Here is a 115,343-nt window from a genome sequence, read left to right as displayed (position 1 = left end):
TACTGTTTTGCAGAAGTTTTGCTGACAGAACCCCGGAATTTTCATAAGGCACGATCTGGTCATCATCACCATGCATCACCAGAACGGGGATCTTGATGCTCTTCAAATCTTCGGTGAAGTCGGTCTGAGAAAAAGCCACGATCCCGTCATAGTGTGCCTTTGCACAACCCATCATGCCTTGCCGCCACCAGTTCCAGATGATGCCCTCAGACGGTTTTGCACCTGGGCGGTTGTAGCCGTAAAAAGGTCCCGCTGGAACGTCGTGGTAGAACTGTGCGCGGCTGGCCTTCAGTTGTGCCTGCAAGTCGTCGAAAACTGACTTGGGCAGGCCGCCAGGATTACTCGGGGTCTGGACCATCAGCGGTGGGACGGCACTGATGATGGCGGCCTTCGACACTCGGTCTTCGCCGTGGCGCGCGATGTAATGAACGACTTCCCCCCCGCCGGTGGAGTGGCCGACATGGACTGCGCCTTGTACGCCGAGGTGATCAACCACGGCCGCGACGTCGTCAGCATAGTGATCCATGTCGTGTCCGTCCCAGACCTGACTGGAGCGCCCGTGACCACGTCGGTCGTGTGCAACAACCCGGTAGCCGTTGGCCAGGAAAAAGAGCATTTGCGCGTCCCAATCGTCCGCGCTCAGTGGCCATCCATGATGGAAAAAGATGACCTGGGCATCGCGCGGCCCCCAGTCTTTGTAAAAGATTTCAACACCGTCTCGCGTAGTGACATACCCCATGTTCGCATCTCCTGAATGAAGTGAAGGCCTGAACCGAATCCTGTTTCGATCAAGGCCCTGAATGAACAAAGTGCAGCCCATCCAATAGGCGGTTCAGAGGGCGTGTTTCAGGATCGGTTTCCGTTTGCCCCCCCTCCCCCAGAGCTCCATGACGGCTTGGCAACCCATTGCACCCGAGCCGCTTGGCCGCCCGAAGACTTTAGGTTTAAAGTCAACTTTAAGGTCAATGGATTTTTTGAGGTGGAATATGAGAATAGGCGAACTGGCGAAAATCAGCGGGTTGGCGCCTTCACGCATCCGCTTCTACGAAGCGAGCGGCCTGATCAAATCGGTCGAGCGTAAAGCCAATGGTTATCGGGATTATGCGCCTGACACCCAGTGGGTTCTGGAGATCATCACTGGCGCGCAGGCGGCGGGCTTTTCATTGGAAGAAATCCGCCAATTGATGCCGATGAATGCGAGTGGTTGGCAGCACGAAGAGTTGCTCAGTGGCCTCAAGCAAAAGGTTGAGGAAATCGAAGTCCTGCAGCAGCGGTTGGCCCAGAACAAGGCGCAACTTCTGCTGGTCATCAAGGGCATCGAGGGTAAGCCCGAGGGCATGGCGTGTGCGGACAATGCGCAATTGCTGTTGCATCGTCTGCGCGATGAGGGCGTGACAGGCACTTCAGGCCGCCGTGATGCAGCGTCTTCCAGGAAAAAAACAGCCCGTCAGGCTTCCGGGGCCTGACAGGCGCAACAGGTTTCAGCGCTCGCCAACCAGGGTGGCAAGTGGTTTTGGCGCATAGAGCGCGCTCTGGAACTCAGGTACATATTCGTACTTCATCATTTTCCCCAGCTTCAGGGAGCGGAGGTAGTTCGACAGACTGCCGTCGCCCAGCGTGAGGGTGGCCGAATCCGTGTCCCGGCTGGAGCCATGGCTGAGCTGGCGGGAAACAGCATATCCATAGGCCGGTTGGCCCTGGTGATCGAGATTGGTGAAACTGCTGGTGACGATATCGACATCGCGGGACAGGTCGTCGAGTTTCTTCGCTTTGAAGGACACGTCCAGTTTGCCGGTCTGGCTGTCGGTAATGTCATACACCACCGATTGCGCATCCTCTTTGCGGTCAATGCCGGTCAGCCATTTCGGCAGGTTGTAACCGACGACACCACGCACCCTCGCCAGCTCCGTATTCACCGGCAGCTTGAGCACATAACCCCAGAAATCTCCAGACATCGACTGACCAATCAGCGTGAACGGCCCCAGATTGGCTTTGCCGGGTTTGTTGGTGATGATCGACACGGCCACCTCGTTGTAGGCATCGTTATCGCAGTGCTCATAGGTGTACGCGGTGAACGCGATCAAGCCGCGGCCTGGCCAGACTTGCAGCGGCTGCACGGTTGCCAGTACTTCAGGCGGCATCAGCGCCCGGAGCCGGTCCAGGTCCGCCGTATAAACAGCCGTTACGCGACTGTTCTGGTAGTAAAAGTTTGGCGAGTACGACTCAAAGCCAATGTCGACCTTATTCTTCTCCAATCCCTTGAACCAGCTCAGATCAACACCCGGCACTTCTGCTGCAATCACCGACAACGGAGGGTTGGAGCGAAAACGGTCGTACAGGCCGCCCTTGACGACGGGCACCTGGTGGCCTGCGATATCGATTGTGGTTGTGTCGGTCGGGCTGGGCATCTCAGGCGTCCCCGCCAACGCAGCGTTGGCAAAAGTGTTGAACAGTAATGCTGTTAAAACGGCGCTTGCGAGTTTCAATCGGTCTTTCTCCAGGTGATGGGGTGTACTTCATGGATCAGCGAGCTACGTTGCCGGCGGCGAGCACGGCCATCACGGCTTCAGCCACGGCCTTGGGTGATTGAGGGTTCTGACCGGTCACCAGCCGCCCATCGGTGATGGCAAATGACGTGAACGGCAGCCAGCCCTTGCGGTAACGCGCACCCTGGCTCACCAACCTGTCCTCAAGGAAGAAGGGCACCTGACTCTTCATGCCCGAAAACAGCTCCTCGCGGTCAGAGAAACCGGTGATGTTTCTGCCCTTGATGATCAACTGGCCTTGTTGATCCTTCAGATCCAGGAGTCCCGCTACACCATGGCAGACGGCCGATACGATGCCGCCCTGGTTGTAGATGGTTTCGGCGACACGCCGCAGGTCGGGGTTATTGGGGAAATCCCACATGACACCGTGGCCTCCCGTGAAGTAGATGACACTGAACCGGGACGGATCGACATCGGCGATCGGTATCGTGTTTTGCAGGCGAGCGCGAAAGGCAGGGGACTGCAAATGCTCACGGGCAGCCTTGTCCATGTAAAGCCAACCGAGGCTACGCTCGTCCAGAGGCACAGCGCCGCCCTTGGGGCTGGCAAAAACCGTCGTGTAGCCGGCCGCTTCCACCACATCGGTGAAATGCGTCAGCTCGGTCAGCCACAAGCCCGTGCTATCGGTTCGTGAGGGATAGCTGGCGTGGTTGGTCATGATCACCAGTATCTGGCGATCTTGCGCAACAACCGCGGAAGGGGCCGGCCCGGCATTTGCAAAAGTCATGAATGCACCGCCTATCAATACCAACGCACAGGAAATAAAGGTTTTCAACATCATCCAGGGTCCGACAGTCATGCAGGTCCGTGCATGCTCACCTTAAACCTCACTTTAAGGTCAACCCCCGCGGCTGCAAAAAATCGCCGCGCCTGTTCGCACACAACACACCACCGGCATTGCCAATATTGAAGTGTTCATACCGGGTTCTGCCGGCATGATTCGCGGTAACAGGTTTGCCAATCTGATTCGTCCGCTGCCGGGTTTGTCGTTCGTCATAAACCTTTCAAGTTCAAATCGCCTCGCGACCCGATGTCGCTTGGCAGTCTTCAAAATGATGTCGTAGTAAAGGCACCCCTCGTCAACACCCAGCGTAGACACGCACTCCCCCACTAAATCCCTCCTGTAAGCGCGATAATTAGCCAGCTATTGGTTGATGAAAGTCTGAAGTATTCATTTGAACTTTCAGATTCTTCCGCCGCGCAGCCTGTGCCTAACATCAGCTCCACAGCGAACCAGCCTCGGCATCGCTCAGTGGCATCAGGTTACGCAGGGATCCGGTTTCGAAGTCCTCTGCCGCCACCGACCATTGATCGCTTGGCCGCCTGGTGCAGTCGAAGTGCTTTTGCAGTAGGCCCTGGGATTTTTGAGGATCACCGATGAAGCTGGAAATTTTCCGTACGCTGTGGGGTTACACCGCCAGCAAGGCTCAGGCGCTCGAAGAGTTGCTGCAAGCGGGCTTTGATGGCATGGAAGCGCGCCTGCCACTGGACGCCCGCGAAAGGGCTGAGTTTGGCGCCTTCCTCCAGGCCAACCGCCTGGGCTATATCAGCACCGTCTTCAGCGCCTACGACGTGCTGCCGGATCAGTCGGCAACGCCTGCCGTCCACCTCAATGACCTCGACCAGAAGCTCGCCTGGGCCGCTGAACTCTCCCCGCGCTTCGTCAACGTGCTGGCGGGCAACGACCGCTGGTCCTTGGCGCAACAGGTGGAGTTTTTTGGCCAGGCGATGGAGCTGGCGCGCAAGCACGGTCAGGTCTGCAGTTTCGAAACCCATCGCTCGCGTTCGCTGTTCAACCCCTGGGTGACCCTGGAGTTGATCCGGCAACTGCCCGATCTGCTGTTCACCAGTGACATCAGCCATTGGATCGTGACCTGCGAGCGCCTGCTGAATGATCCGGCCGACGACCTGAGCGCGTTCATCGAGCGCGTTCACCATATCCAGGCCCGGGTCGGTTATGACCAGGGGCCGCAGGTTCCGCACCCGGCGGCGCCCGAATATGCAAAAGAACTGGCTTTCCATCAGCAGCACTGGGAAAGCATCTGGCGCTCGCAGCAGGCCCGCGGTTACCAGGTCAGCACCCTGACCCCGGAATTCGGTGCTGACGGCTACTTGCATCACCTGCCCTTCACCAATGTCCCGGTCGCTGACCTGTGGTCGTTGAACGTGTGGATGGGCCAGACCGAGCGCAAACACTTCGAGCGTTTCCACCACTCAAGCCATCCTTAGGGAGCCGATGCGTCATGCCTGACAATAAAAACAACAGCGCCAGCACTGACACACTCAAAGCCAACTTCAACAGCATCCCGGTGATCAACATCGCCGGTCTGTTCAGCTTTGAACTGGAACACCGCCTGGCCGTGGCCGAACAATTGGGGCGCGCCGCCAGCGAAGTCGGGTTTCTCTATATCACCCATCACGGTATCGACCCGCAACTGATCGCCAACCTGCGCAAGGCGGCCAAGGACTTTTTCGACCAGCCCCTCGACACCAAGATGCGCCACTACATCGGCACCTCGCAGACCCACAAGGGTTTTGTGCCCGAGGGCGAAGAGGTCTATTCCAAGGGCAAGCCGGACCACAAGGAAGCCTTCGACGTCGGTTTCGAAGTCCCGGCCGATGATCCGCTGGTACTGGCCAATACCCCCTTGCTGGGGCCCAACGACTGGCCGCAGCTGGCAGGCTTCAAGGCCTCGGTGCAGGCCTACTATGAAGCGATTTTCGCCTTGGGCCGGCGTCTGTTCAGCGGCTTCGCCCTGACCCTGGGCCTGGAAGAAAACTACTTCGACAGCCTGGTCACCCGTCCGCCGTCCAAGCTGCGCCTGATCCACTACCCGTTCGACGGTGCCGCCCATGACGCACCAGGGCTTGGCGCCCATACTGATTACGAGTGCTTCACCATCCTCCTGGCCGACAAACCAGGCCTTGAGGTGATGAACAATCTTGGCCAATGGATTGATGCACCACCGATTGCCGATGCCTTCGTGGTCAACATCGGCGACATGCTGGAGGTGATGACGGCAGGCGCATTCGTTGCCACTGCGCACCGGGTGCGCAGCGTGAAGGAGGAGCGTTATTCCTTCCCGCTGTTTTATGCCTGTGACTACCACACCCAGATCAAACCGCTGCCTGGATTCGCCCAGGCCGGCAATGACTATGAAGAGATCACGATCGGCGAACACATGTATGGCCAGGCGCTGCAGACCTATCAGTATCTGCGCCAGAGGGTGGCCAACGGGGAAGTTCAACTGCCAGGCAAGGCACGCAAGCCCGCCAGTTTCGGACATTTGAAAAATCAGGCGCAACCGTCCTGATTGAAGTTTTCAGCTAACCCCTACCTACGCCGGAGTCAGTAAATAATGAAAAACAATAAAATGAACCTCTTGAGCCTGGCTGTATTGGCAGCCGGCATGTTCGCAGCCACGGCGAGCATGGCCGCGGCAGAATCGTTCAAGGTCGGCATGGAGATCACCTACCCTCCTTTCGAATCCTATGACAAGGACAAGAATGTGGTGGGTTCGGACCCCGAGCTGGCAACGGCACTGGCCAGGCACATGAACGCCAAGGTCGAGTTCGTCGACACCAAGTTCCCGAGCCTGATCCTGGGCCTTAACTCCGGCAAGTACGACGCGATCATTTCCGGCATGTACATCACGCCGGAGCGCCAGACCCAGGCCCAGACCATTGCGTATGCCAACACCGGCGCCGCGGTCATGGTGCCCAAGGGCAGCGAGATCAATGCGAAAAAACCTGAAGACCTGTGCGGCCTGAAACTGGGCCTGGAACAGGGCACGACCTGGGTCAAGGAATTCAGGAAGCTGTCCGACGAATACTGCGTGCCGAACAACAAAGGCGCCATCACCGTCAGCGAGTACCCTTCGGCGCCCGAAGTAACCCAGGCCCTGCTGTCCAGGAACATCCAGGCCCAGGTTGAAATCGCCGGTGCCGCCAAGATGATCGCGGAAAAGACCAATGGCCGGGTCGTGATCACCACCGAGCATCCGATCTATCAGCAAACCCTGGGCATCTTCGTCAAGAAAGGTAACGACGAAACCTACCAGGCCGTGCAAAAGGCCTTCGAGGAGACGAAAAAGAGCGGAGAATACGCAGCAATCCTCAAGAAGTATGGCCTGGAAGAACCGACCGCCAACTAAGAACCTGCCCTTGTAGTCTGGTTATCTGCCGTCCCTGCGCGGGGGCGGCAGATCGAGGTGTCCCATGCAATTCGATTGGTCGTATTTCTTCTCCCTGTTCTCCCTGCCGGACTTCTGGAATGCCTGCGTCACGGTCATCCAGCTCAGTGCCCTGGCCTGGTTCATCGGCATGCTGCTGGGTTTTGTCCTGGCCACCGCCAAGCTGTCCCAATCGCCCTTGCTGCGCATTCCCGCAGCGGTCTACATCTGGTTTTTCCGCAGCATCCCGTTGCTGGTGCTGGTGGTGTTCGTCTACAACCTGCCGCAGTTGTTTCCCGGTAGCGGACCGATTCTGTCCAACCCCTTTTACTCCGGCCTGCTGGCCCTGGTGGTCACTGAAGCGGCGTACATGGCGGAGATCCATCGTGGCGGCCTGATTTCCGTGGCCAAGGGCCAGAAGGAAGCCGGGCGCGCGCTGGGTGTCGGCGTGCTCGGCATGCAACGCCTGATCGTGATCCCCCAGGCTTTCCGTATTTCGTTGCCCACCCTGATCAATGAATACATCACCGTGGTCAAGCTGACTTCGCTGGTCTCGGTTATCTCCCTGACCGAAATCCTCACGGTCGGCCAACGCCTCTATGCCACCAACTTCCTGGTCATGGAAACCCTGGCGGCGGTAGGCGTCTACTACGTGTTGATCGTCACCGTATTCGGCTATTTCCTGCAGCGCCTGGAGCGCTACCTGGACCTGAACTTCCGCAAGCCGCACACACTGGACGCGGCCACCATCGCCAGGTTCAAGGCCAGCGCCGAAGCCTTGCCCGACATTGCGCGCAAAGCCGCAGGCAACAACACAACTCCGATCCTGCAACTGAACAACATCCAGAAGAGCTATGGCACCCACAAGGTGCTGCTGGGTATCGACCTGAGTGTCGATTACGGCCAGGTGGTCTCGATCATCGGGCCATCGGGCTCCGGCAAGACTTCGCTGATCCGTACGGTCAACGGCCTGGAAAGCATCGATACCGGCGACATCAAGTTGTTCGGCGAAACCTTCATCGAAGCCTCGGACAAACCCAACAGCTCGCGCCTGCGCAAAGGCGTGCGGCACATCGGCATGGTGTTCCAGAACTTCAACCTGTTCCCGCACCGCACCATCCTCGACAACATCACCCTGGCACCGCGGTACCACGGCCAGCCGGGCGAGCTGAGCGAGCATCGTGCCTATGCGCTGCTGGACAAGGTCGGCCTGCTGGCCCATGCCCACAAGTACCCGCACCAGCTCTCCGGCGGCCAGCAGCAGCGCGTGGCGATCGCCCGGGCCCTGGCCATGGAGCCGCAGATCATGCTGTTCGACGAGCCGACCTCGGCCCTCGACCCGGAACTGGTCAACGACGTGCTCAACGTGATCCGCGACCTGGCCAGGGAAGGCATGACCATGCTGATCGTGACCCACGAAATGGACTTTGCCATGTCGATTTCCGATCGGGTGATTTTCATGGAGAACGGCAATATTCAACTCGATGCCGCACCTGAGACCATTCGCTGTGAAGCTGAAGGTGAGAGGGTACGACGCTTCATGGGCATCGGTGCCCGATCGACAAACCTGTCTGCAGCGGTGGATCACGCATGAATCTTGGAATTGCAGGACGCTGGGCGCTGGTGTGCGCCGCCAGCAAAGGCTTGGGTAAGGCCTGCGCACAGGCACTCGTCACCGAAGGCGTGAACCTGGTGATCACCGCACGGGGCGAGGACACACTGAATGAAACAGCCCGTCAGCTCAGGGCGATAAATCCTGAAGTGACGGTCATCGCCGTGGCCGGAGACATTTCCACCCCCGAGGGTCGGGCGGCAGCGCTCAAGGCCCATGAGCATTTCGATATCCTGATCAACAACGCCGGCGGCCCTCCTCCCGGGGATTTCCGCGAATGGAATCGCGACGCCTGGCTCAAGGCACTGGATGCCAACATGCTGACCCCTATCGAGCTGATCAAGGCCACCGTGGACGGCATGGCGGCACGCGGATTTGGCCGGATCATCAACATCACCTCGAGCGCCGTGAAGTCCCCGATCGAAAGCCTGGGCCTGTCCAACGGCGCGCGCAGTGGCCTGACGGGGTTCATTGCGGGGCTGGCCCGGCAAGAAAACATTGCCAGCCGCAATGTGACGATCAACAACCTGCAACCGGGCTCGTTCGACACCGATCGACTGCGCGACAACCTGGTCGCCGCTGCCCACGAAATGGGGCAAGACAGTGAGGCATTCCTTGACGAATGCCGTCGCGAAATTCCTGCCAGACGCTTCGGCTCACCCGAGGAGTTCGGTGCGCTGTGCGCCTTCGTCTGCAGCAGCCATGCGGGCTACCTGACCGGGCAAAACCTGTTGATTGACGGAGGGGCCGTTCGCTCCAGCCAGTGATGACGGCAGGCACCCCCATGCCATTGATCAGCGCCATTCTCCTGTAGGAGCTGTCGAGTGCAACGAGGCTGCGATCTTTTGATTTTTTAAAAGCAAGATCAAAAGTTCGCAGCCTGCGGCAGTTCCTGCAAGGCTCCCCCTCCCATTCCCTCAGGGCGACGGCAAGTAGAGCATCGTATGGGACTCCCCCATCAACAACGGACGATTCAGCTGCGCACAAGCGCGCAGATAGTCGGCTACCAGGGTGACCCGCTTGAGCTTGCGCAAGTCCTCGCTGTAATACATCCAGAACTGTCGCGTGACTTCCACTTCCCCCGGCAGCACTTCGCACAGGCGGGGATCGGGGCCGGCGAGGAAGCAAGGCAGGATGGCCAGCGCCCGCCCTTCCAGGGCTGCATGGTAATGGGCCACCACGCTGGTGCTGCGCAGGCGGCAGTTGGCGCCAGGCATCAGGTCGTTCAGGTAGAGCAGCTTGAAGCTGAAGGCCAGGTCTTCGACGTAGGTCACGAACGGGTGGCCGGACAGGTCTTCACGACAGCCGATCAACGGATGATTGGCCAGGTACTCCGGCGTCGCATACAGGCGCAGGCGGTAATCGCACAGTCGCGAGCACACGTATGGACCGCGTTCGGGCCGCTCCAGGGTGATGGCGATATCCGCCTCGCGCCGTGACAGGTTGATGAAGTGCGGGACCGGCAAAATGTCCGCTGAGATATTCGGGTAGTGCTCGAGGAAATGGCTCATCTGCGCCGTGATGAAACAGGTTCCGAAGGCTTCCGTGCAACCAATGCGCAGATGCCCGGAGAGCCCCCCTGTGGTGCCGAAAACCTGTTCGCAAGCCACCAGCAGCGTACTTTCCAGGCTTTCGGCGTGGCTGACCAGACGCTGCCCTTCCACGGTCAGGACGAAACCTGAGGTTCGCGATTTCTCGAACAGCAGGGCGCCCAGGCACTGCTCCAGGGCACGGATGCGCCGCGACACCGTGGTGTAGTCCACTCCCAGGCGTCGAGCCGCACCGCTGGCGGTGCGAGCACGGGCAACTTCGAGGAAGAAACGCAAGTCGTCCCAGTTCAGCGGGGGCTGCGTTGTGCGTTTTTGCATATCCATCGAGCTTTTCTGCCAATACATATGGGAAATATGCCCTTATATACTCGCATCTCACCCAACTTGGCCAGCGTCGTTTTCCGGCCAGGAAAGTCCCCTCCCCAATAATAAATAACGAGGGCTGACAGCATGAGCGCATGGATAAACGCCGGCCTGCGTGCCGGACACAAACAGCTGCGCAACAGCGCAATCGCGACCACGGTTCTCGTCTGCCATTGGCCCGATTCTCTGCTCGCCTCGCAGCCGATCAGGCCCGCCCTCCTGCACCGCCCACTCTCCTTCGCAAGATCGTCCAGGCGGCAATAACTCCAGCACATCAGCATTCAGGTGGCGTCCCGCATCGGGTCGCTGCCCGGGTACCCGTACGCCCCTCAAAAGGCCGAACAACAAAAACAACTAGAAAAAGCGGAGCCTCACCATGACGACTGACCATCCGAACCACACCCAGACCTGTGCACGGGTCAGGGCCAACCCCAAGTTCCAGCGCCTAACGCGCCAGCGTGCGCTGCTGGCCTGGACACTGAGCGGCGCGGTCCTGGCGATCTATTACAGCTTCATCATGGTGGTGGCTTTCGCTCCCGCCTGGCTGCACCTGCCGCTGTATGACGGCAGTCACCTCAGCCTCGGCATGCCAATCGGCGTGACGATCATCCTGTTGTCCTGGCTACTCACCGCCTGGTACGTGCACAGCGCCAACACCCGCTTCGACGTGCTCAGCTCGCAGATCCTCCAGGAGTCCCGCGCATGAAACGCCTGTCCGCCCTTCTCGCCCTCAGCCCTGTGCTGGCTCATGCCGATCCCATCATTGCGCAGAAGCAAGCGCTCAACCTGCACGCCATCGGCATGTTTTTCGTCTTCGTCCTCGCCACCCTGCTGATCACCTGGTGGGCGGCACGGCGCACCCGCTCCGCCGCCGATTTCTACAGCGCAGGCGGCGGTATCACGGGATTTCAGAATGGCCTGGCAATCGCCGGTGACTACATGTCGGCCGCCACTCTGCTGGGCCTGTCGAGCATGGTATTCGCCAAGGGTTACGACGGCTTCGTCTACATCATTGGCTTCTTTGTCGGCTGGCCGATCGTCACCTTCCTGATGGCCGAGCGCTTGCGCAATCTGGGCCGCTACACCTTCGCCGACATCGTCTCCTACCGACTCGATCAAACCCGCGTGCGCAGTTTCGCCGCCCTCGGATCGCTGACCGTGGTGTGCTGCTATCTGGTGGTACAGATGGTCGGTGCCGGCCAATTGATCAAGCTGCTGTTCGGTCTCGACTACCGCACGGCGGTGGTGGTGGTCGGACTGTTGATGCTGGTCTACGTGATCTTCGGCGGCATGCTCGCCACCACATGGGTACAGATCACCAAGGCAGTCCTGCTGCTGGCGGGCGGCACCACCCTGGTGCTGATGGCCCTGAGTCGCTTCGACTTCAGCTTCGAGACACTGGCGGCCCAGGCTGTGGCGGTGCATGCCAGCGGTGTGCAGATCATGGGCCCGGGCACCTTGCTGGCCGACCCGATCAACGCAGTGTCCTTATCCCTCGGCCTGGTCTTCGGCATTGCCGGCCTGCCGCACATCCTGATGCGCTTCTTCACGGTGCCCAATGCCAAGGAGGCGCGTAAATCGGTGCTGTTCGCCACGGTGTTCATCGGTTTCTTCTTCCTGGTGGTCTGCGTCCTGGGCTATACCGCCATCGTCATCGTCGGCACGGATCCGCAGTACTACGTCGATGGCAAGCTCGGCGGGGCCATGATTGGCGGCGGCAACATGGTGGCCATGCACCTGGCGAAGGCAGTGGGTGGCAACCTGTTTCTCGGCTTCCTCTCTGCCGTGGCTTTCGCCACCATTCTCGCCGTGGTGTCCGGTCTGGCCCTGGCCGGTGCCTCGGCCATCTCACATGACCTTTATGCCTCGGTGTTTAAAAAGGGCTGCGCCGACGAGAAACAGGAAATGCGCGTGTCACGCATCGCCACCGTTTGCCTGGGCATCGTGGCGATTTCCCTTGGCATTCTGTTCGAGGGCCAGAACATCGCCTTCCTGGTCGGCCTGACGTTTGGCATCGCCGCCTCGGCGAATTTCCCTGTATTGATCATGTCCATGTACTGGGGCGGCCTGACCACCCGCGGCGCCCTCTATGGCGGCTTGACCGGCCTGGTCAGCGCCCTGGCCCTGGTGATCGGCTCGCCGTCGGTGTGGGTCGGCGTACTGGGGCATGCCCAGGCGCTCTTCCCTTACGACCAGCCAGCGCTGTTCTCCATGCCACTGGCCTTCGTGGTCATAGTGGTCGCTTCCAGGCTTGACCGCAGCGAGCGCGCCAACCGCGAACGCGCCGCCTACGCCGACCAGTTCGTCCGTGCCCAGACCGGCCTTGGAGCTTCCATGGCCAGCAGTCACTGACGCTGATTTTTTCCGGGGCTGACGCCCCGAGCGCGAGTCCGCTCCTTTGCTTCGCGCTTTTTTACACCCGCCCTGCGCCGCTCGGCGCAGGACACCCCCAATAGCGCCCTTCCCTCGCCAACTCCAAGTGGCGCGGGAGCGGCTCGTCGACAACAAAAACAACAAAAGGCATCCAATGAAACCCACCACCCTCACTCTGTTCCTGGCCGGCAGCGGCCTCGCTGCACAGGCACATGCCGACTTCCTGGCAGACAGCACGGCCAGGCTGGAGATGCGCAACTTCTACTTCAACCGCGACTTCCGCCAGGCTAATGCCGCCCAGTCCAAGCAAGAAGAATGGGCCCAGGGATTCCTGCTGCGCTACGAATCCGGTTATACCGATGGCACGGTCGGTTTCGGTATCGATGCCCTTGGCCAGCTCGGCGTCAAGCTCGACTCCAGTCCTGATCGCGCCGGCACCGGCCTGCTCAAGCGCGACAGCCAGCCGCCCAGGCGCGCCAAGGACGAGTATGGCGAACTGGGCCTGACGGCCAAGTTCAAAGCGTCCAACAGCGTGCTCAAGCTCGGCACCCTGGCCCCGAAGCTGCCGGTGCTGCTGGCCAATGACTCGCGCCTGTTGCCGCAAACATTCCGCGGTGGCCAGTTGAATGTTCAGGAGATCAAAGGCCTCAGCATCGACGCGGGGCGCGTGGATCGGGTCAACCAGCGCGACTCCTCGGACTACGAGAAAATGACCATCACCACCACCGGCGCCAAGGGCATTGTCGGTGGCCAGGCCCGCAGCGACGCCTTCAATTTCGCCGGCCTGGCCTACCAGTGGAACGAGCGGCTGAACACGGGCTACAACTACGGCGGCCTGGACGACTTCTATCACCAGCACCAGTTCAGTCTGGTCCACGTGCTGCCGCTGGGCGCAGGCCAGACGTTCAAGAGCGACCTGCGCTACGCCCGCTCCACCGACGATGGCCACAGCAACATCGACAACAATGCCTTCGGCGCCATGTTCACCTATGCCCTCGGCGGCCATGCCTTCGGTCTCGGTTACCAACGCATGAGCGGCGACACCGGCTTTGCCTATGTCAATGGCACCGACGCCTACCTGGTCAACTTCGTGCAGATCAACGATTTCGCCAACAAGGACGAGCGCTCCTGGCAGGCGCGCTACGACTACAACTTCGCGGCCCTCGGCGTTCCCGGCCTGACCTTCATGACCCGCTACTTATCCGGCGACAGCATCGACCTGGGCGCTGGCAAGCCCGACGGCCACGAATGGGAGCGCGACACCGACATCGGCTACGTGCTCCAGAGCGGCCCGCTGAAAAACCTCGGTCTCAAGTGGCGCAACGCTACGGTGCGCACCGCCCACTTCGGTAACGACCTCAACGAAAACCGCCTGATCCTCAGCTATACCCTGGCGCTCTGGTAAATCCCCGCACAAGGCGGGCGCTGCCTGCATCGCTTGACGGTGCGGGCAGCGCCCACCTTGTCGATTCAACGATGCAGCAGGCCCATGCTTTTTTGCACAACATACGGGATTTTTTGAGCATTCTTATTTGATTTATGCCTGCCTATACTCGATTCAACCACCTGGCCATGAACCCGGTCAGTCCCAATAAAAATAAATAGGGCACCCACCGTGAAGCTATCCATGCTTGCCGTCGTCTCCCCACTTTCAGGTAACCGCGCGCGTCTCGGGAGCCTCCAATGAACAACCACTGCCAACCCTTCCTGGACGCTCGTGATTTCCTGCTGGCCCACCGTACCGACTACGCCACCGCCGTACGTGACTTCCGCTGGCCGCTGCTGCACGAATTCAACTGGGCGCTGGATTACTTCGATGCCATGGCCGAGGGCAACCAGGCCAACGCCCTGTGGATCGTCGAAGAGGACGGCAGCGAACAACGCTACAGCTTCCAGCAACTGGCAGCGCGTTCCAACCAGGTGGCCAATCACCTGCGAGCCCTCGGCGTGCGCCGCGGCGAACGCATCCTGCTGATGCTCGGTAACGACGTCGCCCTGTGGGAAACCATGCTGGCCGCCTTCAAACTCGGTGCCGTGGTCATTCCCGCCACCGCCCTGCTGACCCCCGATGACCTGAGCGACCGCATCGAGCGCGGCCATGTTCGCCACCTGGTGGTCGGTAGCGCCCATGTCGACAAGTTCGACGGGCTGGGTGAAGACTGCAGCCGCATCTGCGTCGGTCCGTCCCCCGCCGGCTGGACCCCGCACAGCGCCGCCAGCGAGCATTCCGAGCAGTTCGAATCAGAGGGTCGCACGCTGGCCACCGACCCGATGCTGCTGTACTTCACCTCCGGCACCACCTCCAAGCCGAAGATGGTGTTGCACAGTCACCAGAGTTACCCGGTCGGCCACCTCTCGACCATGTACTGGATTGGCCTGCAGCCGGGCGACCTGCACCTGAACATCTCGTCCCCGGGCTGGGCCAAGCACGCCTGGAGCTGCCTCTTTGCACCGTGGAATGCCGGTGCCTGCATCTTCATCCACAACACCGCACGCTTCAGCGCGCCGGCCCTGCTCGGCGTGCTCGAACGCTACGGCGTCACCAGCCTGTGCGCGCCACCTACCGTGTGGCGCATGCTGATCCAGGAAGACCTGGCCAGTTACAAGACGCGCCTGCGCCTGCGCGAACTGGTGGGCGCCGGTGAGCCGCTCAACCCGGAGATCATCGAGCAGATCCTGCATGCCTGGGGCCTGTTGCTGCGCGACGGCTTCGGCCAATCGGAAACCACCGCACTGGTCGGCAACACGCCTGGCCAGCGGCTCAAGCCGGGCTCCATGGGCCGTCCGTTGCCGGGCTATCGGGTGACCATGCTCGATCCCGATGGCGTGCCGGGTAACGAAGGCGAAGTGGCCCTGCCGCTGGACGTACGCCCGCTTGGCCTGATGCTGTGCTACGAGGACAGCCCGGAAAAGACCGCCGAAGTGATGCGCGACGGCTACTACCGCACTGGCGACACCGCACAGATCGACGAAGAGGGCTACATCACCTTCGTCGGCCGTGCCGATGATGTGTTCAAGGCCTCCGACTACCGCATCAGCCCCTTCGAGCTGGAAAGCGCGCTGATCGAGCACCCGGCGGTGATGGAAGTGGCCGTGGTGCCAAGCCCCGACCCGGTGCGCCTGGCAGTGCCCAAGGCCTATCTGATCCTGGCCCATGACGCACAGGGCAGTCACGAACTGGCTGGCAGCATCCTCGCGTTCGCCCGCGAGCACCTGGCGCCCTACAAGCGGGTACGGCGCATCGAGTTTGTCAGCGAGCTGCCCAAGACCATCTCCGGAAAAATCCGCCGGGTGGAACTGCGGCAAATGGAAGTGCAGCGTCGCCAGGGCGACGCACGTGGCCCGCAGGAATACTTCGAAGAAGACTTCCCGCAACTCAAAGGCTGACCTCTGGGGCCGGCATGCCGGCCCCTCCCCCCGAATCCAGACCCGATCACTCGGCCAACCAGGCCGAGGGGACTCATTCGCCCCAACAAAAGCAGGCAGGACCCGTAAATGACCTCTTCCATCGTTCCCAGCGTCAAGCTTCTGATCAACGGCGAGTTCGTCGAATCGCGCAGCACCCAATGGCGCGACGTGGTCAACCCGGCCACCCAGGAAGTCCTGGCCCGTGTGCCCTTCGCCACCGCCGAGGAAATGAACGCCGCCGTGGCCAGCGCCAGGCAAGCCTTCAAGACCTGGCGCAAGACCCCGATCGGTGTCCGTGCCCGTGTGTTCCTCAAATACCAGCAGTTGATCCGCGAAAACATCAAGGAACTGGCCGCCCTGCTCACCGCCGAGCAGGGCAAGACCCTGCCGGATGCCGAAGGTGACGTGTTCCGCGGCCTGGAAGTGGTCGAGCACGCCGCCAGCATCGGCAATTTGCAGATGGGCGAATTGGCCAACAACGTGGCCAACGGTGTCGACACCTACACCCTGCTGCAGCCGCTGGGCGTGTGCGCCGGCATCACCCCGTTCAACTTCCCGGCGATGATCCCGCTGTGGATGTTCCCGATGGCCATTGCCACCGGCAACACCTTCGTCCTCAAGCCATCCGAGCAGGATCCGCTGGTCACCATGCGCCTGGTGGAACTGGCCCTGGAGGCCGGTGTGCCCAAGGGCGTGCTCAACGTCATCCACGGCGGCGTCGACGCGGTGAACCTGATCTGCGACCACCCGGACATCAAGGCCGTGTCCTTCGTCGGCTCGACCAAAGTCGGCACCCACGTCTACAACCGCGCCACCCAGAACGGCAAGCGCGCGCAGTGCATGATGGGTGCGAAAAACCATGCCATCGTCCTGCCCGATGCCAACAAACAACAGACCCTGAACAACCTGCTGGGTGCTTCCTTTGGCGCTGCCGGCCAGCGCTGCATGGCCCTGCCCGTGGTGATCCTGGTGGGTGAAGCGCAGACCTGGCTGCCGGATCTGATCGAACGAACCAAGACCCTCAAGATCAATGGCGGCACCGAGCCGGGCACCGACATCGGCCCGGTGATTTCCTGCGCCGCCCTGGAGCGCGTCAACGGTCTGATCGCCAGCGGCATCGAAGAAGGCGCCAGGCTCGAACTGGATGGGCGTAACCCGAGCGTGCCGGGCTACCGGGATGGCAACTTCGTCGGCCCGACCATTTTCTCCGGTGTCACCGCGCAAATGTCGGTGTACCGCGAAGAGATCTTCGGCCCGGTGCTGTGCGTCATGCACGCCGCCAACCTGGACGAGGCGATCGAGATCATCAACGCCAACCCGAACGGCAACGGCACTGCCCTGTTCACCCGTTCCGGCGCTGCCGCGCGGCACTTCCAGGAAGAGATCGACGTTGGCCAGGTCGGCATCAACGTGCCAATCCCGGTACCGGTCCCGCTGTTCTCCTTCTCCGGTTCGCGCGCCTCCAAGCTGGGTGACCTGGGTCCCTACGGCAAGCAAGTGGTGACCTTCTACACCCAGACCAAGACGATCACCCAGCGCTGGTTCGACGAGGACGACACCGGCGGCGCGGTGAACACCACCATCACCCTGAAATGACCTTTGCCGGCCGACGCCTTGCGTCGGCCGACGACAAGCGCGCGCAGGGTTTCCTGCGCCACTGCCCCCACTCGTAAAAGGTAGCCAACATGCATATCGGATTTCTCGGCCTGGGCAACATGGGCGGCCCAATGGCCCGCAACCTGCTCAAGGCCGGCCACAGCCTGACCGTCTTCGATCCCTTCCCCCAGGCGGTCGCCGCCCTGGTGGAGGCCGGCGCCAGCGCCGCCGACTCACCCGCCGCCGTGGCCAAGGCCAGGGTTGAGGTGATCATCACCATGCTGCCGACCGCCGAGCACGTGAAGCAGGTCTATCGCGGCAAAGATGGACTGCTGGCCAATATCGGCCCGGGCGTGCTGTTGATCGACAGTTCGACCATCGACCCGCTGAGCACCCGCGAGGTGGCCAAATACGCCCTTGCCCAAGGCAACCCGATGCTCGACGCACCGGTATCCGGCGGCACCGGAGGTGCGGCGGCAGGCACCCTGACCTTTATGGTCGGTGGCCCGGACAGCGTGTTCGACCAGGCCTTGCCGATCCTCTCGGCGATGGGCAAGAACATCGTGCACTGCGGCGCAGCAGGCAACGGCCAAGTGGCCAAGATCGCCAACAACATGCTGCTCGGCATCTCCATGGTCGGCGTCGCCGAAGCCATGGCCCTGGGTGTAGCCCTGGGCATGGACGCCAAGGTCCTGGCCGGAGTGATCAATACCTCCACCGGTCGCTGCTGGAGCTCGGAAATCAACAACCCGTTCCCGGGCGTGCTGGAAAACGCTCCAGCCTCGCGTGGTTACAGCGGCGGCTTTGGCAGCGACCTGATGCTCAAGGACCTGGGCCTGGCCACTGAAGCGGCCAGGCACGCGCGCCAACCGGTCGCGCTCGGTGCCGTAGCCCAGCAGCTGTACCAGACCTTCAGCCTGCAAGGTAACGGCGGTCTGGACTTCTCCGCCATCATCAACCTGTTCCGCCGGGAAGCCTGAGCATGAGCGAGCAGCAAGCCCCGGTGCTGGCCAGCGTACGCAACCGTGTCGGCCACCTGACACTGAATCGGCCAAGCGCGTTGAACACCCTGGACCTGCCCATGGTGCGTCTGCTCTGCCGGCACCTGTGGGCGTGGGAGCAGGACCCGGAGATCGTCGCCGTGACCCTTCGTGGCGCCGGTGAAAAGGCCTTCTGCGCCGGTGGCGACATCCGCATGCTGTACGACAGCTACAAGGCCGGCGACAACCTGCATGAGCTGTTCCTCGAGGAGGAGTACGCCCTGGACGAGTACCTGCATGGCTACACCAAGCCAGTGCTGGCACTGCTCGATGGTTTTGTCCTCGGTGGCGGCATGGGCCTGGCCCAGGCCGCCTCGTTGCGGGTGATCACCGAGCGCACGCGGATGGGCATGCCGGAAGTCGGCATCGGCTTTTTCCCCGATGTCGGTGGCAGCTATTTCCTGCCGCGCCTGCCAGGTGAACTGGGAACCTATCTGGGCATCACCGGCTGCCAGGTGCGTGCCGCCGATGCCCTCTATGCGAACCTTGCCGACTACTACCTGCCCAGCGAACGGCTGGCCGAGCTGGATGCCTGCCTCGACCACCTGAACTGGACCGCTGCGCCCGTCGAAGACTTGCAGGACCTGCTCGCCGACATGGCCACCGAGCGACTTGCCGGTTCCGAGCTCAAGGCCTGTCGCCAGGCGATCGACGAGTATTTCGCCTTGCCCGATGTCCCGGCCATTCACGCCGCGTTGCAGCGCGAACAACGTCCCGAGCTGCAAGACTGGGCCGAGCAGACAGTGAAGCTGCTCGACAGCCGCTCGCCATTGGCGATGGCCACGACGCTCGAGTTGTTGCGCCGTGGTCGTGACCTGAGCCTGGCCGAGTGCTTCGCCCTTGAGTTACACCTGGACTACCAGTGGTTCGACAAGGGCGACCTGATGGAGGGTGTGCGCGCCCTGATCATCGACAAGGACAAGTGCCCACGCTGGAACCCGCCAACCCTGACAGAACTGGCACCCGCCCGGGTGCAAGCCTTCTTCAACGACTTTGAATGCGCCTCCGGCAAGCCCGTACGCACCGCCTGATCGGCAGGAGACTTTGCAATGCACGATATCGAATTGACCGAAGAACAACGCATGATCCGCGACATGGCGCGCGACTTCGCCCGCAGCGAAGTCGCGCCGCATGCCCAGGCCTGGGAGAAGGCGGGCTGGATCGATGACGCCGTGGTGGCGCAGATGGGCGAGCTGGGCCTGCTGGGCATGGTCGTACCGGACACCTGGGGCGGCAGCTATACCGACTATGTGGCCTACGCCCTGGCCGTTGAAGAAATCTCGGCCGGCGACGGTGCCCTCGGCGCGCTGATGAGCATCCACAATTCGGTGGGCTGCGGCCCGCTGCTGAAATACGGCACCCCCGCGCAACAGGACAGCTGGCTGCCGCTGCTGGTCAGTGGTCAAGCGATCGGCTGCTTCTGCCTGACCGAACCACAGGCCGGCTCCGAAGCGCACAACCTGCGTACCCGTGCAGAACTGCGCGACGGTCAGTGGATTCTCAACGGTGCCAAGCAGTTCGTCAGCAACGGGGAGCGAGCAAAGCTGGCCATTGTCTTCGCCGTCACTGATGCGCAACTGGGCAAGAAAGGGCTGTCGGCCTTCCTGGTCCCCACTGACAACCCTGGTTTCGTGGTCGACCGACGCGAACACAAGATGGGCATCAAGGCCTCAGATACCTGCGCGGTGACCTTGAACAACTGCACCATTCCCGAAGCCAACCTGCTGGGTGAACGTGGCAAAGGCCTGGCCATTGCCCTGTCGAACCTGGAAGGCGGCCGCATCGGCATCGCCGCCCAGGCCCTGGGAATCGCCCGCGCCGCCTTCGAGGCCGCCCTGGGCTATGCCCGCGAACGCGTCCAGTTCGGCAAGCCGATCATCGAACACCAAAGCGTGTCCAACCTGCTCGCCGACATGCACACCCGGCTCAACGCCAGCCGCCTGATGGTCCTGCATGCCGCACGCCTGAAAAGCGCCGGGCAACCCTGCCTGTCCGAAGCCTCCCAGGCCAAGCTGTTCGCCTCGGAAATGGCCGAACGCGTGTGCTCCAGCGCCATGCAGATCCATGGCGGCTACGGCTACCTGGAGGATTACCCGGTGGAGCGCTACTACCGAGACGCACGCATCACCCAGATCTACGAAGGCTCCAGCGAAGTCCAGCGCCTGCTGATCGCCCGCGAACTGAGCCACTACGCACTCTGACCCCCTCGAGCCGGACGCGACTGCCGCCTCCGGCTTTCACCTGCCTTCCCTCTCGCGGAGTTGCCCATGCCCGGCTTGCGCAATATTTCCATTAGCCGACGTCTGTGGCTGATTTTGCTGACATCCATCCTGATGCTGCTGATTCTCGCCGGCCTGATGCTCAAGCAGAGCCATGACGACCTTTACACGGCCAAGGCGCTGAAAACCCGCCACGTGGTCGAGACCGCCAGCGGCATCCTGCGCCACTTCCAAAGCCTGGAAGGCCAGGGCCTCAGTCGTGAGCAGGCGCAGCAACAAGCCATCGCGGTCATGCGCGACTTGCGCTACGACGGCCAGGACTACTTCTGGCTCGAAGACCTCGACACGCGCATGGTCATGCACCCCAATGCCAAGCTCGAGGGCAAGCGCATGGCCGGTACACTCGATCCGGACGGCAAGGCGCTGTTCGACGAAATGGTCGCCACCGCCAAACGCGATGGCGCCGGGCTGGTGCACTACCGCTGGCCCAAGCCGGGTTCCGACGCGCCGGTGGAGAAGGTTTCCTACGTCGAACTGTTCAAGCCCTGGGGCTGGATTGTCGGCTCGGGCATCTACATCGACGACGTGCAGGTCGAATTCCGCCGCCAGCTGCTCCAGGCTTTCGTCATATTGCTGACGATCACCCTGCTGCTCAGTACGCTGATCCTGCTGATTGCCCGCAGCATCGCCTCGCCACTGGCGCGGGTAGTTGATGCAATGGAGAACATCGCCAGCGGCGAAGCCGATCTGACCCGCAATCTGGATAACCGCTGGCGCGATGAACTGACAGACTTGAGCGGCCATTTCAACGTGTTCACCAACAAGCTGCGTGGCGTGATCGGCCAGTCCATCCAGTCCGCCGACAGCCTGGACCAGGCTTCGAAGTCACTCGGTGAAATCGCCGCCGATAGCCAGAACCACAGCCAGCAGCAATCGCAGCAGATGGAGCTGGTCGCCGCCGCCATCCATGAGGTTTCCTACGCCGTGCAGGAAGTGGCGAAGAACGCCGAGCACGCGGCCAACGAAGTTCGCCAGGCCGAAGAGCAGGCACGCCGGGGCCAACACAACATCGACAGCAGCCTGCTCCAGATCGACCAGTTGTCCGATACCATCGGCCAGGCCGTCGAGGTGATCCAGAGCCTGGCCCGGGAAAGCACCCAGATCGGCAGCGTGCTGGAAGTGATCCGCGCCATCGCCGAACAGACCAACCTGCTCGCGCTGAACGCCGCCATCGAGGCGGCGCGAGCTGGCGAACAGGGCCGCGGCTTCGCGGTGGTGGCCGACGAAGTGCGCCTGCTGGCACAGCGCACCCAGCAGTCCACCGCGCAAATCCAGGACATGATCGAGCGCCTGCACGGCAACTCGCAAGCCGCGGTGGATGTCATCAATGCCAGCAGCCAGGCCGCTCGACAAACCGTGGAACAGGCCCACCAAACGGCTGAAAGCCTGCACCAGGTACTCGGCGCGCTGCGCAATGTCACTGAACTGAACGCCTCGATCGCCAGCGCCACCCTGGAGCAGTCACACGTGGTCGAAGATATCAACCAGAATGTGACCCGAGCAGCCTCTCTGGCCCACGAAAACGCCCAGGCAGCAGACCGGTCCAATGCGGCGAGCCAGGAACTGGGCCAACTGGCAGGTCAGCTCAATCGGCTGTTGGGGCAGTTTCGCGTATGAGGTGGATGAGCAACATGCAGCCCTCCAAATCCCTTTTTGCCGTACCTGTCGACGAAGAGCGCAACACGCGCTACCTGGAAACTCGGCACAAGGCAGTCGAGCTGTTCGCCAGGCACGGTTTCAGCCGGGTCAGCATGCGCGACCTGGCCACTGGCCTGGGGATCACGGCCGGCTCGCTCTATAACCACATCGATAACAAAGAGGCATTGCTGTTTGAACTGATTGAGGAGCTCTACGAAGCGTTGCTTGATGGCGCCCGCCTGGTGACCCGGCGCAAATCCGCCCCCACTGCACGACTGCACGGCCTGCTTGAGGCGCACCTGCGGCTCCACGAGCGCATGGCCGCGCATTTCCGCCTGGCTGAGTACGACCTCCATTGCTTGAGCTGCGAACAGCAGGCCTTGATCCTGACCCTGCGCGGACGCTACGAGGAGCACCTGGTGGAGGCCATAGAGCAACTCACCGGTCAACCGGCTGGCGCCACCCTGCGCGCAACCATGAACGGCATCGTATCCCTGCTCAATCAACTGCCGGCCTGGGTCGGGAAGCCCCAGGCCGGAATTGGAGCACGCCGCAAGCTGCTGCATGAGATGGTGATGAGTACGCTGCAGGGTGCATTGCGTGCAACTCAGGCCGCAGACCCTACACGCCCGGAAAGGCCACCGCTCCAGCGCTTATGAAGCATGCAGTGGCCAAGCGAAGCCTTGGCCATCAGCCCTATGATTTTGCAGCGACGGCAGCCCTGTCGATCAGCCTGTGAACCGAACGAGAGCCGCCAAAAAGCGCTCTTTCGTCCCCCGGAAAAATCGTTGTGAAAACCCGCAGAAATGCTCACCAGTGCCTGGACCGAACGGCCACAGGTGCACTTTGTCATACCCGAGACTGATATGTTTATTTTCATATCTATTGCATATGGATTTTTATTGTGTCATTTATAACCTCGCCGATCACAGGACTGATCCACCGCGCCACCCCGGATGGCGGGCACCCGTCCCCCCCAATGCCCTCCAGGGAGTCAATAATATGAACAAGACAGAACTTCTAGGTGCTCTGGCGCTATGCGCTTTCAGCTTTCTGGCACATGCCGACGAAGACAGCCTGCGTATCGGTATCGAAGCCGCCTACCCACCCTTCGCCTTCAAGACACCGGAGGGCAACGTCAGCGGGTTCGACTACGACATCGGCAACGCCTTGTGCGAAGAAATGAAGGTCAAGTGCGAGTGGGTCCTTCAGGAGTTCGACGGCATGATCCCTTCGCTCAAAGTGCGCAAGATCGATGCCGTGCTGTCGTCGATGTCCATCACCGAAGACCGGATGAAATCCGTGGACTTCAGCAAAAAGTACTACCACACGCCGGGCAAGTTCGCGATGAAGGCCGGCAACGTGATCAACGACCCTCTGGTCGACCTCAAGGGCAAAAAAGTCGGGGTGCAACGCTCCTCGACCTACGATCGTTTTGCCACCGAGCAACTGGAAAAAGCCGGCGTCGTCGTGGTGCGCTACTCCTCGCAGAATGAAGCCTTCCTCGACCTCGCCTCGGGTCGTCTGGACGCCACCCTCGCCGACATCGTCAACACCGATGAGAGTTTCATCAAGACACCGGCGGGCCAGGGTTTCGCATTGACCGGGCCCGACATCAACGACCCGAAATATTTTGGCCGGGGCGCCGGGATCGCCGTGCGCAAAGGCGACAGTGCCAACGTTGCGCGCCTGAATGCCGCGATCGATGCCATTCGCGCCAACGGCAAGTACCAGCAAGTGATGGCCAGGTACTTCGCGTTCGATATCTACGGCGAGTAAGCCAGCCCCCTGAAACCTGACCCCGGCGCCGCCCCCTGCAGGCGTCTGCCGGGGTTTGTCCTGCGCGCTTCGCGGCGCTCGCTTGAGGAACTTCATCATGCTCCACGGCTACGGATCGAGCATTCTCGATGGCGCCTGGCTGACCATCAACCTGGCCTTGACCTCCATGTCCCTGGCGATTGCCCTGGGCCTGATCGGTGCGGCCTTTCGCCTGTCGCCGCTCAAATGGCTGGCCCTGCTCGGGGAAAGCTACACCACCCTGATTCGCGGTATTCCAGACCTGGTGCTGATCCTGCTGATCTTCTACGGCGGCCAGGACCTGGTGAACCGCCTCGCCCTGGCGCTCGGTTACACCCGCTATATCGACATCAACCCCTACATCGCCGGCGTCTGCACCATGGGCTTCATTTTTGGCGCCTACCTCTCGGAAACCTTTCGCGGCGCCTTCATGGCGATCCCCAAAGGCCAGGCCGAGGCCGGCGTGGCCTATGGCATGGGCGGTGCGCAGGTGTTCTGGCGAATCCTGGTACCGCAGATGATTCGTTTCGCCATTCCCGGGTTCACCAACAACTGGTTGGTACTGACCAAATCCACCGCGCTGATCTCGGTGATCGGCTTGCAGGACATGATGTTCAAAGCCAAGAACGCAGCGGATGCCACACACGAGCCCTTCACGTTTTTCCTCGCGGTGGCGGCGCTGTACCTGATGCTCACCAGCCTGTCCTTGCTGGTGCTGCGCTATCTGGAAAAACACTATTCGGTCGGCATCAAAGCCGCCGAATTGTGAGGGGAGCCACCCATGATTCTCGACTACAACCTGATCTGGGAAAACCTGCCGCTGTACTTCAATGGCGCCTTGTTGACCCTCAAAGTCCTGCTGATTTCCCTGGCCCTGGGCCTGGTATTGGCGATTCCGCTGGCGCTGATGCGGGTCTCGCGATCGCCGCTGATCAACTTCCCGGCCTGGCTCTATACCTACGTGATTCGCGGCACGCCAATGCTGGTGCAATTGTTCCTGATCTATTACGGCCTGGCGCAGTTCGAAGCGGTGCGCCAAAGCGTGCTCTGGCCGTACCTCTCCAGCGCCACCTTTTGCGCCTGCCTGGCCTTCGCGATCAACACCAGTGCCTATAGCGCAGAGCTGCTGGCCGGCAGTTTGAAATCCACCAACCACGGCGAGATCGAAGCCGCCAGGGCCATGGGCATGTCCCGCCTGACCCTGTACCGGCGCATTCTCATGCCGTCGGCCTTGCGCCGGGCATTGCCGCAGTACAGCAACGAAGTGCTGATGATGCTGCAAACCACCAGCCTGGCCTCCATCGTCACCCTCGTCGACATCACCGGAGCCGCGCGGACTGTCAGCTCACGGTTCTATCTGCCGTTCGAGGCATTTATCACCGCCGGCCTCATCTACCTCGCCCTGACCTTCATTCTGGTGCGTCTGTTCAAGCTGGCCGAGCGCCGCTGGCTGGCGTACCAGGCACCGCGCAAGCACTAAGGAGCTGACATGGAGCACATTCAACACTTGTTGCCGTGGAGTGCCTCGGGCACCGAACGCACGCTGTCGCTGTTCCGCTTTGGCAGTGGAGCACGCAAGGCCTACATCCAGGCGTCATTGCATGCCGACGAGTTGCCGGGGATGCGCGTCACCGTGGAACTCAAGCGCCGTCTGCTGGAACTGGAAACTCAAGGCCGCCTGACCGGGGTGATCGAGTTGGTGCCCATGGCCAACCCGATCGGTATCGCCCAGATGTTCCAGGCCACCCATCAGGGGCGTTTCGAGTTTTCCAGCGGCAAGAACTTCAATCGCGACTTCCCGGAGTTGGTCGATGCCGTTGCACCGCTGCTGGAAGGCAAATTGACAGACGATGCCGACGCCAACATCGCCCTGATCCGCCGCGCCATGGGCGATGCCCTCGCAGCCCTGCCGGCACCGGCCTCGGAACTCGACGGCCTGCGCCGCCTGTTGCTGCAGCATGCCTGTGACGCCGATGTGGTGCTGGACCTGCACTGCGACTTCGAATCGATCATGTTGCTGTATGCGATGCCGCAACACTGGCCACGCTTGCAGTCACTGGCCGCACGCCTCGGCGCGCAAGTCACGTTGCTGGCCGAAGGTGCTGGCGGCAGCGCCTTCGACGAAGCCTGCGCCATTGCCTGGCTGCGCCTGGCCGAGCGGTTTCCCGAAGCCGATATTCCCCTGGCGTGCGCGGCCACCACCATCGAATTGCGCGGCATGGCAGACACCGGGCGCGAACAATGCGCCGACAGCGCCCAAGCCATTCTCGGCTATCTCGCCGAACAGGGCCTGATCAGCGGTGACTGGCCAGCGGCACCGCCGAGCCGTTGCCAGGCCATGCCATTCGCCGGCGCCCAGTACGCCTGTGCGCCCCATCCCGGTGTAGTGAGCTTTCTGCAACCGCTGGGTGCCCAGGTCAAGGTCGGCGATCCGCTGTTCGAAGTCATCGACCCGCTGACCGACCGCCATAGCGTGGTAAGCGCCAGCACCGACGGCATTCTCTATGCCCGCGAACGCCTGCGTTTTGCCCAGCCTGGATTGTGGCTGGCCAAAGTGGCAGGCATCACCCCCATTCGCCAGGGTCGCTTGCTCAGCGACTGATTCCAGAGAGTTCAAACCATGTACAAACTTGAAGTTCAGGACCTGCATAAAAGCTACGGCGCACACCAGGTGCTCAAGGGCGTGTCCCTGCAAGCGCAGGCCGGCGACGTGATCAGCATGATCGGCTCCAGCGGCTCCGGCAAAAGTACCTTCCTGCGCTGCATCAACCTGCTGGAGCAACCCAATGCAGGCAACATCGTGCTCAATGGCGAACCGCTCAAGCTGGTGACCAACAAACTTGGCGGGCTGAAAGCGGCCGAACCCAGGCAGTTACAGCGCATGCGTTCGCAGCTGTCGATGGTGTTTCAACACTTCAACCTCTGGTCGCACATGAGCGCTCTGGAAAACGTCATGGAAGCCCCGGTGCATGTGCAGGGCCAAAGCAAGAAAGAGGCACGGGAAAAGGCCGAGCACTACCTGAACAAAGTCGGTGTGGCGCACCGCATGCACGCCTGGCCGGCGCACATGTCCGGTGGCGAGCAGCAGCGCGTGGCGATTGCCCGCGCACTGGCGATGGAGCCGCAGGTGATGCTGTTCGATGAGCCGACGTCGGCCCTCGACCCCGAACTGGTCGGCGAAGTGCTCAAAGTCATGCAGGACCTGGCACAGGAAGGCCGCACCATGGTGGTGGTGACTCACGAAATGGGCTTTGCCCGCGAGGTTTCCAACCAACTGGTGTTCCTGCACAAGGGCGTTGTCGAAGAGCGCGGCGACCCGCGTGAGGTGCTGGTCAACCCGCAGTCCGAACGCCTGCGGCAGTTTCTGGCCGGGAGCCTGAAGTAAGACCGCCACCCGTCCACTGCTCGGCGCTGCCCTGACCAGGCAGGCTTGGGATACACTCCGGCCAACCTTGTCAGGGCATCAGGCACAGCCCTTCTCTCACCATCAGGAATCGTTGAGCCGGATATGCCAACCCCATCGAAAGACACCACTGTCTATGCCGCGCCGGTCATGCGCAAACTGACGGAAATCGTTTCCGAACTGCCACCGTCACTGCGCAAGGTAGCGGACTTTATCCTGCGTCACCCGCTCAAGGCCGCGACGCTGACCATCGAGGAGATGGCTCACGAAACACTGACCTCGCCCGCCGCCGTCAACCGCCTGGCCAAAGCGCTGGACCTCGGTGGCTACAGCGGCATGAAGGCCGAGCTGGTCGCCACCTTGCAGCAGATGGTCTCGCCGGTGGACAAACTGCGCAACGAACTGGCTCATCGACCGGGCGGCGCGTTTGGCCTGCATGAACAACTGCAGAGCGCCAGCAGCAACCTGGCCACGGCGGTGACCAACAACCACGCCAACACCTTTGAAGCCTTCGTCACTCGCCTGAGCACGGCACGCAAAATCTACATCCTGGGCTTCGGCAACAGTGTTTACTTCGCCGGCCTCGCCGCGTCGACCCTGATGCCCTTCTGTGCCGACGCCACGGCCATCAGCATGGAGGGTGGCAACGAAAATGCCGCCTACCGCCTGGCCGCGATTACCGATCAGGACGTGTTGCTGGCAATCTCCCTGCCCCGCTACTCCCTCGACACCCTGCAACTGGCACGCTTCGCCAACGAACGCGGCGCATCGGTGCTGGCAATCACCGACTCACCGGCCTCACCGCTCACCGGCATTGCCGAGCACACGCTGTTTGCCCCTTGCGACCACCCGGTACTGACCAGCTCCAACATCGCCGTACTGGCCCTGATCGAAGGCCTGGTCGCCGGCGTGATGGCGCGCAATAAGGAAGCGGTCAAACTGGCAACCGAACTGACTGAAAGCGTGATGTCGTACCTGCACATTCCCGCCAGTGGTAAACCCGCGAAGAAGTGATTGCGTTGTCGATTTGCCTTGCAGACCCGGGCCGTCACTGACAGCCATGGGTTGAATCCACAGTCGTTTTCTGCCTCTCGCGACGGGCAGAAAACGGCCGATTCTGTTGAAAAAGTCGGATTTTCAGATCACCTGAACTCAGGCACGACCACCACCGAAGAACCTACTCACCACATTGAGTGGTTTCTCGGCCCTTCGTTGACCGTTGCTGCTCAGTTAGTGGGTTAATTTGAGGTTTTTTGCTGAGTGCAGGCGCACCTATCCCGTGAGCGGTGGCCCTTGAGAGGTAAATTTGGCCAGCCGACGCAGGTTCTGCACCGCAGCAGCCAGCGTGAACTCATCGGTCGCGCCACTCATACCACGTAGTCGCAAGCGATCCAGTTTCAGGATGCGCTTGAGGTGGGCAAACAACATTTCGACCTTCTTGCGTTCGTGGCGAGAGCGCACGTACGCAGGTGTCGCTGCGATGCGTCGAGCCACATCACGAGCGGCTTCATGGACGCTGCGGACGATCTTGCGAAACGCAGTGTTCGGGCAACACTTGGCCTTCATCGGACAGGCTACGCAGTCGGCCTGTCGGGATCGGAAGATGATGGTGTTGGCTTTGGTGACGTGCGAACGCTCGTTTTTGAAGGCTCGCCATTCGCTACGTAATGCATTGCCGGCCGGACAGCGGTATTCCTCAGCCTCTTCATTCCAGTGGAAATCGTTGCTCGAAAAACTGTCGTTCTTGCGCTCGGTTTTGTCCCACACCGGCACATGCGGCTCGATGTCCTTTTCCTCTACCATCCAGGCCAACATAGGCGCGGTTCCGTAAGCGGTGTCGCCAATAAGGCGTTCCGGCTTGATGTCGAACTGCGCCTCGACCCGGTCAATCATGATCTTGGTGCTCTCGACCTCAGCTGTGCGATGAGCCGGTGTAGGTTCCACATCCACGATGACACCGTGCTCGGTATCGATCAGATAATTCGTGGAGTAAGCGTAGAACGCTGGGCCACCTGGAGCTGCGGTCCAGCGGGCTTGAGGATCAGTGAGCGATAGACGTTTCGGCAGCGTTTCGGCCAGAGCCTCTTCATCGAGGGCCTCAAGGTACTCACGCACGGCGCGGGTGCTCAGGGCCGGATCGCTCCAGTTGACCGGTTCGTCACCCGGTACGCCGCGCTGCCGACTCGCATCCGCTTTGATGATGCTGGCGTCCACGGCAAAGCCTTCGCCCTTGACCAGACCCGCATCCATGCAGCGACGCAGCACTTCATTGAACAGCCAGCGAAATAGATCGCTGTCCCGAAAACGGCCGTGTCGATTTTTGGAAAAGGTCGAGTGATTGGGCACTTCATCTTCAAGGCTCAACCGGCAGAACCAGCGATACGCCAGGTTCAAATGGGCCTCTTCGCACAGCCGCCGCTCGGAGCGAATGCCGTAGCAATAGCCCACGATCAGCATGCGGATCATCAGTTCGGGATCAATCGACGGACGCCCAATCGGGCTATAGAAGTCGGCGAGGTAATGGCGCAGGTCGCCTAGATCGAGACACTGATCAATGCTGCGCAGAAGGTGATTGGCGGGGATGTGATCTTCAAGGTTGAACGAGTAAAACAGCCGTTCCTGCCCACTCGATAACTGTCCCATCATGCTGCGTGCGTCCCTGCTGGCCAATGCGAGAATTTTGCCGCAGGCCAGACAGGGGAGCTACTTTTTCAACAGCATCGGCCAGAAGCAGTCATTCAAACTGCCCAATTAAAGACTCATACACAAAAGAGTCAGGTCGAGAAACAACTCGAACATGCGGCGTGCTTGAAAGGCCCTGCGCAAGGGCTAATTCAACTCAGACTGAACGCTGAGCAATAGTCAGTAATATCCCGAAGCTCACGAGTAGGCCGCCAAAAACCCGGTCAATCCATTGTCGTGCAGCCACCAGTTTCTCGCGCACCATTCCCGCTGAGAAGCAAAGCGCGACGAGGCTGAACCACATTGCGTGCGCCCCAGCGATAAACAGCCCATATGCAATTTGCATTGTCAGGGCGGTGTCCGGTTGTATTACCCCCATGAACAGACTGACGATGAAGATCGATGTTTTCGGATTCAACGCGTTCGTGAGAAATCCCGTCCGCAGAGCTGCCAGGTCGGACATGGCGGGTGGCGGTGCGTCTAGCTGTTCGATAGCCGGCTTGGAACGAAGCATTTTGATGCCTAGATAGACGAGATACGCAGCTCCAGCCAGCTTCAGCGCATTGAACAACCAAGGCGTTTGTTGAAGCACTAACCCAAGTCCGAGCAGCGTATAGCAGACGTGGACAAGCACCCCCATACCAATTCCTACAGCTGTGAGGACGCCCGCCCGTCGAGACAGCAGCAATCCGTTGCGAGAAACCATGGCGAAATCTGGCCCAGGACTGATGCATGCGAGTATTGTAATGGTGATTACTGCTATCCATTCGCTCATGCGAAACCCTTCAATTATTGGTAGTAGAAAGCGATTTTTACAGATCCTGCTCTTTGGTAATAACGATGGTTTCTGATGAACATAGTGACTTCAAATCACTAATCACCGAGGCTCGCCTGCCTTCTCTGCTCGCGTTGCGTTGCTTCGAATCCGCCGGACGGTTCGAAAACTTCGCACGCGCGGCTGACGAACTGCACCTGACACCAGGAGCCATAAGTCGAGCAGTGCGCTTGCTTGAAGAGGATCTGGGCGTTGACCTGTTCGAGCGGCGTAACCGAAGGGTTTTTTTAACTGACGCCGGCAAACGCCTGGCGAAAGCAGTTAGTGAAGGGCTTGGATTGATGAACCAGGCAGTTCGCGAGATACGCACCGACGCCCGTCGTACCCGCCAGCTTGTCCTGTCCTGCGAGCCAACGCTTTTAATGCGATGGTTGATTCCTCGCTGGAACGACTTCCAAACACAACTTCGGGGGCTAGACATTCATTTAGTGGCCGGCGGCGGCATCTTTTCATTCGACCATGGCATCGACTTGGCCATTCGGCGGGACGATTTTCCTCGCCCCTCCGACTATCATGCTGAGACCCTATTCCCTGAGAAGATCGGCCCTGTATGCCGGCCGGAAAAGGTAGATCAATGGTTTGGCAAAAGCAGGAAATGCCTGCGTTCCTCGGCCCCGCTGCTTCAGACTAATAGCCGACCTACAGCTTGGCAGGAGTGGGCTACTGCAAAAGGACTGCTCGCTCCTGCCATGGAGATGCAATCTTTTGAGCACTTTTATTTCAGCATCCAGGCGGCTGTCGCGGGCCTGGGGGTGGCCATTGGCCCATGGCACTTAGTGCATGACGATATCCAGAGCGGCGTTTTAGCCGCGCCATTAGGATTTATTGAAGACGGCTCACGCTATTGCCTGTTATCTCCCAACCCCCCTCAGCCAGGCAGCTTGGAAATGGATTTACTTAATTGGTTGCAGACAGTGGGCTGAGTCTTGTCGAGGCGCAGCGCTTGTCAGCACTGGCGCCTCATCGCCAAATGGCTCGCCCCCTTCGGTGGAAGGCTATTGAAATTCCCCGTTATCGCGCGCTCTTGGATCCATCAGGTACTCCCGTGAGAAGTTGTTCACACGCTCGTATCGCTGCGTCATGGTGCGGCAACAAAGCTTGTTCCGGAAGATTCGCGACTGTGTTCATCCATGGGTCCTCGACTGCGGTTCGCCGCCCTGCAAGTGTTTCAACCACGGCAAGACCGCAGAATGGTCCCATCAGCGGATCGTAGCCCCCCTCATGCACAGCGACGACCCGCGATTTGCACACTTCTTCAGCCAGATTCATCACCTGAGTCGTCAGCTCGCGATATGCCCCGGAGTACAAGAGTTGGCGGCCAAAGGGGTCCATCGCAGCGGAGTCAAATCCGCTCGCAATCACGATGAGATCCGGTTGAAAACGGCGGACCGCAGGCATTACGATACGCTCGAACGCGCCCAGGTAGGCCCCTCGGCCCGACCCTGCGGGTAGTGGAATATTCAGGTTGGCACCTAGTCCGGGACCCGTTCCGATGTCTTGTACCTTTCCGCGTCCGATGGGGTAAAGGTCGTCCTGGTGAAGAGAGATCGTCAGCACCGACGGATCGTCATAAAAAAGGGTCTCGGTCCCGTTACCATGATGAACATCCCAGTCGATGACCGCGACTCGTTTCACCGCTCCTGTTTGCTGCAGATGGCGGATTCCGACCGCGGTGTTGTGGAATATGCAATAGCCCATACCCTGATTGGCAATCGCATGATGTCCTGGCGGTCGAATGAGCGCGTAGGCGTTCGTCACAGTACCCGATACAACTGCATTGAACGCCGAGATGACAGCGCCTGCTGCAAGTCTGGCAATGTCTGCCGATCCTGGTCCGACGGGCGTTTCACCGTCGCCTGCATCGCTCCAGACAGGACCGATCGGGTTCAGGATTCGATCGACATACTCCGGAGTGTGTACCCGCAACAGATCGGCTTCAGAGGCCGGAGTGAAGGGTAACGGAACAAGGTATTGATCGAGGCCGCTTCGCTTGACGAGGCTTGCAAAGCGTCGCTTGGTATCGCCCTTCTCAGGATGGTCGATGGGTTCCTGCCACGGTAGGCTCCAAGCCCGCGTGTCATGAGTCATAAATCTTTCGTCCCAAATCCAGCCGGTTGTCGTCATGGTTCTAACTCTACTTTTTCGTGTCGATAGGGATAAGTTCTTTGCCCGAAACATCGGGCTGCCTTCATAGCTCGCCAGCTATTCCTTCTTTTTCCACCAGGCTTCGCTCGTAGCTCAAATCAAGAGTCCGAGATGTGAGCAAATAGAGGAGGCTTGCGACTACAAGACCTACAAACATCGAGATGTCGATATCACCCATCCGGTGAGCTATCCATCCAGTGAAAGGCTCGGTGACAAAAAACGGCACCATCGTCACCAGTGCTCCGATATAGGCGACGTTTCCTTGCCATCCCCATCGGCCGTAAATACCGGCCGGATTGAAGAGTTCGCGGATCGAATAACACCCCTTGCGAACGATATAAAAGTCCACCAGGTTTATTGCAGTCCATGGTGTGAACAGATAGGCCAGAAATACCAATACGTTGCCGTAGAAAACATTGAATTGTTCCTCCCCGACCATTGCCGCGACAACGCCTACGGACAGGGTCATCGCGACGATTGTGATGCCCCTCAAAAACAACGATGGCCGGACCCGACGGAAACAGTCAACGATCGAGATCAGGGTCAAGCTGCCTCCGTAAGCGTTGAGCGCCATCACCACCAGAAGTCCGATGAACAACAATGCGACGGCTATTCGACCACCTCCTGCCATCAGGGCGTCGCCACCTTGCGCGATCGCCATGATGACGGAGACGCCGGGGGTCGCTGCCGCGAGCAAGGAGCCAAGGCCGATCACCCATAGCGCTGATATCGCTGAAGGCAGATAGGTCCACAGGAACGACGATCGAGTGGAAACGGTGGGTGGGAGGTAGCGGGAGTAGTCCGATACGTATGGCGCCCAACCAAGCTGGAAACCTGCGACGATTACGAAGGTGGTCGCGAACGAATGCCATTGAATGGGCCCCGGAGTGAAAGCCCCCGAAGGAATCCCGCCCCGCGCCACTGCAGCAAAGGTGAGTATCACAACCGTCAAGGCCAGCGGTGCGACCAGGAATCGGTTAACCCGATGGATCCACCGGTAGCCATACAGCGCCAAGGTGCCGGCGATCAATACCGCGATTGGGAACCCCCAGGAAGTTGGAATCCCGAGGAGGAAATGCAGACTCGATCCTGCAAGGATCGCGTCGGCGACGTTGTAGTTGAAGTAGTTCACAAAGGCGAAGACCCACACCGTGATTGCGGCCCCTAAAAATCCGAACTGTGCTCTGGACTGAACTAACTGCGGTAGACCCAGGTGAGGCCCCTGCGAAGAATGCAGAGCCATGAAAAGGGTTCCGAACAGTGAACCGAACACGGTGGCAACCAGAGTCCAGAACAGTGAACCGCCAAGCGCCAGTGTGGTAACGCCGGTAGCCATTGCGGTCAGGTTGATGTTGGCAACTAACCAGACCGCACCGAGATGTCGCACCGTGCCATGGCGCTCCGACACCGGTACGAAATCTACAGAGCGCCGTTCCGCACCATCGAGTCGGCCCTGCTGAATGACAGGCGTCACCGTGGCTGTTTTCCCGTTTGATGTCGTTCCCATTTTCTTGTTTTCCTAATTGAGATTGATCGGGGCTGAATCACTGAGGCTTCATTCATCAAGCTTTCTGGGGCACCCTCCAATTGCTGGTCAATCGCAGTAACTTTTATTACCTGTACAGCTGAAAGCAGAACGAAAGCTCGATTATGCGAAGCTTCGTTGCCCGGTAACGCTGTGACTCAACCCGCCACCATCGGCAGCTGTTGTCCCTTGGCATTTTCCAATAACGCGGCCGCTAGCCGATTTCGCTCGCTGGAATAGTCTCGGGTGATATTGGGGCCGCGTTGCCGGGTGGCCCATTGCGGATCTGCCAGTAACTCGGCGCCCTGCGCCTCCGGCAGGTGACGGCCACGGATCAAATCGGACAGCCGTTCGGCCAGCATCAGTGTTGGTGCCTGCAAGTCGCCAGCTGTGGCGGCGGGCATCAGCGAGGCATCTACCACCCGCAGCGCCTCCACGCCGCGCACCCGACCGTCGGGGAATGTCACCGCAGCTTCGTCGCTGCCCATACGACAAGTGCCGCAGGGATGGTAGGCGCTTTCCAACTTCTGCTTGAGAAAGGCATCTATGGCCGCATCGTCCTGCACTGCCGCGCCCGGGGCCAGTTCTCGGCCCCGATAAGGGGCGAAGGCCGGCTGGGCAAAGATCTCCCGCGTTAGGCGCACGCAGGCCCTGAACTCCGTCCAATCATCGCTATGGGTCATGTAGTTGAAGCGTACTCGCGGCAAACTTTCCGGACGGGCGTCACGCAGCCTGACCCAACCGCGGCTCTTCGAACGCTTTGTGCCGACATGCACCTGGAAGCCATGCCCGGCGGCGAGTGTCTGCCCGTCATAGGAGATGGCCAGCGGCAGGAAGTGAAACTGGATGTCGGGATAAACGATGCCCGCCCGGCTGCGAATATGACCGCCGCTCTCGAAGTGGTTGGTCGCACCAGGCCCGCGCCGGGTAGCGAGCCACTCGATACCGATCTTGGCCTTGCCCAGAAGGCTCTGGGTGGGAAACAGGCTAACCGGCTGGGTGCACTCCATCTGGAGGTAGAGCTCCATATGATCCATCAGGTTTTCGCCCACTTCGGGTGAGTCATGGATCACCGCAATACCCTGCTGCGCGAGCTCCCTCGCAGGTCCCACGCCCGATCGCTTGAGGATCACCGGAGACATGATGGCCCCAGCTGACAGGATGACTTCCCGCGTGGCCATGGCTCGGGCAGGCTTGCCCGCTACCGAAAACAAAACACCGGTTGCTCGTCGGCCATCGAACATCACCCGGTCAACTAGGCCGCCCTTGATTACACGTACGTTCCCCCGGGCGATGGCAGGCCGCAGATAGGCCCGGGCAGCGCTCATGCGGCGCCCGTCGCAAACGTTCATTTCCATCGGTCCGAAGCCTTCGTGCTGCCGATTGTTCATGTTGTCACTTAAAGCGTAGCCGGCCTCGTTCCCGGCTTTGACGAAGGCCCGATAGAGTGGATTGGTTTCCGGCCCCCGCTTGATGTGCATCGGCCCATTGACCCCGCGCAGAGAGCCTCCGCCCTCGACGTTTTCCAGACGCTGGAAGTAAGGCAGCACGTTGGACCAGCGCCAGCCATCGGCACCCAGCGCCTCCCATAGCTCATAATCCATGGGGTTTCCGCGAACCCAACACATGCCGTTGATCGACGATGAGCCGCCCAGCCCTTTGCCACGGGGCAGGTTCACTTGCCGCCCATCCAGGCCAGGCTCCGGCTCGGTCTTCATACCCCAGTTGAAGCGTTTGGTGTTCATCGGGATCGACAGTGCGGCCGGCATCGACACGAAGAGCGAGGCATCGCTGCCACCCGCCTCGATCACCAATATCCGCAAGTCCGGGTCTTCACCAAGGCGATTGGCCATAACGCAACCGGCTGCGCCGGCACCGACGATGATGTAGTCATAGCGCCCTTCGTCTTGCGGGCTGGATAACGATGTTTGCTTAAGAGTCGACATGGTAATGATTCCCACAGACGTAATGCTGGAGGCAGACCCATTCACCCCGCTCGGCAATGTCTGCGCCAGGTTCAGGGTCCGGGTTGGTTTAAAGGAGCGATTGCTCAGATTGGGCTTTGCGATTGATTGTTATGACTCGCACCCAACTCTTCAGCTGGCTAACCGACAATCACATAAAACTTCAACATCGGAACTGGCTGACGCCACACGCCACGAAACCCCTTGGGCACCAGAAAGGAATCACCTTGGGTATAGGTTTCGCAGAAACCGTCTGCTTCGAGAGTGACCTCGCCCTCCAGTACCACCATGAACTCATCAGCCGGATAATTCTCGTAACGCTCGGTGTAGGGTTCGCAGCGCCAGATACCCGACTTCACTGGTGGTTCGCTACGGCAGAAGTAGGCATGATCCAGGCCCATCGGCCGGCCTTCGATCAGTTCGGCATGTTCAAGAGCCTCGTTCGGCAATTGCTGCCAGTCACTTGGGCCGGTCGAAGAAAAACGGATTGGTAGGAGCATTATGAAACCTCGGAATTGCGTGTTGGGATTGACGTCCAAGCTAAAGTCAGGCTCATATACGGGCAAGTGACAAGATTTCAGCCTGAGTCACTTGAGGTTACGGAGCGCCTTCTTGAGAAAACATCAGTCGCTAACAGCGCTTCGCGCCTTCGAGGCCGTTGCCCGACTCAATAGCATTTCGTGCGCTGCGGAAGAGCTGCATGTAACGCGTCCAGCAGTGTCAAAACAGGTTACGCAGTTGGAGAGCGACATGGGCTGCGCCCTGCTCCAGCGTACGGGCAATGTGATCCGCCTGACTTCGGCGGGCCGCGAGTTGTTTGCTGCCCTGCAACAGGCCTTCGAGTTGATCAAGCTAACCACCGATACCATCAGCCGCCGGGCACGGCGGGGAGAGCATCTACGGGTGTTGGTCTGCCGTGACTTCGCGTCAAGCTGGCTGGCCGGCCAGGTTGGGAAGTTCTTGGTTGCCAATCCCGGGATATCCGTAGAAATCACCGCCGAAAACAACTTTAGCTTCCGCCTCGATGAGGATTTCGACTTCCGAATTTTCTATGGTATGCACGGAGCCAGGGCTGGCGCAGGACTGGAAGAAACTGAGCTGTGCCGCTGGATCGACGTTCTGGTCTGCACCCGCGGCTTTGCAGAAACCTATTTAGGTGAGGGCCGCAAGCCTTGCGAAGCGCCTTACCTGATCGATGCCAATTACGATGTCTGGGACGAGTGGTGTACCCTGACCGGGCTGGTGCCTGGCGGCCCGCGTCGCCAGCAGACAGTGTTCAATGAAACCACCCTGTGCCTATCGGTTGCCGCATCAGGTGGCGGTCTGACCATCGGCGACAGCTTCCTTGCACTGCCCGCCATCCAAACAGGCGAGCTGATCGTCCCCTACCCACTGGGCCTGGTCAGCGCGCAGAGCTACAGTCTGTTCAAACCCAAGGCAAGACCGAACTCACCGGCTAGCCAAAAATTTGAGACCTGGCTACGCGATGCGATAGATACCTACCAAGTGACAGTGCGGCAAGCGCTCGCGGAAAAAGGCATTCGAGTAGTGGAGCGCACCGATGCTATCGACCAAAGCGCCCCTATCGGCTGAGCGTGCTGGACCAATTACGGAACTCACCGTTATTAGAGCGTCGCTTCTGGCCACGCCATGTCTGGCGGGCTTCCAATTCAGCAGTTTGAGCCGTGGTGACCTAGGTCTATTTCTTTTTTCTCGCGTCACTCATTAATGCTTGATGGGTGAGCGGGACAGAGTAACTCCCGCTGATGCTGTCCCGTCAACCGTCGAAACTCTATCTGATTTTCAATTGCATAGAGACAATTCTTGCCTTTGGCGCCATGCAGCTCTGGGCAAATACCAACTGCTTGTAAACGTCTGCTTTTGGCCGATTCTGTTGAAAAAGTCTGATTTGCAGATCGGCTGAACTCACGCACGATCTCCACCGGAGAACCTACTCACCACATTGAGTGGTTTTTCGGCCCTTCGTTGAGCTTTGCAGCTCGGTTATTGGGTTGATTTGAGGTTTTTTGCTTTGTGCAGACGCACCTATCCCGTAACCGGTGGCCCTTGAGAAGAAAATTTGGCCAGCCGTCGCAGGTTCTGCACCGCAGCAGCCAGCGTGAATTCATCAGTCGCGCCACTCATGCCACGTAGTCGCAAGCGATCCAGTTTCAGGATGCGCTTGAGGTGGGCAAACAACATTTCGACCTTCTTACGTTCGTGGCGAGAGCGCACATACTCCGGCGTCGCTGCGATGCGTCGAGCCACATCACGAGCGGCTTCATGGACGCTGCGGACGATCTTGCGAAACGCAGTGTTGGGGCAACACTTGGCCTTCATTGGACAGGCTACGCAGTCGGCCTGTCGGGATCGGAAGATGATGGTGTTGGCTTTGGTGACGTGCGAACGCTCGTTTTTGAAGGCTCGCCATTCGCTACGTAATGCATTGCCGGCCGGACAGCGGTATTCCTCAGCCTCTTCATTCCAGTGGAAATCGTTGCTCGAAAAACTGTCGTTCTTGCGCTCGGTTTTGTCCCACACCGGCACATGCGGCTCGATGTCCTTTTCCTCTACCATCCAGGCCAGCATCGGCGCGGTTCCGTAAGCGGTGTCGCCAATAAGGCGCTCCGGCTTGATGTCGAACTGCGCCTCGACCCGCTCCATCATGATCTTGGTGCTCTCGACTTCGGCCGTGCGATGAGCCGGTGTGGGTTCCACATCCACGATGACACCGTGCTCGGTATCGATCAGATAATTCGTGGAGTAAGCGTAGAACGCTGGGCCACCTGGAGCGGCGGTCCAGCGAGCCTGAGGATCCGTCAGCGACAGGCGCTTCGGTAGCGTTTCGGCCAGAGCCTCTTCATCGAGTGCCTCAAGATACTCACGCACGGCGCGGGTGCTCAGGGCCGGATCGCTCCAGTTGACCTGTTCATCTCCCGGTACGCCGCGCTGCCGACTCGCATCCGCTTTGATGATGCTGGCGTCCACGGCAAAGCCTTCGCCCTTCACCAACCCCGCATCCATGCAGCGACGCAGCACTTCATTGAACAGCCAGCGAAATAGATCGCTGTCCCGAAAACGGCCGTGTCGATTTTTGGAAAAGGTCGAGTGATTGGGCACTTCATCTTCAAGGCTCAACCGGCAGAACCAGCGATACGCCAGGTTCAGATGGGCCTCTTCGCACAACCGCCGCTCTGAGCGAATGCCGTAGCAATAGCCCACGATCAGCATGCGGATCATCAACTCTGGGTCAATCGAAGGACGCCCAATTGGGCTGTAAAAATCGGCGAGGTAATGGCGCAAGTCGCTCAGATCGAGACACCGATCAATGCTGCGCAGAAGGTGATTGGCGGGGATGTGATCTTCAAGGTTGAACGAGTAAAACAGTCGCTCCTGCCCACTCGATAACTGTCCCATCATACTGCGTGTTTCCCTGCTGGCCGATGCGCGAATTTTGCCGCAGGCCAGACGGGGGAGCTACTTTTTCAACAGAATCGGCCAAAAGCAGCCGGTCGATTGCTGTGCTGACGTTAGTACTCGAAATTATCCTTCACGCCTGGAAAGTCGAAATACTCTCTCGGCACTGCTGTCAGAAATCCCCCTTGTGAAGTCTGTCTCCCCTGGGCACCCGCAATTGAACGCCGGTGCCTTTCTTTCGCAGATTAACGGGCAGCTACTTGAGACTCCCGGCCAGGAACTGCTGCAACCGCTCGCTTTGCGGCTGTTCCAGCAGCGTGCCCGGCGCGCCCGACTCCTCCACTCGCCCCTGATGCAGAAACATGACGTGGTTCGACACCTGCCGGGCAAACGCCATTTCGTGAGTGACGACCACCATCGTCCTGCCCTCTTCGGCCAGTTGCTGCATGACCTTGAGCACCTCACCCACCAGTTCAGGGTCTAGGGCCGAGGTCGGTTCGTCGAACAGCATCACCTCGGGTTCCATGGCCAATGCACGGGCAATGGCCACCCGTTGTTGCTGGCCGCCGGACAAATGCACCGGGTACTGGAGCTCGACTTTTTGTGGCAGCCCCACCTTGGCAAGGTAATGACGCGCCCGCTCCAGTGCCTGCACCCGACTGATACCGAGCACGCTCATCGGGCACTCGATGATGTTTTCCAGCACGGTCATGTGGCTCCACAAATTGAAGTGCTGGAACACCATCGACAACCGGCTGCGCAGGCTCCGCAACTGCCCGGGGTCAACCACACACAGTTCGCCCCTCGAGTTTCTGCGGGTGAGCAACTCTTCGTCGTTGACGACAATGCGCCCGGCCGACGGTTGTTCAAGATGGTTGATACAACGCAGGAAGGTACTTTTCCCGGACCCGGAGGAGCCGATGATGCTGATCACATCACCCGCCCTGGCCCTGAGCGAAACCCCTTTCAGTACTTCATGGTTGCCGTAGTTTTTATGGATATCTTCAACGATCAATTTATACATTCGAGCAAGTCCGATAGGGGTCAGTGCGTGCGCGGTTTGAGGTAGGCCAGCCAATGCAGTTCGCCGCGTCGAAACAGCCAGATCAGGAAAAAAGCACAGGCGGCGTACAACACGCCGGCAATGCCAAAAGCAGTGAAGGATGCATAGGTCGCCGAGTTGACATCCCGGGCGATCTTCAGCAAATCGGGCACGGTGGCGGTAAAGGCCACGGAAGTGGAATGCAGCATCAGGATCACTTCATTGCTGAAAAACGGCAGCGCACGGCGCAACGCCGACGGCAGGATAATTCGCCGATAAAGCGTGAACCGGCTCATTCCGTAGGCACTGGCGGCCTCGACTTCACCGTGGGCGGTCGCCCTGATGGCGCCGGCAAAAATCTCGGTCATGTAGGCGCAGGTATTGAGCCCGAACGCGAGCACCGTGCAGTTGAAGCCGTCACGGAAAAACGCGTTGAGAAAGTCCTGGGACCGCACCACATGCAAGCTGTACACCCCGGTGTAGAAGAACAGCAGCTGGATGTACAACGGGGTGCCACGAAACACGTAGGTGTAGCACCAGACCGGCAGGCGCAGCAGCGGGTTGCGGCTGACGCGGGCCATCGACAACGGCACCGCCAGCAAAAAACCCATCGCCACCGCCAGAATCAGCAGCCACAAGGTGACCACCAGCCCGGAAAAGTGCGGCCCGTCACTCCACAGGTAAGCCTGCCAGTAGTTTTCGAGAATGGCGGTCATAGCGCAGCCTTCCTGACGCCGACCGAGTAGCGGCGCTCAAGCCACAGCAACACGCCATTGGAGACCGTGGTAATGGCGAGGTAAATCAGGCCGCCGACCAGGGTGAAGTAAAAGAACTGCATCGAGCCCTTGCCCGCATCCTGCGTGGCCTTGACCACATCGGTCAGGCCGATGATCGACACCAGGGCCGTCGACTTGATCAGCACCTGCCAGTTGTTGCCGATGCCCGGCAAGGCGTGGCGCAGCATTTGTGGAAAGAGGACCTTGCGAAAGGTTTCCCCACGGGTCATACCGTAAGCCCTCGCCGCTTCGATCTGCCCCGCCGGGACGGCCTGGAAGGCACCGCGAAACGTCTCGGTAAAGTAGGCCCCGTAAATGAACGCCAGCGTCACGACACCGGCCAGAAAGGGGTCGATGTCGATCTGAGTGATGCCCAGCCAGTCGGTGATCCGGTTGAGCAACATCTGCAGGCTGAAGAACAGCAGCAACATGATCACCAGGTCCGGCATGCTGCGGATCACGGTCGTATACCCCGCCGCCAGTGCGCGCAACAATCGATTGGACGACAACTTGGAACTGGCGCCGATCAGCCCGGCCAGGACGGCGATCAGCAATGAACAAAGCGCCAGTTTGACGGTAGCCAGGGTGCCCAGCAGGATCTGCGGGCCAAAACCTTCCAGAAGCATCTCACTCTCCTTGTTCTTGTTAGGGTGAGGTGAAGGGGGCAAAAGAGCGCTCGAGCGAGCGCCCTGTTCAAGGTCACGACGACGGTTTACCTAGCGCCGTAGACGTCGAAATCGAAGTACTTGTCGTTGATCCGCGCGTAAGTACCGTTGGCGATAATGGTTGCCAGGGCTTTGTTCAAGTCTTCGCGCAACGCGACATCGCCCTTGCGCAGACCAAGGCCATCGCCGACGCCGAAGAAGCCCGGGTCCTCCAGCGTGGCACCGGCAAATTCATAGTCCTGACCCGCCGCTGTTTTCAGGAAGCCGTAGCTGGCTTGAATGGCACCCTGCAACGAGGCATCAAGTCGCCCCACTACCAGGTCGGCGTACACCTGGTCCTGATTCTGATAGGAAAGAACGTCCACGCCCTTGGAACCCCAAACCGCTTTGGCATAGGACTCCTGGGTCGAGCCCTGCTCCACACCGATGCTCTTGCCCTTGAGTGATTCGAGGGTCGGCTGTAATCCCGATCCACGCTTGGCCACCAGGCGTGCCGGTGCATTGGACACCTTGTCGGTAAACGCAATCTGCTCAAGGCGTTTGGGGGTGATGGTCATCGAAGACGCCACCGCATCGAACTTGCGCGCCAGCAGTGCCGGGATCATCCCGTCCCAACTGCTTTCCACCCAGACGCAGCGGGCTTTCAGTTCGGCGCACAACGCCTCGGCAATGTCGACCCCGAAGCCGGTCAGCGTGCCATCCTGGTTCTTGTACTCCAGCGGTGGATACGTCGGGTCCACCCCCAGCTTCAACACTTTGCCGGACCAGTCGGCCGCCCCCGCCAGGCTCGAGGCCGTCAGGAACACCAGGGAAACGGCTGCAATCATCTTGTTCATTTTTATTCCTCTCAGACCGTAGATTTTTTACCGGCACAACGGGTGAAAATGCGCCGTCTCAACTCAGAAAACGTTCGACCAACTTGACCCAATAGCTCGCGCCTACCGGCAGGCAGCCGTCATTGAAGTCATAGCCGGGGTTGTGCAGCAGGCACCCGCCTTCGCCCTCGCCATTGCCGATTACCAGATAGCTGCCGGGGCACTTTTCCAGGACAAAGGCAAAGTCCTCGCTGGCCGTGAATGGCCGCAAGTCATCGATCAGGTGTTCATCTCCCAGCCACTCACGGGCGACTTCATGGGCAAATGCCGTCTGATCGGGATCGTTGATCAACACCGGATGGCAGTGCTGGTAATCGATGTGGACCCGGGCGCCGAAACTCTCGGCCTGGCCCTTGACCAATTCGGTGATCCTGACCTCCAGCAAACGGCGAACCTCGGGAGTCAGGGCGCGTACGCTCAGGCTCAAGTCGGCGCTGGACGGGATGACATTCGAGGCGCTCCCGGCTTGCAGGGAACCCACGGTGATAATCGCCATCTCCTGCGGGTTGACGTTGCGCGAGACGATGCTTTGCAGGGCCATCACGATCGAGGCACCGACCACCACCGGGTCGACGGCTTTGTGCGGCACAGCGCCATGGCCGCCGTTGCCGATGATCTTGATGTTCACTGTGTCGGCAGACGCCATGAACGGTCCGCTGTAAAAACCCAAATGCCCGACGGGGTAACCCGGCACGTTATGCATGGCGAAGATCGCGTCACACGGAAACCGTTCGAGCAGTCCGTCCTCCAGCATTTTCCTGGCACCACCCAGCCCCTCTTCCGCCGGTTGGAAAATCAGGTGCACGGTGCCGATGAATGTCCGTGTCCGCGCTAGATACTGACCCGCCGCCAGCAGGATGGCGGTATGTCCGTCGTGACCGCAGGCATGCATGACACCGTCTATCCGGCTGGCATAAGGCAAACCGGAGGTTTCCTGGATCGGCAACGCATCCATGTCGGCGCGCAAGCCAATGGACCGACCCTCGCCATTTTTCAGGGTGGCAACGACCCCGGTCTTGCCCACCCCGGTGCTGACCTCAAAGCCCCACTGAGTCAGACACGCGGCAACCCGCTCACTGGTGGCGAATTCTTCAAAACCCAGCTCAGGGTGCGCGTGAATGCTGTGACGTATCGCGATCATTTCATCTTGCATCGCGGCAATACCAGGCAGGACCAAACCGGCATTCATGAGTGTTCTCCTTCGACAGGGGCTGTACGGCAGCAAAAGCGCTGTCGGGATCGATCTTAGGGAACTGGCGCTGGGCTGGGGAGCCGCAGTTTGGTTATGATGACAACCATGAGTTGTCACCAGGGTGAGCAGATGAAACTGCATCAATTACAGGCGCTGATTGCCAGCGCCGAAACCGGCAGCATCCGCGCGGCCGCTCGGTCGCTGGAGATTTCCCAGGCCGCGGTGACCAAAGCACTGCGCGAGCTGGAAACCAGCCAGCAGCTACCGCTGTTTACCCGAACCGCCAGCGGTCTGAACTTCACCGAATACGGCAAAGTGCTGCTGACTCACGCCAGGCTGGTGATCAAGCAACTGGAGCACGCACAGACCGAGCTTGATCACATGCGTGGGAAGGCCCAGGGCCGGCTCTGCGTCGGGGTCACACCATGGATCGCCCTGACCTTCCTGCCCGAAGTCGTGGCGGTTTTTCGCGAGCGTATGCCACAAATCAGGCTGGAACTGTTCGAGAGCCTGATGGCCGTTGCCCAACCGCTGTTGCGCGACGGCAGCATGGACTTCGCGATTGGCCAACTCCATCCCACCCAATCGACCCAGGAATTCGCCAGCGAAACCTTGCTCGATTACCAGACCTCGGTGCTGGTCCGCGAGGGTCACGCCCGACAGCATGCGCGATCGATCCACGAGCTACTGGAAGAAAACTGGACCCTGAACTACGCGCCTGACGGGCACGATGGGCTGATGCAGGAACTGTTCTGGAAACACGGCGCGCAGATTGACGAGAGTCGAATCCTGCGTGCTCACTCACTGGCCATTTTGCAGATGATGGTCGAGCGGGCCGACATGTGCACCTGGGGGCCTTCGATCGTGAGCACCGCCCCGCCATTTCTGGGGCGTGTGGTATCCCTGGGGCTGACCGAGCAGTTCGAGCCCCGGCAGCTGAGCATCGTGACACGCCGCAATGGCGCACTGAGCAATCCGGCAGTCTGCTTCACCGAATGCCTGTTGCAGGTCATTCGGCGCCATGCCCGCTCGGCCAAAAAAGAAGACCGCGCGCTGTTTGAAACCTTGCGGCTGCGGTGAGGTAACCCTGGCCGCGCTCAAGGCGTCATCGCAGACTATTCTTGATCTGGGTAACCAACCGGTCGCACCGAAGGAGGTCACTCGTTTATGCACTGTGTCCTTTTCAAAATCCGATGATCCAACGGTCCGGGGCACGGCCCCAGGTATCTTTGTCTGCCCCCTGAAACGGAGACGCCAGCATGAGCACCTTGCAACTTCACCCTGCACTGGACAAGGGTATCCAACCCGCCGCCGCGAATTTCACAGGCGGCACCCTGCAATGCCTATGTGCGACCGACAAGGTCGAGGTCAGGATCGACGCACAAACCCTGCATAACCACGCATGCGGCTGCAGCAAATGCTGGAAACCACAAAACGCGATATTCGCTGTCATCGCCGTGGTGCCTCGAGATAAGGTCAGCGTGATTGCCCACGGCGAAAAACTGGCGATTGTCGACGCAGCCGCCACCATCCAGCGCCACGCCTGCAAGCAGTGTCACGCCCATCTCTTCGGGCGCATCGAAAACAAGGACCATGCGTTTTATGGCCTGGATTTCGTCCACACCGAGCTTTCGCCACAGAGCGGATGGGCAGCGCCGGGATTTGCGGCGTTCGTGTCCTCCATCATCGAAACCGGCACACCGCCAGGGCAAATGAAGGCGATCCGCGAGCGCTTGCGCTCGATCGGCCTGGAACCCTACGACTGCCTGTCCCCGGACTTGATGGATGCACTGGCGACCCATGTCGCCAAACAGAAAGGCCTGCTGCCCACCGCCTGATTGATTGGTCGCCGCGGTCTCTTTTCCGGACCGCGGCTCCGATTCACCTTGAGATTGAATCCAGCCCCACACCACCCCCGCTGGGCTCATCTGACCCGCCGCCCGATGTAACGAACCATTTCGCGGATATTTACCTATAGAGTGGATCCTTATACGATGAGGCCCAAATCCACTGCTCTCCATCAGGCGCGAGTAAGCCATCTAAATTTAGTGCATGACAAAGCGACTTGAAAATTGAGCTTTACAGACGAAAAACATTGCGCGGGCAAATACGCGAAACCGGATATGGACTCAATCGCCCCCACATATAAATACAATATCATTGAGCACCCGAACAATGAACAGTACTAGCCCTCCGGCTGATTTCCCCAATAACTTCAGCATCGTCATCGTGAATTACAAAACACCGGAAATCACCAAGATATGCTTAGAGTTATTGCACCAGCACGTGGGTGACAAGAACGTCCCAGTCTGGGTGGTTGACAACTACTCGGCCGATGAAAGCACTCAATACTTGCGAACACTTGACTGGATCAATTTAATCGAACGATCCGTTTCCGAACCAGAAGCAGGCCATATCGCACACGGCAAGGCACTCGACATGGTTTTGGAGCGAGTCGACACCGATTATTTACTTCTGATGCATACCGATACTTTTGTTTTCGATAAAAACATTTTCCCGATGATACTGAACAAGTGCACCAACAATAAAAAAGTCGTAGCCGTCGGGTGTGTAGAGCAATTAAATCGTGGCACCGCGAGAACGGTTTGGCGCTACAGTTCGCGATTATTCAAACACCACTACAGACGCCTTAAAATCTCCATGGGCTTACGTTCCAGAGAACCAAAACCATACAAAGAAGTTTACTTGAAGAGCTTCTTTACATTGTGGAACTGTAAACTCGTCAAACAGCACGGCATGCACTTTTCGATGGATGATCGCGTTCCTGGATATACCCTTCAAGACCAGATGACCGAGCTTGGTTATTTCGTTGAAACTTTATCGCCACGTAAAATCTTCAGCTATCTTGATCATATCCAGGCAGGCACTGTCGCAGCGACTGGCGGCTATGGAAAGACTCATAGACGAACCAAAATGTACAATAATATACTTAAACGCCTGAACAAGGGTGACGGCAAGGCTTAAGCTACGCCTACACGTATGAGCCAGTCACCCACGGGTCGTTATATCAAGTTATCGGAGCAATAATGGCAGTCATCACTCAGGCACTACCCATCACCCTCTCACCGGAGCTTGATTTCGACCAGAACGACGCCAGCGCCTTTGGTGAGTCATTGACCAGCCAATATGTTCAGGCTACGCCATTTCCGCACATCGTCATCGACAACTTCTTGCACGAAGACCTGATTGCAAGTATTTGCTCGAATTTCCCGGTCGAGCCAACCAACAACGAAATGCTCTACGAGCGCGGCTATAAAGGGCAAAGAAAACGTCAAATCAGTCCCAACGAATGCTCTCCGTTTTTAAAGACCGTTTTCAATGCTTTCAATTCGGCACCCATGTTGCAGTTTCTTGAAAAGTTAACAGGCATCGAAGGCTTGATACCTGACCCCTACTTTACCGGTGGCGGCTTGCATGAAACGAAAAGCGGGGGTTTCCTGGGGGTGCACTCGGACTTCAGGCTCAACAAGAAGCTTAACGTCGAGCGCAGACTGAATATCATTATTTATCTGAACGAAGACTGGAAAGACGAGTATGGAGGCAACCTGGAGCTTTGGGATGTCAAGATGAAAACCTGTCTTAAAAAGGTTTTGCCCATTTACAATCGCTGCGTCATTTTCAATACAGACAAAGACAGCAATCATGGGCACCCGGAGCCTTTAACGACCCCAGAGCACATCACTCGCAGGTCTATAGCGCTTTATTACTACACCGCAGGCACCTTGGCGATCGATCCTGCGCAAAGAAACAAAACCCACTACAAACCAAGACCCAAAGATCGTTTCAGTCTCAAGTACTACATGAACAAATTAATCAAGAAGAAAAACTAAGCCATACCGCCAGACGATTGAGCTCGTGCTTTTCAGGCTTTAGCTCGGCGCCCGGTCGCGACCAGATCCGTCGAGCATCAGCACCTTTTGCACGGTCGCGCGCCGGCAAGCCGATAACCTCTGGATCGCTCCTGCTGCAAGGGTAACGGAACGGAAACGCGAACGAGGGTGTCAGCTGTTTAGACACCCCTGTTTCTTCCCTCAACCCAAATGAAGCGGTGAAGTCATGAACAACATCATCTACCTCGTTGGCGCCGTCGTGATCATCCTGTTTATCCTGTCGTTTGTCGGCTTGGTCTGAATCAGACTGCCAGATGCCAAAGGTAAAAAAGCCCGCTCAAAGCGCGGGCTTCGTAATCGGCTTTTTTACGGCGCGTGGCTCAAACTCTCGCGAAAATCGTCCTCCAGCTTTCGACAAACCTCTGCGATTATGCTTTTTCCGACTGCCGGGCCGGAGTAGCTGTCTACTTCCTCGCGGCATCGTTCGGCGGCATCACGGGCCTGCATGCTTTCCTTGTCTTGCGATGTGTTGCTGACATAAAAGCCGACTGCCAGGTACAAGGTGATTGCGATAGTGATGCCGACGACGACCTTGCCGACCCGGCCAATTTTCTTTTCTGACGGTATTGGCCACCCGGGCGGGATTCGTATTTTCTGCCTGAGGTCAGATTGGCAGTGTTTACATAAAATGGCTTCAGCCATGATGACTTCCGCGCAATAGGGACAGCTCTTTTTTCCAGCCTCCACAGATGAAACTCCTTTTCCAAAACGAGATTCTATCATTGGGTTCGGGGGGCGAGCAGGCCTCGCCTTCTTCTTGGCGCTGACTAGCAGGACGGCAGGTCTTGCTTACTGAATGATTCTGCATTGTTGATCTGAGGCGCTATGCCAAGGCAGTTGGTTGGCGCAGTTGACTAACTCCTAAGTATGTGGCCGATGGTTATGGTGGTTATAGGGCCAGGAGGAGACCGCAGTATCTGCCGATGTACTTGCTGATGGGGCGGCCAACTCCTCCAGATGGGTAATGATGTCGTCCGGTTTGAGCACCAGTACGTCACTGTCCAGGGTGTCCAGAATCATCTCGGCGGTATTGCCGATCAACGCGCCGGACAGTCCGGTACGGGCCACGCTGCCGATCACCGTGAGCACGGCTTCGAGCTTGTGCGCGACGTACGGGATCAGCACATCGGCAGAACCTTCCTCGATATGCAGGCGTTCGTCGCTGACGTCGAATTCGGCCTGGAATGTCTTGCACAGGTCGCGATAGAGAGCCTGAATGCTCTCTTTGAGTTGGAGTACGGGGTCGGCCGCCGACAGCATGGGATAGGGGTGGGCGCTCATCATGTGCAGAGTGCCGCCGGCCAGTGCGGCGATGTCATAGCCGTGGCTGACTATGCCGGAATGCAGGACGCGATGCTCCATATCACTGCTGCCAGCATCAATGGCCGCGAGAATGGTGCCACCGGTCCAGGGCCTCGGGGTTTTTACTATAAGCACTGGGCAGGGACAGTATCGCAGTAGCTTCCAGTCCTCGGGGGTGAGAAGGGCTTTCATCAGTGGGGTGTCGGGCAGGTGCTGTTTGATCACCAGGCCACAGCCCTCCGCCCGTTGGGCGGCGATGATGGTCTTGTGTGAACTCCCATGCCAGGCCTGCTGGGCGCTGACACTGTAACCCTCCTGTGCCAAGCCCTCATGCATGTCGCTCAGGTAAGAGGAATGGTGTTGTCCCTTGTCGCAGGCCAGCAGATGCAGGTGTGACCGGGTGGCGCTGGCAATCATTTTGGCTCTGTTCAGGATCAGGTCCTTGGACTGCTTCGAATCCACCACCACCAAGGTGTTGCGAATGGTGTGCATGAGCGTCTTCCTGTGCGTGAGTACAGTTTTTGTGTGGGGAGGCGTTGTTGGCGCTCTTGGCCTATGCCCCTTCGGCGGGTTGTACGCGTTACTGGCCAACCCTTGCCCGCCCTTCAACCGGAATCTCACTTACCGACATCATGCACGCGACAGCTAAAATCGAATTCTGCCAGCTCAGTCCGATTGTTAACGCTTGAATCGAGCTGGCTTTAATTACCGGTACGGGTGCTGATCGCTCATGCAACTGCGCAAGCTGACTCCACAGCGCTGGCAGGTTTGCCCCATTGCATCTATATTGAGTTGTAACGCGGCCGGTACACTTGGTGCCGGATGAACTGCGTTACTTCTTGCTGGTTGCGCTGCTGGCAAAGAAAGCGCGTGAGCGTCTGCCGCTTTCAATGTCGTACCTGCCTGCGCCTATCCGCCTGCGCTTATTACTACGCTCAGGTGGATACCCCCGACCTTGGTGGAATAAATCGAGTCGTTCTCTTGCGGGCGTTTTCTCCGCGCTCAATTCAATGGCTAAGTATGGTGGCTATTCGACTTAAAGCTTAAGTAATTGGTCGACTGAGTTAGTTGATTTTCACCTAAGGAAACTCTGTACAAACTCCATTCGATCTGATGAAAAAGCACCGCTCTTCCTCAGGCTCAGGGTAACCGTCCGGCCAACACATCTTCCTGACGCCGATTATTGAAGTGATGGGGCCAGGAAGATGTGTAGGCCGAATGGTGTTACGAGTTACTGGGGGGACAAATTCGGTGCACAGCCATACCCAACATCCACTGCCACTCTGTCAAATTTTGTAATAACTCGTCTTGTATGAGGTGTCCCGAAACATTGTAGGATTTCATCCCCAATTTTTTTCAGGTCTATATGAGCACCCTCCTGGAGCCTCCCAGTAGCTTTTTTCAATCCACACCTTGTATCAGTTCGCTCTTCGCTATCAGGCGTAGAACTCGTTTTTCAAGATCGCTTAACCTCGAAATCTCGTCTGTAGATTTCTCGGCGATTACCTTCCCCAAGACGAACGGTGTCATCTCCAAAGCTTTACCTCCTTGCATACGCTTGGGGAAGCCTTTCTCTCTTGTGCCTTTTGCCCTGAACATCAATTCCGCTCCGCCGAGCAGGAGTCCGTGTTTTCGTGCAATTTACTCATTCGCCCTGACTCTTCGAGAGATTGAATAATCCCTATGGAATGGATTGCTGACCCCACGGCATGGCTTGGCCTGCTGACCCTGATCGTGCTGGAGCTGGTGCTCGGCATCGATAACCTTGTATTCATTGCCATCCTGGCTGACAAGCTGCCGCCAGAGCAGCGAGATCGTGCGCGTGTCATCGGCCTATCCCTTGCGTTGTTGATGCGTCTTGGCTTGCTGGCCAGCATCTCCTGGATGGTCACCCTTACCGAACCTTTGTTCGAGGTCTTTGCCAAGACGTTCTCGGGCCGAGACTTGATCATGCTGTTCGGTGGTGTGTTCCTGTTGTTCAAGGCAACCATGGAATTGCATGAGCGACTCGAAGGACATGTGACAGAACGTTCAGGTAATGCGGCCTATGCGATGTTCTGGCCTATCGTTGCGCAGATTGTGGTGCTGGATGCAGTCTTCTCGCTGGACGCTGTGATCACTGCTGTGGGCATGGTGGAACACCTGTCGGTCATGATGATCGCTGTGATTTTTTCCATTGGTCTGATGATCATCGCAAGTAAGCCGCTGACTAACTTCGTCAACGGGCACCCAACCGTCATCATGCTCTGCCTGGGCTTTTTGATGATGATCGGCTTCAGCCTCACCGCTGAGGGCCTGGGCTTCCACATTCCGAAAGGCTATCTGTACGCGGCGATTGGTTTCTCGATCCTGATCGAACTTTTCAACCAGTTGGCTCGCTCACGTCGCAAGAAGAGCCTGCATGGTCTTCGCCCCATGCGTGAGCGTACTGCGCATGCCGTGATGCGTTTGCTGGGTGGTCACAAGTTGGGGGCAGATGAAGTCGGCGAGGAAATCGCTGATATGCTGTCAGGCGCAGATGCCGATCAGGTTTTCCACCGACGGGAACGCGTCATGATCAGTGGTGTGCTTCAGTTAGCGGAACGCCCGATACGTGGTGTTATGACCCCCCGTGCAGAAATCGACCACATTGACTTGGCCGACTCTCCAGAAGAAATCCGCACAAGGCTGATGCACTCGTCGTACTCCAGGTTGCCGTTGATCCGGGAGGGACGCGTTGATGAGCCGTTGGGGTTCATCCACAAGAAGGAGTTGCTCAAAGAGCTGTTGGCAGGTAACCAGCCCAATCTGGAAGCCATGGCCCGCAAGGCTTTCAACTTGCTGGACAGTTTCACGATCCTGAACGCGCTGGAACAGATGCGTAAGGAATCGACCCACATCGCTTTTGTGGTGAACGAGTTCGGTGACTTCATTGGTCTTCTCACCATGACCGACATTCTGGAATCTATTGCAGGTGAACTGCCGGATGCCAGTGAAATCGAAGGCCCGAACATCGTTGCCGAGGATGGAGGTTTCCTCGTCAGCGGTGCACTGAATCTCAGCCAGATTCGCGAACACACCGGTTTCCAGGCGAAAGCGACCGATGACTACCAAACGCTCGCAGGGTTGGTCATGAGCTTGCTGGATCGCTTGCCTATCATTGGAGACAAGCTCAATTGGCAGGAGTGGAGCATGACCGTTGTCGAGGTTGAAGAGCGCAGAGTGACGAGGGTGCTGTTACGTAAAGAGTGAGAATAAAAAACAAGGCCGCATTTGCGGCCTTGTCTGTTTTCAGGGTATTACTCGTGCGAATGTCCGTGAACAGCGCTCTTGGTGCAGCTTCTTTTTCGCCGCCGCTGCATACGGTCACTAGGGGGATGGCGTGTTGGACAGAGCGCAATTGGCGCCGAGCCAGTAACCTCTGCTGGCTGAACTCCTGAATACTCGGTAATCGATGGTCTTAAGCGTGTCTTCAGAGACCGCCCCAGGGCAGCTAAAGTCAGCAGTTTTGGTCAAAAACCGCAATAGCACCGACAGATGTACGGCTGTTCTGCGGCGCGCCCCATGCCACCCGCCTTGGCCACGGAGCAGAAACTAATGCCATTGCCGGTAGTTGAGCATCCGAATCAAATACTTCGTAAAAAACGAACAATTCAAAACGAATAAACGATTTTTATTGATGCAAAATGCCCCTTAGCATGACCTCTTGCAGCATATTGCTGCGCCATGCGGAGACAGTCATGCAGATGGCCATTCAACGCCGCGGTTTCGAACTAACCGAGGTTTTGCACGGTTACCTCAAAGCGCCTGGCCTACAACTCAAGTCACGGCGCCGCCCGCATTGGGGCGGGTGACCGTGCGGCGCCACATGAATATCGACCAACCCTGGATACTTAAATGACCGCCATCAGCGTCGGCCAATCCTGGATGTGGGCCGCCTTCATCGGGTTCGTCCTCGCCATGCTGGCGCTGGATCTTTTCGTCTTCGGCGGGCGCAAGGCGCATCGTGTTTCGGTACGCGAAGCGCTGGCCTGGGTCATCGCCTGGACCAGTTTGGCGTTGGTCTTCTCCATACTGCTCTGGTGGTATCTGCGCAGCATGTTCGGCGCCGAAGTGGCCCAGCGTACAACGCTCGAATTCCTGACGGGTTACCTGATCGAGCAGTCGCTGTCGATCGACAACATGTTCGTTTTCGTGATGATCTTCGGCTATTTTGCCGTGCCGCCAGAGTTGCAGCGCCGTGTCCTGCTCTATGGCGTGCTCGGCGCCATCATCATGCGCGCCATTATGATTTTCGCCGGTGTCTGGCTGGTGCAGGAGTTTGCCTGGCTGCTCTATGTCTTTGGCGCTTTCCTCGTCATCACCGGCATCAAGATGCTGATCTTCGCCAACCAGCAGCCAGACCTCGAAAAGAACCCTTTGCTGTGCTGGCTGCGTAGCCATCTTCGCATCACCGACGGTTTTCACGGCGAGCACTTCTTCGTGCGCCAGAAAGGCCTGCGCTGGGCGACGCCGATGTTCCTGGTGCTGGTACTGATCGAGGCCAGCGACCTGGTATTCGCAGTCGACAGCATCCCGGCTATCTTCGCCGTCACCACCGACCCCTTCATCGTGTTCACCTCCAACATTTTCGCCATCATGGGCATGCGCGCACTGTATTTTCTACTGGCCGACATGGCTGACCGCTTTCACTTGCTCAAATATGGTCTGGCCATCGTACTGGTGTTCATCGGCGGCAAAATGCTCGTCGCGCCGTGGTGGCACATGCCGATCCAATGGTCGCTGAGCACAGTCGGCGGCATCATCTTGATTTCGGTACTGTTGAGCCTGACTTTGACGAAGAGCAAGGCACGGGTTACGAAAGAACAATGATGAATTTGAGAAAAGAACGGGCAATGACGGCACCGACGCTAGCCGCCTTGCTCATCAGTCGCCCATCGACCCCAGAAGCCACTGGCGAAATATCTCGGCAGAGGCAGAACGCTTGCGATGCTTGAGCGATACCAGGAACTCGCCATTGCCCGTCACGCATTCAAAAGGCGTAACCCGCTGCAATTCTCCCTTGGCCAGTGCCTCATCCGCCATGAACGACCATGCCAGGCCGATGCCCATGCCTTGTTGAACGGCCCGATACGCCAACGTCAGTTGGTTGAAGACCGGGGCTTTGTCCCGCGCGACGAAGTCGATACCAAAGTGGCCGAACCATTGATGCCAGTCCAGGCACTGCCAGGCGCAGGTGTCGATCTGCACCAGGTTGGCTTGCGCCAATTGTTCCAGTGTCTCAACCCCCGAGACATCCAGTGAAGGATGAGCCACGGCATAGACGATTTCCGGCAGCAGGAAATCGCTGTCAAGCGACGGCCATTGGCCGCAACCATAGAGTACGCCCACGTCGAAATCATTGAGGCTGGCCTCATCGAACTCATTCATCGCGTGAACGTGCACGGCGATGTCGGGGTACGCCTTGTTGAATTCGATCAGTTTCGGGAACAGCCAGAATTGGGCCAGGGCATGGGTCGCCAGCACCGAGACGGCGTTGGACTGATGAACGTTGCGAATTCGCGTGACGCTTTGGTACATCGTGGTGAGGAGCACGTTGACCGTCATCAGCAGTTCATCCCCTGCGCTGGTCAACTTGACCCCTCGTGGCTTGCGCTCGAAGAGCGGGACGCCCATGCAGTCCTCAAGCTGGCGCATCTGTTTGCTCACGGCGCTCTGGGTCAGAAACAATTCGCCGGCGGCGCCCGTGAAGCTGGCGTGTCGTCCCACGGCCTCGAACGTGATCAGAGTCTCCAATGGGGGCAAGGTACGCAGATAACGGTTAATGACGGTTCTCCGGGACTGGCGATTGCTGCAAGACATTCCCCTGGGGAATGGGTGACCAACTTTATATCGCAGGTGGCGCTTATCTGCCATGGCTAGAATGCGGCTAAACAGCCTGCCAGAGCAGAGATGATGAACAGTGGAGTTGTATTTGCGATATTGGCGGGTGCCATCTGGGGTGGCGTGATTATCGGCCCTTCGTTGCTGCCGGAATTCAATGCCGTGCTGATCAGCAGTGTACGGTTTGCCCTGTATGGGATGATCTCGCTCCTCGTGGCCTTGCCCATCGCGTCTCGCCTGCTGTCGCGTTTGACGCGCAACGATGCCTGGATGCTGCTGCGTCTGTCACTGACCGGAAATATCCTGAACTACGCGCTCCTGGGCGCCTCCGTACAGCTGAGCGGGGTGACCGCGGCCGCCCTTATCAACGGCATGATGCCGCTCGCCATCACCTTTCTGGGGCGTAGCGATGCAGGGTCCCTGCCCCTGACCAGGCTCAAGCTCCCCCTGCTGCTGGTATTCCTGGGCATCGTATCGGTCAGCCTGGAACATACGGGTGCGCAGGCGGCGAGCACCTCGCTGCCTTCCCGGTTGCTGGGCCTGGCCTGCGGGTTCAGTGCTGTAGCCTGCTGGTCGTGGTACGCCACCCACAACGCCCGGTACCTCAAGCAAAGCCATTTCAACAGCAGCGAATGGTCGACGCTGACAGGCATCGTGACGGGCATCGTGGCGACCGTGTTCGGCATCGCGGCCTTGATGCTGTTCCCGAACCTGGTGCCCTCCGAGGTTGAAAGCAGCCGCTGGACGACTTTCCTGTGGGTTTGCCTGTTCCTGGCGCTCTGTGGTTCATGGCTTGCCAATGGGCTTTGGAATGCTTGCTCGCGCCGCATGCCCGCGTCGTTGAGCGGCCAGATGATCGTGTTCGAAACGCTGTTTGCCTGCGTATACGGTTTTCTGTTCAGCCAGCGAATGCCTGGCTTGATGGAAGTGGTCTCGATCGTGCTGCTGGTGAGCGGGGTCGTATGGGCGGCGAAACGTCATCGGATAATGCCGGTGAAACAGGCGCAACCCTGCGAATGACAGTCAATACTGTGGCGCAAACGCTTTCGGCGACTTCAAGACGACGCTCAGGGCAGAGGTTGGAGGCTGGTTTTGAAGGCAGTGACCACACGGTTACGGCCTTGGTGTTTAGCGTGATACAGGCGTTGATCGGCTGTACGCAGAATGGCCTCGATGGTGTCGCCATCGCGACCGGATTGCGATACGCCGATGCTCACTGTGACCACGGTTGACCGCTGCAGGCCATGAAAAGAACTATTGGCCACGGTGCTTCGCAGACGCTCGGCGATTTCATGCGCGCCTTCAAGTGAAGTCTGAGGCAGCAGTATCATGAATTCTTCTCCGCCCACTCGGGCCACGCCGTCATACGGCCGGATCGAATCGAGGCATTTCTCCACGAAACTCTTCAGGATGTCATCGCCAACCTGATGCCCGAAGCGATCGTTGATGGACTTGAAATTATCCAGATCCAGTGCCAACACGGAGAACGGCGCATCGCCGCGTTTGGTCCGGCCAATTTCGCCTTCGACCCGCTCCATGAACCGACGCCGATTATCAGCGCCTGTCAGTGGATCGGTCGCCGCAAGGTGCCCGAGTTCCTGATTGGTGCGCTGGAGTTCCTGCAGGGCGTTCTCGGCATACGCCATCGCTTCGGCAAGGCGCACCATCAACTCCTCCTGGCTGTAGATCCTGGAAAACGACCGCGTGGTGAGGAACGCTTGCACCACCCCATAGCTCAACATGAAGAATCCACCGGCGAAGATCGCGTGAGCGAGCCACCACATATGGTTCCACGGACGTGCAAGGATGAAGGCAAGGGAGGACAGCGCGAACGCGGTGACCGAGATGATGAAAATGGTCATCAGCGGCGAACGGATACGGCGCAGCAGGAGAATTGTCACGGTCAATATGGAAAGAACGAGGGCGCCCCCCTCCATCGAGAGGCGCACCGCGAGATTGCCGGCGATCGGCGAATTCGCGACGTACGCCACTGCCACGTCAACCAGCAGGAACAGTCCTATCCAGATCAACCACGGGCGGGCCTTCATTCGTTGGTCCGCGGCATCTGGTGGGCGGTGGTACGACAGCATTGCGACTAACAGCAGAACCGACATGACCAGTCGAGAGGCCGGTCCATAAAGCAGGAAGAGCCAGATATTGTGGTGCGCAAGCCCGGTGAACGCACCATGCAACGCGTAGATCACTACAAAGCCGAGAAATCCAAGCGTCATCCATCGCAGCAGCGGCTCTCCCGATGACTGATAGCAGCGCCACGTTACGTAAGTAACAAACAGGCCTGCCAAGGTGGCTGCCGTGATCGCAATGATATGGAACAGGTGATTCTCGAATAAAAGCGTGGGGTCCTGAAAATAGTGCAAGTAACCAATCAGATAGGCCGGAACAAGCGCAAATCCTGCGAGCAGCAAGCAGGCGTAAACCTTGACCATGAGGCGAACGGCTTCAGGTGGCTCGTCGGTGGCAATGAAGTTGCTCATGGGTCCCTCCAGTTTTGATCCATTCAGAGTTTTTTCAGGAAGCCCAGTAGCAGCTCATTGACCTCTGTCGCGCGCTCTTGCTGTATCCAGTGGCCGGCACCTTCGAGGATATGACAGCCGCGCAGTTGCGGCAGTGTCTGCGCGAAGGCTTCGATCTGCCGCGTGGAACCGGGAAACTTCAGCACGCCGTCGCGGCTCCCGGCAATGAACATCGACGGCTGCAGGATTTTGCAACCGCGCCAGGGTGCCAGCAGTGCCCATGAGCGCGTCATGTTGCGGTACCAGTTCAAGCCGCCGCGAAATCCGCTGCGGGTGAATTCACGGGTGTAGCAGGCAATATCCTCCAGGCTTAGCCAGGCTGGCAGGGTTTCGGGCTCGATCATCGCGCCCAGGAAGCCCTGATCCGGCTGCAGCCGCCCGAACACCGGCCAATCGGGTCCGTCCCCCGAACCACTGAAGTAGATGCGCCGCATCGACGATTCGACGTCCCTTTCCAGCTCGGCCTCGGCCACACCCGGCGTCTGGAAATACTGGATGTAGAAGTCGTTGATACCCCGCGAGGCCAGCGCGCTGAGGAGTTCCACGCGCGCCGGTGGTGAGAAGGGAACGCTCATGCCGACCACGGCGCGGAACAGATCGGGTCGCATCATTGCTGCGCTCCAGGCCACCTGCGCGCCCCAGTCATGGCCGACGATCACGGCTTGCTGTTCGCCGAGTGCGTTGACCAACTCGACCATGTCGCCTACCAGGTGGAGCGTGGTGTAGGCGTCGGGTTCGGCCGGCGCATCTGTGCCGCCATAGCCGCGCATGTCGGGTGCTACCGCCCTGTAGCCGGCGGCCGCCAGCGCAGCGAGCTGGTTGCGCCACGAGTACCACAGCTCCGGAAAACCATGGCAGAGCAAGACCAGCGGGCCGCTTCCTTGCGTGGCTATCTGCATGCGGATGCCATTGATGTCGAGCAGTTCCAGGTGTGGCTCGTTCATGTGCGCTTCCTGCGATTCAAGCGATGGCCCCCAGCAACCGTGGCAAGCTCGCCAGAGCCTGCTGCCTGCTGACCGAGAGCCGATGCAGCTGTGCGAGTTTCTCGGTGTCGGTTTCCGTAAGGCCCCTGACCACCGCCGTCATGAAGAACAAACGCGACTGCCTGATCCAGCGGGCCAAACCTTCATGCTCTCCCCAGCGTAGCTGGTTACCCAGGTAGACCGCCCAGATTCTGATCCAGTCCGTGGGGACGTGAGGCGGCGGGACCATCATGCACAGCGCGTTCATTTGCGCTTGATCGACCAGGTGGCTTTCCACATAGGCGATCAAGGCCGCGCTGAACACGGGTTGGCAGCTGCTGACCATCAACAGGTTGATCTTGCCGCCGTCGAACACCTTCATTTCAGGCAGTCTCGGGATGGCACTGGCGCTGCAATCAATGTGTAGAGCATGTGGGCTTGTGGCGATGCTGCCCTGCTCGAGCACGATGCGCGTTGGCTCGATAACGCGCACCCTCCCCTGGCGCACGACGTTGTCGATGCGTCGCAGCTCACGCAGTTCCGCCTGTGTGACGGTGGCGCAGCGGTAAGCAGTGGGTTCGACGGACTTGTCCAGGCGCAGGAGCTGGCCTGTCGCCTCAAGCCTTAAGAACAGGTCCGGGATCGAGTCCGCGGCGGCGATAGCCTCGAACTGTGCCGTGAGACCGCCGATTGTTCGTTCGAAGCCGTCGAGGCCGGGTTGCAAGTTGGCCCGGTCGATCAACCACGGATCGTTCGGCATGATCCAGCAGATTTTTTCGGGCGCAACACCGTTTTGCAGCAACCACAGGCAAGCGTCGATCCCGGTCTTGCCTGCCCCCACCACTACGTAGCTGGAGTATGGGTGGCGGATTTTCGGCAAATCGTTCAGTGGCACGCATTGCACGCCGGGTTCCACCCTGTACCTGGGCGGGTGGGTCGAGGGCACTGCTGTCTGGGCATGGGTGGCGTCCACCACCTTTTTGTGCACCCGCACCTGATGGTCTGCGCCGCTGACGAGCGAGGTAAACCGGTGGTCGTCAATCCGGTCGCCGGTGTAGTTGCACATGGGGAAGTAACGGACTCGACCTGATGGCAGGAACTGCTGATTCATCACCTGATCGAAGTAGCTCACCACCTCCCAGCCGGAGGCCAGCTCATACAAGCCCTCGTTCAGTGCCGTCGTATCTTTCGTTCCGCTACCCAGTTCCCGTGAGTTGACGCCATAGAAGGCCGAGGGCTGGTGCAACCGTACAAAGGGGTAGGCATCATTCCAGTGCCCGCCAGCTCGTTCGTGTCGGTCCACCATCACGATGCGTGCATTCGTTTCCTTGAGTAGCGTATCGACGAAGGCCATGGCCGTCGCGCCAGCACCGATGACCAGGTAATCGGTTTCGATCGGATTTTCGTCCATATGGCTGCACCGCCCTGAAGGTTGCCCCCTTAACCTCCGTAGATTAGCCACCTATGCCGCGCTCAATAGAACGAATGCTGCTCACCTCCATAACCAATGGATTAATGGCTGCAGCCCGCGCGCCAGACGGACGCCCCGTCTACCGAAGGGCATCGATTGTGGTGATCACCGGTCGAATCCATAGCCCATTGCTGCCTGTCACGAAGGACTCGGTCGACTGGCTTGAAGGCACTGATTCACCCTGCGTAAAAATCCGTCATGACATGTTATGACCTCCCTGAAAAACGGACTTTAACCAACAAATTCAGGGGTTTTAGGACGAATGGTCGAGAGGCGTCAAGCGCGGGGAATTGCAGGGAGTTTGCAGCCACTACAGTCTTTTCAGACGGGCACGTTCGTCGTGGTGAAGTGAACTTCACTTTCATCACGTGTCACATTAAGTCCTTGTCAAGTGAACTTCAGTGGAGGTACAGCCTTATGAGCATGGCCACGATAGTCAGTGCCGTGATTTCCAGTCTCGCACCCAGTGTCTTTGACCAGAACAACCTGCAAGACCCCGGCGCGCATGTATCAGCCGTCGAATACCACTACGGTATGGACATCGATGTGAAACGGGTACTGCAGCGCACCGATACATCCGACAAGACCGGCGTAGTACCGGTGACCCTGGTCTACGAAGACAGCGAGGGCGAGATTCACAAGATCCGTTTCCTCGAATGGGGTGGAAGCCCTGCCGAACCCACCAGCATTGCCTGATCCGCACGTCGATCGGGTTCCGGGCGTAGCCGCCCCCCCAACAAGAAGCGGAAGTTAAACCTCCTGTGCACTCAGTGCGATTGAGGTTTTGTGTTACCTGAAAATGGACATATTCGAATGAATGAAAGTTCATTCGCGAAACTCACTATTATCTTGGAGGTGTATTGCCCCAGGATTAATTGATAACAATGGCTGGATCTAATTGGCAGTCAGCAACGGTAAATTCCAAATCCGTGCCGAGAGCCAAGTTGATTCACTATTTAATAAAAGAGGTCACCATGGAACTTAGTATGTTTTCTTCGTCCACCGTGGAATATGTGCGTTTGGGCGTTGTCTATTTTCATCTCATCGCCTGTTGCGTGGCAGTCGGGCTGGTCTTGACCAGTGACATTGCAATGGTCAAGCAACTCCTGAAGGGGGATGCGTCAGGGCACCACGATGATGCGCACATGGAAAGCCTTCAAAAAACCGTATCGCTTGCACTTGTAGCGCTTTGGATTACGGGCATTGGTATCGTCGGGATCGATTATGCCGGTAAGGGGATGGAGTATTTCCTCAATCCAAAACTGCAAGCCAAAATCGGCATCGTTGTGCTGTTGACCTTTAACGGCTTCCTGTTGCATAGCGCTGTATTGCCGGCGCTGAAAAAAGCCGGTTCGTTACTCAAGCTCTCCTTCAGCCTGCGCATGCTGGCGCTGTTCTCCGGCGCTCTCTCCGCCGTGTCCTGGTTCTATGCCGCCATGCTCGGTGTCGGTCGTCCGCTGGCCTGGAAGTACTCGCTGGTCGAGTTGCTGGCAGCCTATCCGGTTCTCATCGTCGGCGGTTTCGGGATGATGGTCCTGCTCACTGCCTGGGCAAAAGACAGAGACACCGAAACGCGTATGGAGCCAGGCTTCAGGACTCCAGGAAACGCCGCCCTCGCTGGATGGTGAAACCAGACTGAACAAGGAAGTTCAGCTTCAGCCAACAAAGCCTGCTGTCAGCCGTTCGAAAACGGTGCTGCTAACGCCTCTATCGCTTCCCCTTCATGCAGACTACGGAAAGATAAGCCCCCCAAAGGACACCACACAGGGCAAGTATCAACTCCGGATTGAAAATACTCTGATCGACCGGTGCCACCAGGATTTCGCTGTAAAGGCACATGCCGCCCGCGATCAACGCAATAAAGTAGCCAGTCCGTGTTCTGGTCCGGCGCAGCAATAGAACCTTTTTCAGACCCTCCTCTTTCCATTCCTGACGGGGCATGAGTTGGATCTCCTCCAGCAGCACCACACCCCACAGTAATGCGCATAACCCATAACCTATCATCATGATGCCCTCCAGAATTCAACCTGAATTCAACCTGAATTCAACCTGAATTCAACCTGAATTCAACCTGAATGCAGCCTGCACTCAGCGCTCAACTTGTGAATATCCATTGCGGAGTCTTTTCTGACTCGTTGACGATTGAGCGGACGATAATTTCCGAGGGGTCAATATGCTTGATTGGGACGCCCCCCGCTATCGACGTTAGCAGGAGTTCTTTGTGGAGATATCGACCAAAAACTTGTAGTGATTCCACTACAAGCAGCCACTCTAGGTTAACAAGCCGTTTTCGAGTGCATAGCGGGCCAGTTGCGCGTTGCTGTCCATCCCGGTTTTTTCCAGGATGCGTGCCCGGTACGTCGTGACGGTGCTCGGGCTCAAGTGCAGAATCTGGGCGATACGGACAATTCTTTCGCCTGCAGCCAGGAGCTTCAGTACTTCAAGCTCCCGGTCGGAGAGCGCTTCGTGGGGTGCCTCGTCGCCTCTGCCGATAGCGTTGACCAGTTTTTCTGCCAGCTCAGGACTGACGTGCTTGCCGCCTGAGGCCACCTTGCGAACGGCCGCCACCAGGGTGGCTGCGCAAATATCCTTGGTGAGGTATCCCGCTGCGCCGTGCTTGATTGCGCGTAACGCATAGGCCTCGACCGAATGCATGCTCAACATCAGAACGGCGAGCTTGGGCTTGTGCGCACGCATGAGCTTGAGGAGTTCGAGGCCGTTCTTGTCGGGAAGCTGAATATCGACCAGCGCCACGTCGAAATCCTGTTCGCGGACCAGGAGCATGGCGTCTTGTGCGGTCTCGGCTTCACCCGTTACGTCGATCTCGCTGGCAGTCTCCAGCATGCGTCGCACGCCGCTACGCACGATGCTGTGATCATCCACCAGCAAGACTCTGATTTTGTGGTCAGTCATCGGTCTTTTCCACTCGCACCCGCAAGGCCCTGGCCGTTTCGTGTCTCGATGTACAGATGATGTTGAACCCGCCGGCACCGCCGCTACAGAGGCGCGCGCTCATGCACTCCCACACCCATCCTGCGGCCAGTGGCCAGCAAGCCATTGAATCTGCTGCCGGGTTCTACGTTAGCAGGTCGGGATTGCACTGCAAGATGACAATTGCCCCCAGGATCCGGGGCATTGCGTCAACCTTGCTAGTATTTCGTAAGTCAACGCACCGTTTTCAACAGGCTGAATGCTGCAATGCCGGCTCCTGCGGCAAGGGGTAATGCCTTGCCCGCGGCATCAATTTTGACTGGACACAGACATGGCCACAGTGACGACACCGATCGAAGTATTGGACATGAAGACATTGCTGGCAGCGCTGAAGTCGTTGCGAAAAGGTGACTTCACTACGCGTATGCCGGAAGACTGGACCGGCATGCCGGGCAAGATCGCCGACACGCTCAACGAGATCATCGACATGGCCGCCGAGACCACCACCGAATTCGAACGCGTGGCGCAACTGATCGGCAAGCAGGGCAAGGTCGATGAGCGAATCCAATTGCCGATGATGAAAGGCTCGTGGCAAAAGATCGTCAACTCCAGCAATGCGCTCACCAGCGACCTCATCAGCCCGATGAACGAGATCATTCGCGTGGTCGGTTCGGTGGCCGAGGGTAATCTGAGCCAGCAGGTACCGCCGGTACTCGACGGTCTGAAACTGCGGGGCCAGTTCCTCAAGTCCGCCGAGATCGTCAACACCATGGTGACGCGACTGGGTTCCTTCGCTTCCGAGGTCACCCGCGTGGCGCGCGAAGTCGGCACTGAAGGGATTCTCGGTGGGCAGGCCAATGTCAAAGGGGTGTCCGGCACCTGGAAAGACCTGACCGACTCCGTCAACGACATGGCCGCCAACCTGACCACCCAGATGCGCAACATCGCCTACGTGACCACTGCAGTGGCCAAAGGTGATTTGGGCAAGACGATTACCGTCGAAGCCCGGGGTGAGATTCTCGAGCTGAAAAACACCATCAACACCATGGTCGGCCAGCTCTCGAGTTTCGCGGCCGAGGTGACCCGCGTGGCGCTGGAAGTCGGTACCGAAGGCAAGTTGGGCGGTCAGGCAAAAGTGCGCGGCGTCTCAGGCACCTGGCGCGACCTGACCGAGTCGGTCAACGGCATGGCGGCCAACCTGACCACCCAGGTGCGCAACCTCGCACAGGTGACGACGGCGGTGGCGCGCGGCGACCTCGGCAAGAAAATCACCGTTGAAGCCAAGGGCGAGATTCTCGAACTGAAAAACACCATCAACACGATGGTCGACCAGCTCTCCAGCTTCGCCTCGGAGGTGACCCGCGTCGCGCTGGAAGTCGGTACCGAAGGCAAACTGGGCGGACAGGCCGAAGTGACTGGCGTGTCCGGTACCTGGAAGGACTTGACCAATTCGGTCAACGGCATGGCGGCCAACCTGACCACCCAGGTGCGCAACATTGCCGACGTGACGACGGCGGTGGCCAACGGCGACCTGTCGCGCAAGATCACCGCCGAAGCCAAAGGTGAAATTCTCCAGCTCAAGGAAACCATCAACACCATGGTGGACCAGCTCTCGACCTTTGCCGACGAAGTGACGCGCATGGCTCGCGAGGTGGGGACGGACGGCAAACTCGGCGGCCAGGCCAAGGTGACGGGCGTCGGTGGGACCTGGAAAGACTTGACCGACTCGGTCAACAGCATGGCGGCCAACCTGACCAACCAGGTGCGCAACATCGCCGACGTGACGACGGCAGTGGCCAAAGGCAACCTGGGACGCAAGATCACCGTGGAAGCCAAGGGCGAAATCATGGAGCTGAAGAACACCATCAACACCATGGTGGACCAGCTCAACAGCTTTGCCGCCGAAGTGACGCGGGTGGCGCGCGAAGTCGGCACCGAAGGCAAGCTCGGGGGGCAGGCACAGGTGCAAGGCGTGTCCGGCACCTGGAGGGATCTGACCGAAAACGTGAACTTCATGGCGGCCAACCTCACCAGCCAGGTGCGAGGCATCGCGAAAGTGGTGACCGCCGTCGCCAACGGCGACATGAAGAAGAAGCTGACACTGGAAGCCAAGGGCGAGATCGCCGAACTGGCCGACACCATCAACGGTATGACCGATACGCTGGCGCTGTTCTCCGACCAAGTGACCTCGGTGGCGCGTGAAGTGGGCGTCGAGGGCAAGCTGGGGGGCCAGGCCAACGTGCCGGGTGCTGCCGGCACCTGGCGCGATCTGACGGACAACGTGAACGGTCTGGCGGCCAACCTGACCAACCAGGTGCGCGCCATTGCCGATGTGGCGACTGCCGTGACCAAGGGCGATCTGACCCGTTACGTGGAGGTGGAAGCCAAGGGTGAAGTGGCGGAACTGAAGGACAACGTCAACGAGATGATCCGCAACCTGCGCGAAACCACGCGGCAAAACGCGGAACAGGATTGGCTCAAGAGCAATCTGGCGAAGTTCAACCGTCTGCTGCAGGGCCAGCGCGATCTGGCGGCAGTCTCCAAGATGGTGCTGTCTGAACTGGCTCCGCTGATTAACGCCCAGCACGGTGTGTTCTACATGATGGACGAGAACCCGCCGGATCCTGCGAAACTCAAACTGCTGTCCGCTTATGCGTACAAGGGCAACATCAATGTGAACGATGAGTGGCGGCTCGGCGAGGGCCTGGTCGGGCAATGCGCCTACGAGAAACGGCGCATCCTGTTGACCGATGTACCGGCCAATTACGTCGCGATTTCATCCGGTCTGGGTGCTGCCGCCCCGCTGAATATCATCGTGTTGCCGATCCTGTTCGAGAACAAGGTCAAGGCCGTCGTCGAAATGGCTTCGTTCACGCGCTACAGCATCATTCATCAGACCTTCCTTGATCAGCTCGCCGAATCGATCGGTATCGTGCTCAACACGATCGAAGCCAATATGCGTACCGAAGAACTGCTCAAGCAGTCGCAATCGCTGGCGCACGAACTGCAAAGGCAACAGGAGGAATTGAGACAGACCAACGAGGAGCTGGAGGACAAGGCCGGACTGCTGGCGGAGCAGAAAGCCGAAGTCGAGCGCAAGAACCGTGAAGTCGAAATCACCAAGCTGTCGCTGGAGGAGAAGGCGGAGCAGCTGACGCTGACCTCGAAGTACAAGTCCGAATTCCTCTCCAGCATGTCCCATGAACTCAGAACGCCCTTGAACAGCTTGCTGATCCTGGCCCGGCAGCTCAGCGACAACGCGGAACACAATCTCACCCCCAGGCAGGTCGAATATGCCAAGACCATCCGCAGCGCGGGCAAAGACCTGCTGGAGCTGATCGACGAGATTCTCTACCTGTCCAAGATCGAGTCGGGTACGGTCACACTGGATCTCAATGAAGCGCGGTTCGCCGATCTGCACGACCAGATCGAACGCACCTTCAGGCCGGTCGCCGAAAGCCGCGGCCTGACCTTCACGATTGAACTGGCGCCTACCTTGCCCCCCGTCTTGTGGACCGACGAAAAGCGCCTGTTGCAGATCGTCAAGAACCTGCTGTCCAACGCCTTCAAGTTCACTGAACAAGGCAGCGTGAAGATCAGCATCGAGCCCGTTGTGTCCGGGTGGAGTGTGGATCACAGCGAACTGAATCGCGCCGATGCGGTGGTCGCCTTCGTGGTCACCGACACCGGCATCGGCGTATCGGCCGGCAAGCAGAAGCTGATCTTCGAGGCGTTCCAGCAAGCCGATACCGGAACCTCACGAAAATACGGCGGCACCGGCCTCGGCCTGTCGATCAGCCGCGAGCTCGCACACAGGCTGGGCGGTGAGCTGCGGCTGATCCCCGGTGAGATCGGCAAGGGCAGTACTTTTGCGCTGTACGTGCCCTTGCGAACACAGGATGCCCAGCGTCAGATGCTGGACGAACCAGCGACAGAGACAGTACCTGGCCAGGTCAGGCGCGACCTCCTGTCAGGTCCGACTGCACAGATACTCGACGACCGCGAGTCGATCCAACCCGGCGACCAGGTGCTGCTGATGCTCGAGGGCGATGCCCGATTTGCCGGCATCCTGCTCGAGGCCGCGCACCAGAAGGGGTTCAGGGCTATCGTCACGACCCGTGGCGCGGATGCACTGGAGCTGGTCGAGCGCTTCAAACCCGCCGCGATCACGCTGGACCCGGGCCTGACGGACATCGATGGCTGGTTGCTGCTCGAGCAGTTGAAGGGAAATTTCGCCACGCGTCACATCCCGGTCCAGATCATCTCGAACACTGACGACCGCACACGCGGGCTGCGCTATGGCGCTTTCGACTATCTGCTCAAGCCGGTCACAGCCGACGAGATTCAGCATGCGCTGGTCGGCATCGTGGCTTTCGCAGGACGCAAGACCAGGAACCTGCTGCTGATCGACGGTGACGAAGCGAACCGCGCCCGTATCCTCGATCTGCTCGGCAACACCGACGTCAAGATCGAAACGACCGCCAGCGGCGCTGAAGCCTTGAAGAAACTGGCAAATAAACGCTACGACTGCATGGCAATCCATCTCGAACTGCCCGACGCATCCGGCATCAAGCTCCTCGAGGCGTTGCAGGAAGACCAGGCCATGCGTGAATTGCCGATCGTCGTCTACGGTGCAGAGACACTGACCAAGCCGCAACACGAGCGTTTCCGGACACTGCTGGGCAAGGGCGTGATCAAGGCCGTTCAATCCCCCGAGCGCATACTCGACGAAACCGCACTGTTTCTACACCGTGTCGTCGACAGGCTGTCGCAGACCCAGCGCAGGATGCTGGAAAAACTCTATGAGGGCTCAGACAGCCTCGAGGGCAAAATGGCCCTGGTGGTCGACGACGACGTGCGCAATATCTTTGCCCTGACCAGCGTGCTCGAAAGCAACAACATGCGGGTGGCCACGGCCGAAAACGGCCGAACCGCCATAGAACTGCTGCAGCAGCAGCCCGATACCGACATCGTGCTGATGGACATCATGATGCCCGAGATGGATGGCTTTGAAACCATGCGCCAGATCCGTACCTTCAAACGATTTGAAGCCCTGCCCATGATTGCGCTGACGGCCAAGGCGATGATGGGTGACCGTGAAAAGTGCATTGAGGCAGGCGCCTCGGACTATGTCAGCAAGCCGGTGGATACCGACCAGCTGCTGTCACTGATGCGCAAATGGCTCTATCGATGAAGCAACCTCCGGTATTCAAAGAGAGCGCCCAGGTGCGGCACCCTGCCCCGCCTGATGGCGTGCCGGCCTCCGTGTTGCTGGTGGATGACAACCCCGCCAAGCTCACCGCGCTCGCCGCAGTGATTACCGACATGGGCCTCGATGTCGCCACGGCGACTTCCGGACGCGAGGCGCTGCGCCTGCTATTGCAACGCGACTTCGCCGTCATTCTGCTCGACGTGAAAATGCCGGTGATGGACGGCTTTGAAACCGCTGCCCTCATCCACGGCCGCCCGAAGTCGGCCCATACCCCCATTATCTTCGTCACCGCGGAGGCTGACACCGATTCCGAGCGTTTCCGCGGTTACACGTCCGGCGCCGTGGATTACATCTTCTCGCCGATTGTGGCCGAAGTGCTTCGCGCCAAGATCCAGGTGTTTGTCGACCTGTTCTACTTGCAGCGCAAACTGACGATGCAGGCCGAAGAATTGCTGCAATCGAAACGGCAGCTGCGTGAACTGGCCTCCTATCAGGAGCACCTCAAGGAAGAAGAGCGAAAGCGCATCGCACGCGACATCCACGACGAGCTGGGACAGAGTCTGCTGGCGTTGCGCATCGATGTCTCCATGCTGCAGGCGCGCACCCGTACCATGCACCCCAGGCTCAACGAAAAGGCCAGCGATGCGCTGAATCACCTCGATACGGCCATCCGCAGTGTGCGCAGCATCATCAATGATCTTCGACCACCCGTACTCGACCTGGGATTGCAGGCCGCGATCGAGTGGCAACTTGAAGAGTTCCGGCAGCGCAGCGCGATCGATTGCACGATGTCGGCCAAAGACGAAAATTTCCGTTGCGACCTGAATGAAAAATCCGCCACGACGCTGTTCCGCATCGTGCAGGAATCACTATCGAATATTGCCCGGCACGCGCAAGCGACACAGGTGCATATCGAACTTTCCAGGGAGGGTCGCCGGCTTTACCTGCAGATCAAGGACAACGGCGTAGGCATGACGGATCGCAAAAAACTGAACTCGTTCGGGCTGGTGGGCATGAAGGAACGCATCAGCATGCTGGGCGGGGAGTTCACGATCGACAGCGCACCGGACAAAGGAACGAGATTGAGCATATCGCTGCCCATTGACTGACCTGGATGGTGCTGAAAGTGCTATGGCCCGTGCCCATGACCGGGTATGCGTATCTCGTCGCAGGTGAATCACAGCACTACGTTGAGTCGCCGCTAAAACGGGTCGATTTCTACCTGTCGCGCCAGGCAGAAATCGGCCAAAACCGGCCTCCCACTAGTGGCAATGGCTCTCCTTCACCCAAGGCGAAATAGCCTTCGCTATATCGTTAACACCACAGTGCCCATTGCATGGTGTTCTGCCATTTCAGAGCGAAGCTCACCAATCAGATTGGCAATGGCACGGCTGGAGTTCAGTTCGCTGGTCATGGCCGCAGTGGCCAGCAGATCAATCCGCCCGGATATCGAATCGAACACTTTGATCATCAGTGATCCATCCGGGTTGACAGTACAGGTACACGAAAGGGGTTGAAATTCATGTTCAATGATATGACGAAACTCAGGCGTAGAAATCATGACTCACGTCCATAGGGTCGGGGATCTGGATGGCTACCGATCTTCGATTGGGGAACGAAAACCGGCTTCAATCGTATTGATGGCATCTGACATGTGCTGGGTGCGATGGTCTGAACGCGCACCTTCATCATAAAAAACGGCGCCCCTTTCAACGGAGGGCGCCGTTTCGGTTTAAAGCCTTACACCACGCCGACAAAATCATTCGCGGTGAGGGCCACATGACCGACCAGGTCAATTTGGAAGTCGGCGCCATTACCGTTGTTCACGTTGCCCTCCACATAAGTGTGATCGACCCCGCCGACATTGACGAAGTGGTACTTCAATTGCGCCTGGTCGTTGAACTCGTTGCCCACTCCGTTCCAGGCGCCGAGGAAGTTGAAGTCCTGATTACCGCCTGCACCGGCACCGGACGTCCGAGCATCGATCTGGGTCAGATCGATATGATCGGTGCCCTGTACAAAGTCGGTGATCATGTCACGGCTCGCATTCGAGGTGCCCGAATCGTTGATCGAACTGAACTTGAAGATGTCTGACCCGGCGCCACCGGTCAGCGTATCGCGGTTGCCATTACCGGTCAGCGTATCGTCACCGCCACCGCCGCTCAGGGTGTCGATACCACCCTGCCCGGTCAGCGCGTTGTTGCCGTTATCACCGGTCAGGCTGTTGGTGCCACTGCCGCCGACGACACTCTCGATGCTGATCAACGTGTCATTGCCCGTCTGAGTGCTACTGGCCAGGCCGGTGGACAGGTTGACCGTTGCATTGGCCGATGTCCCCGAAAGGTCATAGACATCGGTGTCGCCACCGCCATCGTAGGTGTCATTGCCATCATTGACCGACGCGACAACGGTGTCATTGCCAAGACCACCAGACACGTTGTCCAGGCCCTGCCCACCCACTACACGGTCATCACCGCTGCCACCGTCAATCCAGTCATCGCCGCCCTGACCTTGCAGCAGGTTACTGGCCGCATCGCCTTGAATGTGATCGCTACCCGAACCGCCGGTGACGTTCTCGATGCCCGTCAGCAGATCACTACCGGTCTGTGCACTGCTGGATATACCCGCTACCAGATCAACCGTCGCCGCCGCCGAAGTGGAGGACAAATCGTAGGTGTCGACTCCCGAGCCACCGTCATAGCGGTCGTTGCCGTCGTTCAGCGATGCCAGCAAAGTATCGTTGCCGGCATCGCCGAAGATCACGTCATTGCCCGCCTGGCCACTGAGCTGGTTATTGCTGCCATTGCCGTGGATGACATTGTCCAGAGCGTTACCGGTACCGTTGATGTTGCTGGAACCCACCAGAGTCAGGTTCTCGACGTTCGCGCCCAGGGTGTAGCTCACAGAAGACATCACCGTATCGGTGCCCTCGGCAAAATTCTCCTGCACCACATCGCCATTGGCATCGACCATGTAGATATCGTTGCCAGCATTACCTCGCATCGTGTCGTTGCCGCTACCACCATCCAGCAAGTCGGAACCCAGGCCACCGTTGAGGACATCGTTGCCCGAATAGCCCATCAGGATGTCCTGATAATTGGTGCCATTGAGCGTGTTACTGAAGAAGTTGCTGCCTTCAATGAAGCGCCCGACTGCCTCTGACGGGGCCGACGTCAGTTGCTCCACTGTCCCGCTGTTGTCCGTATAAGTTGTAACCACACGCAGTTGCTGGCCGAACTGTGCCGAGGTGGGCGCAAAGGTCGAAGCATTCGCTCCGGCGATGCTCAGCCAGGTCGCACCCACCAGTGCTTGCCATTGATAGGAGAAACCGCTTGGCCCAGGCAAACCGTCTGCGTCCTGGATAGCCGAAGTGTTGGCCGTCAGCCGATATTGGGTCGGCACCGGGCGACTTGGGGTAGACGGTGCGGTGGCAAAGCCAGACAGCACCACATTACCGGTCGGCAGTTGGTTAGTGAGACTCAGGTTGATCGTACGGTCGGCGAAACGCAGTTTTTCCACCCCCATCACGATGTCGGTGCCGTCGACGTTAGCCGCGCCAAGTCGCAGGTCCATCACTTTGAATGCCGTGATCAGTTCTCCCCCCTGCCGGGTATCGGTGAACCTGGTGATGCTGTAGTCGGCAAAATTGCCGCTGAACAGTGCCGCATCTGCTGCGCCGTCAGCCGTACCGGAAGCTGCGTGGTTGTCACCCAGTATGAAATCCGGCCGGGTCGCTTGCAGGCCAGTAAAGTGTTGAGCAAAGCCCTGGCTGGCGAGCAAGTGGTTCAAATCGGCGAGATGGATCGAATCACCGACGATCACATCATTGCCACCGTTCCCCTGGGAGACGTCATCGCCACTGCCTCCAATCAGCCAGTTCTCTGTGGCATTGCCGATCAGGCCTGCCAGAGGGCTGGACGGGGTCGCCACATTCGGACGGCTGTCACTGAAGCGTGAGCCGATCAGTCCTTCTATGTCCGTCAGTAAGGCGTTGAACGGCTGGAACAACACTGCAGTGCCTGGTGCAGCCACGATGTTTTGGTTATTGAGGTCTGCCGCTGCGTCCAAGGAGATGTTCACATCGCTGAAAGCAGCAATATCGAAACCCACGTCGCCCAAGGCCTCATCACCGTCCCCTTGACCCGGTGCACCACCCAGGCCTGGCAACAGAATGTCGTCACCGACACCGCCGAACTCCTGATCGCCGGTGGAGCCACCGGAAATGATGTCATCACCGTCTTCACCGAACAGAATGTCCGGGCCGTCGCCACCGTAGATCTCATCGTTACCGTCACCGCCATGCACCAGATCAGTGTCGCCGCCTGCATCGATGTAGTCATTGCCGGCGCCGCCGTACAACTCGTCGATACCCGCTTCACCGTAGAGGTGATCGTTACCGTTACCGCCAATCACCACATCCAGGGCACCGGCGCTGGTCCCGGCATAGATAATGTCGTCCCCTTCCCCGCCATCGAGGAAATCTTCGATATCACCGCCGTAGATCACATCGTTGCCGTCACCACCGTAGATATGGTCGGCACCGGCCTTGCCATCAAGGATGTCATCACCACCTTCGCCGTAGATCGTATCGTCACCGTCACCAGCGTCGAGCCAATCGTTGTAGTCGGTGCCAGACAACACTTCGTGGGAGTTGTACCCCACTGCCGCGGTGCCATCAGGGTTCTCGCCCTGATCCGGACGGTAGTCACGGATATAGGATTGAGCGATATGCGTTTCCGGGTTGGTCAGGCTGACCAGTAACCCGTTACCGCCAATTCCGCCCGCGCCACCGGTCGAGTAAACACCCACGTGGTTTGCCGCAATCAGCGTGCCGTACTTGTGCTCGCTTTTGTACGCAGTGGCACTGGCACCGGAGTCGGTATTGTTCAGTTCGATGTAGCTGTCGGCATAACCGAACACGTCGCCGGCCAGGTGGCGGGCGTCGGTGGTGCGCTCGATGATGTCCTTGAATTGTTCGGTCACCACCTGCTCGTTGAGGTTGGTCATCGCTGGCAAGCCCAGATCCAGTCGGAAAAGGTAATAGAAGCGGTCACCGTCCATCAACCGCTCCATCTGGTCCTCGAAGATGGCATTGAAGGTGGTGCCCAATTGCCCGGTGTAGACATGTTTTTCCGCCAGGCCACCGATCCACAGGTCGATCGCGTTGTACCCGTCATAGCCGGCCACATGATTGCCATTGGCATCGGCGGCGCCGGAAAGAAAATACGCCGCCTCTTCGGCCGTGACGCTCCCGCCCACGTAGTTGACCGTGACACCTGATACATCGGCATCAATGATCGCCTGGGCATGGGCCTTGTCTCCGTCAAAAGAATACGCAGCGATGAAATTGACCAGGGATTCGGGGTGGATCATGTTGTTGGCGAAGTCACTCCAACTGGTATAGGGCGTCAAGGCGTCCACGATCAGGTTGGTGTGGTGCTGAGCTCCTGCCGGTGACTCCCGCTCGGCAATCAGCGCATCGTGAATCTGCTGACGCGCCTGGTTCAGTGTGGGCAGTCCCAGGTCACGGCCACGGGCCAGGTTGATGGTCGCCAGGTCCAGCGGCTGACCGAGCAGGCCCTGTTGCAAGGCCGGGGTGACGAATTCGTCGATTTCATTGCTGATCTGCCGGGTCATGCCCAAGGCAATGGCCGTCGGCCCAACCTCGGCAAAACCGCCGGGATTGAGGAATGCCTGCTCCAGCGCATAGTGGGTGATCGCGCCGGTCAGGTCATAACCACCACTGGCATTTTTCTCAAGGGCATCGATGGTTTCGCGCAGTTGCGAGTGACCGAAACGGAATGCTGCCTGGCCGTATTCGAGCGAAATATTGGCGTTGATGCCCGAGTCATAAGTCACGAACTCTGGTAAATCCGGAGTGATCAGCCGGGCGTACTGATCAATCGCAACGTGCTGGTATTCCATTTCCACGGTCAGTTTGGCGGCGTAGAACAGCTTGTCCTGGTCCCAGGACACCGTCAGGCCATCAGCCAGGGTGAAGTTGCCGCTGGCATCGGAATAAAAACCACCACTGCCATCGCTGACCTGAACCTGCCAGTTGTGCCGCACGTTGACGTCAGTCTGCGCCAGCACCTCATTTTGCAGGTTAATCAACTGCACGTTGTGGTCTTCGTGGAAGACATGGTGGATCGCAGTCAGGCCAAAGTTTTCGTTCACCCTGCCGTCACCGGCAATGTAGTGGTCGCCCACCGATTGCAGCAGCAGTTCGTTGGCCACCGCGTAATCGGCACTGCCCGCAGCGGCACTGATGGAGAAGTCGGCAAAATTGACAAAACTGAACAGGTTTTTCGGTCCGGAATTATCGTAGTTGATGACCATCCCGAAGGGGTTGTTCGCGTCGAAGGTAATACTGGTGATATGCGCATCCAGAGACATCAGTTTCGCTTGGTCGATATGCAAATCATCGAAGTGCGGGTTCATGTCCAGCAGGATCGCCTCGCGGGTATACACCGCTTGCACGCCAGGCGTGCCGGGGTCGGCATCCAGCACATGGCCATTGGCATCGCGCACACGAAAGTTGGCAATGTCATCCCAGGTCAGATCGTCACGGCCGGTCGCCAGCACATGGGCACGCAACTCGCTCAGGGTGGGCATAGTCTGGTGGGTCAACACGCCATTGAGGGTCCAGGCCGCGTCGTCACTCAAGGTGGTGCCATCGAACAGCGCTGCGCCAGCAATGAACTGCCCTGGATGATTTGGATCCGCCACCCACTGACGCAGCAATTGCGTCACCGCGTCATTGGAGCCATAAGTCTGGTTCTGGTCGATATAGGGCGAGTCGAGGTTGACGTATTGCGCCTGTCCCTGCCCGTCCACTTCGCTGACGGAGGCCCGGTGTACCTTGATCGAGTACACAGGCTGCCCATCCGGGCCGATCGTGCCGTATAGCGGGTCGTCCGGCGCAAGGGGAATAGTGATCGTTGCGTTTTGGTTGGGCTTGTTGATGAAGTCCAGTCCATGGTCAAAAAACTGCCCGAACAGTGTGAACCAGCCAGTAGTCGACGGGTCACCGCTGACAGTATTCTGGTTTCGGATGTAGTACTGGCCGGAGTCCGGCGACGTGGTATCGACTTCGCCAATGGTGCTCAGGATCCCCGGATCCGTAACGATCGCAACGCCAGTGGCTGTGTGCTGTATGTGCCCGCTGGCATCGGTGGCAAACGTCACTGCGCCACTGACGATGGTCTGGCTGATCATCCGTGGCGTGTAGTCCACCAGTGAAGCTGTCGGATCGCTATACAGTGAACTACTGTCAATCATGGGCGTAGCGCCCACAGGGACACCCGCCCCCGTCAATGCCGAATTGCTCAGGTTCTGTTGGACGTAGTGCGTGTAGTCCGAATGGGTCAGGCGTATGAAGTTTTGGCCGAAACTGCCCCAGGCCTGCCCATCCAGGGTCATGTTATTGAAGTGCCCCGAGACGTTGCGCAAGCCGATCGGGTCGCGGGCACCGTTGTACCAGATGGCTTCACCAAGAGGCGCGTCAAGCGGATTGAAACTTCCCAGCACGCCGAGCACATGGACACTACCATCCGAGCCCTGATAGCCGTAGAGCGGATCACCGGCGGTGTTGTAACCGACGACATGAATGGTCGGAAAGGAAACCTGCTGGTCAAGAAACGAAATATCGTTTTGATTGAGGGTGAAGCGCTTTAGCTCATACATGATGGCAATCTCCGAATGACCTTTGAGTTGCAGGGTTTACCAACCGACTTGTCACCTATGTTCAGGGAATCAAGGCCATGGCAAAAGATGCAAAGGTCGAATCAAAAAACGAGACTTTTATCGCAGACGAGCCTGAAACTTTGGTCGGACCTGCCTCTGTTTCCAATGTCGATGGCAAGGGAAATTGGCGCACCCGGATAGCGTCCCAGACGCGCAAGCTGAGTCGCTCGACCCAGTTTGTCATTGCCGCCGCACTGATCCTTGGACTGACCATGTTCTTCGTCGGCAAACTGGTGAGCACACGAATAGAAAGCGCCGCGGTACAGAGCGCGGCAGAAGCGGGCGCCCACTACATGGAAGCTTTTCTGGAGCCCTATGTGCAGGAGATGGGGCGGGACAACAGCCTCTCGGCTGAAAGTATCCAGTCCCTGGACCGCCTGATGGAAAGTCGTTCGCTAAATCAGCACATTGTCTCGATCAAGATCTGGCGAGCGGATGGCACGGTGCTCTACAGCACGAACAAAGCCATCACCAACCGCAAATTCCCGACAGACGAGATAAGCGAGGCGCTCAAGGGAAATGTGGTCACCGACCTTGAAGAACTGGACCAGGATGAAAACGTGTTCGAGCGCAAGCTCAACCTGCCGCTCTATGAGATCTACGCGCCGCTGCGGGACTTCGACTCCAGGAAAGTCATCGCGGTAGGCGAGTTTTATGAAAGGGCCGACAGTCTCAAGCGCGAGATCAATCGGGTCCGACAGCAGGTATGGATAGTTGTCGGCACTGCGACACTGGCCATGCTGACGCTGCTTTTCTTCATCGTGCGACGCGGCGACAAGATTATCCAGCAACAACAAGTGGCACTGCGCGTACGGCTGAAGGAGCAAACCCGCCTGCGCATCGGCATTGCCGCGCTCCAGCGCAAGATGGCGACGGCTACCCAAGAGTTTTCCCGGGTAAACGAACTCACCTTGCGGCGCATTGGTGCAGACTTGCACGATGGGCCGGCGCAGTTATTGACTCTGATCCTGATCCGACTCGACGATCTGGTGGAAAACTGCTCGGCTGTCGATCAAGAGTCGCTGGAAACCATTCGTGGTGCCGCCACCGACGCCTTGCGTGAAGTCCGCGATCTATCACGGGGCCTGGCGCTTCCGGAAATCAACGATTTGAGTCTGGTGGAAGAGTTGCAACTGGTGGCGCAACGGCACGAGCAGCGCACAGGCACCAGGGTCACATTAACCCTGGGGTCGCTACCGGAGGCCGCGCCGCTGCCGCTCAAACTCTGCTTGTACCGTTTTGTGCAAGAAGCCCTCAACAACGCTTACCGGCATGCCAACGGCGAGGGTCAGGTCATCCAGGCTCAATACGTTGATGACGTATTGGACATCAGTGTCCGGGACAGTGGTCCGGGCATGGCGGCGGACGCCATGCTGCTCGAGAAATCCGGTAGAACCCGATTGGGGCTTGCCGGTTTGCGTTATCGCATTGAAGCGCTGGGCGGGTTGTTCAGCATCGACTCCAGCACCTCGGGTACATCGGTCAATGCACAGTTCAAACTCTAGTAGTCAGGAGCCGCTCCGGGCATCCCTTGTGTTGTCCCTGCGCTGATGTGAAGTCGCCCGACAACTTCGCGCTCCCGGTAATGCCGCAAGGCCGTGACCGCTTCGACACGATTTCGAGCGTGCAGCTTCTGCATCACGCAAGTCATGTGGTGCTTGACGGTTTTTTCGCTGATCAACAGCTTTGACGCAACTTCCTTATTGGTCAGTCCCTTTGAAACTTCACGAATGACCTGCTCCTCGCGATGGGTCAGATCAATCTTGTGAATCTCCGCTGCGCGCTTCTTGAAGTTACTCAGCAGCTTATTGGCAAACTCGGGGGTGATATACGTCTCACCCTTGGCAACCGACCTGATCGCAAAGACCAGTTCCGGTCCGCTGACACCTTTCAAAACATACCCGCGCGCGCCGGCCTCCAGTGCCGAATAGGCGTGATCTTCGGATTCTGAAACCGTCAGCATCAGCACCTTCACATCCGGTAGTTCAGTGGAAATGAACCGTACCGCGGCGAAAACATCGCCCGGCATATTGACGTCCATCAGCATCACGTCCGGGAGCGCCCTCTGGGCAATATCCCTGGCATCCTGCGCATTGACGCCCTGCTCCACGACCTGAAGATCCGCCCGTTTTCTCAACGTATTGGCAACGCCCTCACGCAACAACGGATGATCGTCGGCAATGCCGATGCGAATGACTGGATTCATGAGACGCTCCCGAAAGGATAAGCACTCGAACATTGATTGATTAATAGCAGGTTACCGGGGATGACGCGGGTCACCGGTCGTAAGTCCAAGTCTCCGGGCGTTCGGAAATAAGACTTAAGTCGCACGAAATCCGTTCGTCAAAAAGCAATCGCCTTCACATCAAGCTGAAGTTTTTGACGTTAACCTATTGTTTTATATTAGCTATAAAATCGTCAAAAACAAGGCACCCTCATGAAGCCCCGATCCATCATTTTTCCGACCAACAGTCGCTCTCCTGCTTATATACAAAAACCTCACTGTCCCTCCCGCTGGATAGACAAAACCTGCGACGCTTCAGGTTTATCGAAGCGCTCGCGCAGGCGACCTTGTTCAGGTCAGGCATCGCTCAAGGCGCGGTAACGGGTTCGTTCGCGGGTTGTAATCGTCACAGGCCGCGTTGGGAATTTCCGTCAGTCGCGACAGGCAACAATCGGTCAACAGTTGCCGGTGGCATTGCCACCGACTGGCGCGCGCACGCTTGATTCGCGCACGGCCTTCTACTATGGCTACACGTCACGGCGGCCGCCCCTTTGAGTCGTTCTTCACGAAAGAGTGGCGCCCGAGCGAGGTCGAACTGGTTCGGTGAGACAAGAACAGGGCTGTCAGTAGCACCTCCCAGGCGGTGCTGCTGACAGCCCTGTTAATGCCGACGCAATCAACTGTCCGGAATGTGCTTTTTCGAGGGAAAAAAGGGCAGTGCATTGCCCTGGTTTTTCACCCCGACCAGGGCTTTTTTGATGGCTGATTGGCTTATAACCCCCGATTTTTACCCTGGAATATGCAAAAAAAGACGAAAAAATCGACGGAACTTTTATCCGCCCCCCGCCCCTCCGAAAGCCAGTCATGGTGCTGGCTGCGCCCTCTCGTGATAGCAATATGCGACCAGTTTCGGCACTGCCGTTGGTCAGCAAAATTGATCAAAAAATGAACGGTGACGGCTTTTTTCGTTCAGAATACGCAACAGATGACACGGACACCGATGCTCATCTGACCCCAAGAAGCGGAAGTTAAACCTCATATAGACGCCCAGTGCGAATGAGGTTTTTTGTTACCTGAAAATGGAACTAACCGAATGATCCAAAGTTCATTCGCTAACTCGCTTTTTTCTTCGCAGCACAATGCCGCAAGATTAAATAATAGAAATTGCTGGATCCTGACTGCAGTCAGCAACGGAAAAACCCAACTAAGCCGTGCTGAAGTCATGTTGATCCACTAAGAGTACAAAGAGGTAATCATGGATCTTGGTATACTGACTTCGCCAGCCGCGGAATATGTTCGCTTGGGCGTTGTATATTTCCATCTTATCGCCTGCTGCGTTGCAATCGGGCTTGTGTTGACCAGTGACATTGCCATGGTCAAGCAACTCCTGAAGGGGGATGTGTCGGGTCACCATGATGACGCGCATCTGGAAAGCCTTCAAAAAACCGTAGGACTTGCACTTGTTGCTCTTTGGATTACGGGCATTGGTATTATCGGAATAGATTATGCCGGCAAGGGGATGGAATATTTCCTCAATCCAAAGTTGCAAGCCAAAATCGGCATCGTTGTATTGTTGACCTTTAACGGTTTCCTGTTGCATAGCGCTGTATTGCCGGCGCTGAAAAAAGCCGGTTCGATACTCAAACTCTCCTTCAACTTGCGCATGCTGGCGCTGTTCTCCGGCGCGCTCTCTGGTGTGTCGTGGTTCTATGCCGCCATGCTCGGTGTCGGTCGTCCGCTGGCCTGGAAATACTCGCTGGTCGAGTTGCTGGCAGCCTATCCGGTTCTGATCGTCGGTGGCTTTGCAATGATGGTGCTGCTCACTGCCTGGGCGAAAAACAAAGACGCTGAAGGCCGTATGGAGCAACGCACCTGGGGAACCGGAAACGCCGCCCTGGCTGGCTGGTGAAGCCAGGTTGAACAAGCCCGTTCAGCCTTTGCCAATGAATTCCGTTTTTAACTATTTACCCATCTCACTTTCTCACTTGAGGATATCCAAATGAAATCCATGAAAGCTCTCTTCGTAATTGCCGCTCTCACCGCTTCTTCTCTGGCGATGGCCACCGGTGGTGGTGACAAGACGTTCAATCGCATGGAGTCGGCCCGCAAGGTCTCGATGGAAGCCTTCCAGGTTGCGCAGAAGCAGAAGGCTGAAGCCGCTGTAGCTCAAAGCAAGGCCAAGGCAACCAATCGCACCAACGGCTGATCCGTGTAGCGCGACCGCGCAACACGATGGCAAAAAAAAAGTCGCAAACCCTGCAGGGTTTGCGACTTTTTTTTCGATACGCCCTTCAAATTCCCTGGACGTTTTCTACGGGTATGCCTGCCGTTGTGTAGCGTGCAGGCCTAGTTCCGTGCCTCAACCACGTCGACATCCGGCGCGTCTGGGGCATCGGGAGCATCCGGGGCGTCTGGAGCGTCCGGGGCATCCGCCACATCCTCTCTGGCTGCCCTCTTATCGGCCTTGGCCGCCTCTCTGGCCGCGTTCGCATCAGCTTTTGCGGCGTTCCTGGCAGCATCTGCAGCAGCCCTGGATGCATCTCTGGCTGCATCTGCGTCTGCCTTGGCAGCGTCCCTGGCGGCATCTGCAGCGGCCCTGGCAGCATCTCTGGTTGCATCTGCACCCGCTACACCTGCAGCTTTTGCAGCGTCACGGGCAGCATCCGCCGCAGCTCTGGCGGCATCTCGGGTTGCATCTGCATCAGCTTTCGCAGCATCCCGGGCTGCGTCTGCATCAGCTTTGGCAGCGTCTCTGGCTGCGTCTGCGGCATTGTTGTCAGCCCTATTAGCCTTGTCGGCTCTATCGGCTCTATCGGCCTTATCGGCCTTATCGGCCTTATCAGCCTTATCAGCCTTATCGGCCTTATCGCCACGGGCATTGCCTGGGCCTGCGTTTCCGGCAACACCACCATGGTCAGCATCGCCGCGCCCCTTGCCGCCATGTCCTGCAGCACCATCACCGCCACCATCGCCATGGCCGCTGCCAGCGTTACCACCTCCGCCACTACCACCGTGACCACCGCCTCCGGAACCTCCACTGCCGGAGCCACTGCCACCACCGCTACCACCGTGGCCGCCTCCGCCGTCACCACCATGACCGCCGCCTCCGGAGCCTCCGGAGCCAGAGCCTCCGCCGCCGCCGTGACCGCCACCGCCACCGCCACCGCCTCCGCTGCCGCCACCACCGCTGCCGCCGCCACCACCACCGCTGCCGCCATCTTTGGCATAAGCGCTGGAGAAGCTACCGATGTAATCGGGCACCAGCACAGTCGATGCAGACAGAACTGCGCCAATTGCCAGAGCCAACAAACATTTTTTGAGAAGCATGATGCACCTCCGCTTGGAGTTGCGTAGTCATGTCCGTATCGAACGCAATGTCCAGTGAGTTCCCGGCCGCCCATTGGAGCGGCCAGCCAACCGGCACGGTCATTAATTTGCAGCAATAACAAGCAACTGCGGTTTCCGAACGATCCTTCAGAGCCAGTCGGCATCCGTGCGTGGGAAATATTCCCACACTTTTAGATTAGGCCTGTCAGCCCGTGTGTCAACCACCGACCATCAGAACCGAAGCAGGCGAAGGCCTGGGTTGAGACGACGAAACCCATCGGGGCCGGGAAACTGGCGGGTATCAGTAGGTGTGGGTGAACACCAGCCCAGCCTCGCCATCCGGACTGGCGTCGGAAAACCCCTTGACGGCATATAACTGAAACTTCCAGTTCTGATTGAGCTTGTGCGTGAGGAAGAGGGTGAGTTCCTTGATCTGGTCGCCCGTGGAGACGACCTTCTGCCGCCAGTCGTAAGACACCCCCGCCGTGGTGCGCGCGAACACGGGCATGGCGAAACCGAGGCCGGCGAATATCGGGTTGTCGAAATCGGAGCCCGACGGATCGCCGAATTTTTTCCAGCCCAGCGTGGCGAACCCGGTCACCCGGCCGAAGGCTTTGGCGACGTCGACCTGGGCGGAATAGTCGGTTTTTCCGGTGCCCAGGCACTTGTCTTCGTCGGCTGTGGGCAACTTGACCTTGCCGATCAGGTCCACGAACAGCCCGCCAATACTGCCGTCAAGCAAGGCATAGTCGGCACCGGCGACAGTGTCGCCCAAACCGCTTTCCACTTTGTCGCAACCGCCGGGCAACGGCTCGCCGTCAGGGCCAACCGAAGGATTGGTGATGCGCAGCCAGGGCACAGTGAGCTTGTAGGTCATGGGGCCGGTTTCGTATTTGCCCACCAGCGGGACGTACCAGGTTTCGGAAGTAGTGCCGGTGCCATAATCGCCCCGGGAGTAGTCGGTTCCGATCGAGGTCGAGAAGGTATCGGCCAGGGCCGGCAAGGCCAGGCTGGCCAGCCAACCGACGAGCAGTATGCGCTTGGGGTCCATGTTCACCTCGTGTCTTGCGTCATCGAAGTTCACACGCAGGCTTTGTTGCGTGACTTACACAGCCTAGTGACTTATGGCGCAAGTGCATCATGCCTTCACTGTTTAACCCGACTTGCCAGAGCGGTCGACTTTTTCAACGGTCTCGACTTTTTCGACCTTTTCGACTTTTTCTGGCCGATCAACCTTGTCTACTTTCTCAACCCTTTCTGGCCGATCGACTTTCTCGACTTTCTCGACTTTCTCGACTTTCTCCGGACGTTCGACTTTTTCGACTTTCTCTACCCTCTCTACCTTCTCTACCTTCTCTACCCTCTCCACTCTCTCGACTTTGCCGGATTGCTCGACCTTCTCGACACGCTCCGACTTGCCGGACTTGTCCACGTCCACGCGTTCGATCCTGTCGCCACCGCCATGACTTTCATTGCCCCCGTGGCGAGTATCGTCGACGACGCTGCCACCGCTCTCGGAACGGCCGCTCCTGTCACTGCCCGAGTTCCCCGAATCCCGCGAGTTGCCGGAGCTGTTGGAGCCGCTCGAATCGCCGGCGCTGTTGAAATCCTCCGAACTGCCCGAATTGCCCGAGCCGCTTGAGTTGTCCGTGTTTTGCTCGCTGTTTCGAATCCGCCCGTGCTGGTTGCCGGCTGGCGAATCGGAGCGCTCGCGGGGCAATTCGATACGCGTGGCCTGCACCTCCCGTGTGCCGCTGAACACGCCGGTGACCCGCACGCGCCGATCCAGCGTCAGCTGCGAAGACTGCACACCGACAAACACGGTGTCGCGCGCCATCGTCACATTAAAGCCGCCCACCACCAGGCGACTGTCCTGCCGGCCCTGTACCAGGCCCTCGATCACCGCATTGTGTGCACGGCCAATGAAAGGCAGGCTCGGGTCGGGGCGACTTTGGCTCACCTCCAGCTCGCGGCCCGACCACTGGCCGCGCACCAGCATTTCCTGCGCCGGTCCCGGATGGTTGCCGAGTTTGAGGCCCTGCAGATAACCGCTGCGATCGATCGGGCCGATGGCACTGGCCTCCTTGAGGCCGGGCGCGCGGTCGATGCGGCTGGCCACCACTTCACCCCGGGCATCGCGCAGCCCGCTGACCCGAACAGGATCACCTGCACGCAGACCGGGAGCGACTTGAGCACCGTTGGCCAGGCGTACCGGTTGGCCCATGACCCGCATGGGCATGGAGTCTCTGGGCAGGGCTGTCAAAGGGCCTTCGTAGGCATGCAGGATAGCAATGCGCCCGGCCTCCAGACCGCGCCGGGAATTGAACGCTTGCACGGCAACCACCTGGCCAACTGCCAGACGGGTGCTGGTGGCGGCAATGCCGTTCTCGCTGACAGGGACGTTTTTGTTGAAGTGCACTTCCATGCCATTGACGCAGATCGAGGCGAACCCGGTGATGGTGCCGACAATGCCGGTGCCACCGATCCCGCCGTTGTCGTCGCTGATGCCCGTGCCACCCACGCCGCCGGCGACGGCACCGGTGCCGCCAATGCCGCCGGGGCGCTTGTTCAGCGGTGCGCCGGTACCGCCCACCCCGCCGTTGTCAGTGCTGATGCCAGTACCGCCCATGCCGCCAGGCGCCGCGCCCGTACCGCCGGTGCCACCCGGCGCCTGGATGAGCGGCACTTCACTGCTGCCCGCGTCATTCTGGCTGACACAGGCCGGCGCGGCTTGCAACACAATCGCAAACCCGAGGCCCAGAGCGAGGGCGGCGGCTCGAATCAGGCGCAAATGGATGGTCATGGCTTGGGAGCCGTCGGTGAGTTGGGATCGCAAGCTTCAGTGTAGAAGTACAGGCCGACCGTGATGCGCTGGCGCGGTTCGAGGCTGGGCAGGTCGCGAAATTCCAGCTCGGCGGCGAGTCGGTTGAAGCTCAACAGGGCCTGCATTCCCTCGCTGGCAACGGCCTCGCGCAGCGCCTCGACGCTCATCGGGGCCAGTGCGTCATAGTGGACGCTGCGTTCAAAAAAGGCCGGGGCTTCGCCGCTCAAGTTGTGTACCGCAGCGCAGGCATGATCGTGCAGGTTATGCCCCAGGTAAGCCGCTTTCTCATCGAAGCCCTTTTGCGGCACGAAGGCCTGGGCTTCCAGGTGCACACGTTCTTGCTCGTCAAGGCGCACGACGCCCAGGCGCAACCACTCGTCCAGCACCACCCGCGCCCGGATGTCCGTGCTGACCTTCGCCACCAGAGCATCAAAGGAGCGGTCGCCGCCGACACTGGCCAAACGAGGCAGCGGCAATGGCTGGCCGGCGTCGTTGCAGAAGGGTGCACTGGTCCAGGCGTTGACCAGTTGCGCACCGAAGGTGATGTTTTCCGGAAGCGTGGAAGTGGCAGGGTCGCCGCTGTTACGCAAACGCCGTACGTCCTTGCGGTGCACGCCAGTGAGCAGGCTGATACGGCTGTCGGTCGGTGCCTTGTCGTCCAGACGGAACTCACGGTCCGCCACATCGACGAAAACCTCCTTGAGCAGGTCGGCGAAAACCAGGTACGTGACGCCTTTGCGCAGCATCAGGCGTACCAGCGGCCGCATGACATGGCGCAGGGCTTTGAGGAGCGAGGTGGGCAAGGTAGACGATTGCATTCAGCGCATTCCTGGACAGTTAACCCCAGTATAGCTGCGTGGGAAATAATCCCATGAATGAAGGCAGTATCTTTTGCGTGCTCCCTTGCAGAACCGGTTCCCCGGGTTTTGCATGGGGCATCAGGCCGCTTCAGGTCCGACTGTCGTCGTCGCCGCCGACGTGGACACCATGATCGTCCCCCGCTTCTGCATGGATACCCACTGCGACCTGTGGCGGGGGAGCAAGCTCCCTCACCACAGGTTCAGGGTCTCGGCTTAGTCTCGGCTCTCGGCATCCGCGATCAGTCGTGATGTTTGTGTTTATGTTTATTCTTGTGTTTATTCTTTTGCTTGTAGCCGGAATCGTGGTGGTCGTCGTCATCGGCCATATTGTTGCCGATCGCCCCCCCTGCTGCGCCGCCCAGACCCGCGCCGATCAGGCCACCGGTGGAACCACCGACACTGTTGCCGATGACCTGACCACCCGCTGCACCGAGACCTCCGCCAATAGCCGACTCGGTCTTCTTGCCACTCTTGGCGGTTATTGCGCCCCCGGCCGCGCCACCGACGCCGGCTCCGATTGCAGCACCAGTGCTACCGCCCATAGCCTGACCGACCACGCTGCCAAGGGCGCCGCCGACACCGCCACCGATAGCCGTATTGGTGGTTTCGCCAGCGAGGGAGTACTGCGATACAAGAAGGCTTAATGCCACGACAGTGAATGACTTACGCATCAGACAGACCTTTAGGAATACACAAAAGACGGAAGTCTGTTGGTACGAAACAGTCCGGTCAACAGATATTCGGCCGGGCATGGGATTGGATCAGCCAATCGGTGGGTAGCAGAACCGCCTATCGATCAACTCCCCTGTCCCGGGGCTCAAGCGGCGCCATCAGGATCACTCGAAATCCTGATGTCAAAGGACTCGACTCCGGAAACCAATCAGCCCCGCCAATACCGCGCAGCGTTATGCCCTTCAGTCCGCGACACCCTGGCGTCGCTTGCGGAATTCGGCGACCTTATGCCGGTTTCCGCACAGCGCCATGCTGCACCAGCGTCGTTTGTGGGATTTGGTGCGGTCGTAAAACATCAATGAACATTCGGCGCTTTCGCATTTGCGTACCAGGCTGAAATCGCCTTCGGCCAGCAACTCCGCGGCGGCGTAAGCGAGCCTGCCCAGACGCTGGTGGCCGGCATCGCCCTGGTGCAAGCGATCCAGCACCGGCGCGCCCGCCTCCTCCCACACCAGTTGCGGCACGACCCGCAGCAGAAAGGCATTGAGCACTGCCGGATCCGCCACGCGATTCTCTCGACGGGCAGCGAGCAGGCCCTCGATGCAGTCACGCAGCTTGCGCAATCGGGCAAGCAACTGCCCGTCACCCTCCGCCACTTCCGACGCCAGACCGAAACCGATCTGCTCCAGCCAGCGCGCCGCGTCGGCATCGCTGTTGAGCAGGTCACGCCGCTGGCCTTCGACCACCATTCGGGTGTTCAGCAGATCCAGCGCCGGATGGTCGGCCAGCACCAGCGGTACGGGCAAGCCAGGCGTGGTGACGGCGTCAGTCATGGAGATCTCCCGGGAATCGATGCACGGATTGTAACCCATAAAAAAGATTTGACCAGTTACAAAGTCCGTGCAAAATGAAAATAGGTAACCCGTATAAATAACTTTAAACAGTTACACTGGAGATCCGTCATGACCACGCTCCCGCACACCACCGTTGTCTGCAAATTCGTCGAAGCCGACGGCATTCGGGTTTTCTACCGCGAGGCCGGTGCTGCCGACGCTCCCGTACTCTTGCTGTTGCACGGCTTTCCCAGCTCGTCGCACCAATTCCGGGACCTGATCCCGCGGCTCGCCGACAAGTACCGCCTGATTGCGCCGGATCTGCCCGGTTTCGGTTTCACCGAGGTGCCCGCCGAACGCCACTACGTCTACACCTTCGATGCCATCGGCGAGACGATCCGCCAGTTCGTCGATGTGCTGGGCCTCAAGCGTTACGGGATGTACTTCTTCGACTATGGGGCGCCGGTCGGCCTGCGCCTGGCGCTGGCGTACCCGGAGCGGGTCAGCGCGATCGTTTCGCAGAACGGCAATGCCTATCTCGAAGGTCTGGGGGATGCCTGGGCGCCGATCCGCCGGTATTGGGACGAGCCGTCACCCGCCAACCGCCAGGTGATCAACGATGCCATCCTGCACCTGGAAGGCACGCGCTGGCAGTATGTGGAAGGCGTGAGCAACCCCGATCTCATTGCACCCGAGGGTTATCATCTGGACGCGCTATTGCTGGAACGACCCGGCAACAAGGACATTCAGCTCGACCTGTTTTATGACTATCAGAACAACCTGAAGCTGTACCCGGCGTTCCAGCAATTCTTGCGCGATGCCCAGGTGCCGACGCTGGCGATCTGGGGCAAGGGCGACCCGTTTTTCATTCCGCCAGGTGCCGAGGCCTACAAACGTGACAACCCCAATGCGGTGGTCGAGATGCTCGATACCGGCCACTTCGCGCTGGAGACCCACGCCGTGCAGATTGCTCAACGGATAGTCGACGTGGTGGGCAGCCATCTCGACTGAGAGGTGCAGGGACGAGGCGTGGTCCACACCCACTCGAGCCACCGGCTGGCATTGACGCTGGCCGGTGTCTGGCACGAGGATGACATCCTGCCGCCGCTGCCCCAGGCGCTGGATGAATTGCACGAAGCCTTTGGTGTGCAGTGGTAACCCACAGATTGATTTTTTGACCGCAGGAGTCTTCATGCCTCGTTTCGCTGCCAACCTCAGCATGCTCTACCCCGAACATGACTTTCTCGACCGTTTCGCCGCCGCCGCAGCCGATGGTTTTCAGGCAGTGGAGTACATGTCCCCCTACGACTACAGCCCACAGCAATTGAAACAGCGGCTCGACGACAATGGCCTGGTCCAGGCCCTGTTCAACGCACCGCCTGGCAATATCGCGGCTGGCGAAAAAGGCACCGTGTCCTTGCCGGGCCGTGAGTCGGAGTTCCGCGCCGGTTTCGACCAGGCCCTGGAATACGCCGCAGTACTGGGCAACGACCGCATCCATGTCATGGCCGGGCTGCTGGCCAATGAAGCGGATCGCGCCAGGCACCAGCAAACCTACCTGGAAAACCTCAACCACGCAGCGACACAAGCCGCCAAGGCTGGCATCACCGTATTGCTGGAGCCGATCAACACCCGCGACATGCCGGGATTTTTCCTCAACCACCAACATCAGGCCCAGGCCATCTGCAAAGCGGTCGGCCAGGCCAACCTCAAAGTCCAGTTCGACGTCTACCATTGCCAGATCGTCGAGGGCGACGTGGCGACGAAGCTGCGACGGGATATCGCCGGCATCGGCCATATCCAGATCGCGGGCGTGCCGGATCGCCACGAACCGGACATGAACAACGAGCTGAACTATCCCTACCTGTTCGAGCTGATCGATCAACTGGGGTATACCGGTTGGGTGGGTTGCGAATACCGCCCGCGCGGCGACACCTCCAAGGGCTTGCAATGGCTGCGCGATTGGCAGGGTCGGTCAAGCCAAGGCCAGGCATAGACGGCTTTTCATTCATGGGTCACCAGGACGCCGGGGCAGCAGGAGGCATGCAATGGAACTGAAGTTCAGTCACATCGATGTACTGGTCAAGAATCTCGACGAAGCCTGTGCCTACTACGCACAGATACTGAAAGCCAGGATATCCAAGACGCTCGTCTGGGAACGAGGTGGCCTGCACGTGCGCTACGCGATTGCGCTGATCGGCCAAGAGCGTTTCATGCTGGTACAGCCGCTGGCCGGGAACCTGAGGGAGCTACTGGACGCCTCGGGTGAAGGGATGATTTATCGCCACTGCTATTCGACGCCGGACATCGAGAAGGCCTATGACGAACTGATGGTGGCCGGTGTTCAGCCAGAAGATGAAAACGGCAAGCCATTGGCCCGCGCGAACCTGCAATCCCCGTCCGGGCCACGCATTATCTGGTTGCCCAAGCGCTTCGGGCACTTCTCGATCGAAATCCTGGAAGACAAGGTGCTAGAGGCATTTGTAGAGGCTGCATTTGCCTGAGTGATGCGGTGATGAACGTCTGCTTGCGGCCGTGGGTTCTTCCAATACGCCCCTTTGACCCGTAGGCAGATTAAGTGTCATGGGCTCTAGAGAATCTTTAAATCTGTTGGCTATGTAGACAAGGAACAACTGTTCTTTTACGACGAGCGAAAAGAACTAGCCTGATTCGTTGGAGGAATATTTTCAACCTTCATTAGGGCGTTCCAATGAACACAACCACCCTGGAGACGGACTATCTGGTGATCGGCGCGGGGGCTACAGCCATGGCCTTTGTCGATACATTGCTCGATCAATCGGATGCGAGTGTGCTGATGGTGGATCGACACGCTCAACCGGGTGGGCACTGGAACGATGCCTACTCGTTCGTCCGCCTGCACCAGCCGTCTGCCTTCTATGGTGTCAACTCCTGCGAGTTGGGGTCCGGGCAAAAGGACGAATCCGAATGGGGCGGTGGCTTATATGAATTGGCCTCAGGCAGCGAAGTTGTCAGTTACTTCGATCAGCTCATGCAGCATCGATTCTTGCCATCAGGTCGGGTGCAATATTTTCCGATGCACAACTACGAAGGTGATCGCAGCGATAGTCATTGCATCACCTCCTTGCTTACCGGCGAAAGCAAGGCTGTCCGGGTACGAAGGAAGCTGGTGGATGCGACTATGGCACAGACAGCCGTTCCTTCGACCCATCCACCGCATTACCGGGTCGAGCCCGGTATACGGTGCATACCGCTCAACGACTTGCCAAAGGTCGGACAGCCTTGCTCGCGTTACGTGGTGGTGGGGGGAGGAAAGACCGGCATCGATGCCTGCCTGTGGCTGCTGCAAAATGGCGTGGCACCTGGCAGGATTCAATGGATCGTTCCAAACGCCCCCTGGCTGTTGGATCGCGCCAACTTTCAACCCGGCCAGGAGAATGTTGTACGAACGATCGGCAGTCTCGCGAACCAGTTCGAAGCGATAGGTGCTGCAGATTCGATCCCGGACCTCTTCCTCAGACTCGAAAGTGCCGGCGAACTGTTGCGCATCGATCAAGCCGTCGAACCCACCGCCTTCCGCGCTGCGACCATTTCACAGGGGGAATTGCGTGCGCTACGGCGCATAAACAACGTAGTGCGCCTGGGGAGAGTCTGCGCGATTGGGGCCAGCCGAATATCCCTTGAGAAGGGCAGCATCGCTGCAGATCCCGACGCCCTTTACATCGACTGCAGCGCCAGCGCTGTCCCGATTATTCCTGAGGGAAGCGTGAAAACGTTTGATGGCAATCGTATCAACCTGGTGACAGTCAGCAGTTATCAGATCCTGTTCAGTGCCGCAGTCATCGCCTACGTGGAAAGCCACCTCGACGATCAGATGCAGATGAACAAACTATGCGGGTTTGTCCCATTGCCACGCTCACCGGTGGACTGGGTCAGGATGTGGGCCGCTTATCTCGGCAATCAGCGGCAATGGAAGCACCATGAGGGGTTGTCCAACTGGCTTGCGCAGTGCCATTTGCACCTTTTGCCAACCGTGTTGAGAAGCCTGCAGGAGGGGGATCCTGAAAAGCTTGCAGTGTTGAACCGATTTACTGAAGCCCGAAAAAAAGCCCTGGAAAACATGCCCAGGCTCTTGCAGGCCGTAGCAGGTTTAGCGCGGGAGTCCTGAGCGACTGAATGGGGTCGGACAGCGACTGAACACCCTGAGTGACCCAGCCCCCGCGTTTGACATGGCCTATGTTCGCTAGCGAACAGACTTCGCCGCGTTGAATCCTCCACACTCGTCGGTGGAATGCAGCGCCCGGCGGCGCAATGCCCCGCACACCTGGCCTGGCGTAGAACCGCCTTCATTCCACAAGCGACCTTCCCTGCGCGGGTCGTACGAAGGAATTCATGCAAAATATCCTGACTCGCACGCTGTCCAGCCTTTGGCGCTCACCGGCCATCTGGCTCAGGTGGAGTGCAGCACGGCACAAGTTCGAGTACGAGCCCATCCTGCGTGCCGACCTGTTCAATGCGCAGCAGATGGCAGACCACGGCATCGTGCTGGCACGCCAGCATTTGCTCGGGCGCCTTTCAAAAAAGGATGCCTTGCTGGGCCGTCTGACTGACAACCAACTGCTTCTGGAACGTAGCTGCGCAGCGCTCAAGACCGTGCAACTGTCCAGCCGACGCCTGACCCCTGCGGCGGAATGGCTGCTGGACAACTTCTACCTGATCGAAGAAAACATCCGTACCGCCAGGACCCACCTGCCCGACGGCTATAGCCGCGAGCTGCCACGCCTGGCCGAAGGCCCTTCGGCAGGCCTGCCGCGGGTCTACGACATCGCCCTGGAAACCATCGCGCACGGCGATGGCCGGGTCGACGCGCCAAGCCTGAACTGTTTCATCGCCTCTTATCAGACCATCACGCCGCTGACCCTGGGCGAGCTATGGGCGATCCCGATCATGCTGCGCCTGGCGCTGATCGAGAACTTGCGGCGCGTGGCATCCCGGGTCATGGCCAACAGGGATGACCGTAACCTCGCCGATGACTGGGCCGATCGATTGATCGAAATGGCCGAGCGCGACGCCAAGAGCGTGGTATTGACCGTTGCCGACATGGCGCGATCGGCGCCGCCGATGACGCCACCCTTCGTTGCGGAACTGGCGCGCCGACTGCACGGACAAAGCGCCGCGCTGATATTGCCCATGGCGTGGATAGAACAAACGCTCGGTGAGTCCGGCCTTACGGTCGAACGCCTGGTGCAGATGGATGCCCAGCAGCAATCCGGTGATCAGGTGTCCATCAGCAACAGCATCGCCAGCTTGCGCTTGCTGGCAGCGACCGACTGGCGCGAGTTCGTCGAGCTGCTCAGCCATGTCGAACAGGTATTGCGCACGGACCCGGCAGGCGTCTACGCGAACATGGACTTTGCCACCCGTGATCGTTACCGCCATGTGGTCGAACGCCTTGCCCGGCATTGCGTGCACTCCGAAACCAGGGTGGCACAAGCCACCATTGAACTGGCCGCGAGCACACAGCCCACGGCCGGTGTAACCGGGCATGTGGGCTATTACCTGGTGGCTGACGGGTTGCTCAGCCTGGAGCAGGCGCTGCACGCCAGCATGCCGCTGCACGAGCGATGGAAGCGACTGCTGCAGAGCGCGCCGTTGAAGTTCTACCTGTACCCTGCCCTGCTGCTGACACTGCTGCTGGCCTGGCCATTTCTCGGCAGTGCCTATCACAGCGGCACGCCATTGTGGAGCCTGGTCCTGCTCGCCGTGCCCGCGTTATTGATGACCAGCCGCCTGGCGATCGGGCTGGTCAACTGGCTGGTGACGCTTACGGTAGTCCCGTCGCTGTTGCCGCGCCTGGATTACAGCAAGGGCATACCAGCCGAGGCGCGAACGCTGGTGGCGGTGCCGACGATGTTTGCCAACGCCGGCGACATCGAGGCCCTGGCCGAAGGCCTGGAAGTGCGATTCCTGGCCAATCGCGATGCCAACCTGCATTTTGCGCTGCTCAGTGACTTCATGGACGCCCCTGCCGAGGTGATGCCCGAGGATGCCGAATTGCTCGCCCTGGCGCGCCAACTGATCGAGGCGCTCAACCACAAATATGCCGATGGCCAGGTCGACCGGTTCTTCCTGCTGCACAGGCCCAGGCACTGGAACGCGACCGAGCAGGTATGGATGGGGCATGAACGCAAGCGCGGCAAGCTCGCCGAGCTCAACGCGTTGCTGCGAGGTAAAGGACAGCTGCGCTTTGCATTGATCGTCGGTGATGTCGCGCCACTGGAATCGGTGCGTTTCGTCATCACCCTGGACACCGATACCCTGCTGCCCCGGGATGTCGCGCGCCAGTGCATCGGTGCGATGATGCACCCGCTGAACCATCCGGTATTCGATGAACAAAGCGGCAAGATCGTCAGCGGTTACGCCATCCTCCAGCCACGCGTGGGGATCAGCCTGCCCAGCACGGCACGCTCGACCTACGCCCGCCTGTTTGGCAGCGATGCCGGTGTCGATCCTTATACCCGTGCCGTCTCCGATGTTTATCAAGACCTGTTCCAGAACGGTTCCTTCATCGGCAAGGGCATCTATGCCGTCGACGCCTTCGAACAGGCACTCGAGGGCTGCCTGCCCGACAACCGCATTCTCAGCCACGACCTGATCGAAGGCTGCTATGCCCGCTGCGGGCTGCTCAGCGATGTACAGCTGTATGAGGAATACCCGTCTCGCTACAGCGCCGATGCCAAGCGCCGACACCGCTGGATTCGCGGGGACTGGCAAGTGCTGTACTGGGCCTTGCCGTGGGCACCGAAACCCCAGGGAGGATTTGCGCCCAACCTTCTTTGCAACCTTGCCCGCTGGAAGATTTTTGACAATCTGCGCCGCAGCCTGGAGCCAGGCGCCTTCCTGGTGATGCTGACATGGGGCTGGCTGGGTTCGAGCGAGGCCGTCTCCTGGACATTGGCGGTGGTCATCCTGGTATTTCTCCAACCCTTGCTGCAGTCGGTACTGGCGCTGGTACAGAAAGCTGCCGATATTCCATTGGGGCAACACCTGAGTGCGGCATTACGGACCTCGGGCCAGCATTTCATGCGCGCGCTGTTGTCGCTTGTCTGGTTGCCGTCCGATGCGTTGTTGAGCTTCGATGCGATTGCCCGCTCACTGTGGCGCATGCTGATCAGCAAGCGCCGCCTGCTGCAATGGCAACCGTCTCGTGAAGTCGAGCGCTCCAGTGGCAACGATCTGTCCGGCATGTATAAAAGCATGTGGATTGCCCCTGCGCTGGCGCTGACTCTATTCGTGGCCCTGCTCCCCACTCTTCATGTACTCGCACTGGCGGCACCCTTGCTGCTGGTGTGGCTGGTAAGTCCGGCGATTGCCTGGTGGATCAGCCTGCCGACAACCCCGGCGGGGTTTGACCCGTCAGTGCAAGAACTGCGCTTCCTGCGCATGCTGTCACGCCGGACCTGGGCGTTCTTCGATCGGTACGTGGGGCCTGAGGACAACTGGTTGCCGCCGGACAACGTCCAGGAGATACCCAAGCCAACCATTGCCCATCGCACCTCACCGACCAACATGGGCATGGCCTTGCTCTCGCACCTGGCGGCCCACGATTTCGGTTACCTGAGTACCGGGCGCCTGCTTGAACGCGTCACTGCCACGCTTGAGTGCATGGCCGGTCTTGAGCGACACCATGGGCACTTCTACAACTGGTACGACACCCAGTCACTCCTGCCGCTGGCGCCTCGGTATGTGTCCACCGTGGACAGCGGCAACCTGGCGGGTCTGCTGCTCACCCTGCGGCCGGGGCTGCTGGGGTTGGTCGACACGCCCCTGTTCGATCAACGCACCCTCAGCGGTCTGGGCGACACCCTCGATGTGCTGCAGCAGGCCTTACAAGACGGGAACCTCGATGACCGCGCCGTGATTGAACTGCGCGCGAAGGTGGCGTCGGCGATTGTCCAGGACACCCCGGACAACCTTCTGCAAGTACTCGATCTGGCGGATGCCTTGGCAATCGACACCGCTGCTGAAGAAGCACACTACTGGCTGCAGGCATTGCAGGCGCAGTGTGCGGATCTGCGGGCAGAACGACTGCGCTTCGAGCTGCCGTTGGCACCCGCCCGGGCACCAGCACCAGCACCAGCACCAGCACTCAGCCTGCGGCAAATGGCCGAGCTCGATTGCACGCTGTGGCAGCCTGCCGATCAGGCGCAAGTGCAGGCGGTACAACGCCTGGCGCGCGCACGAATCAGCCACCTTGAGCGTCTGGTCGAATTGTCCGCGTCACTGGCGAGCATGGACTTCACCTTCCTCTACGATGCTCAACGTGACCTGTTCTCGATAGGCTACAACGCCGACGAGCGCAGGCTGGACAACGGTTATTACGACCTGCTCGCGTCAGAAGTTCGCCTGACCAATTTCGTGGTCATCGCCCAGGGCCAGCTGCCGCAACAGGCCTGGTTCACCCTCGGACGCTTGCTCAGCAACAATCGGGGGGTACCGGTATTGCTTTCCTGGTCCGGATCGATGTTCGAGTACCTGATGCCCAACCTGGTCATGCCCAGCTACGAAGGTACGCTGCTGGAGCAGACTTGCCGCGCGGCCGTAGCCTTGCAGATCGAGCATGGCAACCTGTTGGGCATCCCCTGGGGCGTGTCCGAGTCGGGTTACAACACCCTGGACGCCCACTTCAATTATCAGTATCGGGCGTTCGGTGTTCCAGGCCTTGGCCTCAAGCGCGGTTTGGCCGACGATACCGTGATTGCGCCGTACGCCAGCGCCCTGGCGCTGATGGTCGAGCCGCAAGCGGCCTGCCGCAACCTGCAACGCCTGGCGGCCCAAGGCTCGGCCGGCCGCTATGGCCTGTACGAAGCGGTCGACTACACCGAGGCACGCCTGCCACGCGGCCAGCGCTATGCGGTCGTGCGCTCGTTCATGGCACACCATCAGGGCATGAGCCTGCTGGCCTTGACCAGCCTGCTGCTGGACCGGCCCATGCAGCGACGCTTCGAGTCGATCCCGGCCTTCCAGGCGACCATCCTGTTGCTGCAGGAACGCGTCCCCAAAACCGCCGCACCTTACCTGCATGCAACCCTGGCACCTGCCACAGATGAAAACGGACGCGCGCAGGAAACCAGGCTGCGAGTGTTCGCCGATCCCGGGCGCAAGCGCCCCGCCGTCCAGCTACTGTCCAACGGCCGTTACCACGTCATGCTCAGCAGTGCCGGCGGCGGTTACAGCCGCTGCAACGACATCGCCGTGACCCGCTGGCATGAAGACGCGACCTGCGACAACTGGGGCATGTTCTGCTACCTGCGCGATGTCAGCAGCGGCGTATTCTGGTCCTCGGCCCACCAGCCGACCCGGCACAGGCCGGAAAGCCATGAAGCGATTTTCAGCGATGCCCGGGCCGAGTTTCGTGTTCGCGAGCTCGACTTCGATACCCACACCGAGATCGTCGTGTCTCCCGAAGACGATATCGAACTGCGCCGGCTGCACATCACCAACCGCAGTCGCGTGCGCCGTAGCGTGGAGCTCACCACCTACGCCGAGGTGGTCCTGGCGCCGGCAATCAGTGATGCCATGCACCCGGCCTTCAGCAACCTGTTCGTGCAGACCGAATTGTTGCCGGCGCTGCAGGCCATCGTCTGCACCCGCAGGCGGCGCTCCAGTGAGGAAGCCGTCCCCTGGATGTGCCACCTGCTGGCCGCCCATGGCGTGGACATCGACGCCATTTCCTACGAGACCGATCGAGCGCGTTTCATTGGCCGCGGACGCAACGTTGCAGCACCGGCGGCGCTCGATGGCAATGTCGAGCAGTTGTCCGGCACCGCAGGCTCGGTGCTGGACCCGATCGTGGCCATCCGCTGCCGTATCACCCTGGAACCCGGACAAACGGCGACCATTGACCTGGTGACCGGCATCGCGGACAGCCGTGAGGACTGTCTGTACCTGATCAATAAATACCGCGACCGGCACCTCGCCGACCGCGTCTTCGACCTGGCATGGACCCACAGCCAGGTGTTGCTGCGTCAACTCAATGTCTCGCCGGAAGATGGGCGCCTGTTCGAACAGATGGCCTCTTCGATCCTCTACGCCAATGCCTCGTTGCGCGCGGAAAACAGCGTCTTGATGGCCAACCGACGTAATCAATCGAGCCTCTGGGGCCAGGCGATCTCCGGCGACTTGCCTATCGTTCTGCTGCAGATCGCCACCGTCGACAACATCGAACTCGTGCACCAGATGGTCAAGGCCCACGCCTACTGGCGGCAAAAAGGACTGATGGTGGACCTGGTCATCTGGAACGAAGACCAGGCCGGCTATCGCCAGCAACTCCAGGACTTGATCATGGGGGTAGTGACGTCCGGCAGCGAAGCTTCGCTGATCGATCGTCCCGGGGGCATTTTCGTGCGTCCGGCACAGCAGTTGTCGAACGAGGACCGTACGCTGATCCTGTCGGTGGCGCGCCTGGTGCTGAGTGAAGGCAACGGCAGCATTGCCGAGCAGGTACATCGGCGTCACGCAAGCCCGGCCTACCCGGCATTCGTGCCCACGCTCAAGCGCCAGGCAAAGGCCGCCGCTACCCTGCCCGCCATCGAAGGTTTGCTCCTGGGCAACGCCTATGGCGGCTTCAGTGCCGATGGCAGCGAGTATGTCATGACCCTGCAGCCGGGCAGGCCGACGCCGGCGCCATGGGCCAACGTGTTGGCCAACCCGCACTTCGGTACGGTGATATCCGAAAGTGGGGGCGCTTACACCTGGATGGAAAACGCTCACGAATTTCGCCTGAGCCCCTGGCATAACGACCCGCTCACCGACGCCAGCGGCGAGGCGATCTATGTGCGTGATGAAGAAACCGGGCATTTCTGGTCGGTGACGCCACAACCTTGTCCCGGTACTGGCGCGTACCGCACCCGGCACGGTTTCGGCTACAGCGTCTTCGAGCACGATGAAGACGGTATCCACACCGAGTTGTGGGTGTACGTGGCGCTGGATGCTTCGATCAAGTTCTCGCACTTGCAGATTCGCAACCGTTCAGGCCGCGCCCGGCGCCTGTCGACGACCTGCTATGTCGAGTGGGTGCTGGGCGATCTGCGCAGCAAATCGGCGATGCATGTGGTGACGGAAGCCGACCCCAGCAGCGGCGCATTCTTCGCCAGGAACGCCTATTCGATCGAGTTTTGCGAACGGGTGGCGTTCCTCGATACCGACTCGACCGCCACCAGCATCAGCGGTGATCGCACCGAGTTAATCGGCCGCAACGGCAGCCTCAAGGCGCCTGCCGGACTGCAGCAGGCACGCCTGTCAGGCCGTACCGGTGGGGGCATGGACCCCTGTGCGGCGATTCAGGTGGCCCTCGACCTCGACAACGGTGACGACCAGGACGTGGTCTTCCGCCTCGGTGCCGCCCGGGATACGACCTCAGCCCTGCGCCTGGTTCAACAGTACCGCGGTCTGGGGGCGGCAACCGCAGAACTCCAGGCGGTACGCGAGCATTGGCGTTCGCAGCTGGACGTGATTCAGGTCCAGACCCCCGACCCGAGCATCGATGTCATGGTCAATGGCTGGTTGATGTACCAGGTGATCGCCTGTCGCTTCCAGGCTCGCAGTGGTTATTACCAGTCCGGCGGGGCCATCGGCTTTCGCGATCAACTGCAAGACAGCATGGCGATGATCCATGCCGACCCCGCCAGCGTACGTGGCCATTTGTTGCTGTGTGCAGCCCATCAATATGCCGAAGGCGACGTGCAACATTGGTGGCACCCGCCGCTCGATCGCGGGGTACGCAGTGGCTGTTCGGACGATTATCTGTGGCTGGCGTTGGCGACCAGCCACTATGTCAGCGTCACCGGCGACCTCAGCGTGCTGGCCGAACCCGTGGGTTACCTTGAAGGCCGACCGCTCAATGCCGGGGAAGAGTCTTATTACGACCTGCCGGGCAAATCACACCTCGAAGAAAGCCTCTATCAGCATTGTGTACGCGCCATCGAACACGGCCTGCAGCGCGGCAGCCACGGCCTGCCCTTGATGGGCACGGGCGACTGGAACGACGGAATGAACCGGGTCGGCCATTTGGGCCTAGGGGAAAGCGTGTGGCTGGGCTTCTTCAGCTTTGATGTACTGCAGCAGTTTGCCGTCACCGCCCAATTGCAGGGCGACCCTGCTTTCGCACAGCGTTGTACCCGGCAGGCCGCCTTGCTGCAGGCCAGTCTGGAAGAGCATGCCTGGGACGGTTCATGGTACCGGCGCGCCTGGTTCGACGACGGTCAGGTCCTGGGCTCGGCCAACAATGACGAATGCCGTATCGACTCGATCTCGCAAAGCTGGTCGGTACTGTCGGGTGCCGCCTCGCCAACGCGGCGCCGCACGGCCATGGCGTCATTCGAGCAGCATCTGGTACGGCCCGACACAGGCGCGGTCCTGCTGCTCGATCCGCCCTTCGACACAGGCTCGCTCGAGCCCGGCTATATCAAGGGCTATGTGCCGGGTGTACGGGAAAATGGCGGCCAGTACACCCATGCCGCAGTCTGGGCCGGCATGGCGTTCGCCGAGCTTGGCGACGACATCAGGGCCTGGCGCTTGCTCAACATGATCAACCCCGCCGGCCATGAAGTCGCCAAGCGCCTCGAAACCTACAAGGTCGAGCCCTATGTCATGGCTGCCGACGTCTACGGCACGCCGCCCCATGCAGGCCGTGGGGGGTGGACCTGGTACACCGGGTCGGCCGGCTGGACGTACCGCTTCATCGTGGAGTCATTGCTCGGATTGCAGCGAGTCGGGACTGCATTGCACATCTTGCCGCTGCTGGCGCAGGGCTGGCCCGGCTACACGCTGCGCTACCGCTATGGGGCGACGCATTACCATATCCATGTACGCCCCGGCACGAGCACTACAGCTTCGATCACGCTGGACGGCGAGCTGCTGGGCAACGACACGCTGGAGTTGCTCGATGACGGCACAGAACATCAGGTCGTGGTGACCTGCCCGGTAAAAGCGCAGCAACCCGAAACCCCTGGGTGGGATAGAACCGTCGAAGCCGATCTTGAGCGCTGAGAAGCAGCGCTCTAGGCGGGCCTGGGTTCAGACTGGATGACTCGGGCCCTGGTGGTGCGGCTGCACGGCCTCGCCCAGTTTGATGTGTACGGGAGGGTTGGCAGCCTGCCCGGGCTTGTCATGCAGGGGGACTGGCGTGCTCTGTGGCTGTTTCGCAGTGGGCTTGCCAGGGCCCTGGCGAAGATTCGGGTCAATGTGCTTGCTCATGACAACCTCCAACGTTCGGCGCTGCAGAGGCAGCGTCGCTCCCTTGAGCATCGCAGATGGCAGCAACTGCTTCGGTGCGCTGCCCCGCATAGCGCGCTTTGGAGTAACCTGTCCCCCTCAGGGAATTCTCCCTCGAAGGGTGGCTGATATGTTTGCTGTACCCAAGCCACAACAGAACTACTTGCTGGCGGCGCTTCCGGCGCTAGCGCTGGATCGCCTGCTCCCGCACCTCGAACTGGTCGAGCTGCCACTGGGCAAAGTGCTCTATGAGTCCGGCGGCGCCCTGCGGCATGTCTACTTCCCCACCGACTCCATCGTGTCGCTGTTGTATGTGATGGAGAACGGTGCCTCGGCCGAGATTTCGGTGGTCGGCAATGAAGGCCTGATCGGCGTTGCAGTCTTCATGGGCGGCGAAAGCACCCCCAGCCGCGCCGTTGTGCAAAGCGCCGGGCATGCCTACCGGTTACCCGGCCAGCAACTCAAGGACGAGTTCAACCGCCATGAAGAAATGCTGCTGCTGATGCTGCGCTACACCCAGGCCCTGATCACGCAAATGGCCCAGACGGCAGTGTGCAACCGCCACCACTCCATCGACCAGCAGCTGTGCCGCTGGTTGCTGTTGTCGCTCGATCGCTTGCAAGGCAATGAACTGACCATGACCCAGGAGCTGATCGCCAACATGCTGGGTGTACGCCGCGAAGGCGTGACCGACGCCGCGGGCAAGCTCCAGCGCCTGGGTGTCATCGAGTACAGTCGGGGACACATCAAGATCCTGGACAGGGCCCGGCTCGAGGCGTTGAGTTGTGAATGCTACGCCGTGGTCAGAAAGGAAACCGAACGATTGCTGCCCTACTTTCCCTGGGAGAGGTGACCCGTGAAGGCCTGTCGGGACGCCCCCCGGTCAGGCCACGACGACCGCTTTTTGCTCGATTTCTGTCAGGTGTAACGGGCAGAAAGCGGCGAGCAGCGGACATTCAACGCCAAAATCGTACCCCCATGAGTAAACGGTCCATCCTGCCGCTTCTCGTCGCAATTACTGAACTCAGGTAGCAAAAGATCAGAAACCCGCTATTACGTTAGTAATTGCCCTTCATTCATTGCAGATCGTCACAGGTACGCCCCACGATGCGAAATCCACTTAAGCATTCAAGAGTTCGTTTTGTTTTCTTACTGGGTTTTATCTCAATGGGGCTGACCGCTTGCAGCAGCGACGAGAACTATATTGCATCGACTAAAGAAATCACTCGACCACCTGTCGATGACAGCGACACTTCGTCTGTGCGAGTCACGACCAGTTGGCTAAAACACTCACTTAGCCAAACTGGCTGCCTGGAGCACGCTAGAGCGGCTCTAAAAAAAGCGAGATATTTTGTTGAAGCAGGAGAAAGATCAGTCTATGGGTTGCGTGAAGGTATGACTTTTTCGATTCGCTGCGACTACGAAGGCGTTGCATTTTTTGCAGTTGCTTATCGCCACAGGCCAAGTACTCAAACCCAGGATCGGATCCTGAATGAAATCACCAGGTTATTTTAAGGACTCCAGGCAGGAGGCACGGGGCTCGCCCGCAGCGAGACCAATGCCGGATCTCCTCTCTGAAACAAAGACTTGGTCTAACGAACCGCTATCGAGTTCTAGCTCGAGGCCCTATTGAGTGAGGGTATGACGGTAGGTCCCTTTTTGCGCGTGGGGTGAGACAGGCAGTCGCCAAGATTTTCAATCCTCAGCATCTACCGTCACTCAGTGTAAATTATGGCTGGCAAGGTTTGCCTATGGTTCAACTACCCAATATATCGCAGGGTGTCGGGCATAGACAAAGGACACCGAACTTTCAAGGATGTTGAAGATGGCCATTCACCCTACCGCTGGAGACGCGCGCGTTGCCGTGCTAGTGGATTGCGACAATGTTTCACCCGACGTTTTGGAGCACGCTCTTCGGGTCGGTGCGCAGTTTGGCCGGATCGTTCTGCGGCGCGGTTATGGCAACCATCCCACTCTGGCCAATAAATGGCAGGAAGCTCTGGTCCGCCAGGCCTTCACACCCTGCCTTCAATACCAGTACGCCTCCGGCAAAAACACCTCCGATATCGCCCTTGCGCTCGATGCACTGGAAGCCCTTTTTGATCACAGAGCCGACATGTTCTGCCTAGTTACCAGCGACTCGGACTTTGCCTACCTGTGCCGCAAACTTCGCGAGCGTGGAGCATCAGTGTGCATTGTCGGTGAAGCCAAAACACCTGATGCTTTGCGAAATGCCAGTGATCAGTTTTTCGAGTGGAGCCGTCCGGCCCCCGCTGTAGAGCCAATGGCAGCCACTGCCATGATCACTCAATCAGATTGCTCCCCCAAAATGGGTGCGAGCAAGGAGGAGTCTGCAACTCTCGTAGTTAAGCGCAGGCCCAAGTTTGTTGTAGAGGCCGTGTCGTTACTCGCCAGTGGGGCAACTGAAGGTAAGGTCACAGCAGGCTTACTGGGCGCCTACCTGAAGCGCACCGATCCAGCTTTTTCACCTAGCGTGTATGGGCATTCCGGATTAGTCGACATGATCAAAACCTACGACCTGCTGACCGCGGTCATGGAGCCAGGCGGCCATTGGATGATTGGAATTGCCGCCAAAGAGGGTCAGCCAGAGCTGTCTACCCATGGTAAATAGCTCATGGCCGTCTGCTCCTGGATGGCCAGTGCACAACGCCACCAATCTCAGTAGATCGAACGCATTCATGAAGGCTTTCTGGATAGATCAGACAATGGCTATTGCGCTCCGCCTGGATCAGCCTGCGGCGGCTATCAACCCGATGCGATCAGGCGCACGACGCTGCTTCTCGCCGATTTCTGCCATTACTGAAGGGCTACAATGGGTCGGTTTCAGCCCGTCGTGGAAGGCAGAAATCGGCCGATTCTGTTGAAAAAGTCGGCCCTTCCAGATTGCCCACGTATTGACTGCTGAAAACGCCTTTTTTGCGCGCAGCTACGCGAAATCTGAGCCCGGAATGCTCTGCTCAAAGTAAAGATTTCAATCTCAAGCGCGTACTTTTCTATCGTGGAAACTATGGCCGACTTTTTCAACAGAATCGGCCAAGAGCGGACTATCGAGGTGTAATAAAATTTCATCGATCGCAAAAATTTACCTGTCTGTAGAAATATTTTTCCGTGTAATCATGAAAAGTTGATCGGGGCCGCTCTAAAGTTTTCTATCGCATCACCGATAAATTCGTACACCGACTTGTTCGCACCTATCAAAGAAAATAACGCATACAAGGAAGACCATGAGCGAATTAACTTCTTATTTCACACACGGATTCAACTCAGATCACAATGGATGGGAAAGTTTCTTTCTGTATAACCCTCATCTCGGTTGGTCCTGGAACTACTCATTCATTCCAGAAGACGAAAAGCAACTACACAAAAGACTTCAAGAAGAAAAAAATCCAGCTTTTCCGACAAACATAATTAACTGGGACTCAGGAAATATCGGCGATAAATTCGACTCAATGATAAGCGCAATCGTTGCCATCTTCGACGCGGATGAGGTTACTAAAAAGCATGAGCAATGGAGTAATGCAAACGAGCGCGCGATAGAAGCCGGAGAGTTATTAGCCTATAAAATAAATTCCGCACATAAGCCTGGCGATCACGTCGTACTAAGCGCCCACTCACTGGGCACGGTAGTTTTATACCAAGCTGTGCAGCACATTAGAAAAGACATTACTATTTATCTCTTCATGATGGCCGGCGTCCTTGAGAAACATGATTTGGAATGGCTGCTTTTCACACATAAAAACATAGCACTGACATATAATTTATACAGCTATAATGACCACGCGCTAAATAGTATATTGCCAAAGTTCGAACCAACAATCGACGAACCCATCGGCAATAATGCCATTTCGTCGGACATCCACCCCGTTTGCGATATTAATACCGGGATAGACCACTCAGAGTATAAAACTGACAGCGTCAGGAAAATATTTGTTGAATTTTCCCAGCGTATCGACGCATTTAGAAACAGTCGGCTTGGAAAAATACTCCTTACTTACTTTGGTGACAGATACTTAGACACACCTCCGACGCCCTTAACTCCGAGGCTGTTTAAGTAATAGCTTTATAAAACGAAAACAGGAAAGAATTTAACAATCGCACTGTTAAACCGAGCAGACATTATATCTATTTGTTTTTTATCACGCTCAAGCTCTCATAATAGTCGGCTATTTGGCGCACCTCTTAAATGCAAGCATTGGGATCGACTACGTCCTTTTGTGACCGGCAGAAATGGGTCGTTTTCTGCCCTGGCACGACTAACCGATTTGGGTCGGTTAGCAACCACCACGCACTTTGACTGATCCACCCTTGTCCTCCCTCAACCTGGAGGACAAGCCATGAACATTATTGCTTCATATCGCCATCAGCCTTGAAACAAGGGAAAGCTTGTGGGGCAGAAAGCCCCGCTCCGAGTCAGAGATATCTGGGTCAGACTCCAGCTCGCGGAGAAGACACGGGATCTGGCTCTCTTCAACTTGGCCATCGACAGCAAACTGCGCGCCTGTGACTTAACCAAGCTGCGAGTACGAGACATCGCGCATGGGGAGCATGTGTCGTCACGGGCCATCGTGATGCAGCAGAAAACTCAGCATCCAGTGCAGTTTGAAATTACTGAGCAAACACGAACGGTTCTGGAGGCTTGGATGCATCAGGCCCATCTTCGCAGCGAGGACTTCCTGTTCCCGAGCCGGTTGCATGGCTCAGATCATCTCTCCACCAGGCAATACGGCCGAATAGTCAAAGCATGGGTAACAGCCATTGGACTTGATCCGACGATGTACGGTACTCACTCGCTACGGCGAACCAAGGCATCGTTGATCTATCGCAGGACAAAGAACTTGAGAGCAGTCCAACTCTTGCTTGGTCATACGAAGCTCGAAAGCACTGTCAGGTACTTGGGCATCGAGGTAGATGATGCTCTAGAAATGGCAGAGCAGACAGAGGTCTAATCGTCCACTGCGACGGCCTAGGCCAGGCCGTCGCTATCCGACCCAAGTCGGGCAGTCGGGCGCGTAGTGACAGCGGCTTGTCCGTTGATGGTGATCGTGCCCAAGGATCACCGATTGAAATTGAAGCTATGCTGGAAAAAAGACATCAGATTTGTACATGCCGGACAGCCAGTTACGGTGAAAGTCGAAACATTCTTGTTTTGGTGGCGGAGAAAAGAATGGGTATTAATGCATCAAATCGCTCTAGGGATTCCTATAAAAATTATGCGATAACTAGTGTTGTTGGTTATTTCGGGTTTGTGATTGTTATGTTGTGGTATCAGTTGACATCACAGATTCCAAATACATTGAATGAGTCGTCAGGTGTGCTTTCGGAGGAATGGGTTAGCGGTAAGCTCATGACGAAAATTACCGATGGCGAGGATGTGTATTCGTTCACCTGTGCTTCAAGATTGAGAGGGTTTTCGGAATGCATCACGAAGCAAAAAAGTTCTGATTTGTTGGGCAGGCACGCGAGTGTTTTTTGGTATGACCAGAAAATTTTTCCTGCAATAGAGCAGAGGAAATTGGTCGTTTTGGTGGTGGAGGGGAAAGAAATTATCAGTAGGGCGATGTCGGAAGAGAGGCAGGCTACCGGTAATAAAATTAGTTTTTGGATATACGGTATCGTTGGTTTTTTTGTGCTTAGCGTTTCTGCTTTCTTTTTAAAGAAGGCAAGGCGGAGTTAAAGTTGATCAGAAAACATTAGATGCTATTTCCAGTGTCATGTCTTACCTAAGTACTCCAAAGGGTTCGGCGTCAGTTATTATCGAGGATTAGTTTTGGCATAGGATATCTAACGATTAAGCTAAGGGGCGGCAGCACGCTGATCAGTTCCGACAACCATCTAATCATAGCTGCTCATTTTCTGATCGCTCCGCCCACCGTCTGCTTCTGGCCGATTCTGTTGAAAAAGTAGCTCCCCCGTCTGGCCTGCGGCAAAATTCGCGCATCGGCCAGCAGGGAAACACGCAGTATGATGGGACAGTTATCGAGTGGGCAGGAGCGACTGTTTTACTCGTTCAACCTTGAAGATCACATCCCCGCCAATCACCTTCTGCGCAGCATTGATCGGTGTCTCGATCTGAGCGACTTGCGCCATTACCTCGCCGATTTTTACAGCCCAATTGGGCGTCCTTCGATTGACCCAGAGTTGATGATCCGCATGCTGATCGTGGGCTATTGCTACGGCATTCGCTCAGAGCGGCGGTTGTGCGAAGAGGCCCATCTGAACCTGGCGTATCGCTGGTTCTGCCGGTTGAGCCTTGAAGATGAAGTGCCCAATCACTCGACCTTTTCCAAAAATCGACACGGCCGTTTTCGGGACAGCGATCTATTTCGCTGGCTGTTCAATGAAGTGCTGCGTCGCTGCATGGATGCGGGGTTGGTGAAGGGCGAAGGCTTTGCCGTGGACGCCAGCATCATCAAAGCGGATGCGAGTCGGCAGCGCGGCGTACCGGGAGATGAACAGGTCAACTGGAGCGATCCGGCCCTGAGCACCCGCGCCGTGCGTGAGTATCTTGAGGCACTCGATGAAGAGGCTCTGGCCGAAACGCTACCGAAGCGCCTGTCGCTGACGGATCCTCAGGCTCGCTGGACCGCCGCTCCAGGTGGCCCAGCGTTCTACGCTTACTCCACGAATTATCTGATCGATACCGAGCACGGTGTCATCGTGGATGTGGAACCCACACCGGCTCATCGCACGGCCGAAGTCGAGAGCACCAAGATCATGATGGAGCGGGTCGAGGCGCAGTTCGACATCAAGCCGGAGCGCCTTATTGGCGACACCGCTTACGGAACCGCGCCGATGCTGGCCTGGATGGTAGAGGAAAAGGACATCGAGCCGCATGTGCCGGTGTGGGACAAAACCGAGCGCAAGAACGACAGTTTTTCGAGCAACGATTTCCACTGGAATGAAGAGGCTGAGGAATACCGCTGTCCGGCCGGCAATGCATTACGTAGCGAATGGCGAGCCTTCAAAAACGAGCGTTCGCACGTCACCAAAGCCAACACCATCATCTTCCGATCCCGACAGGCCGACTGCGTAGCCTGTCCAATGAAGGCCAAGTGTTGCCCCAACACTGCGTTTCGCAAGATCGTCCGCAGCGTCCATGAAGCCGCTCGTGATGTGGCTCGACGCATCGCAGCGACGCCGGAGTATGTGCGCTCTCGCCACGAACGTAAGAAGGTCGAAATGTTGTTTGCCCACCTCAAGCGCATCCTGAAACTGGATCGCTTGCGACTACGTGGCATGAGTGGCGCGACTGATGAATTCACGCTGGCTGCTGCGGTGCAGAACCTGCGACGGCTGGCCAAATTTTCTTCTCAAGGGCCACCGGTTACGGGATAGGTGCGTCTGCACAAAGCAAAAAACCTCAAATCAACCCAATAACCGAGCTGCAAAGCTCAACGAAGGGCCGAAAAACCACTCAATGTGGTGAGTAGGTTCTCCGGTGGAGATCGTGCGTGAGTTCAGCCGATCTGCAAATCAGACTTTTTCAACAGAATCGGCCGTTTTCTGCCTGTGGTGACCGGCTGAAACCGACCCATAGCGGTCATCAGTAAGCGTCGTCCTGTAGTAGACGGTATCCCGCAGGCAGCGACTGTAATTGATCAGTGCGCATTTTCCAGGCGCGGTTGATCGGGCTCTCAGGCTTTAATGCAAGGCGCTCGGCAACCAGTGCCTCGGCAAGTGCGCGGTTGCCAAGGCGAATAGCTGCTTCGGTCAGCGTCCATGAGAAGACATCACGCTGCGCGTGACTACCGCCGAAGCGGTTAGCTTTGGCGCGTAGCGGCATCAACGAAGCTATAGCTTGGGCGTAATCCCCACGACCAAACGCCACCAACCCTTCGCACGCTGGCACACCAATCTCTCTACTCATCATGGCTTTGATACCACTGCCAGCAGCGGCCCGCCTCAGGGCATCCAACTGCTGAGCTTGTGCGCGACTGTTTCCAGTACCCACGAATGACATCATCGCGTTCACGTCGTTAAAGGCGTAGAAGCCGTCTTCACAACGGGACTCCCATTTTTTTGGCCAGTCCTTTCCACCGGTCTCCAACGTCATGACTGAGCAGGGAGAGTCTCCAGAGCAGCGCTGATCCATCAAGTAGCTCAAGCGCTTGACCAAATCCACCAGCTGAAATGTCCTCATCAAGAGACGAAGCGCGCCAGCCACGCCATTTGCCTCAAGGAGGAATAGCGCTTTGTGCCACCACAAGTGGAAGGCAAACATGCTATTGGGAGCCCAGGCATTGGCGCTGGATGAAAGGTACTTAGCCCCCTCTTCGCTACGGCCCTGCATTTCCATGACATGAGTGACGGCATGCACTGCCCAACCATCCTGCGGGTTCAAGGCAACAGCCTCGCGACCCTGCTCTTCGGCCTGCCGGTAATCACCTGCCTCTTCCAGGCCAAAGGCATACATCCCTTTCACAAAGCCAAAGCCAGGAACGTCGTTATCCCAGCGCGACATCACACGAGCCACGCGATCACGTAGCATGTGCGAGTAACCTAGATAGAAGTCGCCCAAATGGGCGTATTGCAGTGCCAGCAGATCGCGGGGGTGCTCGATCGAAACACGCCCCCAGATTTCGATTGCCCGCTCCCAGTCGCCGTCGAACCAAGCGCGTACTGCATGGATATGCTGCCGCTCGCGATCATTCGCTTTCGGTGCCAACTGCTCTGCCACGTCCAAGCTCTTGAACAGCTCTGAGTCAAACGCTTTGTCGGTCGCAGTCGCAATCGCGCCAGCACGAAAGGCGTAGGCCAGCGCAAAATCCGGGTGCTCCGCGATAATTTTGTCAGCCGCAGCCAGAGGATCGGCCTGGTAGGCATGCAGCAAGTCGCAAGCTCTATCCAGAGCATCGATTGCCTCCTGCGAGCCATAGGAAACAGGATTGCCACGCTTGTCGCGTTTGCTCATGGTTTCCTCCTGACCACGCCCTGAGGGCATAAATGATCGAGATGTGAAGATCGCTCTCGATTGTCTCCCCGAATTTGGCTCAGAGACACTTTTCCGACGAAACGTGAATGGCTGCTTCTGGCCGATTCTGTTGAAAAAGTAGCTCCCCCGTCTGGCCTGCGGCAAAATTCGCGCATCGGCCAGCAGGGAAACACGCAGTATGATGGGACAGTTATCGAGTGGGCAGGAGCGACTGTTTTACTCGTTCAACCTTGAAGGTCACATCCCCGCCAATCACCTTCTGCGCAGCATTGATCGGTGTCTCGATCTGAGCGACTTGCGCCATTACCTCGCCGATTTTTACAGCCCAATTGGGCGTCCTTCGATTGACCCAGAGTTGATGATCCGCATGCTGATCGTGGGCTATTGCTACGGCATTCGCTCAGAGCGGCGGTTGTGCGAGGAGGCCCATCTGAACCTGGCGTATCGCTGGTTCTGCCGGTTGAGCCTTGAAGATGAAGTGCCCAATCACTCGACCTTTTCCAAAAATCGACACGGCCGTTTTCGGGACAGCGATCTATTTCGCTGGCTGTTCAATGAAGTGCTGCGTCGCTGCATGGATGCGGGGTTGGTGAAGGGCGAAGGCTTTGCCGTGGACGCCAGCATCATCAAAGCGGATGCGAGTCGGCAGCGCGGCGTACCGGGAGATGAACAGGTCAACTGGAGCGATCCGGCCCTGAGCACCCGCGCCGTGCGTGAGTATCTTGAGGCACTCGATGAAGAGGCTCTGGCCGAAACGCTACCGAAGCGCCTGTCGCTGACGGATCCTCAGGCTCGCTGGACCGCCGCTCCAGGTGGCCCAGCGTTCTACGCTTACTCCACGAATTATCTGATCGATACCGAGCACGGTGTCATCGTGGATGTGGAACCCACACCGGCTCATCGCACGGCCGAAGTCGAGAGCACCAAGATCATGATGGAGCGGGTCGAGGCGCAGTTCGACATCAAGCCGGAGCGCCTTATTGGCGACACCGCTTACGGAACCGCGCCGATGCTGGCCTGGATGGTAGAGGAAAAGGACATCGAGCCGCATGTGCCGGTGTGGGACAAAACCGAGCGCAAGAACGACAGTTTTTCGAGCAACGATTTCCACTGGAATGAAGAGGCTGAGGAATACCGCTGTCCGGCCGGCAATGCATTACGTAGCGAATGGCGAGCCTTCAAAAACGAGCGTTCGCACGTCACCAAAGCCAACACCATCATCTTCCGATCCCGACAGGCCGACTGCGTAGCCTGTCCAATGAAGGCCAAGTGTTGCCCCAACACTGCGTTTCGCAAGATCGTCCGCAGCGTCCATGAAGCCGCTCGTGATGTGGCTCGACGCATCGCAGCGACGCCGGAGTATGTGCGCTCTCGCCACGAACGTAAGAAGGTCGAAATGTTGTTTGCCCACCTCAAGCGCATCCTGAAACTGGATCGCTTGCGACTACGTGGCATGAGTGGCGCGACTGATGAATTCACGCTGGCTGCTGCGGTGCAGAACCTGCGACGGCTGGCCAAATTTTCTTCTCAAGGGCCACCGGTTACGGGATAGGTGCGTCTGCACAAAGCAAAAAACCTCAAATCAACCCAATAACCGAGCTGCAAAGCTCAACGAAGGGCCGAAAAACCACTCAATGTGGTGAGTAGGTTCTCCGGTGGAGATCGTGCGTGAGTTCAGCCGATCTGCAAATCAGACTTTTTCAACAGAATCGGCCGATTTCCGCCTGTCGAGACGCCCGGCAATCAACCAGTAGCTGCCGGTGGCGACAGGCAGAAATCAGCCAAAGGCTGACTCTCACCAAGGGCAGCCATCAGCCAAAATCCGTCATTCGTGAGCCGCAACTTTCGCCCCCCCAAATTGACGTTCTGGTCCGAGCATAAAATCGAACTTCAACCGAAAACCACGCTATGAGCAATCCGCCCTTCTAAACCGCTTCCACATCATCGTTCGGCAACGAAGCAAACATTTCAGCGCGGCACACTTCAAGGATCTCATCCGCCAGCGCGGAATCATCCGGGCAGGCTCGCGACAAAATAATCGCGCCGACAGCACGTGACAGCAGGTCGATCATTTTCTTTCTCCCCTCTCCCTCCGAGGCATCCGGCCCCGTTGGATATCTCTCCCCCAGCGTTTGCAGGGTGTATTCGATCCCTTCGGCAAACGTCGTTTTCAAATCATCCGATTGACGCGCCGCGTCGCCACACAACGCGGCCATGGTGCAACCGCTGCCACGTCCGTCCCGGTGTTCCCTCGTCACATAGACGTCGATGAAGCCGGGAACGTCGAGCGCTTTGGCACCTGCCAGCGACTTGGCAAGACTGCAGGCCGAGGCTTCGGCCATCAGGGCGGCCTTCGAACCGAAATGCTTGTAGAAACCTCCGTGGGTGAAACCGGCAGCCGCCATGAGATCCGACACACCCACGCCGTCAAAGCCACGCTCACGGAACAGCCTGGATGCCGTCTCGACGATGTGTTCTCGATTGGCCTGCGCCTGGGCCTTGGTCACTCTCACGTGCAATACCTCATGTTCACTGGGAAATCATGCGGCCAAGCATACATAGATGCTGGTCATAATCAAAGCCGTTGACAGTTTAGATTAAGATCATCATCCTAATTGCACACACCACCGATCTCCATCAACGGGCACGGAAGAAATACCAGATGACCGATCAGAATCTGTTCACCCCTTACACGCTTGGCGCCCTCACGCTGTCGAACCGCATCGTCCTGGCGCCGCTGACACGTAACCGCGCCGGTCAAGGCTTTGTCCCCAGCGAGTTCGCGGCCACTTATTACAGCCAACGCGCCAGCGCAGGCTTGCTGATCAGCGAAGCCACGCAGATTTCCCGGCAGGGCCAGGGCTATCAGGACACCCCCGGGATCTACACACAGGCGCAGATTGACGGCTGGCGCACAGTGACCGATGCCGTCCATGCCAAGGGCGGAAAAATCTTTCTGCAACTGTGGCATGTCGGCCGCGTGTCGCACGTTGATCTGCAAGAAAACGGCGCCGCACCCGTGGCCCCTTCTGCGCTGCGCGCTGCCACCAAAGTATTCGTCAACAACCGCTTTGAAGACGTCTCCGAGCCGCGCGCGCTGGACATCAGTGAGCTGTCGGGGATCGTCTCCGATTTCCGCCACGCCGCGGCAAACGCTGTCGCTGCCGGATTCGACGGAGTGGAGATTCACGGTGCAAACGGCTATTTGCTGGATCAGTTCCTCAAGGACAACGCCAATGTGCGCACTGATGCTTACGGCGGTTCGATTGAAAATCGAGCGCGTCTGTTGCTCGAAGTGACGGCGGCGGTCGTCAATGAGATCGGCGCGGATCGCACTGGTGTGCGCTTGTCTCCGGTGTCGCCGGCCAATGGCGTATCCAGCAGTGATCCGCAGGCGCAATTCGATTACGTCGTGGAGCAACTCGACGCCCTCGGCGTGGTTTATCTGCACATGGTCGAAGGCGCGACCGGTGGCCCGCGTGACGTGGCGCCATTCGATTTCGGCGCCCTGCGCAAGCGCTTCAAAAACACCTACATCGCCAACAACGGCTACGACCTGGACCTGGCGACTTCAAGGCTCGCCGAAGACCAGGCCGATCTGATCGCATTCGGTCGCCCGTTCATTGGCAATCCGGATCTGGTAGAGCGCCTCAAAAGCGGCGCGCCGTTGTCCGCCCTCAATCCCGCCACGCTCTATGGCGGCGGTGCAGAAGGCTACATCGACTACCCGACGTTGGCTGAATCGAGCGCCCCCGCAAGCTGAGTAATCAGTGATCGCGCTTTCTGTTTCACACATCCTCAAAGAGAGATAACCCATGAGCACTCGTCCCGCTGTTCTCATCACTGGCGCCTCCACCGGCATTGGCGCCGTCTACGCCGAGCGCTTCGCGCAACGCGGCCACGATCTGGTATTGGTCGCCCGAGACCAGGCACGTCTGGACGCACTTGCAACCCGATTGCACAACGAACACGGCGTCACCATCGAGGTGATTGCGGCGGACCTGACCCAACTCGGCGATCTGACAACCGTTGAAAGCCGCCTGCGCGACGACGCCCGTATCGGCATCCTCGTCAATAACGCCGGCGCCGCGCTGTCCGGTCACTTTATCGACCAAAGCACCGACAGCGTCGCGCAACTGGTTGCCCTCAACACCACGGCGCTGGTGCGCCTGGCCAGCGCCATCGCCCCACGCCTGGCCAAGGCAGGCGAAGGCGCGATCATCAACATCGGTTCGGTGGTGGGTCTTGCTCCGGAGTTCGGCATGTCGGTCTACGGTGCGACCAAGGCATTTGTGCTGTTCCTTTCCCAGGGCCTGAGCCTGGAACTTTCGCCTCAGGGCATCTACGTGCAGGCCGTGCTGCCGGCCGCCACCCGCACGGAGATCTGGGATCGCTCCGGCGTCGACATCAACACCTTGAACGAAATCATGGAAGTGGACGATCTGGTGGATGCCGCACTGGTCGGTTTCGATCGTCGTGAACCGGTGACGATCCCGCCGCTGCACGAAGCTGAACGCTGGGATGACCTGCAGAGCGCACGTCAGGGCTTGCTGGGGCAAATCCGCCAGGCTGCGGTTGCCCAGCGCTACCAATCCCAACAGTGATCTTTTGGTAGCGAGCGTTCGCGCCGGATTCGATGCAGGCGCGCCAGACACTGCATCGAGTCAGGCTCGCTGTCCGGAGTAGAAATGAATCCAACGAAGACAAATACCCCCTCGGGTTCGCAGACGTCGTTCATCAACGCGACGAACCAGTCGATCACAGTCAACGGCATTCCCTTCGCCTACCGCGACACCGGCCCCACAACCGGTGTGCCTCTCGTACTGTTCAACCATTGGGGCGCGGTGCTGGATAATTTCGACCCCGCGATCATCGATGGCCTGGCACAAACCAGGCGCGTCATTACCACCGACTATCGCGGTATCGGTGGCTCAGGTGGAACCGCACCACTGACAGTCGGCGAAATGGCTGACGATGCCATCCAACTGATGCAGGCACTGGGGTTCGAAACCGTTGATTTGCTCGGTTTTTCGCTCGGCGGTTTCGTCGCTCAGGACATCGCCCTGAAGGCGCCTGAACTGGTGCGCCGTTTGCTTCTGACCGGCACCGGGCCGGCCGGCGGCACCGGTATCGACAAGGTCGGCGCAGTCACGTGGCCATTGATGCTCAAAGGCTTACTGACCTTTCGCGATCCCAAGTTCTACCTGTTCTTTACTTCGACGCCCAACGGCCGTCGATCCGCCTCGCAGTATTTGCAACGCTTGAAAGCGCGCAAGAAAAATCGCGATAAAGGCCCGACGCCCTGCGCTTTCCTGCGGCAGTTGAAAGCCATCACCGCGTGGGGCAATCAGGCGCCGCAAGACCTCGGGCGCTTGCAGGTGCCGACACTGATAGTCAACGGCGACAACGACATCATGGTGCCCAGTGTTAACTCGCTGGCGCTGGCCAACCGCGTCCCCAACGCACAGTTGGTTATTTATGAAGATGCCGGGCACGGCGGAATTTTCCAGAACTACGCTGACTTCGTGGCCAAGGCACTGGCATTCCTCGATGCCTGATAACGCGGCACA

The 115,343-nt window shown here is 58.7% G+C and carries 89 protein-coding genes and 1 pseudogene (1 of these 90 only partly in view); 55 read left to right on the top strand and 35 right to left on the bottom strand.

Annotated features, from left to right (window positions below; all coding sequences use genetic code 11):
- On the bottom strand, window positions 1-739 hold the 5' portion of the coding sequence (locus PPUTUW4_RS11415; protein WP_015094787.1) for an alpha/beta hydrolase. It extends 92 nt beyond the left edge of the window; 739 of the gene's 831 nt are visible here — the first part of the coding sequence; the start codon lies at window positions 737-739; its stop codon lies beyond the left edge, outside the window.
- 247 nt (window positions 740-986) lie between these two features.
- Between PPUTUW4_RS11415 and PPUTUW4_RS11410 the strand changes: the two genes are divergently transcribed.
- Entirely contained in the window at window positions 987-1,466 is a 480-nt protein-coding gene (locus PPUTUW4_RS11410) for a MerR family transcriptional regulator (protein ID WP_015094786.1), read from the top strand.
- A gap of 15 nt (window positions 1,467-1,481) precedes the next feature.
- On the opposite strand, the gene PPUTUW4_RS11405 is transcribed toward PPUTUW4_RS11410, so the two are convergent.
- The gene (locus PPUTUW4_RS11405; RefSeq protein ID WP_015094785.1) at window positions 1,482-2,486 is read right to left on the bottom strand and encodes a hypothetical protein; all 1,005 of its coding nucleotides are present in this window, start codon (window positions 2,484-2,486) and stop codon (window positions 1,482-1,484) included.
- Window positions 2,487-2,523: 37 nt separating this feature from the next.
- Complete coding sequence (locus tag PPUTUW4_RS11400) at window positions 2,524-3,327, bottom strand: type 1 glutamine amidotransferase domain-containing protein (protein WP_015094784.1); 804 nt, start codon at window positions 3,325-3,327, stop codon at window positions 2,524-2,526.
- A 596-nt stretch (window positions 3,328-3,923) separates the two neighbouring features.
- On the opposite strand from PPUTUW4_RS11400, the gene PPUTUW4_RS11395 reads away from it, so the two are divergent.
- From PPUTUW4_RS11395 to PPUTUW4_RS11375, 5 genes are all read left to right on the top strand, one after another.
- Window positions 3,924-4,775 (top strand): TIM barrel protein, encoded by an 852-nt coding sequence (locus PPUTUW4_RS11395; protein WP_015094783.1) that lies wholly within the window; start codon window positions 3,924-3,926, stop codon window positions 4,773-4,775.
- 14 nt (window positions 4,776-4,789) lie between these two features.
- Entirely contained in the window at window positions 4,790-5,860 is a 1,071-nt protein-coding gene (locus tag PPUTUW4_RS11390) for a 2-oxoglutarate and iron-dependent oxygenase domain-containing protein (RefSeq protein ID WP_015094782.1), read from the top strand.
- Window positions 5,861-5,905: 45 nt separating this feature from the next.
- Window positions 5,906-6,700, top strand: coding sequence for an ABC transporter substrate-binding protein (locus PPUTUW4_RS11385; protein WP_015094781.1), 795 nt, complete (start codon window positions 5,906-5,908; stop codon window positions 6,698-6,700).
- A 64-nt stretch (window positions 6,701-6,764) separates the two neighbouring features.
- Window positions 6,765-8,312, top strand: coding sequence for an amino acid ABC transporter permease/ATP-binding protein (locus PPUTUW4_RS11380; protein WP_015094780.1), 1,548 nt, complete (start codon window positions 6,765-6,767; stop codon window positions 8,310-8,312).
- Complete coding sequence (locus PPUTUW4_RS11375; protein ID WP_015094779.1) at window positions 8,309-9,097, top strand: SDR family oxidoreductase; 789 nt, start codon at window positions 8,309-8,311, stop codon at window positions 9,095-9,097. Before PPUTUW4_RS11380 ends, PPUTUW4_RS11375 begins: the two co-directional genes overlap by 4 nt.
- Window positions 9,098-9,247: 150 nt before the next feature.
- Here PPUTUW4_RS11375 and PPUTUW4_RS11370 read toward each other — a convergent pair whose 3' ends face one another.
- Window positions 9,248-10,225: a LysR family transcriptional regulator gene (locus tag PPUTUW4_RS11370; RefSeq protein ID WP_015094778.1), complete on the bottom strand. Its 978-nt coding sequence runs from the start codon at window positions 10,223-10,225 to the stop codon at window positions 9,248-9,250.
- Window positions 10,226-10,619: 394 nt separating this feature from the next.
- On the opposite strand from PPUTUW4_RS11370, the gene PPUTUW4_RS11365 reads away from it, so the two are divergent.
- From PPUTUW4_RS11365 to PPUTUW4_RS11290, 16 genes are all read left to right on the top strand, one after another.
- Entirely contained in the window at window positions 10,620-10,949 is a 330-nt protein-coding gene (locus PPUTUW4_RS11365; RefSeq protein ID WP_015094777.1) for a DUF485 domain-containing protein, read from the top strand.
- A complete protein-coding gene (locus tag PPUTUW4_RS11360) occupies window positions 10,946-12,595 on the top strand; it encodes a cation acetate symporter (RefSeq protein ID WP_015094776.1) in 1,650 nt (549 codons plus the stop codon). The genes PPUTUW4_RS11365 and PPUTUW4_RS11360 overlap by 4 nt, the downstream gene beginning before the upstream one ends.
- 175 nt (window positions 12,596-12,770) lie before the next feature.
- Window positions 12,771-14,021 carry an OprD family porin gene (locus PPUTUW4_RS11355; protein ID WP_015094775.1) on the top strand — a complete coding sequence of 417 codons (1,251 nt, stop codon included), beginning with the start codon at window positions 12,771-12,773 and terminating at the stop codon, window positions 14,019-14,021.
- Between the two features lie 278 nt (window positions 14,022-14,299).
- Complete coding sequence (locus tag PPUTUW4_RS11350) at window positions 14,300-16,003, top strand: AMP-binding protein (RefSeq protein ID WP_015094774.1); 1,704 nt, start codon at window positions 14,300-14,302, stop codon at window positions 16,001-16,003.
- Between the two features lie 108 nt (window positions 16,004-16,111).
- A complete protein-coding gene (locus PPUTUW4_RS11345; RefSeq protein ID WP_015094773.1) occupies window positions 16,112-17,620 on the top strand; it encodes a CoA-acylating methylmalonate-semialdehyde dehydrogenase in 1,509 nt (502 codons plus the stop codon).
- 89 nt (window positions 17,621-17,709) lie between these two features.
- The gene (gene mmsB / locus PPUTUW4_RS11340; RefSeq protein WP_015094772.1) at window positions 17,710-18,600 is read left to right on the top strand and encodes a 3-hydroxyisobutyrate dehydrogenase; all 891 of its coding nucleotides are present in this window, start codon (window positions 17,710-17,712) and stop codon (window positions 18,598-18,600) included.
- Between the two features lie 2 nt (window positions 18,601-18,602).
- Window positions 18,603-19,691, top strand: a complete 1,089-nt coding sequence (locus PPUTUW4_RS11335; RefSeq protein WP_015094771.1) for an enoyl-CoA hydratase/isomerase family protein — start codon at window positions 18,603-18,605, stop codon at window positions 19,689-19,691.
- Window positions 19,692-19,709: 18 nt separating this feature from the next.
- Window positions 19,710-20,861, top strand: coding sequence for an acyl-CoA dehydrogenase family protein (locus tag PPUTUW4_RS11330; RefSeq protein WP_015094770.1), 1,152 nt, complete (start codon window positions 19,710-19,712; stop codon window positions 20,859-20,861).
- A gap of 66 nt (window positions 20,862-20,927) precedes the next feature.
- Window positions 20,928-22,556, top strand: a complete 1,629-nt coding sequence (locus PPUTUW4_RS11325) for a methyl-accepting chemotaxis protein (protein WP_015094769.1) — start codon at window positions 20,928-20,930, stop codon at window positions 22,554-22,556.
- Window positions 22,553-23,236 carry a TetR/AcrR family transcriptional regulator gene (locus PPUTUW4_RS11320; protein ID WP_015094768.1) on the top strand — a complete coding sequence of 228 codons (684 nt, stop codon included), beginning with the start codon at window positions 22,553-22,555 and terminating at the stop codon, window positions 23,234-23,236. Before PPUTUW4_RS11325 ends, PPUTUW4_RS11320 begins: the two co-directional genes overlap by 4 nt.
- 343 nt (window positions 23,237-23,579) lie before the next feature.
- Window positions 23,580-24,356 carry an ABC transporter substrate-binding protein gene (locus PPUTUW4_RS11315; RefSeq protein WP_015094767.1) on the top strand — a complete coding sequence of 259 codons (777 nt, stop codon included), beginning with the start codon at window positions 23,580-23,582 and terminating at the stop codon, window positions 24,354-24,356.
- A gap of 97 nt (window positions 24,357-24,453) precedes the next feature.
- Window positions 24,454-25,143: an ABC transporter permease gene (locus PPUTUW4_RS11310; protein WP_007978261.1), complete on the top strand. Its 690-nt coding sequence runs from the start codon at window positions 24,454-24,456 to the stop codon at window positions 25,141-25,143.
- A 12-nt stretch (window positions 25,144-25,155) separates the two neighbouring features.
- A complete protein-coding gene (locus PPUTUW4_RS11305; protein ID WP_015094766.1) occupies window positions 25,156-25,854 on the top strand; it encodes an ABC transporter permease in 699 nt (232 codons plus the stop codon).
- A 9-nt stretch (window positions 25,855-25,863) separates the two neighbouring features.
- Complete coding sequence (locus tag PPUTUW4_RS11300) at window positions 25,864-26,976, top strand: succinylglutamate desuccinylase/aspartoacylase family protein (RefSeq protein WP_015094765.1); 1,113 nt, start codon at window positions 25,864-25,866, stop codon at window positions 26,974-26,976.
- A gap of 18 nt (window positions 26,977-26,994) precedes the next feature.
- Window positions 26,995-27,759: an ABC transporter ATP-binding protein gene (locus tag PPUTUW4_RS11295; RefSeq protein WP_015094764.1), complete on the top strand. Its 765-nt coding sequence runs from the start codon at window positions 26,995-26,997 to the stop codon at window positions 27,757-27,759.
- Between the two features lie 123 nt (window positions 27,760-27,882).
- The gene (locus PPUTUW4_RS11290; RefSeq protein ID WP_015094763.1) at window positions 27,883-28,791 is read left to right on the top strand and encodes a MurR/RpiR family transcriptional regulator; all 909 of its coding nucleotides are present in this window, start codon (window positions 27,883-27,885) and stop codon (window positions 28,789-28,791) included.
- Window positions 28,792-29,049: 258 nt separating this feature from the next.
- Here PPUTUW4_RS11290 and PPUTUW4_RS11285 read toward each other — a convergent pair whose 3' ends face one another.
- Both PPUTUW4_RS11285 and PPUTUW4_RS11280 read right to left on the bottom strand, forming a co-directional pair.
- Entirely contained in the window at window positions 29,050-30,423 is a 1,374-nt protein-coding gene (locus PPUTUW4_RS11285; protein ID WP_015094762.1) for an IS1182 family transposase, read from the bottom strand.
- A gap of 193 nt (window positions 30,424-30,616) precedes the next feature.
- Window positions 30,617-31,234: a LysE family translocator gene (locus PPUTUW4_RS11280; RefSeq protein WP_015094761.1), complete on the bottom strand. Its 618-nt coding sequence runs from the start codon at window positions 31,232-31,234 to the stop codon at window positions 30,617-30,619.
- Window positions 31,235-31,299: 65 nt separating this feature from the next.
- Here PPUTUW4_RS11280 and PPUTUW4_RS11275 point away from each other — a divergent pair, with 65 nt between their 5' ends.
- Window positions 31,300-32,217: a LysR family transcriptional regulator gene (locus PPUTUW4_RS11275; RefSeq protein WP_015094760.1), complete on the top strand. Its 918-nt coding sequence runs from the start codon at window positions 31,300-31,302 to the stop codon at window positions 32,215-32,217.
- 88 nt (window positions 32,218-32,305) lie between these two features.
- On the opposite strand, the gene PPUTUW4_RS11270 is transcribed toward PPUTUW4_RS11275, so the two are convergent.
- The 4 genes from PPUTUW4_RS11270 to PPUTUW4_RS11255 form a co-directional block, all read right to left on the bottom strand.
- The gene (locus PPUTUW4_RS11270) at window positions 32,306-33,418 is read right to left on the bottom strand and encodes a class II histone deacetylase (protein WP_041474841.1); all 1,113 of its coding nucleotides are present in this window, start codon (window positions 33,416-33,418) and stop codon (window positions 32,306-32,308) included.
- 64 nt (window positions 33,419-33,482) lie between these two features.
- A complete protein-coding gene (locus PPUTUW4_RS11265; RefSeq protein WP_008060375.1) occupies window positions 33,483-34,946 on the bottom strand; it encodes a cytosine permease in 1,464 nt (487 codons plus the stop codon).
- 176 nt (window positions 34,947-35,122) lie between these two features.
- Window positions 35,123-36,910 (bottom strand): choline dehydrogenase, encoded by a 1,788-nt coding sequence (locus PPUTUW4_RS11260; RefSeq protein ID WP_015094758.1) that lies wholly within the window; start codon window positions 36,908-36,910, stop codon window positions 35,123-35,125.
- Between the two features lie 158 nt (window positions 36,911-37,068).
- Window positions 37,069-37,428 (bottom strand): cupin domain-containing protein, encoded by a 360-nt coding sequence (locus PPUTUW4_RS11255; protein WP_007973008.1) that lies wholly within the window; start codon window positions 37,426-37,428, stop codon window positions 37,069-37,071.
- Window positions 37,429-37,519: 91 nt separating this feature from the next.
- Between PPUTUW4_RS11255 and PPUTUW4_RS11250 the strand changes: the two genes are divergently transcribed.
- Window positions 37,520-38,521: a LysR family transcriptional regulator gene (locus tag PPUTUW4_RS11250; RefSeq protein WP_343228945.1), complete on the top strand. Its 1,002-nt coding sequence runs from the start codon at window positions 37,520-37,522 to the stop codon at window positions 38,519-38,521.
- Between the two features lie 453 nt (window positions 38,522-38,974).
- On the opposite strand, the gene PPUTUW4_RS11245 is transcribed toward PPUTUW4_RS11250, so the two are convergent.
- The 6 genes from PPUTUW4_RS11245 to PPUTUW4_RS11220 form a co-directional block, all read right to left on the bottom strand.
- Window positions 38,975-40,348: an IS1182 family transposase gene (locus tag PPUTUW4_RS11245; RefSeq protein WP_015094673.1), complete on the bottom strand. Its 1,374-nt coding sequence runs from the start codon at window positions 40,346-40,348 to the stop codon at window positions 38,975-38,977.
- 253 nt (window positions 40,349-40,601) lie between these two features.
- Window positions 40,602-41,369 carry an ATP-binding cassette domain-containing protein gene (locus PPUTUW4_RS11240; protein WP_015094756.1) on the bottom strand — a complete coding sequence of 256 codons (768 nt, stop codon included), beginning with the start codon at window positions 41,367-41,369 and terminating at the stop codon, window positions 40,602-40,604.
- A 20-nt stretch (window positions 41,370-41,389) separates the two neighbouring features.
- On the bottom strand, window positions 41,390-42,103 hold the full coding sequence (locus PPUTUW4_RS11235) for an ABC transporter permease (RefSeq protein WP_007978207.1): 714 nt from the start codon (window positions 42,101-42,103) through the stop codon (window positions 41,390-41,392).
- The gene (gene hisQ / locus PPUTUW4_RS11230) at window positions 42,100-42,789 is read right to left on the bottom strand and encodes a histidine ABC transporter permease HisQ (protein WP_015094755.1); all 690 of its coding nucleotides are present in this window, start codon (window positions 42,787-42,789) and stop codon (window positions 42,100-42,102) included. The genes PPUTUW4_RS11235 and hisQ overlap by 4 nt, the downstream gene beginning before the upstream one ends.
- Window positions 42,790-42,875: 86 nt before the next feature.
- A complete protein-coding gene (locus PPUTUW4_RS11225) occupies window positions 42,876-43,664 on the bottom strand; it encodes an ABC transporter substrate-binding protein (protein WP_015094754.1) in 789 nt (262 codons plus the stop codon).
- A gap of 58 nt (window positions 43,665-43,722) precedes the next feature.
- Window positions 43,723-44,892, bottom strand: a complete 1,170-nt coding sequence (locus tag PPUTUW4_RS11220) for a M20 aminoacylase family protein (RefSeq protein WP_015094753.1) — start codon at window positions 44,890-44,892, stop codon at window positions 43,723-43,725.
- Window positions 44,893-45,024: 132 nt separating this feature from the next.
- On the opposite strand from PPUTUW4_RS11220, the gene PPUTUW4_RS11215 reads away from it, so the two are divergent.
- From PPUTUW4_RS11215 to PPUTUW4_RS11200, 4 genes are all read left to right on the top strand, one after another.
- Window positions 45,025-45,975 (top strand): LysR substrate-binding domain-containing protein, encoded by a 951-nt coding sequence (locus tag PPUTUW4_RS11215; protein WP_015094752.1) that lies wholly within the window; start codon window positions 45,025-45,027, stop codon window positions 45,973-45,975.
- Window positions 45,976-46,154: 179 nt separating this feature from the next.
- Complete coding sequence (gene gfa / locus PPUTUW4_RS11210; protein ID WP_015094751.1) at window positions 46,155-46,733, top strand: S-(hydroxymethyl)glutathione synthase; 579 nt, start codon at window positions 46,155-46,157, stop codon at window positions 46,731-46,733.
- A 337-nt stretch (window positions 46,734-47,070) separates the two neighbouring features.
- Window positions 47,071-47,880: a glycosyltransferase family A protein gene (locus tag PPUTUW4_RS11205; RefSeq protein WP_015094750.1), complete on the top strand. Its 810-nt coding sequence runs from the start codon at window positions 47,071-47,073 to the stop codon at window positions 47,878-47,880.
- Between the two features lie 62 nt (window positions 47,881-47,942).
- Window positions 47,943-48,746 (top strand): 2OG-Fe(II) oxygenase, encoded by an 804-nt coding sequence (locus PPUTUW4_RS11200; RefSeq protein ID WP_015094749.1) that lies wholly within the window; start codon window positions 47,943-47,945, stop codon window positions 48,744-48,746.
- A gap of 366 nt (window positions 48,747-49,112) precedes the next feature.
- Here the strand turns inward: PPUTUW4_RS11200 and PPUTUW4_RS11195 are convergent, their stop codons facing one another.
- Window positions 49,113-49,448, bottom strand: coding sequence for a hypothetical protein (locus tag PPUTUW4_RS11195; protein WP_227698122.1), 336 nt, complete (start codon window positions 49,446-49,448; stop codon window positions 49,113-49,115).
- A gap of 219 nt (window positions 49,449-49,667) precedes the next feature.
- Window positions 49,668-50,600 carry a universal stress protein gene (locus tag PPUTUW4_RS11190; RefSeq protein ID WP_015094747.1) on the bottom strand — a complete coding sequence of 311 codons (933 nt, stop codon included), beginning with the start codon at window positions 50,598-50,600 and terminating at the stop codon, window positions 49,668-49,670.
- 1,191 nt (window positions 50,601-51,791) lie between these two features.
- Between PPUTUW4_RS11190 and PPUTUW4_RS11180 the strand changes: the two genes are divergently transcribed.
- Together PPUTUW4_RS11180 and PPUTUW4_RS11175 are read left to right on the top strand one after the other, a co-directional pair.
- A complete protein-coding gene (locus PPUTUW4_RS11180) occupies window positions 51,792-53,339 on the top strand; it encodes a TerC family protein (protein ID WP_015094744.1) in 1,548 nt (515 codons plus the stop codon).
- Between the two features lie 645 nt (window positions 53,340-53,984).
- On the top strand, window positions 53,985-54,959 hold the full coding sequence (locus PPUTUW4_RS11175) for a TerC family protein (RefSeq protein ID WP_015094743.1): 975 nt from the start codon (window positions 53,985-53,987) through the stop codon (window positions 54,957-54,959).
- A gap of 54 nt (window positions 54,960-55,013) precedes the next feature.
- Here PPUTUW4_RS11175 and PPUTUW4_RS11170 read toward each other — a convergent pair whose 3' ends face one another.
- Entirely contained in the window at window positions 55,014-55,949 is a 936-nt protein-coding gene (locus tag PPUTUW4_RS11170) for a LysR substrate-binding domain-containing protein (RefSeq protein ID WP_015094742.1), read from the bottom strand.
- Between the two features lie 90 nt (window positions 55,950-56,039).
- On the opposite strand from PPUTUW4_RS11170, the gene PPUTUW4_RS11165 reads away from it, so the two are divergent.
- Window positions 56,040-56,990, top strand: a complete 951-nt coding sequence (locus PPUTUW4_RS11165) for a DMT family transporter (RefSeq protein ID WP_015094741.1) — start codon at window positions 56,040-56,042, stop codon at window positions 56,988-56,990.
- 47 nt (window positions 56,991-57,037) lie between these two features.
- Here PPUTUW4_RS11165 and PPUTUW4_RS11160 read toward each other — a convergent pair whose 3' ends face one another.
- From PPUTUW4_RS11160 to PPUTUW4_RS11150, 3 genes are read right to left on the bottom strand one after another with little or no spacing between them, the layout of a single operon-like run.
- On the bottom strand, window positions 57,038-58,465 hold the full coding sequence (locus PPUTUW4_RS11160) for a diguanylate cyclase (RefSeq protein WP_015094740.1): 1,428 nt from the start codon (window positions 58,463-58,465) through the stop codon (window positions 57,038-57,040).
- A gap of 23 nt (window positions 58,466-58,488) precedes the next feature.
- Complete coding sequence (locus PPUTUW4_RS11155; RefSeq protein WP_015094739.1) at window positions 58,489-59,448, bottom strand: alpha/beta hydrolase; 960 nt, start codon at window positions 59,446-59,448, stop codon at window positions 58,489-58,491.
- A 16-nt stretch (window positions 59,449-59,464) separates the two neighbouring features.
- Window positions 59,465-60,877, bottom strand: a complete 1,413-nt coding sequence (locus PPUTUW4_RS11150; protein ID WP_015094738.1) for an FAD/NAD(P)-binding protein — start codon at window positions 60,875-60,877, stop codon at window positions 59,465-59,467.
- 477 nt (window positions 60,878-61,354) lie between these two features.
- Here PPUTUW4_RS11150 and PPUTUW4_RS11145 point away from each other — a divergent pair, with 477 nt between their 5' ends.
- A complete protein-coding gene (locus PPUTUW4_RS11145; RefSeq protein WP_015094737.1) occupies window positions 61,355-61,633 on the top strand; it encodes a DUF2790 domain-containing protein in 279 nt (92 codons plus the stop codon).
- 278 nt (window positions 61,634-61,911) lie between these two features.
- Window positions 61,912-62,565 carry a hypothetical protein gene (locus PPUTUW4_RS11140; protein WP_041474839.1) on the top strand — a complete coding sequence of 218 codons (654 nt, stop codon included), beginning with the start codon at window positions 61,912-61,914 and terminating at the stop codon, window positions 62,563-62,565.
- 79 nt (window positions 62,566-62,644) lie between these two features.
- On the opposite strand, the gene PPUTUW4_RS11135 is transcribed toward PPUTUW4_RS11140, so the two are convergent.
- Together PPUTUW4_RS11135 and PPUTUW4_RS11130 are read right to left on the bottom strand one after the other, a co-directional pair.
- Window positions 62,645-62,944: a hypothetical protein gene (locus PPUTUW4_RS11135; protein WP_015094735.1), complete on the bottom strand. Its 300-nt coding sequence runs from the start codon at window positions 62,942-62,944 to the stop codon at window positions 62,645-62,647.
- A 264-nt stretch (window positions 62,945-63,208) separates the two neighbouring features.
- Entirely contained in the window at window positions 63,209-63,850 is a 642-nt protein-coding gene (locus tag PPUTUW4_RS11130; RefSeq protein ID WP_015094734.1) for a response regulator transcription factor, read from the bottom strand.
- Window positions 63,851-64,199: 349 nt separating this feature from the next.
- Here PPUTUW4_RS11130 and PPUTUW4_RS11125 point away from each other — a divergent pair, with 349 nt between their 5' ends.
- Both PPUTUW4_RS11125 and PPUTUW4_RS11120 read left to right on the top strand, forming a co-directional pair.
- Window positions 64,200-69,062, top strand: a complete 4,863-nt coding sequence (locus tag PPUTUW4_RS11125; protein ID WP_015094733.1) for a response regulator — start codon at window positions 64,200-64,202, stop codon at window positions 69,060-69,062.
- Window positions 69,059-70,189, top strand: a complete 1,131-nt coding sequence (locus PPUTUW4_RS11120) for a response regulator (protein ID WP_015094732.1) — start codon at window positions 69,059-69,061, stop codon at window positions 70,187-70,189. Before PPUTUW4_RS11125 ends, PPUTUW4_RS11120 begins: the two co-directional genes overlap by 4 nt.
- A gap of 197 nt (window positions 70,190-70,386) precedes the next feature.
- Here PPUTUW4_RS11120 and PPUTUW4_RS11115 read toward each other — a convergent pair whose 3' ends face one another.
- Both PPUTUW4_RS11115 and PPUTUW4_RS11110 read right to left on the bottom strand, forming a co-directional pair.
- Window positions 70,387-70,641 (bottom strand): DUF1652 domain-containing protein, encoded by a 255-nt coding sequence (locus PPUTUW4_RS11115; RefSeq protein WP_015094731.1) that lies wholly within the window; start codon window positions 70,639-70,641, stop codon window positions 70,387-70,389.
- A gap of 179 nt (window positions 70,642-70,820) precedes the next feature.
- A complete protein-coding gene (locus PPUTUW4_RS11110; protein ID WP_015094730.1) occupies window positions 70,821-76,766 on the bottom strand; it encodes a peroxidase family protein in 5,946 nt (1,981 codons plus the stop codon).
- Window positions 76,767-76,843: 77 nt separating this feature from the next.
- Between PPUTUW4_RS11110 and PPUTUW4_RS11105 the strand changes: the two genes are divergently transcribed.
- Window positions 76,844-78,331 (top strand): ATP-binding protein, encoded by a 1,488-nt coding sequence (locus PPUTUW4_RS11105; RefSeq protein ID WP_015094729.1) that lies wholly within the window; start codon window positions 76,844-76,846, stop codon window positions 78,329-78,331.
- Here the strand turns inward: PPUTUW4_RS11105 and PPUTUW4_RS11100 are convergent.
- Window positions 78,328-79,032: a response regulator transcription factor gene (locus tag PPUTUW4_RS11100; protein WP_015094728.1), complete on the bottom strand. Its 705-nt coding sequence runs from the start codon at window positions 79,030-79,032 to the stop codon at window positions 78,328-78,330. The genes PPUTUW4_RS11105 and PPUTUW4_RS11100 overlap by 4 nt on opposite strands.
- A 1,273-nt stretch (window positions 79,033-80,305) precedes the next feature.
- Here PPUTUW4_RS11100 and PPUTUW4_RS11095 point away from each other — a divergent pair.
- Together PPUTUW4_RS11095 and PPUTUW4_RS11090 are read left to right on the top strand one after the other, a co-directional pair.
- Window positions 80,306-80,959: a hypothetical protein gene (locus tag PPUTUW4_RS11095; RefSeq protein WP_015094727.1), complete on the top strand. Its 654-nt coding sequence runs from the start codon at window positions 80,306-80,308 to the stop codon at window positions 80,957-80,959.
- 90 nt (window positions 80,960-81,049) lie between these two features.
- Window positions 81,050-81,256 (top strand): co-regulatory protein PtrA N-terminal domain-containing protein, encoded by a 207-nt coding sequence (locus tag PPUTUW4_RS11090; RefSeq protein ID WP_015094726.1) that lies wholly within the window; start codon window positions 81,050-81,052, stop codon window positions 81,254-81,256.
- A 421-nt stretch (window positions 81,257-81,677) separates the two neighbouring features.
- Here PPUTUW4_RS11090 and PPUTUW4_RS30490 read toward each other — a convergent pair whose 3' ends face one another.
- The 6 genes from PPUTUW4_RS30490 to PPUTUW4_RS11055 all read right to left on the bottom strand — a co-directional run bounded on the left by PPUTUW4_RS30490 (window position 81,678) and on the right by PPUTUW4_RS11055 (window position 87,566).
- Window positions 81,678-82,277 carry a hypothetical protein gene (locus tag PPUTUW4_RS30490; protein WP_049810797.1) on the bottom strand — a complete coding sequence of 200 codons (600 nt, stop codon included), beginning with the start codon at window positions 82,275-82,277 and terminating at the stop codon, window positions 81,678-81,680.
- Window positions 82,278-82,678: 401 nt separating this feature from the next.
- Complete coding sequence (locus PPUTUW4_RS11075) at window positions 82,679-83,428, bottom strand: hypothetical protein (protein WP_015094725.1); 750 nt, start codon at window positions 83,426-83,428, stop codon at window positions 82,679-82,681.
- 102 nt (window positions 83,429-83,530) lie between these two features.
- On the bottom strand, window positions 83,531-85,180 hold the full coding sequence (locus PPUTUW4_RS11070) for a DUF5666 domain-containing protein (protein ID WP_015094724.1): 1,650 nt from the start codon (window positions 85,178-85,180) through the stop codon (window positions 83,531-83,533).
- Window positions 85,177-86,019, bottom strand: coding sequence for a DUF6502 family protein (locus PPUTUW4_RS11065; protein ID WP_015094723.1), 843 nt, complete (start codon window positions 86,017-86,019; stop codon window positions 85,177-85,179). The genes PPUTUW4_RS11070 and PPUTUW4_RS11065 overlap by 4 nt, the downstream gene beginning before the upstream one ends.
- Window positions 86,020-86,300: 281 nt before the next feature.
- The gene (locus tag PPUTUW4_RS11060; RefSeq protein WP_015094722.1) at window positions 86,301-86,732 is read right to left on the bottom strand and encodes a glycine zipper domain-containing protein; all 432 of its coding nucleotides are present in this window, start codon (window positions 86,730-86,732) and stop codon (window positions 86,301-86,303) included.
- 243 nt (window positions 86,733-86,975) lie between these two features.
- On the bottom strand, window positions 86,976-87,566 hold the full coding sequence (locus PPUTUW4_RS11055; RefSeq protein WP_015094721.1) for an ABATE domain-containing protein: 591 nt from the start codon (window positions 87,564-87,566) through the stop codon (window positions 86,976-86,978).
- A gap of 129 nt (window positions 87,567-87,695) precedes the next feature.
- On the opposite strand from PPUTUW4_RS11055, the gene PPUTUW4_RS11050 reads away from it, so the two are divergent.
- The 13 genes and pseudogenes from PPUTUW4_RS11050 (at window position 87,696) to PPUTUW4_RS10995 (ending at window position 108,176) form a co-directional block, all read left to right on the top strand.
- A complete protein-coding gene (locus tag PPUTUW4_RS11050) occupies window positions 87,696-88,577 on the top strand; it encodes an alpha/beta hydrolase (RefSeq protein WP_015094720.1) in 882 nt (293 codons plus the stop codon).
- 15 nt (window positions 88,578-88,592) lie between these two features.
- Window positions 88,593-88,676 (top strand): annotated as a pseudogene (locus PPUTUW4_RS29145) (aldolase); the annotation flags it as partial.
- An 82-nt stretch (window positions 88,677-88,758) separates the two neighbouring features.
- The gene (gene otnI, locus PPUTUW4_RS11045) at window positions 88,759-89,562 is read left to right on the top strand and encodes a 2-oxo-tetronate isomerase (protein WP_015094719.1); all 804 of its coding nucleotides are present in this window, start codon (window positions 88,759-88,761) and stop codon (window positions 89,560-89,562) included.
- A 52-nt stretch (window positions 89,563-89,614) separates the two neighbouring features.
- On the top strand, window positions 89,615-90,070 hold the full coding sequence (locus PPUTUW4_RS11040) for a VOC family protein (protein WP_015094718.1): 456 nt from the start codon (window positions 89,615-89,617) through the stop codon (window positions 90,068-90,070).
- A gap of 206 nt (window positions 90,071-90,276) precedes the next feature.
- On the top strand, window positions 90,277-91,713 hold the full coding sequence (locus tag PPUTUW4_RS11035) for an FAD/NAD(P)-binding protein (RefSeq protein WP_015094717.1): 1,437 nt from the start codon (window positions 90,277-90,279) through the stop codon (window positions 91,711-91,713).
- Between the two features lie 224 nt (window positions 91,714-91,937).
- Window positions 91,938-100,595, top strand: a complete 8,658-nt coding sequence (locus PPUTUW4_RS11030; RefSeq protein WP_015094716.1) for a glucoamylase family protein — start codon at window positions 91,938-91,940, stop codon at window positions 100,593-100,595.
- Window positions 100,596-100,950: 355 nt separating this feature from the next.
- On the top strand, window positions 100,951-101,673 hold the full coding sequence (locus PPUTUW4_RS11020; RefSeq protein ID WP_015094715.1) for a Crp/Fnr family transcriptional regulator: 723 nt from the start codon (window positions 100,951-100,953) through the stop codon (window positions 101,671-101,673).
- A 254-nt stretch (window positions 101,674-101,927) separates the two neighbouring features.
- Complete coding sequence (locus PPUTUW4_RS29140) at window positions 101,928-102,335, top strand: hypothetical protein (protein ID WP_126045458.1); 408 nt, start codon at window positions 101,928-101,930, stop codon at window positions 102,333-102,335.
- Window positions 102,336-102,645: 310 nt separating this feature from the next.
- Window positions 102,646-103,452: an NYN domain-containing protein gene (locus tag PPUTUW4_RS11015; protein WP_015094713.1), complete on the top strand. Its 807-nt coding sequence runs from the start codon at window positions 102,646-102,648 to the stop codon at window positions 103,450-103,452.
- Between the two features lie 613 nt (window positions 103,453-104,065).
- On the top strand, window positions 104,066-104,896 hold the full coding sequence (locus tag PPUTUW4_RS11010) for a hypothetical protein (RefSeq protein WP_015094712.1): 831 nt from the start codon (window positions 104,066-104,068) through the stop codon (window positions 104,894-104,896).
- A 330-nt stretch (window positions 104,897-105,226) separates the two neighbouring features.
- Window positions 105,227-105,787, top strand: coding sequence for a tyrosine-type recombinase/integrase (locus PPUTUW4_RS11005; RefSeq protein WP_015094711.1), 561 nt, complete (start codon window positions 105,227-105,229; stop codon window positions 105,785-105,787).
- Window positions 105,788-105,864: 77 nt separating this feature from the next.
- Window positions 105,865-106,515, top strand: a complete 651-nt coding sequence (locus PPUTUW4_RS29135) for a hypothetical protein (RefSeq protein WP_144443086.1) — start codon at window positions 105,865-105,867, stop codon at window positions 106,513-106,515.
- A gap of 287 nt (window positions 106,516-106,802) precedes the next feature.
- On the top strand, window positions 106,803-108,176 hold the full coding sequence (locus PPUTUW4_RS10995) for an IS1182 family transposase (RefSeq protein ID WP_015094673.1): 1,374 nt from the start codon (window positions 106,803-106,805) through the stop codon (window positions 108,174-108,176).
- A 208-nt stretch (window positions 108,177-108,384) separates the two neighbouring features.
- Here the strand turns inward: PPUTUW4_RS10995 and PPUTUW4_RS10990 are convergent, their stop codons facing one another.
- Window positions 108,385-109,752 (bottom strand): tetratricopeptide repeat protein, encoded by a 1,368-nt coding sequence (locus tag PPUTUW4_RS10990; RefSeq protein WP_015094709.1) that lies wholly within the window; start codon window positions 109,750-109,752, stop codon window positions 108,385-108,387.
- 199 nt (window positions 109,753-109,951) lie between these two features.
- On the opposite strand from PPUTUW4_RS10990, the gene PPUTUW4_RS10985 reads away from it, so the two are divergent.
- The gene (locus PPUTUW4_RS10985; protein ID WP_015094708.1) at window positions 109,952-111,325 is read left to right on the top strand and encodes an IS1182 family transposase; all 1,374 of its coding nucleotides are present in this window, start codon (window positions 109,952-109,954) and stop codon (window positions 111,323-111,325) included.
- A 373-nt stretch (window positions 111,326-111,698) separates the two neighbouring features.
- On the opposite strand, the gene PPUTUW4_RS10980 is transcribed toward PPUTUW4_RS10985, so the two are convergent.
- Window positions 111,699-112,286, bottom strand: a complete 588-nt coding sequence (locus PPUTUW4_RS10980; RefSeq protein ID WP_015094707.1) for a TetR family transcriptional regulator — start codon at window positions 112,284-112,286, stop codon at window positions 111,699-111,701.
- A gap of 149 nt (window positions 112,287-112,435) precedes the next feature.
- Between PPUTUW4_RS10980 and PPUTUW4_RS10975 the strand changes: the two genes are divergently transcribed.
- The 3 genes from PPUTUW4_RS10975 (at window position 112,436) to PPUTUW4_RS10965 (ending at window position 115,331) form a co-directional block, all read left to right on the top strand.
- The gene (locus PPUTUW4_RS10975; protein WP_015094706.1) at window positions 112,436-113,536 is read left to right on the top strand and encodes an alkene reductase; all 1,101 of its coding nucleotides are present in this window, start codon (window positions 112,436-112,438) and stop codon (window positions 113,534-113,536) included.
- Between the two features lie 52 nt (window positions 113,537-113,588).
- Window positions 113,589-114,377, top strand: coding sequence for an SDR family oxidoreductase (locus PPUTUW4_RS10970; RefSeq protein ID WP_015094705.1), 789 nt, complete (start codon window positions 113,589-113,591; stop codon window positions 114,375-114,377).
- Between the two features lie 84 nt (window positions 114,378-114,461).
- The gene (locus PPUTUW4_RS10965; protein WP_015094704.1) at window positions 114,462-115,331 is read left to right on the top strand and encodes an alpha/beta hydrolase; all 870 of its coding nucleotides are present in this window, start codon (window positions 114,462-114,464) and stop codon (window positions 115,329-115,331) included.
- Window positions 115,332-115,343: the final 12 nt, after the last annotated feature.

Origin of the sequence: Pseudomonas sp. UW4 (assembly GCF_000316175.1) — a bacterium.
Lineage (GTDB): Bacteria > Pseudomonadota > Gammaproteobacteria > Pseudomonadales > Pseudomonadaceae > Aquipseudomonas > Aquipseudomonas laurylsulfatiphila.
This window is presented reverse-complemented; position numbering and strand designations above follow the sequence as displayed.

What these genes read in the sequence shown, in the direction of transcription:
- PPUTUW4_RS11195 (WP_227698122.1), bottom strand. Translation starts at nt 49,448, where the DNA reads ATGGCTGAAGCCATTTTATGTAAACACTGCCAATCTGACCTCAGGCAG.
- PPUTUW4_RS11270 (WP_041474841.1), bottom strand. Translation starts at nt 33,418, where the DNA reads ATGACGACAACCGGCTGGATTTGGGACGAAAGATTTATGACTCATGAC.
- PPUTUW4_RS11235 (WP_007978207.1), bottom strand. Translation starts at nt 42,103, where the DNA reads ATGACCGCCATTCTCGAAAACTACTGGCAGGCTTACCTGTGGAGTGAC.
- PPUTUW4_RS11095 (WP_015094727.1), top strand. Translation starts at nt 80,306, where the DNA reads ATGGATCTTGGTATACTGACTTCGCCAGCCGCGGAATATGTTCGCTTG.
- PPUTUW4_RS11380 (WP_015094780.1), top strand. Translation starts at nt 6,765, where the DNA reads ATGCAATTCGATTGGTCGTATTTCTTCTCCCTGTTCTCCCTGCCGGAC.
- PPUTUW4_RS11065 (WP_015094723.1), bottom strand. Translation starts at nt 86,019, where the DNA reads ATGCAATCGTCTACCTTGCCCACCTCGCTCCTCAAAGCCCTGCGCCAT.
- PPUTUW4_RS11275 (WP_015094760.1), top strand. Translation starts at nt 31,300, where the DNA reads ATGGTTTCTGATGAACATAGTGACTTCAAATCACTAATCACCGAGGCT.
- mmsB (WP_015094772.1), top strand. Translation starts at nt 17,710, where the DNA reads ATGCATATCGGATTTCTCGGCCTGGGCAACATGGGCGGCCCAATGGCC.
- PPUTUW4_RS11290 (WP_015094763.1), top strand. Translation starts at nt 27,883, where the DNA reads ATGCCAACCCCATCGAAAGACACCACTGTCTATGCCGCGCCGGTCATG.
- PPUTUW4_RS11220 (WP_015094753.1), bottom strand. Translation starts at nt 44,892, where the DNA reads ATGAATGCCGGTTTGGTCCTGCCTGGTATTGCCGCGATGCAAGATGAA.
- PPUTUW4_RS11400 (WP_015094784.1), bottom strand. Translation starts at nt 3,327, where the DNA reads ATGATGTTGAAAACCTTTATTTCCTGTGCGTTGGTATTGATAGGCGGT.
- PPUTUW4_RS10995 (WP_015094673.1), top strand. Translation starts at nt 106,803, where the DNA reads ATGATGGGACAGTTATCGAGTGGGCAGGAGCGACTGTTTTACTCGTTC.
- PPUTUW4_RS11330 (WP_015094770.1), top strand. Translation starts at nt 19,710, where the DNA reads ATGCACGATATCGAATTGACCGAAGAACAACGCATGATCCGCGACATG.
- PPUTUW4_RS11375 (WP_015094779.1), top strand. Translation starts at nt 8,309, where the DNA reads ATGAATCTTGGAATTGCAGGACGCTGGGCGCTGGTGTGCGCCGCCAGC.
- PPUTUW4_RS11205 (WP_015094750.1), top strand. Translation starts at nt 47,071, where the DNA reads ATGAACAGTACTAGCCCTCCGGCTGATTTCCCCAATAACTTCAGCATC.
- PPUTUW4_RS11110 (WP_015094730.1), bottom strand. Translation starts at nt 76,766, where the DNA reads ATGTATGAGCTAAAGCGCTTCACCCTCAATCAAAACGATATTTCGTTT.
- PPUTUW4_RS11350 (WP_015094774.1), top strand. Translation starts at nt 14,300, where the DNA reads ATGAACAACCACTGCCAACCCTTCCTGGACGCTCGTGATTTCCTGCTG.
- PPUTUW4_RS11135 (WP_015094735.1), bottom strand. Translation starts at nt 62,944, where the DNA reads ATGATGATAGGTTATGGGTTATGCGCATTACTGTGGGGTGTGGTGCTG.
- PPUTUW4_RS11090 (WP_015094726.1), top strand. Translation starts at nt 81,050, where the DNA reads ATGAAATCCATGAAAGCTCTCTTCGTAATTGCCGCTCTCACCGCTTCT.
- PPUTUW4_RS11320 (WP_015094768.1), top strand. Translation starts at nt 22,553, where the DNA reads ATGAGGTGGATGAGCAACATGCAGCCCTCCAAATCCCTTTTTGCCGTA.
- hisQ (WP_015094755.1), bottom strand. Translation starts at nt 42,789, where the DNA reads ATGCTTCTGGAAGGTTTTGGCCCGCAGATCCTGCTGGGCACCCTGGCT.
- PPUTUW4_RS29140 (WP_126045458.1), top strand. Translation starts at nt 101,928, where the DNA reads ATGCGAAATCCACTTAAGCATTCAAGAGTTCGTTTTGTTTTCTTACTG.
- PPUTUW4_RS11030 (WP_015094716.1), top strand. Translation starts at nt 91,938, where the DNA reads ATGCAAAATATCCTGACTCGCACGCTGTCCAGCCTTTGGCGCTCACCG.
- PPUTUW4_RS11240 (WP_015094756.1), bottom strand. Translation starts at nt 41,369, where the DNA reads ATGTATAAATTGATCGTTGAAGATATCCATAAAAACTACGGCAACCAT.
- PPUTUW4_RS11200 (WP_015094749.1), top strand. Translation starts at nt 47,943, where the DNA reads ATGGCAGTCATCACTCAGGCACTACCCATCACCCTCTCACCGGAGCTT.
- PPUTUW4_RS11015 (WP_015094713.1), top strand. Translation starts at nt 102,646, where the DNA reads ATGGCCATTCACCCTACCGCTGGAGACGCGCGCGTTGCCGTGCTAGTG.
- PPUTUW4_RS11075 (WP_015094725.1), bottom strand. Translation starts at nt 83,428, where the DNA reads ATGGACCCCAAGCGCATACTGCTCGTCGGTTGGCTGGCCAGCCTGGCC.
- PPUTUW4_RS11365 (WP_015094777.1), top strand. Translation starts at nt 10,620, where the DNA reads ATGACGACTGACCATCCGAACCACACCCAGACCTGTGCACGGGTCAGG.
- PPUTUW4_RS11155 (WP_015094739.1), bottom strand. Translation starts at nt 59,448, where the DNA reads ATGAACGAGCCACACCTGGAACTGCTCGACATCAATGGCATCCGCATG.
- PPUTUW4_RS11145 (WP_015094737.1), top strand. Translation starts at nt 61,355, where the DNA reads ATGAGCATGGCCACGATAGTCAGTGCCGTGATTTCCAGTCTCGCACCC.
- PPUTUW4_RS11105 (WP_015094729.1), top strand. Translation starts at nt 76,844, where the DNA reads ATGGCAAAAGATGCAAAGGTCGAATCAAAAAACGAGACTTTTATCGCA.
- PPUTUW4_RS11040 (WP_015094718.1), top strand. Translation starts at nt 89,615, where the DNA reads ATGGAACTGAAGTTCAGTCACATCGATGTACTGGTCAAGAATCTCGAC.
- PPUTUW4_RS11160 (WP_015094740.1), bottom strand. Translation starts at nt 58,465, where the DNA reads ATGAGCAACTTCATTGCCACCGACGAGCCACCTGAAGCCGTTCGCCTC.
- PPUTUW4_RS11305 (WP_015094766.1), top strand. Translation starts at nt 25,156, where the DNA reads ATGATTCTCGACTACAACCTGATCTGGGAAAACCTGCCGCTGTACTTC.
- PPUTUW4_RS11100 (WP_015094728.1), bottom strand. Translation starts at nt 79,032, where the DNA reads ATGAATCCAGTCATTCGCATCGGCATTGCCGACGATCATCCGTTGTTG.
- PPUTUW4_RS11265 (WP_008060375.1), bottom strand. Translation starts at nt 34,946, where the DNA reads ATGGGAACGACATCAAACGGGAAAACAGCCACGGTGACGCCTGTCATT.
- PPUTUW4_RS11060 (WP_015094722.1), bottom strand. Translation starts at nt 86,732, where the DNA reads ATGCGTAAGTCATTCACTGTCGTGGCATTAAGCCTTCTTGTATCGCAG.
- PPUTUW4_RS11345 (WP_015094773.1), top strand. Translation starts at nt 16,112, where the DNA reads ATGACCTCTTCCATCGTTCCCAGCGTCAAGCTTCTGATCAACGGCGAG.
- PPUTUW4_RS11355 (WP_015094775.1), top strand. Translation starts at nt 12,771, where the DNA reads ATGAAACCCACCACCCTCACTCTGTTCCTGGCCGGCAGCGGCCTCGCT.
- PPUTUW4_RS10990 (WP_015094709.1), bottom strand. Translation starts at nt 109,752, where the DNA reads ATGAGCAAACGCGACAAGCGTGGCAATCCTGTTTCCTATGGCTCGCAG.
- PPUTUW4_RS11280 (WP_015094761.1), bottom strand. Translation starts at nt 31,234, where the DNA reads ATGAGCGAATGGATAGCAGTAATCACCATTACAATACTCGCATGCATC.
- PPUTUW4_RS11140 (WP_041474839.1), top strand. Translation starts at nt 61,912, where the DNA reads ATGGAACTTAGTATGTTTTCTTCGTCCACCGTGGAATATGTGCGTTTG.
- PPUTUW4_RS11050 (WP_015094720.1), top strand. Translation starts at nt 87,696, where the DNA reads ATGACCACGCTCCCGCACACCACCGTTGTCTGCAAATTCGTCGAAGCC.
- PPUTUW4_RS11315 (WP_015094767.1), top strand. Translation starts at nt 23,580, where the DNA reads ATGAACAAGACAGAACTTCTAGGTGCTCTGGCGCTATGCGCTTTCAGC.
- PPUTUW4_RS11260 (WP_015094758.1), bottom strand. Translation starts at nt 36,910, where the DNA reads ATGTCGACTCTTAAGCAAACATCGTTATCCAGCCCGCAAGACGAAGGG.
- PPUTUW4_RS11310 (WP_007978261.1), top strand. Translation starts at nt 24,454, where the DNA reads ATGCTCCACGGCTACGGATCGAGCATTCTCGATGGCGCCTGGCTGACC.
- PPUTUW4_RS11175 (WP_015094743.1), top strand. Translation starts at nt 53,985, where the DNA reads ATGACCGCCATCAGCGTCGGCCAATCCTGGATGTGGGCCGCCTTCATC.
- PPUTUW4_RS11255 (WP_007973008.1), bottom strand. Translation starts at nt 37,428, where the DNA reads ATGCTCCTACCAATCCGTTTTTCTTCGACCGGCCCAAGTGACTGGCAG.
- PPUTUW4_RS11150 (WP_015094738.1), bottom strand. Translation starts at nt 60,877, where the DNA reads ATGGACGAAAATCCGATCGAAACCGATTACCTGGTCATCGGTGCTGGC.
- PPUTUW4_RS11035 (WP_015094717.1), top strand. Translation starts at nt 90,277, where the DNA reads ATGAACACAACCACCCTGGAGACGGACTATCTGGTGATCGGCGCGGGG.
- PPUTUW4_RS11225 (WP_015094754.1), bottom strand. Translation starts at nt 43,664, where the DNA reads ATGAACAAGATGATTGCAGCCGTTTCCCTGGTGTTCCTGACGGCCTCG.
- PPUTUW4_RS10975 (WP_015094706.1), top strand. Translation starts at nt 112,436, where the DNA reads ATGACCGATCAGAATCTGTTCACCCCTTACACGCTTGGCGCCCTCACG.
- PPUTUW4_RS11285 (WP_015094762.1), bottom strand. Translation starts at nt 30,423, where the DNA reads ATGATGGGACAGTTATCGAGTGGGCAGGAACGGCTGTTTTACTCGTTC.
- PPUTUW4_RS11070 (WP_015094724.1), bottom strand. Translation starts at nt 85,180, where the DNA reads ATGACCATCCATTTGCGCCTGATTCGAGCCGCCGCCCTCGCTCTGGGC.
- PPUTUW4_RS11170 (WP_015094742.1), bottom strand. Translation starts at nt 55,949, where the DNA reads ATGTCTTGCAGCAATCGCCAGTCCCGGAGAACCGTCATTAACCGTTAT.
- otnI (WP_015094719.1), top strand. Translation starts at nt 88,759, where the DNA reads ATGCCTCGTTTCGCTGCCAACCTCAGCATGCTCTACCCCGAACATGAC.
- PPUTUW4_RS11130 (WP_015094734.1), bottom strand. Translation starts at nt 63,850, where the DNA reads ATGACTGACCACAAAATCAGAGTCTTGCTGGTGGATGATCACAGCATC.
- PPUTUW4_RS30490 (WP_049810797.1), bottom strand. Translation starts at nt 82,277, where the DNA reads ATGCCAAAGATGGCGGCAGCGGTGGTGGTGGCGGCGGCAGCGGTGGTG.
- PPUTUW4_RS11165 (WP_015094741.1), top strand. Translation starts at nt 56,040, where the DNA reads ATGATGAACAGTGGAGTTGTATTTGCGATATTGGCGGGTGCCATCTGG.
- PPUTUW4_RS11010 (WP_015094712.1), top strand. Translation starts at nt 104,066, where the DNA reads ATGAGCGAATTAACTTCTTATTTCACACACGGATTCAACTCAGATCAC.
- PPUTUW4_RS10985 (WP_015094708.1), top strand. Translation starts at nt 109,952, where the DNA reads ATGATGGGACAGTTATCGAGTGGGCAGGAGCGACTGTTTTACTCGTTC.
- PPUTUW4_RS10965 (WP_015094704.1), top strand. Translation starts at nt 114,462, where the DNA reads ATGAATCCAACGAAGACAAATACCCCCTCGGGTTCGCAGACGTCGTTC.
- PPUTUW4_RS11410 (WP_015094786.1), top strand. Translation starts at nt 987, where the DNA reads ATGAGAATAGGCGAACTGGCGAAAATCAGCGGGTTGGCGCCTTCACGC.
- PPUTUW4_RS11360 (WP_015094776.1), top strand. Translation starts at nt 10,946, where the DNA reads ATGAAACGCCTGTCCGCCCTTCTCGCCCTCAGCCCTGTGCTGGCTCAT.
- PPUTUW4_RS11120 (WP_015094732.1), top strand. Translation starts at nt 69,059, where the DNA reads ATGAAGCAACCTCCGGTATTCAAAGAGAGCGCCCAGGTGCGGCACCCT.
- PPUTUW4_RS10970 (WP_015094705.1), top strand. Translation starts at nt 113,589, where the DNA reads ATGAGCACTCGTCCCGCTGTTCTCATCACTGGCGCCTCCACCGGCATT.
- PPUTUW4_RS11125 (WP_015094733.1), top strand. Translation starts at nt 64,200, where the DNA reads ATGGCCACAGTGACGACACCGATCGAAGTATTGGACATGAAGACATTG.
- PPUTUW4_RS11335 (WP_015094771.1), top strand. Translation starts at nt 18,603, where the DNA reads ATGAGCGAGCAGCAAGCCCCGGTGCTGGCCAGCGTACGCAACCGTGTC.
- PPUTUW4_RS11190 (WP_015094747.1), bottom strand. Translation starts at nt 50,600, where the DNA reads ATGCACACCATTCGCAACACCTTGGTGGTGGTGGATTCGAAGCAGTCC.
- PPUTUW4_RS11055 (WP_015094721.1), bottom strand. Translation starts at nt 87,566, where the DNA reads ATGACTGACGCCGTCACCACGCCTGGCTTGCCCGTACCGCTGGTGCTG.
- PPUTUW4_RS11215 (WP_015094752.1), top strand. Translation starts at nt 45,025, where the DNA reads ATGAAACTGCATCAATTACAGGCGCTGATTGCCAGCGCCGAAACCGGC.
- PPUTUW4_RS11325 (WP_015094769.1), top strand. Translation starts at nt 20,928, where the DNA reads ATGCCCGGCTTGCGCAATATTTCCATTAGCCGACGTCTGTGGCTGATT.
- PPUTUW4_RS11385 (WP_015094781.1), top strand. Translation starts at nt 5,906, where the DNA reads ATGAAAAACAATAAAATGAACCTCTTGAGCCTGGCTGTATTGGCAGCC.
- PPUTUW4_RS11395 (WP_015094783.1), top strand. Translation starts at nt 3,924, where the DNA reads ATGAAGCTGGAAATTTTCCGTACGCTGTGGGGTTACACCGCCAGCAAG.
- PPUTUW4_RS11245 (WP_015094673.1), bottom strand. Translation starts at nt 40,348, where the DNA reads ATGATGGGACAGTTATCGAGTGGGCAGGAGCGACTGTTTTACTCGTTC.
- PPUTUW4_RS11370 (WP_015094778.1), bottom strand. Translation starts at nt 10,225, where the DNA reads ATGTATTGGCAGAAAAGCTCGATGGATATGCAAAAACGCACAACGCAG.
- gfa (WP_015094751.1), top strand. Translation starts at nt 46,155, where the DNA reads ATGAGCACCTTGCAACTTCACCCTGCACTGGACAAGGGTATCCAACCC.
- PPUTUW4_RS11020 (WP_015094715.1), top strand. Translation starts at nt 100,951, where the DNA reads ATGTTTGCTGTACCCAAGCCACAACAGAACTACTTGCTGGCGGCGCTT.
- PPUTUW4_RS11390 (WP_015094782.1), top strand. Translation starts at nt 4,790, where the DNA reads ATGCCTGACAATAAAAACAACAGCGCCAGCACTGACACACTCAAAGCC.
- PPUTUW4_RS11295 (WP_015094764.1), top strand. Translation starts at nt 26,995, where the DNA reads ATGTACAAACTTGAAGTTCAGGACCTGCATAAAAGCTACGGCGCACAC.
- PPUTUW4_RS11180 (WP_015094744.1), top strand. Translation starts at nt 51,792, where the DNA reads ATGGAATGGATTGCTGACCCCACGGCATGGCTTGGCCTGCTGACCCTG.
- PPUTUW4_RS11300 (WP_015094765.1), top strand. Translation starts at nt 25,864, where the DNA reads ATGGAGCACATTCAACACTTGTTGCCGTGGAGTGCCTCGGGCACCGAA.
- PPUTUW4_RS11115 (WP_015094731.1), bottom strand. Translation starts at nt 70,641, where the DNA reads ATGATTTCTACGCCTGAGTTTCGTCATATCATTGAACATGAATTTCAA.